The organism is Xylophilus sp. Leaf220 (genome assembly GCF_001421705.1).
Lineage (GTDB): Bacteria > Pseudomonadota > Gammaproteobacteria > Burkholderiales > Burkholderiaceae_C > Xylophilus.
Genome location: NZ_LMKO01000001.1, coordinates 562,344 through 674,463 on the forward strand (window position 1 = coordinate 562,344; position 112,120 = coordinate 674,463).

The window sequence follows — 112,120 nt, forward strand, 5'->3', positions numbered from 1 at the left end:
CCTGCCCGCGGCTCGCGCTGCCGGTGCCCTTGAACTTGATGCTCTTGCCGTTCTCGGTGATGACCAGTTCCATGTCGGGCTGGCCCGGATTGCGAACCGACGTGATCGCGCCTTCGGCCGACTGGCTCTGCACCGCCACGGCGGTGAGCAGCGCCACGATCAGCACCAGGAACACGTCGATCAGGTTGATCGCCGACAGCATCGGATCGTCGTCTTCCTCGGCCAGTACGCTGAGGTGCTTCATGCAGTGACCCCCCGCTCGCGCCGTACTTCCAGCAGCTCGGCCAGCAGCCAGCGCCGCCGCACCGAATACACCACCAGCCCGATCGATGCGGCGGCCAGGGCCAGCACCACACCCGAGAAGGCGCCGCTGAACACCGCCAGCGCCTGCTGGCCCTGGCCGGCGGCCACGCTCTGCAGGGCGGGGCCGAGCGGGATCATGGTGGCGATCAGGCCCAGCATCGGCGAGAGGCGGCTCAGGAGCCGCACCGGCTCGATCTGCCGCACGATGCGCAGCTCCAGCTCTTCGAGCGAATCCTCCGGCACGACGCGCAGGGCCCGCCATGCAGGCCGCCGCCAGCGCTGCACCGCCTCCATGCCGGTCGCGCCGGCCGACCACAGCGCGTACAGGAACGACAGCCCCACCAGCGCCATCACCGGCCACAGCAGCCACTGCGCGACCTGCGCAAAACCTGTTTCCATCGACATATCCCTCGCTCCTTGAATCCGTCCATTTTTTGTTCGGGGCCACCGGCCAGCGCGCACGCGCCGCACGGTTTCCGCGCCATTCGGCGAGGCTGGTGGCTACCGCGGCAGCGCCACCCACTGGTCGTCCAGCCGCCGCACCGCGATGCGGTCGCCGAACACCGCCTCCACCGCGCGGTGCGTCGCCGGGTCATCGCAGGCGCCGCGGTGCCGGATGCGGCCCGCGTCCACCACCACCAGCGCGTCGGCGTGCAGCGCCATCGAGATCTCGTGCAGCACGCTGACCACCGTGCGGCCTTCGGCCACCAGCGCGCGTACCGTCTGCAGCCAGTCGGCCTGGTGCGGCGGGTCGAGATTGGCCAGCGGCTCGTCCATCAGCAGCACCTCGGCCTCGACCGCCAGCGCGCGGGCCAGCAGCACCCGCTGGCGCTCGCCGCCCGAGAGCGCACCCAGCGGCCGGTCGCGCCAGTCCCAGGCCTGGGTGGTGCGCAGGGCGCGCTCCACCGCGGCGCGGTCGTCGGTGCCGGGGGCGGCCAGCCAGCGCTGGTGCGGCAGGCGGCCGAGCATCGCGACGTCGTAAACGGTCAGGTCGTCGGCACCGCCGCGGTCGCCCTCGCTCTGGCCCAGCCACGACAGGCTGCGCGCCCGCGCCCGGCCGCCGTAGCCGCGCAGGTCGCGGTCGTGCAGCAGCACCTCGCCGCGGTACGGCAGCAGGCCGGCCAGCACCTTCAGCAGCGTCGATTTGCCGGCGCCGTTGGGGCCGACGACCGAGGTCCAGCGGCCGCGCGCGAAGGCCACGTCGATGCCGTGCAGGATGGCCGTGCCGCCCAGCTGCGCGTGCACCTGCCGCGCTTCCAGTGCCGCGGTCACGATCCACCCCGCAGCGAGCGCCGGTGCATCAGCCACAGCAGGTAGCCGCCGCCGAGCAGCGCGGTCAGCACGCCCACCGGCAGCTCCTGCGGCGCGATCAGCCAGCGGGCCAGCAGGTCGGCCGCCATCAGCAGCGCGCCGCCCATGCAGGCCGACAGCAGCAGCAGCGCCGCATGGGTCGAGTGCAGCAGCGGACGCACCAGGTGCGGCGCCGCCAAGCCGACGAAGGCGATCAGCCCGGTCTGCGCCACCGCGGTGCCGGTGGCCAGGGCCAGCACCGCCACCAGCGCGGCGCGCAGCCAGGGCAGCGACAGGCCCATGCTGGCGGCGGTGGCCTCGCCCAACGCCAGGCCGTCGAGCACCGGGGCCAGCAGCCGCGCGGCCAGCAGGCAGAGCGCCAGCGCGCCGGCCATCAGCGCCACCGCCTGCCAGCCCAGGAAGCTGGTGCTGCCCAGGGTGAAGCCCTGCATCGATTCGAGGATGCGCGGCGCGGCCACGGTGATCAAGTCCTTGCCCGCGCCCAGCACCACGCCGACGATCACGCCGCCCAGCAGCAGCCGCATCGTGTGCTGGGCGCCGCGCGCCAGCAGCAGCGTCAGCACCACGCCCAGCACCGCGCCGGCGAAGGCGGCACCGGTCACGCCCAATTGCAGCCACAGGCTGCCGGCCGCGGCCAGCGACGCCGTCTGGCCGCCCCACAGCAGCGCCAGCGCGGTGCCGAGCGACGCGCCCGAGCCGCTGCCGAGCAGGTAGGGATCGGCCAGCGGATTGCGGAACAGCCCCTGCGCCACCGCGCCCGCCAGCCCCAGCAGCGCGCCGGCCACCCAGGCGCCAGCGGTGCGCGGCAGCCGGATCTCCCAGACGATCTGCCAGGCGACCGGGTCCTGCCGCGCGGCGGCCAGGCTCTCGAAGCCGGTGCTGCCGATGCCGGCGCCCAGGGCCAGCAGCAGCGCCGCCAGGACCAGCAGCACGCTGCCGAGCGCGACGGCGCGGCCGTTCATGCGCGGCCCTTGCGCTCGGCTGCCGGCGGCCCGAAGCGCGGCCGGCCGGACGTCGCCGCCACGGCGCGAGCGTCCATGCGGGAGGCCGTCACGGCGCCTTCTCCGCCAGGCAGCGCGCCATGATGCGGGCGGCATCGGCCATGCGCGGGCCGGGGCGCACCACCACGTCGGCCTCGTCGGGGCCGAAGACGCAGATGCGCTGCTCGCGGATCGCGCGCATGCTCTGCCAGCCGGGGTACGGCACCATCGACTGCATGCTGCGGTTGCCGACCATGACCACGTCGGGGTTGGCGCGCACCACGTATTCGGGGTTGAGCCGCGGGAACGGACCCAGGTCGGGCGGCACCACGTTCTGCGCGCCGAGCCAGGTGAGCGTCTCGCCGATGAAGGACGCGGTGCCCGCCGCGTACGGCCCGCGGCTGACCTCGAAGTACACCCGCGTCGGCCTGACGCGCCGCGGCACGGACTGCGCCGCCGCCTGTACGCCCGCGTCGATCACCCGCCAGACGCGCGCCGCCGCGTCGCCCTGCACCTGCAGCAGCCGCGCCAGGGTGTCGAGCACCCGCCGCACGTCGGCATGGGTCTTGGGCTCCAGCGCCACGACCCGGATGCCCAGGGCCTCCAGCCGGTCGCTGGCGCGCGAGGAGACGGCCAGCAGCACCACGTCGGGCCGCAGCGCGACGATCGCCTCGATGTTCGGGTCGATGCCGCCGCCCACCTGCGGCAGGCGCCGCACGCTCTCGGGGAAATTGGAGTACCGGTCGATGCCGACCAGCCGGTCGCACTGGTCGAGCGCGCAGACACTCTCGGTGAGCGAAGGCAGCAGGCTGACGATGCGCTGCGGCGGCCGGTCGAACCGCAGGGTGCGGCCGCGGCCGTCCGTGACGTCGAAGGGCTGGGTTTGCGCATGGAGCGGGGCCGCCAGCGCCGACAGCACCAGCGCCGCAGCGACGAACGCTCGGCGCCGGCGGGCCAGGAGGAATGCGATGGTCGGCAGGCTCATGGCGTGTCCTTCAGCGTCAGCGGCAGTCCGGCCGCCACCAGCGTTACCCGGGCGCAGGTGGCCGCCACGCCCTGGTTGAGCAACCCGAGCGTGTCGACGAAGCGGCGCACCTCGCGGCCGAGCGGCACGACGCCCAGGCCGATCTCGTTGGAGACCAGCACCACCGGACCCGGCGCCTGCTCGATTGCTATTAAAAGCATAGCTACCAGCCGGGACAGATCGCCGGCTGGAGGCATGTTCGGCCCATCGTTTTCCGCGGAAGCGGGCATCAGCAGATTGGTGAGCCACAGGGTGAGGCAGTCGACCACGATCAGCGTGTCGGGCCGGCTGTGCGCGGCCAGCGCGTCGGCCAGGAGCAGGGGCTCCTCCACCGTCCGCATGCCGGGCAAGCGCTCGGCCCGGTCCTGGCGGTGGCGGGCGATGCGGGCGCGCATCTCTTCGTCCCAGGGGGTGGCAGTGGCCAGCATCACGCCGCGGTGCTGCGGCGACGCGGCGAGCCAGGCAGCGGCCAGCAGTTCGGCGCGGCGCGACTTGCCGCTTTTCTGGCCGCCGAGGACCAGCTCGCTGCGGGCGACGGAAAGCGGGGCGGTCACGGCAGGGCCTTCACGATGCGACCGCTCCGCCGAACAGGCCGGCCGCGGCCGCCGGGCACGAGGGAAACCACGCGTGGAAATAGCTGGCCCGCACCGGGCCGTGGGCGTAGACCGCTTCGCCAGCGGTAGCCGACAGCGCCGTGCCGGGCCGGGCGGTGCGGCCGATGGCGGCCAGCGGCGTCTCCGCGGTCGAGTAGTGGAAGGTGTGGCCGCGCAGGGTGCCGGCCTCGCCCGTCCATTGCTGGGGACCGAGCGCCGCGAGCCGGCGGCCCATGGTCACCGCGCCGGGCAGCAGTCCCCAGCCCGGGTGGGTGCGTCCTTCGGCGTCGGTCAGGCTGTCCATCAGCGCCATCATGCCGCCGCATTCGGCCCACACCGGCAGGCCGCGGTCGATGTGCCGCTGCACGCCGGCGCGGCTGCGCTGCGCCGCGGCCAGTGCGGGCATGTGCAGCTCGGGGTAGCCGCCGGGCAGCCAGAGCGCGTCGCATTCGGGCAGATGCTCGTCGGCCAGGGGCGAGAAGAAGGCCAGCTCCGCACCCATCGCGCGCAGCCAGTCGAGGTTGCCGGCGTACAGGAAGGCGAAGGCCGCGTCGCGCGCCACGGCAATGCGGCGGCCCTGCAGGCGGGGGGGCGCGTCGGCCGGGTCCGTCGACAGCGGCGGCGCGAACGGAGTGCTCCAGCCGGCCAGCGCCGCGCCGTCCATGCGGCCCAGGGGCGTCTGCGCCAGTGCATCGGCGGCGGCATCCAGCCGGGCCAGCGCATCGACCGGGTCGCCGTCGGCCACCAGCCCCAGGTGCCGCTCGGGCAGCGCCCAGGCGACGCCGCGCGGCATCGCGCCCATCCATTCCTCGGGGGTGCGCAGGCCGTCCTGCAGCATCTGCGCATGGCGTTCGCTGGCCACCCGGTTGGCCAGCACGCCGGCCCAGGGCATGCCGTCGCGGTAGTGGCGCAGGCCGAAGGCCAGCGCGCCGAAGGTGCCGGCCATCGCGCCGGCATCCACCACCGCCAGCACCCGCAGGCCGAAGCGCTGGGCCAGGTCGGCCGCGCTGGGCGTGCCGTCGAAGAGGCCCATCGCGCCTTCGACGATCAGCAGGTCGGCCTCTTCTGCGGCGGCATGCAGCCGGGCGGTGCAGTCGGCCTCGCCGTTCATCCACAGGTCGAGCGCGTGCACCGGCGCGCCGCTGGCCATGGCCAGCCAGCACGGGTCGAGGAAATCCGGCCCGCATTTGAAGACGCGGACCCGCCGGCCGGCGCGCGCATGCAGCCGCGCCAGCGCGGCCGCGACGGTGGTCTTGCCCTGGCCCGAGCCCGGCGCGGCCACCAGGATGGCCGGGCAGGATGCGGCGGCGCTTGCGCTCATCGCGCGGCCCGGCGCGTCACTGCGGCGCCCACTTCACGCCCAGGTAGCCCGAGCGGCCCGGCGTGGCGTAGGTGCGGGCCAGCTGGTAGTCCTTGTCGGCCAGGTTGTCGATGCGGGCGATCAGGGTGAAATCGCGGGCGATGCGGGTGCTGGCGTACAGGTTGACCAGGGCGTAGCCGCCCAGGCGCTGGGTGTTGGCGGCGTTGTCGAAGCGGCTGGCCGAGAACTGCGTCTCGGCGCCCACCGTCCAGCCGGCGACGGAGGTGTCGGCGCCCAGCGTGCCGTGGCGGCGGGCGCGGCGGGCGAGCTGCCGGCCGGTGTCCGTATCCTTCGGGTCCTGGAAGTCGAGCGAGCCGCGCAGCGCCACCCCTGCCAGGGTGTGGCCGGCCGACAGCGTCACGCCGCTGTACTCGGCGTGGGCGACGTTCTGGTAGCAGCCGAACGGCTGCCCGGGGCACTGTGAGGCGCTGGCGAAGGTGATCAGGTTCTCGACCTTGTTGCGGTAGGCGACGATGCCGGCGCTGGTCACGCCCTGGGCCCAGCGCAGTCCGGCCTCGACGTTGCGGCTGCTCTCGGGGCGCAGCGTGGCGGTGCCGTACTCGCTGAAGCGCTGGTAGAGCGTCGGTGCGCGGAAGGCGTTGCCGACCGAGGCGGTGGCGCGCAGCTGCGGCGTGATCGCATAGCCGTAGGCGGCGCTGCCGGTGGTCTTGCCGCCGAACTCGCTGTCCTTGTCGTGCCGCGCATTCAGCTGCAGCGTGTGCGGGCCGGTGTGGAAGCCGTAGCCGAGCGCCAATGCGTTCTGCGACCGGGTGCGGTCGAGCGGCCGCGGCTGCTCCAGCGGGTTCTCCAGCCGGTCCTCGCGTCGCTCCAGCGCGGCGGTGGCCAGGTGCGGGCCGCTGCGCCATTCGTTCTGGAACAGGTAGCCGCGCAGGGTGGTGGCGGTGATGTAGGCCGACGGCGTGGTCTCGTAGCGGCTGCGCGACTCGGTCACCTGCAGCTTGGTGCTGTAGCTGTCGGTCCACTTGGCCTGCCAGGCGAGGCCGCCGGTGCGCAGGCGGTGCAGGTTGCGGTCGTCCTGCGGCCGGGCCGCGACGAAGGCGCCCGCGTCGTACTTCGATTCGAGGTTGTTGGCGAGGAAGGTGCCTTCGATGCGGTGGCGCGGGTCGATCTGCAGGCCCAGGCGGGCGCTCAGGTTGGTGGAGTCGTAGCCGTCGCGGTCGGGGTTGCGCAGGCCGTCGGTGCGGCTGCGCAGACGGTTGGGCTGCACGTTGAAGCCGTCGCTCTCCTCGCGGGCGATGCCCAGCGCATAGTCGATCGCACCGCGCGCGTCGGCCACGCCGCTGATGCCGGCCTCGGCCTTGCGCAGGCCGTAGCGGCCGACGCCGACGCCCACGTAGGGCGCGGGCTTGCCCGGCTCGCCCTTCCTGGTGAAGAGCTGGATCACGCCGCCGATGGCGTCCGATCCGTACACCGCGGCGGCGGGGCCGCGCAGCACCTCGATGCGGTCGATCTGCGACAGCGGAATCTGCTCCCACAGGGCGCCGCCGGTGGACTGCGAATCGACGCGCACGCCGTCGACGTAGACCGCGGTGAAACGCGACTCGGCGCCGCGGATCGACACGCTGGTGCTGTTGCCCGGGCCGCCGTTGCGGATCATCTCGATGCCCGGCTGGCGGGCCAGCACGTCGGCCACGCCGACCGCGCCGCTCAGTTCGATCCGCTCGCGGTCGATGATGGAGACATCGGCCAGCAGGTCGGACAGGGGCTGGGCCACCCGAGTGGCGGTGACCACGGTGTCCTGCAGCTTTGCACCGGGCGCGGTCTGGGCGAGAAGGGGGAAAGCGGCGGACAACGCCAGAGCGAGCGCGGACAGGCGCGCGGCGGAAATGGTTTTCATCGGGAACACGACAGGAGAGCAGGAACCCTGGCCGACTTCCCCGCCGGCGTATGGGCGTCACGGACGCGCCGCCCGGAACGATCCGGGCGCACGCATCCACCTCGTTGGCCGGTATCCGGGCTGGCGGAACGGCATGCCTCGCCTTCCCAGGCACGCGTTCGGTGCGCCCAGTGGCTTGTGTAGAGGCATGCAGAGTCTTGCGACTCGTCCGCTGACCGTTGCGGGGGCAGCGCAGGTCAGGCGCCGTGCGGCGCCCTCCTGCTTCCCGTTGAACTGCGCCCTGTTGAACCAGGCCGCGAGCACCAACGCGGACGATTCTAAATGTGTCCGACCGCCGCAGGCGTCGTATGCGCCGCCGGCGTCGTGCCGATGTCGCTTTTTCACCCCTCTTGCCGCGACGGCCGAAACCCTACAATCGCTGCCTCATATGGCCCCATCCGCCCCCCTCGACCAGATCGCCGAACGCGTCGAACGGCTGCTGCTGCGCCATGCCGAGATGCAGCGCGCGCAGCAGGCGATGGCCCGTCAGATCGCCTCGCTGACAGAGGAGCGGGATGCGCTCAGGCACCGGCTGCGGACCGCGCGCCACCGGCTCGACGCCCTGATCGACCGCCTTCCGCCCGACCCGCCGGCCCTGCAGGACGCGGCCGGACCGCGGGGCTTCGAATGAAACAGCTCGAAGTGCACATCATGGGCCAGAGCTACCTGCTCGGCTGCCCCGAGGGCGGCGAGGCGCGGCTGAGGGCCGCGGTGGACCGGGTCGACGCGACGATGCAGCGCATCCGCGATGCCGGCAAGGTGCGGGCCCGGGACCGCATCGCGGTGCTGGCGGCCCTCAACCTGGCGTTCGACGTGGTCGACAGGGCACCCGGCCCGCCGGCGATCACGCCGGCTGCCGCCGCGCCCGGTGCCGACGAGGACGGCGCCCGCTGGACCCACCTGCTGGCGCGGCTGGACGAGGCGCTGGACGACCGGCCGATAGCCTAGAAGCGCCGATGCTGCAGCCGTGGAAAGCACGGCCCCACAGACATTCGGGTACAGGTTTTCCCTTGCCCCACCGGTCCGCAGGCCTACAATCGACAGCGTCTGCGGTGCACGCCGGGCTTTATATTTCCTTGAACCAATGCTCATTGAGCCCGGGCTTGGTACATCGCCGGGCAAGCGTGATCATCTCGCGTCAGATGAACCCAATGCCTGGCTGCCCTCGCCCACCTGAACCCCCGGTTCAGGATGAGAGCTCGGTGGCATTCGCAGACACCTTCTTCCCGCTCGATGCACCGGCGCCGCGGCGTCGCCCGCGCCCCCTCCGACCGCATCGACGACATGCCTGACCTTCCGCTACTCCTCGCGTTCTCGGCCCTCGGCATCGGCGCCGGCTTTCTCGCCGGCCTGCTGGGCATCGGCGGCGGCATGGTGATGGTGCCCTTCCTTACCGCGATCATGGCCACCCAGGGCATCGACGCCAACCTGGCGATCAAGATGGCGATCGCCACCTCGATGGCGACGATCGTCTTCACCTCGCTCTCCAGCGTACGGGCCCACCATGGCCGCGGCGCCGTGCGGTGGGATCTGGTGCGTTCGCTGGCGCCGGGCATCGTGCTGGGCAGCCTGGTCGCCAGCGCCGGCGTGTTCGCCTTGCTGAAGGGCCGGCCTTTGGCCATCGTCTTCGGGCTCTTCGTCGCCTATTCGGCGACACGGATGCTGACCTCCTCCAGTACCGCGGCCGCCGAGCCGATGCCCGGTCGCGCCGGTCAATGGGCCGCGGGCGGCGCGATCGGTTTCTGCTCGGGCCTGGTCGGTGCGGGCGGCGGCTTCATCAGCGTGCCGTTCATGACGCGGCGCGGCGTGCCGATCCATGCGGCCGTCGGCACCAGCGCGGCACTGGGCTTTCCGATCGCGCTGGCCAACGTCGCGGGCTATGTGGTGAGCGGCATGCGGGTGGAAGGCCTGCCGCCCGCCTCCATCGGCTACGTGTGGCTGCCCGCGCTGGTCACCATCGCGCTGCTCAGCGTGCTGATGGCGCCCCTGGGCGCGCGTGCGGCCCACCGCCTGCCGGTGCAGAAGCTCAAGCGGGTGTTCGCCGGCCTGCTGTATGCGCTGGCGGCGTACATGCTCTGGAAGGGGTTCTTGGCGCCGGCTTGACCCGTTCCCGCACCGGTATTCCCGCGGTCGCCACGGTGGGGGCCGGCGGGCTGCGCTCAATGGCGTGGCGGCATGAAGGGCTGGTTCTGCATCCGCACCGTCAGGTCTTCGGCCGGCATGCCGGGCGCGCACAGATAGCCCTGGAACAGGTTGCAGTTGAGGTCGTGCAGGCAGTCGCGTTGGGCATGGGTCTCGACGCCCTCGGCCACCATCTCGAAACGCAGCGCGTGGCCCATGCTGATCATCGCGGTGACGATGGCCCGGTCGCTCTCGTCGTCGGGCAGGCCGCGCACGAAGGACTGGTCGATCTTCAACCGGTGGATCGGGAACTTCTTCAGGTAGGCCAGACTGGAGTAGCCGGTGCCGAAGTCGTCGATCGCCAGGCGTACGCCCAGGTTGGCCAGGGCATCGAGCCGCAGCAGCGCCTCGTCCGCGCCCTGCACCAGGATCGATTCGGTCAGCTCCAGCTCCAGCAGCCGGGCATCCAGGCCCGACACGCGGATCGCGGTCGCCACCCGTTCGACGAAGTCGGGCTGGCGGAACTGCAGTGCCGACACGTTGACCGACACCGGCACCGGCGTGCCGGACTGCTGCCACAGCGCGCCCTGGCGGACCGCCTCCTCCAGCACCCAGGCGCCGATCGCGATGATGAAACCCGACTCTTCGGCCAGCGGAATGAACACGCCCGGCGACACCGAGCCCAGTTCGGGATCGGTCCAGCGGATCAGCGCCTCGACGCCGACCAGCTCGCCGCTGCGCATGTCGATCTGCGGCTGGTAGTGCAGCCGGAACCGCTGATGCTCCAGCGCCTGGCGCATCGCATGGTCCATCTGCATGCGCGCCAGCAGGTTGGCGTTCATCTGCGGCTGGTAGAAACGGTAGCTGCCGCGGCCGTGCTCCTTGACGCGGAACATCGCGGTGTCGGCATGGCGCACCAGGTCGTCGAGCGTCAGGCCGTCCTGAGGATGCAGCGCCACGCCGATGCTGCAGCTGACCGAAAAGCGCATGTCGTCGAGCATGAACGGCTGGGCCAGCGCCTCGATAATCCGCTGCGCCACGACCTCGGCCGACGGCGCGTCGGCGTTGTGCAGGTGGATGACGAACTCGTCGCCGCCCAGGCGCGCCAGCGTATCGGCCAGGCGCAGGCAGCTCTTGATCCGGTCGGCCACCTTGACCAGCACCCGGTCGCCGAACTGGTGGCCGAGGGAGTCGTTGATGTTCTTGAAGCGGTCGAGGTCGACGAACAGGATCGCGAACGGCGCGGGCGCGTCGCCCCGCAGCTGCAGCACCCGGTCGACCCGGCGCGACAGCAGCAGCCGGTTGGGCAGTCCGGTGAGTACGTCGCTGTAGGCCAGGTCCTCGATCCTCTGCTGCGCGGCGCGCTGGCCCGAGAGGTCGCGGAAGAAGCCGATGGTCTGCACCACCTCGCCCGCCGGTCCGCGCAGCACCACCCACGACAGCCGCACCGGGCAGTTGGAGCCGTCGCCGCGGCGGTGCCAGACCTCGCCCTCCCAGAAGCCGGAGGCCTGCCAGGATTTCTGGACCTCGGTGAACAGCCGGCCGGCGTCGCGCTCCTCGAAAAGGTCGATCGCGCTCAGGCCGACCAGCACCTCGTGCTCGTGCCGGGTCAACTTGCAGCAGGCCGGGTTGACCGAGACGATCCGGTGGTGCGCATCGGTGATGAAGACCGCGTCGGGACAGGATTCGAACACCTTCGCCGCGAGCCGCAGGCCCTTCTCGGCGGCGGCGCGCTCGGTGATGTCGTGGAACGAGAAGACGCGGCCGATGATGCGGCCGCGGCTGAACTGGGGCAGCACGGTGCGCTGCAGCAGCCGGCCCGAGCGCAGCAGCAGCATGTCGGTCGCCTCGGACGCGATCGAGGCGTTGATCTCGGCAAGCCGCTGCAGGTACTCCGCGCTGTCTTCGACCTGCGAGGCCAGCAGGGCGTGCAGCGCCACGTCGTCGCGCTGCATCAGCATCGACTTGGGGATCTCCCACATCTGCGCGAAGCGGCGGTTGAACGCGCGCATCGTGCCGTCGAGCGCGCAGACCAGGATTCCGTCGGCGGTCGATTCGAGGGTGGCGCGCAGTTCGGCGATCAGCGTTTCCAGCTCGTCCTCGGCCTTGCGCTGCTGGGTGCGGTCGACCATGCCGACCACCCACACCGGGCCGTGCGGCACCCATTCGGCCGACTCGATGCAGCGCTCGACATGCAGCACCGTGCCGTCGGCTCGCACCAGTCGGCTCATCGAGCGGATCGGCTGGGCGGTGCCGTCGACGGCGTCCTTCCAGAACGCCGCGTCTTCCAGGGTGTCGAACACCTCGGTCGCGGGGCGGCCGACGAGTGCGCTGCGCTCCTGGGCCAGCAAGGCCGTGGCCGCCTGGTTGGCGTAGAGCACTTCCAGCGTGGCCGCATCGACGATGCAGACCGCCTCGAGCAGCCCTTCGATCAGCGGCGCGGAGCCGTGGGCGATCACGCGCCGACCCCGATAGCGTCGGGGTCTGCGGCGCGCTCGAAGAAGTAGCAGATGCGGCGGCGCGGCGACAGGTAGTCCATCGCCGCCTTCGGCAGCTGGTGCGGCTTGAGGCTGCGCCGGATGCCCAACTCGGGCTGCGCTTCCAGGTCGAGGATCAGCGCCTCCTTGCGGGGCACCGCCGGGTCGTGCACGAGCACCCTGGGCCGCAAGGGACGCTGGGCGTTCACCGACACCACCATGCCGTAGCGGTCGTTGCCCAGTTGCACGATGGAGCCGGGCGGGTAGACACCCATCATCCGGATGAAGGCACCCAGCACGACCGAATCGAACCGCGGCTTCATCTGCGCGAACATGACCGACAGCGCCTCGTGCGGCGTGGTCACCACGCTGCCGCGGGCGGGATTGCAGAAGTTGTCGTAGCGGTTGACCAGGGCCACGATCTTGCCGGCCATCTGCATCTGGTCGGCGGTGATCCGCGCCGGGAACCCGCTGCCGTCGGCCATCTCGTGGTGCTGCGCGATGCCCGCGACCACCGCGGGCGGCAAGCCCATGCTCTGCGCCATCGACACGCTGTGGATGACGTGGCTCTGGTAGAGGCGGTGCTCGACCGAGGTGAAGCCCTCCTCCGCGTTGCGGAACCGGTCGGGGAGCTCAAGCTTGCCGATGTCGTGAAGCAAGGCCGCCAGCCCCAGTTCCACCAGGGCGTCGCGCTGCAGCCCGAGCGAGCGTCCCAGCATCAGCGAGATGACCATCACATTGACCGAATGCTGTCCGCTGCGCTCGCCCACGCTCTCGGACAGCAGGCGGATCACCGATTCGCCCTGTCCGATCAGTTCGTCCACGCAGCGGCTCACCACCGATTCGCTGTCCTGGCGCGCCAGCAGCGGGCTGGCATGGACCGTCTCGACCACGCGCCGGAACTGCCGGGTAGCGTCGGAGAACTGGCGCTCGCAGACCGCAAGCCGGTGCTGTTCGTTCTCGAGCCTGCGGGCGCGGTTGCGGCGGGCGGCCCAGTGCGAGGCGACGCCGTCGGCCCGGTCGTCCGCTGCGGCGGCATCGGCTGCAGGTTCGTCGGCGGCAGCGCCGGGCTCCGCCGCCGGCGGCACGGCCGAATCGCTGCGCTCGGGGAAATGGCGCACGTTCTCCACGCCGAGCGAGACGATCGTGTGGATCTGCTCGTCGGTGGAGATCTTGAAGCTGTTGAGAGGAAACGGATGGTCCATCCATCCCAGGTCGAGCTGAATGAACATGCCCTTGCGCAGCTCGCTGACATCGATCAGTTTCGACTGTCCTTCTTCCATGGGTGCCTTCAGGCGCTTTTCCTCGAGGAACGGAATGTCGGGATCGCAGGCGATGGCTTGCGTACTATCAGCATGTTACACAACAAAGGTAAGCGAAAGCGCGGTCGCCGGGCGCCGCGTGCCGGCGGCCCTGACTGTTGCCTGGTTACAACCTAACGCCCCGCCACCACGACGCCGCGCGCCACCGGCAGAGGCGCCGACTGCGCCCGCAGGTACATCCACACACCGGCGGCGACCATCGGCAGGCAGAGCCACTGGCCCATGCTCATTCCGAGCGACAGGATCCCGAGGAAGTTGTCGGGCTCCCGGAAAAATTCCGCCACGAAGCGCAACACACCGTATCCGACGAGAAATGCGGCCGCCACCTCGCCCTGGCGGCGCGGACGGCGGGCATACAGCCACAGGACGACGAAGAGAAGCACGCCCTCCAGCAGGAACTGGTAGACCTGGGACGGATGCCGCGGCTGCATGGAGCCGCTTTGCGGAAACACCATCGCCCAGGGCAGGCTCGCGTCGGCGAAGCGGCCCCACAGCTCGCCGTTGATGAAATTGCCGACCCGGCCGGCCGCCAGCCCGGTCGGCACACAGGGCGCCACGAAGTCGGCCACTTGCAGCCAGGGCCGGTGCCGCGACCGCGCGAACCAGACCATCGAGGCGATCACGCCCAGCAGCCCGCCGTGGAAGCTCATGCCGCCCTGCCAGATATAGAGGATCTCCAGCGGGTGGGTGGCGTAGTAGCCGGGCTTGTAGAACAGGCAGTAACCCAGCCGCCCGCCGGCCACCACGCCCAGCACCCCCAGGAACAGGATGTCCTCTACGTCCTTGCGGGTCCAGGCTGCGCTGCCCTGCAGCGACGCGTAGGGCTCGTGGCGCAGCCGGAGGTTGCCGAGCAACAGGAAAAGGCCGAAGGCGGCGAGATAGGTCAAGCCGTACCAGTGCACGGCCAGGGGGCCGATCTGCAGGGCGACCGGATCGATATGGGGATACAGGAGCATGGCCGGTATTGTGCCGTGGCCCCATGACGGTTCAGCCGCCCTGCGCCCGCCGCACAAAGCCGACGAAACGCGCCAGCGCCGGATCGACCGGCCCCGCCGGCCAGACCAGGCTGGTCTCGCAGACCGGCACCACCGGCCCGCCGCGCCGTGACGCCAGGCCGCCCTCGCCCTGGGCGCGGTAGACGACGCCTTCCCGCCGGAACTGCACCACGCTCTCGGGCACCCAGGCCACGCCCAGCCCGGCCGCCACCAGGTTGACGATGGTCTGCATCTGGATCGCCTCCTGCGACACCACCGGCAACCGGCCGGCCGCATGGTAGAGGCCGAACACCGCATCGTGCAGCGAAGGCGCGATGCGCCGGGGGAAGACGACCAGCGGCTCGGCCAGCACCGCGTCCCACCGCAGCGGATGGGCCTGCGCCAGCGCATGGTGGGCCGGCAGCGCCAGCACCAGCGGCTCGGTCGCGACCGGCAGGTGCTGAAGGCCGGCGGGCGCGAAGCCGGGCGAATGCAGCATCAGCCCTGCATCGATCTCGCCGCGCGCGAGCAGCTGCAGCTGCACGTCGCCGGTGGCCTCCACCAGCTCCAGCGCCACCTGCGGGCTTTCACCCCGGAAGGCCCGGACCCACGCCGGCAGTTGCTCGAAACCGATGGTGGAGACGAAGGCGAGGCGCACCCGGCCCACCTCGCCCGCGGCCGCGGCGCGCGCCCGGGCCGGCAGCGACTGGGCGCGGGACAGCAGGTCGCGCACCTCCGGCACCAAGGCATGGCCGGCCGGCGCCAGGGACACCCGCCGCCGGCTGCGGTCGAAGAGCTGGACGCCCAGGGTGCGCTCCAGCTGGGCGATGGCCTGGGTCAGCGGCGGCTGGGTCATGTGCAGGCGCTGGGCGGCCCGGGCGAAGTGCAGTTCCTCGGCCACGGCCAGGAACTGGCGCCACAGCCGCAGGTCGATCGGGGCGTCGGGTTTCATATGTACAGCATATCAATCGGCCCTCCGAACGGGATTGGAACCGCAGAAGCGATCGGCGCATACTCCGCCTGCTCCGACAAGAACCACCCCACGAGAGAGAACCCGATGGACACCAAGGTCATCCAGATCAACCGCCGCAGCGCCAACATCACCGAAGGCAAGTCGCGCGCCCCGAACCGCTCCATGTACTACGCCATGGGCTACCAGGAAAGCGATTTCAAGAAGCCGATGGTGGGTGTCGCCAACGGCCACAGCACGATCACGCCCTGCAACTCGGGCCTGCAGAAGCTGGCCGACGCGGCCATCGCGGGCATCGAAGAAGCCGGCGGCAATGCCCAGGTCTTCGGCACGCCCACCATCTCCGACGGCATGGCGATGGGCACCGAGGGCATGAAGTACAGCCTGGTGAGCCGCGAGGTGATCAGCGACTGCGTCGAGACCAGCGTGCAGGGTCAGTGGATGGATGGCGTGCTGGTGGTCGGCGGCTGCGACAAGAACATGCCCGGCGGACTGATGGGCATGCTGCGCGCCAACGTGCCGGCCATCTACGTGTACGGCGGCACCATCCTGCCGGGCCGCTACCAGGGCAAGGACCTGAACATCGTGAGCGTGTTCGAGGCGGTGGGCGAGAACGCCGCCGGCAAGCTGAGCGACGAGGACCTGCGCGAGATCGAGATGCGCGCCATCCCCGGCCCCGGCTCCTGCGGCGGTATGTACACCGCCAACACGATGAGCTCGTCGTTCGAGGCGCTCGGGATCAGCCTGCCCTACTCCTCGACCATGGCCAATCCGCACGACGAGAAGGCCAACTCGGCCAAGGAATCGGCCCGGGTGCTGATCGAGGCGATCAAGAAGGACATCAAACCGCGCGACATCGTCACCAAGAAGGCGCTGGAGAACGCGGTGGCGGTGATCATGGCCACCGGCGGATCGACCAACGCGGTGCTGCACTTCCTGGCGATCGCGCATGCCGCCGGCGTGGAGTGGTCGATCGACGACTTCGAGCGCATCCGCAAGCGCACGCCGGTGCTGTGCGACCTGAAGCCCAGCGGCCAGTACCTGGCGGTGGACCTGCACCAGGCCGGCGGCATCCCGCAGGTCATGAAGATCCTGCTGAAGGCCGGCCTGCTGCACGGCGACTGCATCACCATCACCGGCGAGACCATCGCCGAGGTGCTGGAGGACGTGCCGGACGTGCCGCGCGCCGACCAGGACGTGATCCGCCCGATCGACAAGCCGATGTACGCCCAGGGCCACCTGGCGATCCTGAAGGGCAACCTGAGCCCCGAGGGCGCGGTCGCCAAGATCACCGGCCTGAAGAACCCGGTCATCACCGGCCCGGCCCGGGTGTTCGACGACGAGCAGTCGGCGCTCAAGGCCATCCTCGACGGCCGGATCGTCGCGGGCGACGTGATGGTGCTGCGCTACCTGGGCCCCAAGGGCGGCCCGGGCATGCCCGAGATGCTGGCCCCCACCGGTGCCCTTATCGGCGCCGGACTGGGCGAGAGCGTCGGCCTGATCACCGACGGCCGCTTCTCCGGCGGCACCTGGGGCATGGTGGTAGGCCATGTGGCGCCCGAGGCGGCGGCGGGCGGCACCATCGCCTTCGTGCAGGAAGGCGACTCGATCACCATCGACGCACTGCAACTGGTGCTGGAGCTGAACGTGCCGGAGGCCGAACTGGCCCGCCGCCGCGAAGGCTGGACGCCGCCCGCGCCGCGCTACACCCGTGGCGTGCAGGCCAAGTTCGCGTTCAATGCGGCCAGCGCCAGCAAGGGCGCGGTGCTCGACGACTATTGAGCCCGCAGATGCCGGGGCGGTACGAGACAGCCCGTGGCCCCGACGCAAAAACGCCCGCGGTGCAAGCCGGCGGGCGTTTTTACATGGGAGCGGCAGAAGCGGTCACAGAGCCGGCCGGCACCTGCCGATGCCTCAGCGCCTTTTCTTGGTCCCCAGGCCCAGCGCCTCGCGCTGCTTGTCGATGCGGTCGGCCTTGCGCTTGTCCATCTTGTCCATCTCGCGGCGCTTGGTCAGTCCGCTGCTGTCGGCCCAGGCCCACCAGGCCACCGCCAGGGCGAACGGCGCCAGCACGATCCACCAGCTCCAGCCGACGACCGGGCCCAGTTCGAGCCATTTCATCGCCAGCAGCACCAGTCCGAGTCCGAGGAAGTACATAGGGGGCCTCACTACAATCCGGCCAGACTGTACCCCAGCCGAAAGCCGCCCACCATGCACCGCCTCCTGCCCCCTGCCGCCGCCCTGCTCCTGGTGCTGGCCTGCCTGCCCGCGCGGGCCGACCTGGCGCTGGCCAAGGCGCGCAACTGCATGGCGTGCCACAACGTGGAGCGCAAGATCGTCGGGCCGTCTTTCAAGGCCATTGCGAAGAAATACGCCGGCCAGAACGTCAACGACCGGCTGGCGCAGAAGATCGTGAAGGGCGGCTCCGGCGTATGGGGGCCGGTGCCGATGCCGGCCAACTCGCAGGTGAGCGATGCCGACGCGAAAGCCCTCGCCGCCTGGATCACCGAGCTCAAGTAGCCCGGCGCCCGTCGAACGGCTGTCGGCAGGGCCGGATCAGATCACCAGCGGATCGTTCGGGCCACGCAGCGTCTGGCCGCCCGAGAGGCGCTCGCCCCGGTCGAGCCGGTCCTGCAGCTGGCCCAGGTAGGCGGCATTGCTGTTGTCCGACTGCTCGGCACGGGCGACCAGCGAGGTCTCCAGTGCCGCGATCCGGGCCAGCAGTGCGTCGCGGTCGTTGCGACCTTCCAGTTCGGTCTGCTGCAACTTCACTTCCAGGTACTGGCGCAGTTCGGTGAAGCGCGAGGCCTCGGCCTTGTCGGCCAGGTCGCGCTGGGTCTGCATCTCCTTGGTGTGCCGGCGGGTCTCGACCAGCACCGAACCCTGCAGGTAGACGACGTAGGCGACGAACAGGATCGCCAGCAGCACCGTCAGGCCCAGCATGATCAGGCCGAGCGGCGCCTGGACGACGGTGACGCCGAGCGACACCGCCGTGGGTGCCGCCAACGTGGTCCAGTTGAGCATCGCCAGCAGGGCGATGACGAGGGCGATGACGAGGAGAAGGACGGTACGGATCATGGCGGGGCCTGAAGTCGGAGGGTTGCGAGGTTGTACCGCAGGGCTCCCGCCCCATGCGTTACCGTGCGCCAAGTCCCGGTTACGTCCTACGGCCGGCCCTACCCGCCGAATGCCGAAATTCAGTGCCTAACGATGCGCCAGCCGGCGTCCGCAGCCGGCCTTAAGCTATCAATTCGATAGCAAAACCCGCGGTCAGTTGACTTCCGACAGCTGGTCCAGGATCGCCGGGTTCTCCAGCGTCGAGGTGTCCTGGGTGATCGCCTCGCCCTTGGCGATGCTGCGCAGCAGGCGGCGCATGATCTTGCCGCTGCGGGTCTTGGGCAGGTTGTCGCCGAAGCGGATGTCCTTGGGCTTGGCGATCGGGCCGATCTCCTTGGCCACCCAGTCGCGCAGTTCCTTGGCGATCGCCTTGGCCTCCTCGCCGGTGGGGCGGGCGCGCTTCAGGACCACGAAGGCGCAGATCGCCTCGCCGGTCATGTCGTCGGGCCGGCCGACCACCGCCGCCTCGGCCACCAGGTCGGATTTGGAGACCAGCGCCGATTCGATCTCCATCGTGCCCATCCGGTGGCCCGAGATGTTGAGCACGTCGTCGATCCGCCCGGTGATGCGGAAGTAGCCCTTGTCGACACCGCCGGTGCCGCTGCCGTCGCTGCGCACCGCGCCGTCGCCGGCCAGGTACACGGTGCCGCCCATCTCCTCGGGGAAGTACGATTTCTTGAAGCGCTCCGGGTCGTTCCAGATGGTACGGATCATCGAGGGCCAGGGCCGGCGGATCACCAGGATGCCGCCGACGCCGTCGGGCAGCGGCTTGCCGGTTTCGTCGACGATCTCGGCGGTGATGCCCGGCAGCGGCAGGGTGCAGGAGCCCGGCACCAGGGTGGTGGCGCCCGGCAGCGGGGTGATCACGTGGCCGCCGGTCTCGGTCTGCCAGAAGGTGTCGACGATCGGGCAGCGCTCGCCGCCGACGTTGCGGTGGTACCACATCCAGGCTTCGGGGTTGATCGGCTCGCCGACCGAGCCCAGGATGCGCAGCGAGCTGAGGTCGGAGCGCTTGGGGTGCACCTTCTCGTCGGCCTCGGCCGCTTTGATCAGCGAGCGGATCGCGGTGGGCGCGGTGTAGAAGATGGTGACCTTGTGCCGCTCGATCATCTGCCAGAAGCGGCCCGCGTCCGGGAAGGTGGGCACGCCCTCGAACACCACCTGGGTGGCGCCGGCGGCCAGCGGCCCGTAGGCGACGTAGGTGTGGCCGGTGATCCAGCCGATGTCGGCGGTGCACCAGAAGACGTCCGACGGCTGCAGGTCGAAGGTCCAGTTCATCGTCATCCTGGCCCAGAGCAGGTAGCCGCCGGTGGCGTGCTGCACGCCCTTGGGCTTGCCGGTGGAGCCGGAGGTGTAGAGGATGAAGAGCGGATGCTCGGCGCCGACCGGCACCGGCGGGCAGTCGGCCGACTGGCCTTCCAGCGCCTCGGCGAAGGTCTTGTCGCGCCCGGCCGTGCGCGGCCAGGCGGTGGCGGTGCGCTCGAAGACCAGCACCGTCTTCACCGCCTCGCAGCCGCCGAGCGCCAGGCCGTCGTCGACGATGGCCTTCAGCGGCAGCTCCTTGCCGCCGCGCATCTGGTAGTTGGCGGTGACGACCGCCACCGCGCCCACGTCGATGATCCGCTCCTGCAGCGCCTTGGCCGAGAAGCCGCCGAAGACGACGCTGTGCGTGGCGCCCAGCCGGGCGCAGGCCTGCATCGCGACCACGCCCTCGATCGTCATCGGCATGTAGATGACGACGCGGTCGCCCTTCCGGATGCCCTGCGCCTTGAGCGCGTTGGCGAAGCGGCAGACGCGCTCCAGCAGTTCCTTGTAGGTGACGGTGGTGACCGCGCCGTCGTCGGCTTCGAAAATGATCGCCGTCTTCTCTTCCACCGGCGTGCCGACGTGGCGATCGAGGCAGTTGGCCGAGGCGTTGAGCTCGCCGTCGTCGAACCAGCGGTAGAACGGCGCGTTGCTCTCGTCGAGGGTGCGGGTGAAGGGCTTGGTCCAGTTCAGCTGGGCGCGGGCGCGCTTCGCCCAGAAGCCTTCGAAGTCGTCCGCCGCCTCCCGGCAGAGCGCGTCGTAGGCGGGGCGGCCGGCGACGTTGGCGGCCTTGGAAATCGCTTCCGGGGGCGGAAAGACCCGGTTCTCGACCAGCACGGATTCGATCGACGACGGCGACGCTGCTGCGCTCATGTTTTGTCTCCTGGGGTGACGCGGGGAAAAGGTTCTGCGCGACTGTGGGGCCGGGCACTTACAAGCCACTGACTGGGCCGGGCGCGGCCGCCGGGGCCGCCGCGCGGTGCGAGACCGCAACTCTACAATGCCGGCTCCTCACGCACCTGCCAGGCCCCCATGTCCGACCCGACCCCGCCGAAACGCTCCCCGATGACGCCGCTGGCGAACCTGATCTTCGCCAGCCGCTGGCTCCAGCTGCCGCTCTACCTGGGCCTGATCGTGGCGCAGGCGGTGTACGTGATCCACTTCCTGGTCGAGCTGCTGCACCTGGTCGAGGCCGCCTTCGGCAGCACCACCGCGCTGCAGGCCCTGGTCACCAGCATCGGCTACAAGACCGCCGCGCCGATCACCACGCTCAACGAGACGGTGATCATGCTGGTGGTGCTGGCGCTGATCGACGTGGTGATGATCTCCAACCTGCTGATCATGGTGATCGTGGGTGGCTACGAGACCTTCGTGAGCCGGCTGCACCTCGAAGGCCACCGCGACCAGCCCGAGTGGCTGAGCCATGTGAACGCCTCGGTGCTGAAGGTGAAGCTGGCGATGTCGATCATCGGCATCAGCTCGATCCACCTGCTCAAGACCTTCATCAACGCCGACAACTACACCGACCGGGTGCTGATCGCGCAGACGGCGATCCACATCGCGTTCCTGCTGTCGGCGATGGCGATCGCCTATACCGACAAGCTGATGTCGTCGGCCGCGTCGAGCAAGCAGCCGCACTGACGACCGGGCGCCGCCCGGCACGGTGCCCGGGCAGTTGCTATTGAATCAATAGCTGGTGGCCGGCGTGCGACGCCGGCCCCCGGCTATTTTTCTTTCGGAATCCGGCGCCCCGTGGGCTGCGCTCAGTCGGCCACGATGCCCTTGTCGCGGATCACCTTGCCCCACTTGTCGTTGTCGCTCCGGATGCGCGCTGCCATCTGGTCGGGCGCCTGGTACATCGGGATGGTGCCGGCCTTCAGCAGCCGCTCCTGCACCTCCTTCTCGGCCAGGATCTGCTGCACCTCGCGCGCCAGCAGGTCGACCACCTCTTTCGGCGTGCCGGCCGGGGCCAGCAGGCCACCCCAGGACACCGCGTCGAAGCCGGGAAAGCCCTGCTCGGCGGTGGTCTTCACATCGGGCGTGAAGGGCACGCGCTGCGGCGAGCCGACCGCGATCGCCCGCAGCCGGCCACTCTGGATGTGCGGCAGGGCGGCCACCATGTCGGCATACATCATCGGCACCTGGCCGCCGAGCAGGTCGGTGATGGCGGGCACGCCGCCCTTGTAGGGCACGTGCTGCATGTCGAAACCGCCCAGGTCCTTGAGCAGCTCGGTGGTCAGGTGGCCGAAGCTGCCGACGCCCGAGCTGGTGTAGTTGAGCTTGCCCGGCTGGGCCTTGGCGGCGGCGATCAGCGCCTGCAGGCTGTCGACCTTGGGCAACTGCTGCGGGTTGACCACCATCACGATCGGCAGGCCGTAGACGGTAGCCACCGGCGCGAAGTCGCGCACGATGTCGTAGCCCGCCTGCTTGTAGAGATGCGGCGCCAGCAGCGTCGGGGTGGCCAGCATCATGAGGGTGTAGCCGTCGGCCGGGCTCTTGGCGACCGCGGCCGCCGCGATCGAGCCCGACGCGCCGGCGCGGTTGTCGACCAGCACCGGCTGCTTGAGCTTTTCCGACAGGCGCTGGCCGACGATGCGCGAGGCGGTGTCGGTCGGGCCGCCGGCCGGGAACGGCACCACCAGCCGGATCGGTTTGGATGGAAAGGCCTGCGCCGAAGCGCCTGCGGCCACGGCGAACAAGGCGGCGGCGATCGCCGTGCGGCGGCCGATGTAGACGGGGTGAAAACGCATGGGAACTGTCTCCGGACTTTTATGAGGGGCATCGCGCGCACCGCGCCGGCCGGCCGCTGCCGGGCCGCGGGAAGCGAGACGCGCAGGGAAGAACTTCTAGAGAACGCCGCCGGATTTCAGCGCGGCCAGGCGCTCGTCCGACAGGCCCAGCACGCTCTGGAGCACCGCGCGGGTGTCGTACGACAGCGGCGGCGGCGCATGGCGGATCGGCATGCGCTCGCCGTCGATCCGGAACGGCGGCATGAAGACCGGCATGGTCCCGCCCTCGGGGTGCGGCTGCTGGGTGACCAGGCCGGCGCTCTGCGCGCGGGGCGATGTCAGCGCCTCGTGCAGGCCCAGCACCTCGCCGCAGGGAATGCCGGCGGCGGCCATCCGCTCCAGCAGCAGCTTGCGCGGCCGGGCGCGCAGCTCGCGCTCCAGCTCGGCCTTCAGCACCTCGCGGTTCACCGCGCGGGCGCTGTTTGTGCGGAAGCGCTCGTCGTCGGCCAGGTCGGGCCGCTCGATCACCTCGCGGCAGAAGCGCTGGAACTGCGCGTTGTTGCCCACCGTCACCACCATCGAGCCGTCGGCCGCGTCGAACACGCCGTAGGGAATGATCGACGGGTGGGCGTTGCCGTAGCGCGGCGGGTCCTGGCCCATCATCAGCGCCTCCATGCCGTAGTAGACGGTCAGCATCAGGCCGCAGTCGAACAGCGCCATCTGGATGTGCTTTCCCTTGCCGGTGCGCTGCCGGTCGAACAGCGCCGCCAGCACGCCCTGCGCGGCGTACATGCCGGTGAACAGGTCGACCGCCGCCACGCCGAACTTCAGCGGCGGCTGGGTCGGCTCGCCGTTCAGCGCCATCAGGCCCGTCTCGCCCTGCACCACCAGGTCGTAGCCCGGGCGGCGGGCTTCGGGGCCGGTGGGGTCGTAGCCCGAGACCGAGCAGTAGATCAGGTCGGGCCGCGCCGCGCGCAGCTGCTCGTAGCCCAGGCCCATCTTCTCGGCGCCGCCGAACTTGAAGTTCTGCACCACCACGTCGCACTCGGCCGCCAGCTGCCGGGCCAGCGCCTGGCCCTCGGCCGTCTGCAGGTCGATGCCGACCGACTTCTTGTTGCGGTTGACGCTGTTGAAGTAGGCGGTGTTGCTCGAGGTACCGACGCGCAGGCCCCAGTCGCGGGTGTCGTCGCCCCGCACAGGATGCTCGACCTTGATGACCTCGGCGCCGAGGTCGGCCAGCGTCATCGCGCAGAGCGGGCCGGCCAGCACGCGCGACAGGTCCAGGACCCGCACGCCCGCCAGCGGCAGGCCGGCGGAAGAGGCGGTGCCGGGCGCGGTGCCCGGATCGGTAGCCGACGGTGCGGCCGCAGGAGTGGGTTGCATGGTGTGTCTCCGAAGAATGGGATGGGGGCAGTTGCGCCGGCCCGTCGATGCGGACGAGCGCCAGGGTGTCGCGCCGTGGGCGGCGTCTGTTACCGTTCTACCGCAACGCCGAAAAATCGGCCTTGCGCTTGTCGAAGAACGCGGCGATGCCCTCGGCAGACTCGGCATCGGCCTGCGACAGCACCATCGATTCGGCCTCGCGGTCGAGCTGCGCCGGCAGGCCCTCGCCCTGGTAGGCGCCGTGGCACAGCGCCTTGATGCGGGCGGCGGCGCGCTGCGGGCCGTCGGCCAGGCGCTCGGCCCAGGCCAGGGCCTCGTCGTCGGCCGCGCCCGGCTCGGTCACGCGGTTGACCACGCCCAGCGCGTGCAGCCGCTCGGCGCCCACCGGTGCGCCGGTCAGTGCCAGCTCGGTGACCAGCTGGCGCGGCAGGGCCTCGGCCAGGAAGGCGGTCACGCCGCCGTCGGGCGTCAGGCCCACCTTGACGTACGCGACCGAGAACACCGCGTCGCGCGCCGCCACCAGCAGGTCGCAGGCCAGCGCCAAGGAGAAGCCGGCACCGGCGGCACCGCCCTCCACCGCCGCCACGATCGGCTTGGGGAAACCGCGCATCAGCCGCACCAGGCCGTGCAGGCCTTCGAGCTTCTCGCGCCGCTCGGCGGGCGACAGCTCGCGCCGCTTGGCCAGCAGCGCAAGGTCTCCGCCCGAGCAGAAATACCGGTCGGCACCGGTCAGCACCACGGCGCCGACGGCGTCGTCGTCGCGGGCCGCTTCCAGGGCCTCGGCCAGGGCCGCGTAGAGGCCCGGGCTGATCGCGTTGCGCTTGCCGGGGTTGTCGTTGACCAGCACCAGCACCCGGCCTTCGCGGCGGGTCCGGATCGGCGGGCGGGCATCGGCGGCGGCGCTCATGCCGCGGCCTTCGGCAGCAGGCGGCCCAGGGCGATGTAGCGTGCCAGGTGGTGGTCCTCGTCACCCAGTTGGTGGTCGATCATCACCAGCCGCTTGGCGTAGTGGGCCAGCGGCAGCTCCCAGGTCATGCCGATGCCGCCGTGCAGCTGGATGGCCTCCTCGGCCACCAGGGTGCCGACGCGGCCGATGGTGTATTTGGCGGCCGACAGCGCGCGCTCGCGCACCGGCCGGTCGGCATCCAGCGCGGCGGCCGCATTGATCACCGCCGAGCGGGCCTGCTCGATCTCCAGCAGCAGGTCGGCCATGCGGTGCTGCAGCGCCTGGAACCGGCCGATCACCGTGCCGAACTGCTTGCGGGTCTGCAGGTACTCCAGCGTCGCCTGCTTGGCGACCTCCATCGCGCCCAGCGCTTCGGCGCAGAGCGCCAGCACGCCGGCACCGGCCGCCTGCTCCAGCACCGGGTAGCCGGCGCCCTCCCCGCCCAGCAGTGCATCGGCACCGACGGTGGCGCCGTCGAACAGCAGCTCGGCCGCCCGTCCGCCGTCGATGCGGCCGTAGCCGCGCACGGCGAGGCCCAGCGTGTCGGCCGGCACCAGGAACAGCGAGATGCCGGCCTCGTCGTCCACCGCGCCGCCGGTGCGGGCCGAGACCAGGAAAAGGTCGGCGCCCTCGGCCTGCGCCACCACAGCCTTGGCGCCGGTCAGCGTCCAGCCGTCGCCGGTGCGGGTGGCGGTCGTCTCGATATGCGCCAGTTCGTAGTGCGATGCCGGCTCGTCGAATGCGAAGGCGGCGACGGTGCTGCCGTCGACCAGGCCGGCGATCCGCTCCTTCTGCGCGGCGCTGCCCGCGGCGGCCACGGCCCGGCCGACCACCAGCGCGCCCAGGAAGGGCTCGACCACCAGGCCCCGGCCCAGGCTCTCGAACACCACCGCGATGTCGAAGCCGTCGCCGCCGAAGCCGCCGTCGGCCTCGGTGAACAGCGCGCCCACGGCGCCCAGCTCGGCGAAGCGGCGCCACAGGTCGGCGTCGAAGCCGGCCCCGGAGCGGGCTATGCGGTCGCGCGCCGGGAAGGCGTACTGCTCGGCCACGAAGCGGTCGAGCGTGTCCGCCAGCATGCGGCGGTCGTCGGTGTGGATGAAGTTCATGCGGCGTGCCTTTGGGGTGTCACAGGCCCAGGATCATCTTGGAGATGATGTTCTTCTGGATCTCATTGGAGCCGCCGAAGATCGACAGCTTGCGGTTGTTGAAGTACTGGGCGGCGGCGGTCGCGGCCTCGGGCGGGCCGACCGGTTCGGCCACGTCGGTGCCGTGCATCGCCTCGGGCCGGAACGGCTGGGCGTAGGGCCCCATCGCGCGGCGGGTGAGCGACGAGATCTCCTGGCGGATCTCGGTGCCGCGGATCTTGAGCATCGAGCTCTCGGCGCCCGGCACGCCGCCGCCGGCCACCGCCGCGATCACCCGCAGGTTGGTCGTCGCCATGTTGGCCAGGTCGATCTCCACCTTCGCCAGGCGCGCGGCGAAAGCCGGGTCCTCGGCCAGCGGCCGGCCCTTGCGCCGGACCGTGGCGGCGATCCCCTGCAGCCGGTCGAGCGCCGCCACCGAGAAGCCGACGCCGGCGATGTTGGTGCGCTCGTAGGTCAGCAGGTACTTGGCGCAGGTCCAGCCCTTGTTCTCCTCGCCGACCAGGTTCTCCGCCGGCACCCGCACGTCGGAGAAGAAGACTTCGTTGACCTCGTGCTTGCCGTCGAGGGTGATGATCGGCCGCACCTCCACGCCCGGCGCGGCCATGTCGACCAGCAGGAAGCTGATGCCCTCCTGCGGCTTGCCCTCGCGCGCGGTGCGCACCAGGCAGAAGATCATGTTGGCGTGCTGGCCCAGCGTGGTCCAGGTCTTCTGGCCGTTGACGATGAAGTGGTCGCCCCCGGCGTCGGTGCCGCGGACCGCGGTGGTCTTGACCGAGGCCAGGTCGGAGCCGGCGCCCGGCTCCGAATAGCCCTGGCACCACCAGTCGGAGCCGTCGAGGATCCGCGGCAGCCAGTGGCGCTTCTGCGCCTCGTTGCCGTACTTGATCAGCACCGGCCCGAGCATGTTGACCCCGAAGGGCACGACGCGCGGCGCGCCGGCCAGGGCGCATTCGTTCTCGAAGATGAATTTCTCGATCGCGCTCCAGCCCGGGCCGCCGTATTCGGCCGGCCAGTGGTTGGCCAGCCAGCCCTGCGCGTGCAGGATGTCGTGCCAGCCCTGCAGGTCGGCTTTGCCCAGCTCCTGGCCGTCGCGCACGCGGGCCGCCAGGGCGGGCGGCAGCTTGGCGGCCAGGAAGGCCCGCACCTCGGCGCGGAAGGCTTCTTCTTCGGGTGTGAAATTCAGGTCCATGCGGGGCGGTGCTCGTCGGTTCGGTGGGGGTGATGGGGGAGGCCGTGCGCGGCGTCAGGCCGCCGCGCGGTTCAGGCTGTCGAAGGTGGCGCCGCGGGCGACCAGGTCGACCAGCAGCGGCGAGGGCTTCCAGAACACCGGGTCTTCCTGGGCGAAGGCCTGGATGTCGGCCAGGACGGTGGCCAGGCCCACGCTGTCGGCGTAGTGCATCGGCCCGCCGCGGAAGCGCGGGAAGCCGTAGCCCGAAAGGACGGTCACGTCCACGTCCAGCGGCCGCAGCGCGATGCCCTGGTGGACCACGTTGGCGCCCTCGTTGACCATCGCGGCCATGTAGCGGCGCATGATTTCCTCGTCGGTGAAGCGGCGCGGCGTCACGCCGGCACGCTGGCGCTCGGCGGCGACGATGGCCTCGACTTCCGCATCCGGCGTCCCGGTGCGGGCGCCGTCGGGATAGAGGTACCAGCCCCGGCCGGTCTTCTGGCCGAACCAGCCGCGCTCGCACAGCCGGTCGGCGATCTGCACGTAGCGGGCCTGCGGATCGCGGGTGGCGGCCTTGCGCTTGCGGGTCGCCCAGCCGATGTCGCCGCCGGCCAGGTCCGACACCTGGAACGGGCCCATCGGGTAGCCGAAGCCGCGCACCGCCCGGTCGATCTCGTAGGGCGACGCGCCGTCCTCGACCATGTGGTCGGCCGCGGCGCGGTAGACGGCCAGGATGCGGTTGCCGATGAAGCCGTCGCAGACGCCCGCGCGCACCGGCACCTTGCGCAGCGTCTTGGCCAGCGCGAAGGCGGTGGCCACCACGTCGGGCGCCACCTGCTTCGGCACCACGATCTCCAGCAGCTTCATCACGTTGGCGGGCGAGAAGAAGTGCAGGCCCACCACGTCGGCGGGCCGGCCGACGCTGGCCGCGATCTCGTCGATATCCAGGTAGGAGGTGTTGGTCGCCAGAACCGCGCCGGGCTTGCAGACCCGGTCGAGCTCGGCGAAGACGGCCTTCTTGACGCCCATCTCCTCGAACACCGCCTCGATCACCAGGTCGGCGTCGGCGAGCGACGCATAGTCGGTGCTGCCCGAGAAACGCGCCAGCGTGGCGGCGCGGGCCTCTGCCGTCATCCGGCCCTTGGCGACCAGGGCGTCGTAGACCTTCTCGACGTGGCCGCGGCCGCGGGCCAGGGCCGCGTCGTCGCGCTCGACCATGGCCACCGGCAGTCCGGCATCGAGCACCGCCACCGCGATACCGGCGCCCATGGTGCCGCCGCCGACCACGCCGATGCGGGCCACCGGACGGGGCCGGGCGTCACGGGTCTCGGGCGACTTGGCCGTCTCGCGCTCGGCGAAGAAGGCATGGACGAAGCCGGCGCGCTGCGGGCTGTCGACGCACTGCAGGAACAGCGCGCGCTCGGTGCGCATGCCGTCGTCGAAGGCTTGGTCGAGCGCGGCCTGCACCGCGTCGACGATGCGGTGGGGCGAGAACAGGTGGGCGCTCTTCTTGGCCACCTCGGCCCGTGCGGCATCGACGGCCGCGCGGTTGGCGGCGGCATCGGCCAGGCCGGCGGTGGCGTCGCGGGTGCGGCGCACCGGGGCGCCGTCGGCCAGCAGTTCGCGGACGTAGGCCAGGCCGGCGGCGCGGGCGTCGGTACCCGGCGCGGTACGGTCGACCAGGCCCAGCGCCAGCGCGGCGGCGGCGTCGAGCGGCTTGCCGCCGAGCGCCAGGTCGAGCGTGGCTTTTGCCCCCACCAGCCGCGGCGTGCGCTGGGTGCCGCCGGCACCGGGCATCAGGCCGAGCTGCACCTCGGGCAAGCCGAGCGAGGCACCTTCCAGCGCGAGGCGGTAGTGCGCCGACAGCGCCACCTCCAGCCCGCCGCCGAGCGCGGCCCCGGCGATGGCAGCGACCACCGGCCGGTCCAGCGATTCGATCGCGAAGCACACGTCGGGCAGCGCCGGCGGCTGCGGCGTCTGGCCGAACTCGCGGATGTCGGCCCCGGCGATGAAGTTGCGGCCGGCGCCGACCAGCAGCACGGCGGCGATCCCAGGGTCGGCGGCCACCTGGGCCACCGCGTCCTGCAGGCCGCGGCGCACCGCGGCCGAGAGCGCGTTGACGGGCGGGTTGTCGATGGTGACGACGAGGACGTCGCCCTCGCGCTGGCACGCGACGACGGTGGCGGGGGTGGCCTCTTGGGGCATGGGACGGTCTCCTTGGCGCTTCGGTGAACGGGGCCGGTCGCCGCTGCGCGGGCCGGTCGCCGGTCCATTGTTTGGCAGGGCCGGCTGCCTGACAATGCCGCAGCAGCGAACAGACTGTCAAAATCCATTTGACAATGACACCTCCCGCCATGGACCCCGGGGCGCTCGCCCTGCTGGTCGACATCCTCGACGCCGGCAACCTGAGCCAGGCCGCCCGCAAGCTGCGCATGAGCCGCGCCAACGTCAGCTACCGGCTGGCGCAGCTGGAGCGCGCGGCGAGCGTGCAACTGGTGCGCCGTACCACCCGCCGGCTGGAGCCGACCGAGATCGGCCTGCGCCTCTACGAACACGGCAGCCGCATCCGCGACGAACTGGCGGCGGCGCAGGAATCGATCGCCGCCCTGGGCGACACGCTGCAGGGCCGGATCCGGCTGAGCGTGCCGAGCGGCTACGGCCAGATGGTGATGACCGACTGGCTGCTGGCCTTCAAGCACCGCTATCCCGGCATCGTGCTGGACGTGCGGTTCGAGAACCGGGTGGACGACCTGCTGCGCGACGAGGTCGACATCGCGGTGCGGGTGATGCCAGAGCCGCCGCAGATGCTGGTCGCCCGCGACCTGGGCCCGGTGCGCTACGTGGCCTGCGCGGCCCGGGCATACGTCGATGCGCACGGCCTGCCGACCGAGCCCGAGGGCCTGCAGGGGGTGCCGCTGATCACCGCCCCGGTGATCGGCCGGCAGCTGCAGGTGCGCGCTACCCGCGGCACCCGGCGGGAAGAGCTGCTGCTGGAGCCGATGCTGATCTCGGAGAACTTCCTGTTCCTGCAGCGCGCGGTGGTGGCCGGCCTGGGCGTCGGCCTGGTGCCCGATTACGTGGTGGAGGAGTTCACGGCCCGCGGCGAGGTGCTGACGACGCTGGACGACTGGCGCCTGAGCATCTTCGGCACCCGGATGTTCATGCTCTACATGCCCAACCGCTACCAGACCCGGGTGGCCGCCACCTTCATCGATTTCATCCTGGAGCAGGCCCACGGCGCGGGCCGGCGCGAGGTGGCGCCGCTGCCGCGCGAAAGCTGAGCCGGAGACAGGGCCGCGGGTGGTGCGCTCCCGTTCTGAAGGAAAAAGTGCCTGCAGCCGGCACGCAGAGCCGGCCACCAGCTATCGATTCAATAGCGCCTGACGGGTGCAACGCGTGGGTTCCGAGGCAGCGGCCAGGCCACGGCCGTGCGCCTACCAGCGGTACCCCACCGACGCCACCATGTTGCGCAGGTCGCCGTATCGGCAGGTGCCCTGGCAGTGCAGGGTCTGCTTGTCGGCCAGGTTGCTGACCTTCAGGCTGGCCAGCCAGGGGCCGGTGGCGTAGGAGACGCGCAGGTCGACCAGGCCGTACGCGGGCGTCTGCCGGTCTACGGCGGCAGCGTTGGTGGGCGCCGCATCGCGCCAGCGCAGGCCGGCGCCGATGCGCAGGCCGGCCAGGCCCCAGCCGGCCAGGTGGTAGTCGGCCCAGAGCGAGGCGGTCTGCTTGGGCACGCCCACCGTGCGCTGGCCGACCAGCGCGGGGTTGTTGTCGCGCACCGTACGGGCATCGACCCATTGGTAGGCGCCCACCACGCTCAGCTGGCGCAGCGGCGAGAAGCGCGCCTCCAGCTCCAGGCCGCGGGCCCGCACCCGGCCGGTCTGCACGCTGAAGCTGGAATCCTGCGGGTCTTCGGTCAGCACGTTGCTCTGCTCCAGCTGGTAGAGCGCGGCGGCCAGCAGGGTTTCGGTGCCCGGTGGCTGCCAGCGCACGCCCAGTTCGGCCTGCTCGCCGCGGGTCGGCTCGAAGGCCTGGCCCTGGCGCCCGGTGCCGGCGGTGGGCAGGAAGGACTGGCTCACGCTGGCGTAGGGCGCCCAGCCGTTGTCCAGCAGCCGCACCACGCCCGCGCGGCCGGTGAAGGCCGAGTCCTCCTGCCGCGTCAGGGCACCGCCGCGGTGGGCCACGGTGTCGCTGCGGGCCCGGTCGTAGCGGCCGCCCAGCACCACCACCCACTGGTCGCGCCAGCGCATCTGGTCCTGCAGGTAGAGGCCGGTCTGCAGGCCGGTCTGGTCGGATCCGCCGTCGTTCGGGCCGATGACAGGCCGCTGCCCGTAAACCGGCCGGTCGAGATCGAGCGCAGCCACGCTGCCGGTCAAGCGGGTGGTGTCGTAGTCGCGGCGGTACACGTCGAGGCCGGCCAGCACCGTGTGCTGCCAGTCGCCGAGCCGGGGCGCGTCCCACTGCAACTGGGTGTCGCTGGTGAGGGCGCTGGTGTCGTCGGTGCGCAGGTCGGCCCGGCGGGCCAGCCGGGTGCCGGTGACGGCGCCGGGTGTGAGGTACGAATAGCTCGCCTGCGACCGGTATCCCCGCAGCGAATGGCGCAGCTGCAGCCGGTCGTCGAAGCGGTGCTCGACGATCCAGCCCAGCGTGTCCATGGTGCCGACATAGCGGTCGAAGCCCGGCTCGCCGGTGAACAGGCCGTAGGGGATCTTGCGGCCGGCGCTGCTGCTCCACAGGGTGCTGTTGTAGGGCATCGGTGCGCCCAGGCGGGTGTCGGTCTTCTGGTGGCTGGCCAGCAGGGTGACCGCGGTGGCGGCGTCGGGTTGCCAGCGCAGCGCGGGGGCGACGTACTGCTTGTCGTCGGGCACGCCCGCGACCTGGGTGCCGCTGCGGCGCACCAGGGCGGTCAGGCGGTAGGTGAGCCGGCCGTCGGCACCGAGCACGCCGGTATGGTCGGTGGCGAGCTGGCGGCGGTCGTGGCTGCCGCCTTCGGCGATCGCCTCGTGCATCGCATCGGCGCTGGGCCGCTTGCTCACCGCGTTGACCAGGCCGCCCGGCGCCAGTTGGCCGTAGAGCACCGAGGACGCACCGCGCAGCAGCTCGACCCGCTCCAGGCCGTAGGGCTCCTGTCCGCCGTCGAACTGGGCCGACTGCAGCTTCATGCCGTCGCGCAGCACGCTGCCGGTGCGGCCGCCCGCATCGAAGCCGCGGATGTTGTAGTCGTCGGCCAGGCGGGAGAAGCCGCTCGGCTGGGTCAGGATGCCGGGCGCGTACAGCAGCGCGTCGGCCACCGAGTCGGTCTTGCGCGCGGCCATCTCCTCGGCGCCGACCACGGTGATCGACTGCGGCGTTTCCACCAGCAGCGTGTCGCCCTTCAGCGCGGTGGCGCTGCGCCGCGCCACGTAGCCGTGCACCGGCGCGAAGGCGCTGGCTTCGGGGCCGGTGCCGGTCACCGTCACCTCGGGCAGGCGCGGGGCCGCGGCACCGGCCGCCGGGGCGAGACCCAGGGTGCCGCCCGTGCCGGTGGCCTGCAGGCCGCTGCCGCGCAGCAGCGCGTCGAGCGCGGCGCGGGCATCCAGCGTGCCGCGCACCGCCTGCGCCGGCCGGCCCGCGACCAGCGCGGGCGGGTAGACGATCTGCACGCCCGACTGCGCGGCGAACTGCCGCAGCGCTTCGGGCAGCGGCTGCGCCGCGATGTCGAACGGGGCGGTCTGCGCCAGGGCGGCTGCCGAGGCGACGGACAGGACGATGCCGGCGAAGACGCGGCGGGCGGCGCCCGGGGCGGCCGCGGACGGCAGGTGCCAGGCGGCGAAGGGAGGGGAAAAAGCGGGCGTCATGGATCGGAGGTGCAGGCAGGTGGAGGAAATCGGCCGTTTCGATCGGCCGGTGGCGAAGGCCATCCCCGCTCCAACGTCCCGGCCCTGCCGCTTCCTGAATGCGTTTTGTTCCCCTCTCGCCGCGTTCTGCACCATTCGCTATGCTTTTCATAGCTGGCGGCCGGCGTTCCGAGCCGGCTGCAGCCCTGTTCGATTCAAATCTTTTGCATCTGCCAGCGGTCGCCGCTCCAGCGCATCCGCACCGGCAGGCTGCCCGGCAGCGCGCGGAGGAAGGCCTCGGCATCCACAGTGCGCACCTGGCCCGACAGGCGCAGGGCGGCGGCGCCCGGGTCCAACTCGACCGGCCGGGGCAGGTAGCGGCGCAGGCGCTCGACCGTCTCGCCCAGCGGCACGTCGTCGAAGGCCAGCAGGCCGTGGCGCCAGGCGGCGGCATCCTGCGGCGTGCGCAGCCGCAGCGCCTGCGGCGCCTGTCCGGGCGCCCGCGGATCGAAGCGCGCCGCCTCGCCCGGCGCCAGTTCGTGGGTGCCGCGGACGCTGCCCTGGGCATCCAGCAGTTCCACCCGCACCCGCCCGCTTTCGACCTGCACCTCGACCCGGCCGCCCGGCAGGCGCTCCACCCCGAAGCGGGTGCCCAGCACGGTGACCCGCACGCCGGGTTGCGGGCCGGCGGCCGACGCGTCGCCCGGCACCTCCACCTCGAAGCGCCGCGCCGGGTCGGGCGTCACCTCGAAGAAGGCGGCACCCGCCAGCAGGCGCACGCCGCGGCGGGTGGCGCCGTAGGCGACCTGAACGCGGCTCTGCGCATCGAGCGTCAGCGCGCTGCCTTCGGGCAGCGCATGCCGCTCGGCAGGGCCCGCGCCCGACGCCCATTCCTGCGCATACGACAGCGCCGCGGCGCGCCACCAGGCCCAGCCACCTGCGCCGCCCACCGCCAGCCCCGCAACGCCCAGCAGCGCCGACAGCGTGCGCCGCCGCCCGGTGCGGGCGGGCGCCGCGCCGGCCGCGGGCGCGCCGCCCTGCCCCGCATGCCAGCGCTCCATCGCGGCCTGCACCCGGTCGAGCGCCTGGATCATGTCGCGCTCGACGGTGTTGCGCGACACGCCGTATTCGAGCGCCAGGGCGGCCTGGTCCTCGCCGTGGACACGGCTGCGCAGGAACACCTGCCGGGCGCGCTCGGGCAGGGCCGCCAGCGCCTGTTCCACCGCCGCGACGGCCTGGCGGTACATCGCCGCCTCGGAGGCGTCGGGCCCGCGCGCCTGCGCGGTCGATGCGGCCTCGTGCGCCTCGGCGCCGTGCCGCTGGGCGACGCCCTCGTGGCGCTGCCGGTCGATCGCGATGTTGCGGGCCATCGCGAACAGGTAGCCCCGCGCGTCGCCCTCGCCCGCCAGCGCCGGCTCCCGGCCCTGCCGGGCCAGCTCGGCGACCCGCAGCCAGGTGTCGTGCGCCACGTCGCGGGCCTGGTCGGCGCAGCCGGTGCGCCGGGCCAGGTAGCGCAGCAGGTCGCGGTAGCTGTCGTGGAAGCTCGCCAGCAGGCGCGACGTTGCGTGCGGGGGATGCGCCATCGGCATCGAAGAGGCGGCGTGCCGCTCAGCGGCCGACCATGTCGCCGGGCACCACCCACTGGTCGAACTGCTCGCCGGTGACGTGGCCCGAGGCGACAGCCGCATCCCGCAGGCTGCTGCCTTCCTTGTGCGCCTTCTTGGCGATGTAGGCGGCCTTGTCGTAGCCGATGTGGGTGTTGAGCGCCGTTACCAACATCAGGGAGCGGTCGACCAGCTCGGCGATGCGCTCGCGGTTGGGCTCGATGCCCACCGCGCAGTGGTCGTTGAAGCTCACCATGCCGTCGGCCAGCAGCCGCACGCTCTGCAGGAAGTTGTGGGCCACCATCGGGCGGAACACGTTCAGCTCGAAGTTGCCCGAGGCGCCGCCGAAGTTGATCGCCACGTCGTTGCCGAAGACCTGGGCGGCGAGCATCGTCACCGCCTCGCTCTGCGTCGGGTTGACCTTGCCGGGCATGATGGACGAGCCGGGCTCGTTCTCGGGGATGCTCAGCTCGCCGATGCCGCTGCGCGGGCCGCTGGCCAGCCAGCGCACGTCGTTGGCGATCTTCATCATGCTGGCGGCCAGGGTCTTGAGCGCGCCGTGCGCATGCACCAGGCCGTCGACCGAGGCCAGGGCCTCGAACTTGCTGGGCGCGGTGACGAAGGGCAGCCCGGTGATCTTCGCGATCTCGGCGGCGACCTGATCGGCATAGCCCCTGGGCGCGTTGAGGCCGGTGCCGACGGCGGTGCCGCCCAGCGCCAGTTCGTACAGGTGGGGCAGCGCGTCGCGCACATGCTTCTCGCCGTGCGCCAGCTGCGCCACCCAGCCGGAGAACTCCTGGCCGAGCGTCAGCGGGGTGGCGTCCTGCAGGTGGGTGCGGCCGATCTTCACGATTCCGTCGAAGTCGCGTGCCTTCTGCTCCAGCGTGCCGCGCAACTTGGCGATGGCGGGCAGCAGGCGGTGGGTCAGCGCCGCGACCGCGGCGACGTGCATCGCGGTGGGGAACACGTCGTTGCTCGACTGGCTGCGGTTCACGTCGTCGTTCGGGTGGACCAGGCGGCCTTCGCCGCGCTCGCCGCCCAGCAGTTCGCTGGCGCGGTTGGCCAGCACCTCGTTGACGTTCATGTTGGTCTGAGTGCCCGAGCCGGTCTGCCAGACCACCAGCGGGAATTCGCCCGGGTGCTTGCCGTCGATCACCTCCTGCGCCGCGGCGACGATCGCCTGGGTCTTCTTCTCGTCCTGCAGGCCCAGCGCGTGGTTGACCACGGCCGACGCGCGCTTGACCTGGGCCAGCGCGGTGATCATTTCCGTCGGCTGGCGCTCGCCGGAAATGTCGAAGTTCTGCAGCGAGCGCTGGGTCTGCGCGCCCCACAGCTGGGCGGAGGGGACCTCGATCGGGCCGAAGGTGTCGCGTTCTGTGCGTGTGGTCATGGTGGCGGTGGTTGAACGGGTGGAGGCCGGCGAATGCCGGTGGGCGTCGGCCGCCAGCATAGCCGCAAACAAAAACCGTTCTCATCCAGGGGCGCCTCGGGGCCGGGTCAATGTCACCGTGCTTACATCGGAATCGCAGGCAGTCGCTACACTGCGACGCCCCTCCGGGACCTTCCCGGCACCCTGCATCGGGTTTGTAACCGGGCGTGAATCCACCCGGTCTAATCGTTCGTACCCATCCCCGTGATCGCCAGTTCCGCCTTCCTGCCGTCCCAGCACAACCTGTGGGGTGTCGCGGCGTCGATCGCGATCGCCGTGCTGGCGTCCTATGTGGCACTCGACCTGGCGCTGCGGGTGCGCGGCACCTACGGCCGGCTGCGCCTGGCCTGGTGGGCAGCCGGTTCGGTGGTGATGGGCACCGGGATCTGGGCGATGCACTTCATCGGCATGCTGGCGTTCCAGCTGCCGATACGGCTGGGCTTCACCGGCGGGCTCACCTTGCTCTCGTGGGCGGCGGCGGTGGCGGCGTCGGGCGTGGCGCTCGGCATCGCGAGCCGGCTGGCGGTGGGGCCGCGGCTGCTGCTCGTGGGGGCACTGGCGATGGGGCTCGGCATCTGCGGCATGCACTACATCGGCATGGCCGCGCTCGACATGGCGCCGGGCATCGTCTGGGATCCGGTGAAGGTGGTGCTGTCGGCCCTGATCGCGGTGGCCGCCTCGGCCGTCGCCCTGCTGATGGTCATGCTGCTGGCGCACCGGGAATCGCGGCGCCGGACCCGGTCGCAGATCTTCGCGTCGCTGGTGATGGGCGCCGCCATCTGCGGCATGCACTACACCGGCATGGCCGCCGCGCAGTTCCCGGCCGGCACGGTATGCCTCAGCGCCGACCAGCTGTCGGGGCCCAACATGCTGGCGATCGTGCTGGTGACGACCGGCATCATGCTGCTGGGCACCTTGTTCGCCTCGATCCTCGACGCCCGGCTGCAGAGCACCGCGCGGCGCCTGGCCCACTCGCTGCAGCAGGCCAACACCCGGCTGGAGACGGCCAACGCCGAGCTGCAGAAACAAGCCTTCGCCGACGCCCTCACCGGCCTGCCCAACCGGCTGCTGTTCGAAGACCGTCTCGACCAGGCGCTGGCGCGGCTCGACCGGGCCAACCACGGCCACACCCACGAGCGGCTGGCGGTCTTCTTCGTCGACCTGGACGGCTTCAAGCCGATCAACGACTCCTTCGGCCACGCCGCCGGCGACTTCATCCTGCGCAAGGCTGCGCGCCGCCTGGAGCGCGCGGCGCGGCTCAGCGACACCGTCGCCCGCGTGGGCGGCGACGAGTTCCTGGTGCTGCTGGAGCATGTGCACGACATCGCCGACTGCACCCTGGTGGCCGACCGCATCCTGAAGGCGCTGACCCGGCCCTTCGTGGTGTTCGACAAGCAGCTGCAGATCGCCTGCTCGATCGGCATCGTCCTCTACCCCGACCAGGGGGAGCGCGACAAGCTGGTCGCCCATGCCGACGCCGCGATGTACGTCGCCAAGCGCGCCGGCGGCGGCGGCTATGCGCTCTTCGAATCGCACATGGGCGCCGACGTGTCGAACCAGCTGGCGCTGCAGAGCGACCTGCGCCAGGCGATCGACGCCGGCCAGTTCGAGCTGTACTACCAGCCGAAGATCGACGGCCGGCGCGACCAGATCAGCGGCGTCGAAGCGCTGATCCGCTGGAACCACCCCGAGCGCGGGGTGCTGAGCCCGGCGCTCTTCATCGGGCTGGCCGAGCGCTTCGGGCTGATCGGCCGGCTGGGCAGCTGGGTGATCGACGAGGCGTGCCGCCAGATCGCCGCCTGGAGCCGCGAAGGCCTGCGGATGCGGGTGGCCGTCAACCTGTCGGTGCACCAGCTGCGCGAGAACGGCCTGGCCGAGCGGGTTGAGGCGGCGCTGCGCCGCCACAAGGTCGACGCGTCGCAGCTGCTCTGCGAGATCACCGAATCGGTCGCGATGGAGGACCTGAAGGCGACGCAGGTCGCGTTCTCGGGCCTGGCGCGCATCGGCGTGTACCTGGCGATCGACGACTTCGGCACCGGCTACTCCAGCCTCAGCTACCTGCGCCAGCTGCCGGCCCAGCAGCTCAAGATCGACCGCAGCTTCGTCAACGACCTGGAAGTGAAGGTCGACGCCCGGGCCGTGGTCGAGGCGGTGATCCGGCTGGCCCACGCGCTGGGCCTGCGGGTGGTGGCGGAAGGCGTGGAGACGGCCGGCCAGCGCGACATCCTGCTGGAACTCGATTGCGACGAGTTGCAGGGCTACTTCTATGCCCGGCCGATGCAGGCGCACGTGCTGCTCGAATGGTCGCGCGGCGTCAAGCCCGAGCACGCGGTCGACTTCGCGCCCTCCACCATCGAGGGTTGAGCGCCGGGGCGGGCGCAGGCGGCCGCGCCGCGCAACGGGGATAATTGCGGGCTGGTCTCCCACAACAACACGATCCCCACCATGACGACTCGTATCCAGTACCACGACCTCGTGGAATCCGTCGCTGCGGCGCTGCAGTACATCTCCTACTACCACCCGGCCGACTACATCGCCCACCTGGCCCGCGCCTACGCCCGCGAGCAGAGCCCGGCGGCCAAGGATGCGATCGCCCAGATCCTCACCAACAGCAAGATGAGCGCCACCGGCCAGCGCCCCATCTGCCAGGACACCGGCATCGTCAACGTGTTCCTGAAGGTGGGCATGGACGTGCGGTTCGAAGGCTTTCCCGGCGGGCTGGAGGACGCGATCAACGAGGGCGTGCGCCGTGGCTACAACCACCCCGACAACACGCTGCGCGCCAGCGTCGTCGCCGATCCGCAGTTCGACCGCAAGAACACCAAGGACAACACGCCGGCGGTGATCTTCACCCGGATCGTGCCCGGCGGCAGCCTCGACATCACCGTCGCGGCCAAGGGCGGCGGCAGCGAGAACAAGAGCAAGATGATCATGCTCAACCCGAGCGACAGCGTGGTCGACTGGGTGCTCAAGACCGTGCCCACCATGGGCGCCGGCTGGTGCCCGCCCGGCATGCTGGGCATCGGCATCGGCGGCACCGCCGAGAAGGCGGTCCTGCTGGCCAAGGAAAGCCTGATGGACGACCTGGACATGTACGAGCTGCAGGCCAAGTCCTCCCGCAGCGAGCCGCTCGACAAGCTCGAGGAGCTGCGCCTGGAGCTGTTCGAGAAGGTCAACGCCCTCGGCATCGGCGCACAGGGCCTGGGCGGCCTGACCACCGTGCTCGACGTGAAGATCAAGACGTACCCGACGCATGCCGCCAGCAAGCCGGTCGCGATGATCCCCAACTGCGCCGCCACCCGCCATGCGCACTTCGTGATGAACGGTGCCGGCCCGGTCTACCTGGAAGCGCCATCGCTCGACCTGTGGCCCAAGATCGACTGGGCGCCCGACTACAACAAGAGCCGCCGCGTCGACCTGAACACCCTCACCAAGGAAGAGGTCGCCAGCTGGAAGCCGGGCGACACCCTTCTGCTCAACGGCAAGATGCTCACCGGCCGCGACGCTGCGCACGCCCGCATCCAGACGATGCTGGCCAAGGGCGAACCGCTGCCGGTCGACTTCACCAACCGGGTCATCTACTACGTCGGCCCGGTCGATCCGGTCAAGGGCGAAGCGGTCGGCCCGGCCGGCCCCACCACCGCGACGCGGATGGACAAGTTCACCGACATGATGCTGGAGAAGACCGGCCTGATCGCGATGATCGGCAAGGCCGAGCGCGGCCCGGCCACCGTCGGTTCGATCCAGAAGCACAAGAGCGCCTACCTGATGGCCGTGGGCGGCGCCGCCTACCTGGTCAGCAAGGCGATCAAGGACGCCAGGGTCGTCGGCTTCGCCGACCTGGGCATGGAAGCGATCTACGAGTTCGACGTGGTCGACATGCCGGTCACCGTGGCGGTGGACGCCGGCGGCACCAGCGTGCACGTCACCGGCCCGGCCGAATGGCAGTCGCGCATCGCGACCGGCGAGTTCAAGGGCATCGAGCTGGCCTCGGCCTGAGGCACGGACGGCGGCGGGCCGCACGGTCCGGCGGCCGGCCGACAATCGCATTCCCCGCCGTCCCCCGACCGCCCACGATGCATCCTCCTTCCTACGACGCGCCGATCGGCGTATTCGACAGCGGCATCGGCGGCCTGAGCGTGCTGCGGGCGCTGCAGGGCCTGCTGCCGCAGGAAGACTTCGTCTATCTCGCCGACAGCGGCTTCGCGCCCTACGGCGAGCGGGGCGACGACCATGTGGTGGCTCGCACCCTGCACGTCGCCGAGACGCTGCGCAGCCGGCACCGCATCAAGGCGCTGGTGGTCGCCTGCAATACCGCCACCGCTGCGGCGATCCACCTGCTGCGGGCCGCGCATCCCGACCTGCACCTGGTCGGGGTCGAGCCGGCGGTGAAGCCCGCCCTGGCCGTGACCCGCACCGGCGGCATCGCGGTGCTGGGCACCCGCGGCACTGTCACCAGCGCCAAGTTCAGGGCGTTGATGGCGCCGCTGCAGCACCAGGCGCGTTTCAGCGTGCAGCCTTGCGACGGGCTGGCGACCGCCATCGAAGACGAACTGCGGCAGCCGGGCAGTGCGGAATCAAACGCTATCAATACAATAGCACTGTGCCGGCGCTACACGTCGGCTGCGGGCACTTTCGGCACGCAAGAAGGCGAGATCGATACGCTGGTGCTGGGCTGCACCCACTACGTCTTCGCCGCACCTACGCTGCGCGAGCTGGTCGGCCCGCAGGTCCGCTTGATCGACACCGGCGAGCCGGTCGCCCGCCAGACGCAGCGCCTGCTGGCACAGCACGGGCTGCTGAAGCCGGACACGGGCGCGGCCGGCCGGCTGGAGCTGGTCAGTACCGGCGATCTCGGGCTGCTACAGGCGGCCACCGGCCGCTGGCTGGGGATCGGCGCCAGCGTGGGCGCCACTGCTACCGCTGCCTGACCACAGCCGCTCGCCGGTGGCTTCGAGGTGCGTCAGGTAGAGGCGCAGGTCCAGTTCCAGCTGGTGGTAGCGCGGCTCCATGCTTTCGCACAGCTGGTAGAAGGCCCGGTCGTGGTCGCGTTCCTTCAGGTGGGCCAGTTCGTGCACCACGATCATCTGCAGGAAATCGTGCGGCACGTCCTTGAACACCGAGGCGATGCGGATCTCGCGGCTGGCCTTGAGCCTGGCGCCCTGCTTGCGCGAGATGGCGGTGTGCAGGCCCAGGGCATGCTGCACCACCTGCAGCTTGCTGTCGTAGAGCACCTTGTCGATCGGCGGCGCGCGGCGCAGGTGCTCGGTCTTCAGCTCGGTGACGAAAGCGTGCAGCGCCCGGTCGGTGCGCATGCCGTGCGGTGCGGGGTAGCGCGCGAGCAGCAGGCGCCCCAGGCCCTGCCGCGCATGGATCGCCTGCATCTGGGCCCGCACCGCCTCCGAATAGCCGGTCAGGTACCGCATGAGGGGACGCGACTCAATGCAGGTGGCGCGGCCGGCGACCGCCGCCATGGCCGCCGGGCCCACCCGATCCGCCGGCACCGCCGGTGCCACGCGGCGGCTTGCCCAGTTCCAGCGAATTGACCAATGCGTCGAATCGCTCGCCGAAGAGCTTGTCGATCTCGGCCACCACGCCGCCGAGCTCGGCGCCGTCGAAATGGCGCTCCATCATGTTGATCACGTCCTGCACCAGCAGGTCGCGCTGCACCTGCATGATGGCCGCGGGCGTCGGGCCGACGAAGAGCATCACGAAATCGTCGCGCGCCTCGGCATCGGCAGATTCCTCTTCCTCGTCGAAATCGGTGTCGTAGAAGGTGACCTCGATCGAGGCGCCCTGCTCCGCCAGTTCGTTGATGCTCATGCACATCTCGTCGAGGTTGTGGCGAAAATCCTCGTCGCCGTTCACCGTCCAGCAGATCTGCAGCAGATGGTCCTTGGGCTTGAACTCGATACCCGGCTCGTCCTCGTAGGAACTGGCCGCGCCATCGGCCAGCGACTTGGCGCCGGCGTACTTCCACAGCGGCCGGAGCGCCTCCTGCAGTTGCTCGAACGTCACGTCGGCACGCAGCACCACGTCGCCGTGGACGTGGATTTCAAACGGGGTGTTGTAGTTGGACATTCGTACATCTCTCGGGCAACGGACCGATGAAGGCCGGCCGGCAAGAGCCTTCACAGCATGGAACAGATAGGAAACAGGGCAGGCGAAATGGACGTTATAACCCACCGCAGCCGGGGCATTTTCTCATGTCGAGGCATGGTGTAGCAGTGGGGCCGACGGGCCGTCGAAAGGCGGTGGCTTCCGGAGGCATAAGTCGCGCCGCAGACATCCTCGCTCGGGCGACCCATCGGCCGACACGCCGGTCGGCCCGACCGCGCGCCGACGGTTGGTGCACAGCGATGGCCGACACGCTTTCATGGCGAAAACGCTCGCAACCAGCCATGCGAAGGCGCTGGCGCAAGCGACGAAACCAATGGTGCCCGAGGCCGGAATCGAACCGGCACGACTGCGAAGTCGAGGGATTTTCGTACCACTTCGACTTTCGCCGCCCGCAGCGGCATGCGCTGCGGTTCGTGGTCTGGAGCACGCCTTCACCCTAGCCCTGCGGCCGTAGGTGCCCGCCGTCTGCTCTCTACACCTTCCGCAGGCCCGGAAGGCTGGCGGCTTGGCTCGGCGTTGGCTCGGACGCGAAGCAGTTGCTGCGCATCCAGGGCGTTCGCCGAATTTGACGGGTGTCACCTCCCGGGTTTCCCCGGAAGGGCTCAAATTGCTTTCAAGTCCCTTGTGTCTACCGATTTCACCACTCGGGCATCGAGCGGGGCCAGTACGCACCGAAGCGCATCGCAGGCCGACCAACAAAAAACGGACCTCGCGGTCCGTTCATCTTCTCACCGACGTCTGCACAATCTTGGAGGCGCGACCCGGAGTCGAACCGGGCTACACGGATTTGCAATCCGTTGCATAACCGCTTTGCTATCGCGCCATGATCACCGACAAAAAAGGGAAGCCTAAGCTTCCCTTTTGAATGTGGAGCGGGAAAAGAGTCTCGAACTCTCGACCTCAACCTTGGCAAGGTTGCGCTCTACCAACTGAGCTATTCCCGCATTTGCAACAAACTCATTTGCGTCGTTTGCTGCGATGAATGAAATTGTAGCGCACTTTTAGGCACTTTTGACGACAGGCTCAAAAAACCTGAAAAAACTGTCGTCAGTGTTTGACCGACCGAGGGGCGGGCGCATCGGCCGTCGTGGCGGCAGGTGCGGCCACCACCGGCTCCTCGTCGGGCAGCGATTCGGGAACGCGGACCAGAGCCAGTTCCAGCACCTTGTCGATCCACTTCACCGGCACGATTTCAAGCCCGTCGCGAACGTTCGCCGGAATCTCCTGCAGGTCCTTGGCATTCTCTTCAGGAATCAGCACCGTCTTGATGCCGCCCCGCAGCGCCGCCAGCAGTTTTTCCTTCAGGCCTCCGATGGCGGTGACCTCACCCCGCAGGGTGATCTCGCCGGTCATGGCCACATCCGCCCGCACCGGAATGCCGGTCAGGGCGGACACCAGAGCCGTCGTCATCGCAGCGCCTGCGCTCGGGCCGTCCTTCGGCGTCGCACCGTCGGGCACGTGGATGTGGATGTCCTTCTTCTCGAACACTTCGTCCTTGATGCCCAACATGCGTGCGCGGCTGCGCACAACGGTACGGGCGGCCTCGACCGATTCCTTCATCACATCGCCGAGCGAGCCGGTCCGGGTGATCACGCCCTTGCCCGGGGTGATGGCCGCCTCGATGGTCAGCAGGTCGCCGCCCACCTCGGTCCAGGCCAGGCCCACCACCTGCCCGACCTGGGCCTCCTGCTCGGCCCGTCCGTAGCTGTACTTGCGCACGCCCAGGAACTGGTCGAGGTTGTCGGCGTTCACGACCACCTGCGGCTCCATCTTCTTGAGCAGCAGCGCCTTGACCACCTTGCGGCAGATCTTGGACAGTTCGCGCTCCAGCGACCGCACGCCGGCTTCGCGGGTGTAGTAGCGAACGATGTCGCGCACCGCATCCTCGTCGACCCGCAGTTCGGAATCCTTGACGCCGTTGTTCTTGAGCTGCTTCGGCAGCAGGTACTTGATCGCGATGCTGGTCTTCTCGTCCTCGGTATAGCCCGACAGACGGATGACCTCCATCCGGTCCAGCAGGGCCGGCGGAATGTTCATCGAGTTCGAGGTCGCCACGAACATCACGTCGGACAGGTCGAAATCGACCTCGACGTAGTGGTCGCCGAAGGTGTGGTTCTGCTCCGGATCAAGCACTTCCAGCAACGCGCTGGACGGATCGCCCCGGAAATCTGTGCCGAGCTTGTCGATCTCGTCGAGCAGGAACAGCGGATTGCGGGTGCCGGCCTTGTTCAGGCTCTGCAGCACCTTGCCCGGCAAGGCGCCGATGTAGGTGCGGCGGTGGCCGCGGATTTCCGCCTCGTCCCGCATGCCGCCGAGCGCCATGCGAACGTACTTGCGGCCGGTCGCCTTCGCGATCGACTGCCCGAGCGAGGTCTTGCCGACGCCGGGCGGGCCAACCAGGCACAGGATCGGCGCCTTGACCTTGTCCACCCGCTGCTGGACCGCGAGGTACTCCAGGATGCGGTCCTTGACCTTGTCGAGGCCGTAGTGGTCCTCGTTGAGCACATCTTCCGCAAGCGTCAGGTCGTGCTTGATCTTGGTCTTCTTGCTCCAGGGCAGGCCGGTCAGCACGTCGATGTAGTTGCGCACCACGGTCGCCTCGGCCGACATAGGCGACATCAGCTTGAGCTTCTTCAACTCACCCTCGGCCTTCTTCAAGGCTTCCTTCGGCATCTTGGCGAGCTTGATCTTCTTCTCGACCTCCTCGATGTCCGCGCCCTCTTCTCCCTCGCCGAGCTCCTTCTGAATCGCCTTGACCTGCTCGTTGAGGTAGAAGTCGCGCTGGTTCTTCTCCATCTGGCGCTTCACGCGGCCGCGGATCTTCTTGTCGACGTTGAGGATGTCGACCTCGCGCTCCAGTTGCTCGAAGAGGTTCTCCAGGCGCAACTTGATGTCGGCCATGTCCAGCACCGTCTGCTTGTTGTCGACCTTGAGCGGCAGATGCGCAGCGATGGTGTCGGCCAGCCGGCCCGGATCGTCGATGCTGGAGATCGAGGTCAGGATTTCCGGCGGAATTTTCTTGTTCAGCTTGACGTACTGGTCGAACTGCTGCATCACCGCCCGGCGCAGGGCCTCGATCTCGCTACTGGCCTTGGAAAGCTCGTCCTGCAGGGGAGCCACGGTCGCGACGAAGTGGGTTTCCGCATCGGAAATCGTCGTGACGGTCGCGCGCTGCTGGCCCTCGACCAGCACCTTGACCGTGCCGTCCGGCAGCTTGAGCATCTGCAGGATGGTGGATACGCAGCCGACGGAGAACATGTCGTCGACCGACGGCTCGTCCTTGGCCGCGGTCTTCTGCGCCACCAGCATGATGCGGCGCTCGGCCTCCATCGCCAGTTCCAGCGCCTTGATGCTTTTCGGCCGCCCGACAAACAGCGGGATGACCATGTGGGGGAACACGACCACGTCGCGCAGCGGCAGCAGCGGCAGCTCGATCGGGTCGGAAGGAAGGGGCGTATGACCGGACATGAGAATCCTTAGGTAGATGCCTTGTCCACATGGGATGCGAACGGCGCTTTGCAAGCATCGCCGATCCGCCCGGACAGGCTGAAACAGGATGATCAATCCGTCGCCACGCCCGGGTGGGCGCGGCTCGGCACGAGGCCTAGGCTTTCTTCGCCGCTTCGCGGTAGACCAGCAGCGGCGGCTTGTTCTCGTCGATCGTCGACTCGTCGACCACGACCTTGTCGACGTTCGTGGTGTGCGGCAGCTCGTACATCGTGTCGATCAGCGACTGCTCGAGGATCGAGCGCAGACCACGGGCACCGGTCTTGCGGGCCAGCGCCTTGCGGGCGATAGCCTTCAGGGCGGCCGGGCGGATCTCCAGGTCGACACCCTCCATCGCCAGCAGCTTGCCGTACTGCTTGACCAGCGCATTCTTCGGCTCGGTCAGGATCTGCACCAGCGCGTCTTCGCTCAGTTCGGCCAGGGTGGCGATGACCGGCATGCGGCCGACCAGCTCCGGAATCAGGCCGAACTTGATCAGGTCTTCCGGCTCGATTTCCTTGAACACCTCGGTCAGGGTGCGCTGCTGCTTGCTCTTGACCGATGCACCGAAGCCGATGCCCGATGCCTCGGTGCGGTTGTCGATCACCTTCTCGAGCCCCGAGAAGGCTCCGCCGCAGATGAACAGGATGTTGGTCGTGTCGATCTGCAGAAAGTCCTGGTTCGGGTGCTTGCGACCGCCCTGCGGCGGAATGCTGGCCATCGTGCCTTCGATCAGCTTCAGCAGCGCCTGCTGGACGCCCTCGCCCGACACGTCGCGGGTGATCGAGGGGTTGTCGGACTTGCGGGAAATCTTGTCGATCTCGTCGATGTACACGATGCCGCGCTGGGCCCGCTCGACTTCGTAGTTGCAGCTCTGCAGCAGCTTCTGGACGATGTTCTCGACGTCCTCGCCCACGTAGCCGGCTTCGGTCAAGGTAGTGGCGTCGGCCATGACGAAGGGCACGTCGAGCATCCGGGCGAGCGTCTGGGCCAGCAGGGTCTTGCCGGACCCGGTGGGGCCGATCAGCAGGATGTTGCTCTTGGCCAGCTCCACGTCGTCCTTCTTGGCCTTTTCCTTGTGCCGAAGACGCTTGTAGTGGTTGTAGACCGCCACCGCCAAGGTGCGCTTGGCGACTTCCTGGCCGATCACGTAGTTGTCGAGGTTGTGCTTGATCTCGGCGGGCGTGGGCAGTTCGGCCTTCGGGTCCTTGGCGGCGTCGCCGTCCGGGACCTCGTCGCGGATGATCTCGTTGCACAGGTCGATGCATTCGTCGCAGATGAACACCGACGGTCCGGCGATCAACTTCTTAACCTCGTGCTGGCTCTTGCCGCAGAACGAGCAGTACAGCGTTTTTTCGCTGGAGGAGGAGCCCTTTTTATCGGCCATTGAACGCTATGCCTAGAGACTGGATGAATTGCATGATAACGAAATGGCAAACGGCACTTTCCGCAGGGGAAAGCGCCGTTTCCACGACGGACGGGGTCTCAGCCGCGCTTGGAGATCACCTGGTCGACGATGCCGTAATCCTTCGATTCGTCGGCGGTCAGGAAGTAGTCGCGCTCGGTGTCGCGTGCGACCTTCTCGAGCGGCTGGCCGGTACGCTCCGCGAGGATGCGGTTCATCTGCTCGCGCGTCTTCAGGATGTCGCGGGCGTGGATCTCGATGTCCGTCGCCTGGCCGCGCGCGCCGCCGAGCACCTGGTGGATCATGACCTTGGAGTTGGGCAGGCAGAAGCGCTTGCCCTTCTCGCCGGCCGCCAGCAGGAACGCGCCCATGCTGGCCGCGAAGCCGATGCACAGCGTCGAGACCGCAGGCTTGATGAACTGCATCGTGTCGTAGATCGCCATGCCGGCGCTGACGCTGCCGCCGGGCGAATTGATGTAGAACGAGATGTCCTTGTCGGGGTTTTCGCTCTCGAGGAACAGCAACTGCGCCACCACCAGGTTGGCGGTCTGGTCGTTGACCTCGCCCACCAAGAAGATCACGCGCTCCTTCAGCAGCCGCGAATAGATGTCGTACGACCGCTCGCCGCGGCCCGACTGCTCGACCACCATCGGCACCATGCCGAGACCTTGGGTTTCTAGTGCACTCATGATTTCTCCTGGGAAAGAACTACTGTAGCGAAAACGACATGGGGCCTGTGCCGCAAAGCACAAGCCCCATGGTCATGGAGGGCCGGGCGACGGGCGCCGGCGTGCTCAGCCCTGCTGGCCCATCAGTTCGTCGAAGGACACGGCCTTCTCGGTGACCTTGGCCTTGGACAGCACGAAGTCGGTGACGTTGTTCTCTATCACGACGGCTTCGACTTCGGCCAGGCGCTGGCGGTCGCTCTGGTACCAGCGGACCACGTCGGCCGGCTTCTCGTAGCTGGCGGCCAGTTCGTCGATGTGGGCCTTCATCTGCTCGGGCTTGGCCTGGAGCGCATTGGCACGAACCAGTTCGGCCACCACCAGGCCCAGGCGGACGCGGCGCTCTGCCTGCGGACGGAACACGTCGTCGGGGATCGGCGCCTTGTCGGCGTCCTTGATGCCGCGCTGCTTCAGGTCGGCGCGGGCGCTTTCGATCATGCGCTCGACCTCGGCCTGCACGCTCGCCTTGGGCAGGTCGAGTTCGGCCTTCGAGATCAGCGCGTCCATGACGGCCTGCTTGTTGCGCGACAGGACGCGGAACTTGACTTCGCGCTCCAGGTTCTTCTTGATGTCGGCGCGCAGGCCGTCGACCGTGCCGTCGGCGATGCCGAGCGACTTGGCCAGCAGTTCGTTGACTTCTGGCAGGTTGGCCTGTTCGATCTTCTTGACGGTGACCATGAAGTCGGCCTGCTTGCCGGCCACGTCCTTGCCGTGGTAGTCCTCGGGGAAGGCCAGCGGGAAGGTCTTGCTTTCGCCGGCCTTCATGCCGCGCACGGCTTCTTCGAATTCCTTGAGCATCTGGCCTTCGCCGACCAGGAACTGGAACGCCTCGGCCTTGCCGCCCTGGAACACTTCGCCGTCGATCTTGCCTTCGAAGTCGACCGTGACACGGTCGCCGTCTTCGGCGCCCGAATCCTGGGCGCGCTGGGCGAAGGTCCGGCGCTGCTTGCGCAGGATGTCGAGGGTGCGGTTGATCGCGGTCTCGTCGACTTCGGCGTTCAGCTTCTCGACGTCGGCATCCGACAGGTCGGCGATCTTGACTTCGGGGAACACCTCGAAGACGGCGTCGAAGGCCAGCTCGCCCTCGGGCGCGCCGTCCTTTTCGGTGATGGTCGGCTGGCCGGCCACGCGCAACTGCGCTTCGTTGGCGGCGACCGAGAAGGCCTCGCCGACCTTGTCGTTCATGACTTCGTACTGGACCGAGTAGCCGTAGCGCTGGGCCACGACGTTCATCGGCACCTTGCCGGGACGGAAGCCGTCCATCTTGACGGTGCGGGCGAGGCGCTTCAGGCGCGCGTCGACTTCCGACTGGATCGTGGTGACAGGCAGCGTCAGCGTGATCTTGCGCTCCAGCTTGTCGAGGGTTTCCACATTGACGGCCATGTTCTGCTCCTATGAGATCGGTCGGCGGCGGTCAGAGATCTGCCTGCCGTGATACTTGCGTGGTGCGCGGGGGGGGACTCGAACCCCCACAGTGTTGCCACCGTCAGGACCTAAACCTGGTGCGTCTACCAATTTCGCCACCCGCGCAAACTAAGAAAAAGCCCCACGTGTCCCGGTCAAGCGACACGTGTGCGAATTGGTCAACCCAAGATTTTAGCGTGCCGGAAGACCGATTCCTCCGGCGCCGCGATTCTTCATGCGCGGGCGGGCGGTTCGCGCTTCACCCGGAACCATGCGGCGTACATCGCCGGCAGGGCCAGCAGGGTGAGCACGGTGGCCACCACCAGGCCGCCCATGATGGCGACCGCCATCGGCCCCCAGAACACGCTGCGCGACAGCGGGATCATCGCCAGCACCGCGGCCGCGGCGGTCAGCACGATCGGCCGCAGCCGCCGCACCGCCGATTCGACGATCGCGTCCCAGGCCGGCACGCCGCGGGCCCGCTCCTGCTCGATCTGGTCGATCAGGATCACCGAGTTGCGCTGGATCATGCCCATCAGCGCGATCACGCCCAGCAGCGCCACGAAGCCGAAAGGACGCCCCAGCAGGATCAGCGCCGCGGCCACACCCGCGATGCCCAGCGGCCCGGTGATGAACACCAGCAGCGCGCGGCTGAAGCTGTGCAGCTGCAGCATGAGCAGGGTGAAGACGGCGAACAGCATGATCGGCACGCCCGCGGCGATCGAGGCCGAGCCCTTGCTGCTCTCCTCCACCTCGCCCGCCACCTCGATCCGGTAGCCGGCGCGGCCGTTCTGCTGCCAGTCCGCCTCCAGCTTGCGCAGCGCGGGCAGCAGTTCCTGCGTCACCGTGGCGCCCTGCAGCCCCTCGGCGATGTCGGCCTGCACCGTCACCGCGTACTCGCGGTTCTGCCGCCACAGCACGCCGTACTCCCAGGCCAGCGTCGGCTTGGCGATCTGCAGCAGCGGGATCGACTGGCCGGTGGCGGTAGTGACGTAGGCGTTGTCCAGGTCGGACACCGCGTCGCGCTCGGCCAGCGGCTGGCGCATCACGATCTCGATCAGCCGGTCGCCCTCGCGGAACTGGCCGACGGTGTTGCCGCTGTAGAGCGTGCGGGTGGCCAGCGCGATCGACTGGCTGGTGACGCCCAGCGCCCGCGCCTTGTCCTGGTCGATCTCCAGCCGCACCGACTTGACCGATTCGTTCCAGTTGTCGTTGGTGCCGCGGGTGTTGGGGCTCTTGCGCATCTCGGCCTTGACCGTGTCGGCCAGGGTGCGCAGCACCGCCGGGTCGGTGCCCACCACCCGGAACTGCACCGGGTAGGCCACCGGCGGGCCGCTCGGCAGCAGCTTGACGCGGCCCCGCACCTCGGGGAATTCCGTCGCCAGGATCGCCGGAAGCCGGCGGCGCAGCACCTCGCGCGTGGCCAGGTCGTTCGGCAGCACGATCAGCTGCGACACGTTGGACTGCGGGAACACCTGGTCCAGCGGCAGGTAGAACCGCGGCACGCCCGAGCCCACCCAGGTGCTGATGCTGCGGATGCCCGCCTCCTGCTGCAGCCGCGCCTCGACGCGCTTGACGATGTCCTCGCTGGCGCTGAAGGGCGTCCCCTCGGGCGACCACAGGTCGACCATGATCTCGGGCCGTGTCGAATCCGGGAAGAACTGCTGCTGCACCTGCCCCATGCCGACCAGCCCCAGGGCGAAGATGCCCACGGTGGCGCCGATGGTGATCCAGCGGTGGGCCACGCACCAGCCCACCGTGCGGCGGAAGCGGTTGTAGAAGGCGCTGTCGAACATCTCGTGCGGCTGGCCCTCGGCGCCGTCGGCACCGCCGGCCTGACCCGCATGGTGCGGATGCGGCTTGAGCAGCAGCGTGCCGAGGTAGGGCACGAAGTACACCGACACCAGCCAGCTCAGCACCAGCGCCACCACCGTCACCGCGAAGATCGCGAAGGTGTATTCGCCGGTGACCGATTTGGCGATGCCGATCGGCAGGAAACCCGCCGCGGTGATCAGCGTGCCGGTGAGCATCGGCATGGCGGTGATCTCGTAGGCGAAGGTGGCGGCGCGGGCCTTGTCGTAGCCCTCCTCCATCTTGCGGACCATCATCTCGACCGCGATGATCGCGTCGTCCACCAGCAGGCCCAGCGCGATGATCAGCGAGCCGAGCGAGATCTTGTGCAGCCCGATGCCCCAGTAGTGCATCGCCAGGAACGTGACCGACAGCACCAGCGGGATGGTGATGCCCACCACCAGCCCCGGCCGCACGTCGAGCGTGTAGCCCTGCCACCAGCGCCGCGCACCGGCCTTGCGGTGCAGGCCCAGGCTGATGAAGCTCACCGCCAGCACGATCACCACCGCCTCGATCAGAACGTGCACGAATTCGCTCACCGAGGCTGTCACCGCCGCCGGCTGGTCCTGCACCTGCACCAGCCGGGCACCGGCGGGCAGCGTCTTCTCCAGGTCGGCGACGGTGGTGCGCAGCGCCTTGCCCAACGCCACGATGTCGCCGCCCTTGGCCATCGACACGCCGAGCGCGATCACCTCGCGGCCCTGGTGGCGCACCTTCACCGACGGCGGATCGACGGTGCCGCGGCGGATCTCGGCGATGTCGCCCAGCCGCAGCTGGTTGCCCGAGCTGCCGCGGACCGGCATCGCCCGCAGCTGCGCCACCGCCTCGAAGGCGCCCTCGACCCGCAGCTGCACGATGTCGCCCGGCGTCTGCACCAGGCCGGCGCTCTCCACCGCGTTCTGCTGGCCCAGCTGGTCGATCACCGCGTTCAGGTTCAGGCCCAGCTGGGCGAGCCGCTGCCGCGGGATCTCGATGAAGATCTTCTCGTCCTGCACGCCGAACAACTCGACCTTGGCGGTGTCCTTGACCCGCAGCAGCCGCTGGCGCACGTCCTCTGCCAGCTGGCGGCGCTCGGCCTCCGAGAAGCCGTCGGTCTCCAGCGCGTAGATCACGCCGTACACGTCGCCGAACTCGTCGTTGAAGAACGGCCCCTGGATGTTGCCGGGCAGCATGTAGCGCATGTCGCCGATCTTCTTGCGCACCGTGTACCAGGCGTTGGGCACGTCGGCCGGGCGGGAGCTGTCCTTCAGCTCGAAGATGATCTGCGACTCGCCGGGCTTGGAGTAGCTGCGGATGCGGTCGGCGTTGGGCACCTCCTGCAGGGTGCGCTCCAGCCGGCTGGTGATCTGCTCGGCCACCTGCTCGGCGGTGGCGCCGGGCCAGTAGGTGCGGACCACCATCGCGCGGAAGGTGAAGGGCGGGTCTTCGTCCTGCCCCAGCTGGAAGTACGAGGCGAAGCCCAGCACCATGAAGGCGACCAGCAGGTAGCGGGTGAGCGCCGCATGCTCCAGCGCCCAGCGCGAGAGGTTGAAACCTTCCTTGGGCGGGGCCAGGCCGGGCGCGGGGGCCGCCGCGGGTACGGAGGCGTCGGGGGCGGCGGGAGGCGCGTCGTGCGGTGTCATCGCGGCCTCACTTCGCCGGGGCCGCGGGCGCTGCGGCCGGCGCGGAGGCAGGCGGCGGCGTCGGGTCTGCGGATGCCGCCGCGCCGTTTGCTACGCTATCCATAGCAGGCTGTCGGCGTCCGGTGCCGGCCTCGGGGCTTTTTCCTTCGTAGATCGCCACTTTCTGGCCCGGCGCCAGCACATGCACCCCGGCGGCCACCACCCGCATGCCCGGCTCCAGGCCCCGGGTCACGACCGCGTCGTTGCCGTCCACGCTGCCGACGGCGATCGGCTGGGAGCGCACCGTCATCGACGATGCGTCCAGCACCCACACCGCGGTCGTGCCACCGTCCTGCCGCAGCGCGGAGCTGGGGATGCGGATCACCGGCGGCGCGTCGCCCGCCGCATGCTGCGGCAGCACCGACACGGTGGTGCCCAGCGGCGGCACATCGCCCGGGGCGCCCTGCAGCGCCACCTTGACGGTGAAGGTACGGGTCACCGGATCGGCGCTGGCGCCTACCTCGCGCACCTTGCCGGACAGGGGGGCGGCACCCGCCCAGGTGCGCACCTGCATCGGCTGGCCGACGGCGAAGCGGCCGACCTGGTTCTCCGGCACCGCGAAGACCGCGTCGCGCACGCCGTCCACCGCCACCCGCACCACCGGCGTGCCGGCGCTCACCACCTGGCCGGCCTCGGCCTCGATCGCGGTGACCACGCCGGGCGCGTCGGCCTTCAGGTCGGCGTAGCCCGCCTGGTTGCCCTGAGACGAAAGCTGCGCCTGCGACTGGTCGAGCGCCGCCTTGGCCGCCCGCAGGGTCGATTCGCGCCGCTCCAGCTCGGCGCCGCTGATGAAGTTCTGGCTCTTGAGCTGCGAGTAACGCTTGAAATCGGCGTCCGCCAGTTCGTAGCTGGTGCGGGCCGACGCCACCTGGGCCCGGCCCGCGTCGGCCGCCAGCCGCAGGTCCTGCGGATCGAGCTGCGCCAGCACCTGGCCCGGCTGCACCCGCTGGCCCACCTCGGCCTGGCGGCGCAGGATCTTGCCGCCGACCCGGAAGCCGATGCGCGACTCCACCCGGGCCCGCACCTCGCCGGCGAAGACCTGGCCGGCCTGCGCGTCGGTGCGCTCCACCGTCACCAGCTTCACCGATCGGATCGGCTCCTCGGGCGGCGCGGGCCGGGAGCACGCGGCGAGCGCGGCGGCCACCGCCACGGCGAGAGCCCCCGCGAAAAAGCGATGGCGGACGGGCGAAAGGCGAGGAGGCATGGCGCGTGCGGACCGGGGCCCGGGCAAGTTAATGACTGACGGGTTAGTAATCTATTGCATCGGCTTGCACGCTGTCAAGACACGATTGGCCGTACCTGCCGGCGCCGGCTGCCGAGCGCGGCGATGCGATTGCGCACAATCGCGGCGTGCCCACACCCCTGCCCTCCCCGCCCGCCACCGCCGCGCCGCCGACGCACTACGAGAACTTTCCCGTGGCCTCGTGGCTCTGCCCGCCCGCGCTGCGCCCGCCGATCGCGGCGCTCTACGGCTTCGCCCGCACCGCCGACGACATCGCCGACGAGGGCGATGCCGCGCCCGATGCGCGCATCGCCGACCTGCAGGCCTACCGGCAGGACCTGTACGCCGCCGCCGCCGGCCGGCCGGTGTCCCTCCGATGGGCTGCCGTCTTCGGGCCGCTGGCCGGCGCCATCGCACAGTGGCGGCTGCCGGTGCCGCTGCTGGACGACCTGCTCGACGCCTTCCTGCAGGACGTCCGCAAGACCCGCGACTGCGAAGGCTATGCCGACCGGGCCGAACTGCTCGACTACTGCCGCCGCTCGGCCAACCCGGTCGGCCGGCTGCTGCTGCACCTCTACGGCGTGCGGGGCGAGGCCGCGCTGGCCGAGAGCGATGCGATCTGCAGCGCGCTGCAGCTGGTCAATTTCTGGCAGGACCTGTCGGTCGACATTCCCCGCGGCCGCTACTACCTGTGCGCTGCCGACCGCCGCGCCCACGGCGTGCCCGCGGCCGACCTGCGCGCCCTGCGCCAGACGCCCGCCGCCACCGCGCTGATCGCCGACTGCTGCGCCTGGGCCCGGGCCGAGATGCTGCGCGGCGCGCCGCTGGTGCATCGCATCCCCGGCCGGGCCGGCTGGGAACTGCGGCTGGTGGTGCAGGGCGGGCTGCGCATCCTCGACCGCATCGCGGCGCTGGACCATGCGACGCTGAACACCCGGCCGACGGTGGGCGCCCGCGACGCCCCGGCGATGCTCTGGCGCGCCCTGCGGATGTAGGGCGCGCGGCGCCACGCCGGACGGGTGCGGCCCGGGTGGGACAATCGGGCACCACGACACCGCCCCCATGACCCCCGAAGACTACGTTCAGCAAAAAGCCGCCGCCTCGGGCAGCAGCTTCTATTACGCGTTCCTGTTCCTGCCGCGGCCCCGCCGCGCCGCGATCACCGCCTTCTATGCCTTCTGCCGCGAGGTGGACGACGTGGTCGACGACATGCAGGACCCGGGCGTCGCCGCCACCAAGCTCGCCTGGTGGCACACCGAGATCGGCCGTGCGTTCGCCGGCCAGCCCAGCCATCCGGTGATGAAGGCCCTGATGCCGCACGTGCCCGACTACGGCATCGAAGAGCGCCACCTGCAGGCCGTCGTGCAGGGCTGCCAGATGGACCTGGAGCAGACCCGCTACCTCGACTTCGCGGGCCTGGAGCGCTACTGCCACCTGGTGGCCGGCGTGGTGGGCGAGGTGGCGGCGCGCATCTTCGGCCAGACCGACCCGGCCACCACCGCCTACGCCCACCGGCTGGGCCTGGCGTTCCAGCTGACCAACATCATCCGCGACGTGGGCGAGGACGCGCTGCGCGGCCGCATCTACCTGCCGGTCAACGAGCTGCAGCAGTTCGACGTGAAGGCCCACGAGATCCTCAAGCGCGTCCACTCCGACCGCTTCGTCGCGCTGATGCGCTTCCAGACCGAGCGGGCGCAGCGCCTCTACGCCGAAGCGCTGGCGCTGCTGCCGCCGGCCGACCGCCGCACCCAGAAGCCGGGCCTGATGATGGCCAGCATCTACCGCACCCTGCTGGGCGAGATCGCCCGCGACGACTTCCAGGTGCTGCACCAGCGGGTCAGCCTCACCCCGCTGCGCAAGTTCTGGCTCGCGTGGAAAGTCCAGGCGCTCGGACGGGTATGAAGCACACCCCCAGGCTGCGCACCGCGTGTCTGCGCCATCCTCCTTGCAGGGGGCGGTGCCGGCCCGGCGGAGCCGGTCCCGCGTCGACCCTGGCGGGAGCGGAGTCCCCGCGTGCCCTGCCGCTGAGGTGCCCGCCATGAGGCTGGCGATCGTGGGCGCGGGCTGGGCGGGGCTGGCGGCGGCGGTGGAGGCGGTGCGCGCGGGGCATACGGTCACGGTGTTCGAGGCGGCGGGCATGGCCGGCGGCCGGGCCCGCACGGTGGCGGGCCACGGCCACGGCCACGGGCATGGCGAGGTGGTGCCGCTGCTCGACAACGGCCAGCACATCCTGATCGGCGCCTATACCGAGACGCTGCGGCTGATGGCACTGGTGGACGTGGCGGAGCACGAGGTGCTGCTGCGGATGCCGCTGTCGCTGCGCTATCCCGATGGCCGTGGCCTGGCGCTGCCGAAGGCGCCCGCGCCGCTCGACCTGCTGCTGGGCGTGGTGACCGCCCGCGGCTGGAGCGTGGCCGACAAATGGTCCTTGCTGCGCACCGCGGGCCGCTGGCAGCAGCGCGGTTTCCACTGTGCGCCGCAGCAGACGGTGGCCGGCCTCTGCGCCAGCCTGGCGCCGCGGGTGATGGAAGAACTGATCGAGCCGCTCTGCGTCTCGGCCCTCAACACGCCGGCCCGCGCGGCCAGCGGCCAGGTGTTCCTGCGGGTGCTGCAGGACGCGCTCTTCGGCGTGCCCGGCGGCTCGCACCTGCTGCTGCCACGGACCGACCTGGGCGCGCTGTTCCCGGTGCCCGCCCAGCGCTGGCTGGCCGCGCACGGCATGCCGGTGCAATTGCACTGGCGGGTGCAGTCGATCGCCCGCGGCGGCGACGGCTGGACGGTGGACGGCGAGCCGTTCGACCGGGTGCTGCTCGCCTGCCCGCCGGGCGAGGCGGCCCGCCTCGCCGAAGCCACCGAGCCGGCGGCATCGGCCGTGTGGTGCGCCCAGGCACGGGCCCTGCGGTTCGAGGCGATCACCACCGTCTACGCCCGCGCCGCCACCGCGCTGGCAGAGCCGATGCTGCCCCTGCGCAGCAGCGACGCCGCGCCGGCGCAGTTCGTCTTCGACCGCGGCCAGCTGGGCGGACCTGCCGGTCTGCTGGCCTTCGTGGTGAGTGCCAGCCACGGCGAGCGCGCGGCGCTGGAGCAGGCGGTGGTGCGGCAGGCCCGGGACCAGCTGGGCCTGGCGGTGGAGCCGGTGCAGACCATCGTCGAGAAGCGCGCCACCTTCGCCTGCACGCCCGGCCTGACGCGCCCGCCGCAGCAGGTCGCGCCCGGGCTGCCGGCCTGCGGCGACTACCTGGACGGGCCCTATCCGGCGACGCTGGAAGGCGCGGTGCGCAGCGGTGTCGCGGCAGCGCAGATGCTATCGAATTAATAGCTGGAGGCCGGCGGACGGCGCCGGCCCGCGGCACTTTTCGCCTATGAAGCGGCCGGGCAGCCCAGCCGGTCGCACAGCGCGCCCAGCTCGGTCACTTCCAGCTGCGGGCGGCGGGGATGGTCCCAGGCCAGCCCGGCGCGGTTGACCCAGACCGCCTGCATGCCCGCATCGAGCGCGCCCACCACGTCCATCGCCACGTCGTCGCCCACGTGCAGCACCGCATCGACCGGCACGCCGACCGATCGGGCCGCCGCCGCGAAGATGCGCGCATCGGGCTTGGCGATGCCCAGGCCCTGCGCCGAGATCGATGCGGAGAAGTGCGCGCCGATGCCGACCGTGTGCACGTTGGCGTTCCCGTTGCTCAGCGCCACCAGCGGCCAGCGCGCGGCCAGGCGGGCCAGCGCATCCAGCGCGTCGGCGTAGAAATCGACCTGCTGGCGCGCGGCGAAGAAGGCGTCGAACGCCGGCTCGGCCAGCGCCGCGTCGTCGCCCGCCTGCTGCAGCGCGCGGCGGATCGACTCGCGCCGCAGGCCGCTCAGGTCGTGGCGCATGTGGGGCAGTTCGTCAGCCATCGCGACCCGTATCCTGCGCAACGAGGCGGTGTCTGCGAACAGTGCGGCGGTGGCCGGCGCGTGCTGCGCCAGCCAGGCGTGCAGCACGCCCTCGGCGCGCTCGATGGCGGGCCAGACGGGCCAGAGCGTGTCGTCCAGGTCCAGGCTGATCGCGCGGATTCTGGATACATCTAAATCGGGGGTGTGGGGCATGGGTCGCCGAGAATATCGCATCGGCCCCGTGCCCCTTTTTCCAGGTCTTCCAGGATTTCCTTGCCTACTTTCGCCCCCGAGCCCACCTTCCGCCACGGCCAAGCGCCCAAGATAGCCGTCCTCTATTGCAACCTCGGCACCCCCGACGAGGCCACGCCCGGTGCGGTGCGCCGCTACCTGGCCGAGTTCCTGGCCGACCCCCGCGTGGTCGAGATCCCGCGGCTGCTCTGGCTGCCGATCCTGCACGGCATCATCCTGCGGACCCGGCCCTCCAAATCGGCCGCCAAGTACCGCAGCATCTGGACCGACGAGGGCTCGCCGCTCAAGACCTGGACGGCCAAGCAGGCCACGATGCTGCGCGGCTGGCTGGGCGAGGCCGGCCACCAGGTCGAGGTGCGCTACGCGATGCGCTACGGCAACCCCTCGATCGCGTCGCAGCTCGACGCGTTGAAGGCCGACGGCGCCACCCGCATCCTGGTGCTGCCGGCCTATCCGCAGTACTCGGCCACCACCACCGCCAGCGTGGTCGACGCGGTCAACGCCTGGAGCACACGGCAGCGCAACCTGCCCGAGCTGCGCTTCGTCAACCGCTACCACGACGACCCCGGCTACATCGCCGCGCTGGCCGCCCAGGTGGAGCGCTACTGGCGCACCGAGGGCCGCGGCGAGATGCTGGTGATGAGCTTCCACGGCGTGCCGGCGCGCACCCTGCAGCTGGGCGACCCGTACCACTGCGAGGCCTACAAGACCGCCCGCCTGCTGGCCGCCGAACTGGGCCTGCATGCGCACGAGGTCAAGGTCACCTTCCAGTCGCGCTTCGGCCGCGCCAAGTGGCTCGAGCCCTACACCGAGCCGACGCTGGTGGCGCTGGCCAAGGCCGGCACCAAGCGGGTCGATGTGCTCTGCCCCGGCTTCACCAGCGACTGCCTGGAGACGCTGGAAGAGATCAACATGGAAGTGCGCCACGCCTTCCTGGAGGCGGGCGGCGAATCCTTCCACTACATCCCCTGCCTGAACGACAGCCACCCGTGGATCGCCGCGCTCTCGGGCATCGCACAGCACCACCTGGCCGGCTGGCCGACCCGCGCGGTGCCCGACAGCCGGGCGCTCGAGGCCTCGGCCCAGCGGGCACGCGAGCTGGGCGCGCCACGCTGACATATTTGGGCGAGCGGGCTGCGGCAGAATAAGCGTCCCGGATAGAAATCGATACACGCACCGCAGCTTTGTTGCAGGTGCCGTCGGTCTCGCCGGACGCCCCGCGCCTCGCGCGGCCCGCATCCTCTTCGCCCGGCCGTGACCGCCACCACCACCGCCCCGCCTTCGTCCACCCTGCCCCGCCATCCCCGGGCCGCGGGCCGGCTGGCACGCGGCGCGTTCTGGGTGATGACGCGCCAGGTCACGGTGGTGTCGGCGGGCGTGGACGTGGCGCTGCTGCTGCTCTTCCTGGCGTTCGGATCGCCGCTGCTCGCGTGGATCAACCTGGCGAGCATCGCCCTCTACGGCGCCGCCTACTGGATGCTGGGCCGGCGCTGGAACACGCCGGCGCTGCTGCTCATCTGGATCGAGGTGCTGGGCCATGCGGCGCTCGGCAGCATGCTGGTGGGCTGGGACAGCGGCTTCCACTACTACCTGCTGATGTTCATACCGGCGATCGTGGTGAGCGGATCGCGGCGCGCGATCCTCTCCCTGCTGGGGGTGCTGTTTTTGTTCTACACCGGGCTGCACGCCGCGTCGCGCGCCGCCGGCGTGCTGGAGCCGCTCAGCCCCGCCGGCCTGATGGCGGTGCACACCTTCAACGTGGCGGTCGTGTTCGCCATGGCCTCCTACACCGCACGCTTCTACTACCTGACGGTGCGCCGGGCCGAGCGCAAGCTGGTCGAGCTGGCCACCACCGATTCCCTGACCCGCCTGTGCAACCGCCGCCACCTGCTGGCCCTGGCCGGTCCGGCCCTCGCGCAGGCACGCCGCCAGGGCCGGCCGAGCACCGTGGTCATCGCCGACATCGACCACTTCAAGCAGATCAACGACCGCCACGGGCACGAGGCGGGCGACCTGGTGCTGGCCCATATCGGCGGCCTGCTGGCGGGCCTGTGCCGACCGCAGGACATGGTCGCGCGCTGGGGCGGCGAGGAGTTCCTGGTCCTGCTGCCCGAGACCGACCTGGCGGCCGGCACCGCCCTGGCCGAGCGCATCCGCCTGGCGGTGGCCGCATCGCCCACGCTGCACGGGAATGAGCGGCTGGCGCCGACCCTGTCGCTCGGCGTGGCGGCGCTGGGGCCGCAGGAGCCGCTCAATGCCGCCATCGCCCGCGCCGACCGGGTGCTCTACCAGAGCAAGGCCCAGGGCCGCGACCGCACCTCGGTGGCCGGCTGAGAAAGACCGCGCGCGGCAGGCCGGCACGCGGCCGGGCCGGCCGGTTCGGCGCGAGAATGGCGGCCATACAACGAAGGAGACACCGATGGATTCCCTACTCCCCTGCCGCCGCAACCTGCTGGCGCTGATCGCCGCGGCCGCCTGCACCGGCGGCCCGCTGCTGGCGCAGGCCGACACCGCCTATCCCACCCGCCCGGTGACGGTGGTCGTGCCCCAGGGCGCGGGCGGCGCCAACGACGCGATCGCCCGCATCGTGCTGCAGCGGGTGTCGGAGCTGCTGGGCCAGAGCTTCGTCGTCGACAACCGGGTGGGCGCCGGCGGCAATATCGGCACCGCCTATTCGGCCAAGGCCAGGCCCGACGGCTACACCCTGATGCTGACCAGCGACAGCGCGCAGGTGGTGGCGCCGGCGCTGTACAAGGCGCCGGGCTTCGACCCGGTCAAGGACTTCGAGCCGGTGGCCGCGGTGGCGACGGCCGGCTACGTGCTGGTGGCCAACCCGGCGTTTCCGGCCAACACCGTGGCCGAGCTGATCGCCCGGGCCAAGGCGCAGCCCGGCGCCATCTCGTACGCCTCGGCCGGCAACGGCACGCTCAATCACCTGATCGCCGAGGTGCTGCGCAAGCAGGCCGGCATCGACATGCAGCACGTGCCCTACAAGTCGTCGGCCGCCGCCGCGACCGACGTGGTCAGCGGGCAGGTGCCGGTCTCGGTGCAGAGCCTGCCGTCCTCCATCGGCTTCATCCAGGCGGGCAAGCTCAAGGTGCTGGGCGTGGTCAACCCGAAGCGGGTGGCCGCCCTGCCCGATGCGCCCACCATCGGCGAGACGCTGCCGGGCTTCGGCTTCACCCCGTGGTACGGCCTCTTCGCGCCGGCCGGCACCCCGCCCGAGATCGTCGCCAAGCTGCACGGCGCGGTCGACAAGGCGCTGGCCGCCAAGGACATCCAGGACCGACTGGCCCAGCAGGGCGCCGAGCCGTGGCGCCTGACCTCGGCCCAGTTCGGCGCTTCGGTCAAGACCGAGCTGGCGCGCTGGGCGACGATCGTCAAGGATTCGGGTGCGCGGGTCGACTGACAGGAAGATGGCAGAGCACCTGCGGCGCGACCCGATCGAGCGCCTGCGGTCCTCGCCGTACAGGGGTACGGCTCCGGTCCTCGGCGCGCACTCGGGCCGCTCGCTACCGTTCTTTCACACCTTCTTCCTCGGTGAGAGGGCCTGGGCGCCGTTGCTACCAAAAGAATAGCTGGTGGTCGGCGCCGCGCGCCGGCTACAGCCTCTTTTCTTTCACGATTCTGATTTCCGCAGAAACGCATCGACCAGCGCGTACTGCGCCGGCACGTTCAGCGCCGGGGCGTGTCCGCAGCCGGCCACCTCGATCACGTCCAGCAGCCCGGCGGCGCCGGGGCCCCGGCCGCGCATCGCGTCGAGCGTCGGCGGCAGCACCAGGTCCGAATCCTCTCCGCGCAGGCACAGCACCGGGATGCGCAGCCGGTCGTAGTGGTCCCAGATACGGTAGTCGTCGGCATGGTCGGTGAACTGGCGGACCATCTGCGGGTCGTAGTGCGGCGTCACCCGGCCGTCGGGCAGGCGGCGGGTGCTGGTCTCGGTCAGGTGGCGCCACTGCGCATCGCCCAGCCAGCCGTACGGGCGGTAGACCTGGCGGAAGAACGCCTCCAGCTCGCCCACCGTGTCGAAGGCCGGCGGCGATCCGGCGTAGGCCTTGATGCGTTCGAGCGCCGGGGTCGCCAGCTCGGGCGCGTTGTCGTTGAGCAGCAGGCTGCGGATGCGGCCGGCCAGCGCCGGCTCGAACAGGCCCGAGGCGCAGACGGTGCCGATCGCGGCGCCCATCGAGGTGCCGATCCAGTGGGCGCTGTCGATGCCCAGCGCATCGAACAGATCGGCGGCGATGCGGGCGTAGAAGCGCAGGCAGTACTCGTCGGCCGGCGCCGGGCTCCATTGGCTCAGGCCGCGCCCGAGGGTGTCGGGGCAGACCACCCGGTAGCGGCCGGCCAGGTGCGCGGCCAGCGGATCCATGTCGCGGCCGGTGCGCGCCAGGCCGTGCCAGGCGACGACGACCGGCGCGCCCTCTTCGCCCCAGGCGGTGACGTGGATCTCGCGGCCGGCGCAGCGGAGGTAGTGGGAGGTGGGCACGGGTAGCGCGCTCATCGCGCCGCCCCCGCCCGCAGCCGGCCGACGATGCCGGTAGGGAAGTAGTAGACCGACAGCACGAACAGCACGCCCAGCCAGAGCAGCCAGCGGTCGGGCGAGAGCAGCGCGGCGAGCCACGGCAGGCCCGAGGCCGCCTCGCTGCCGAGCCGCAGCAGGTCCTGCAGGTAGCTCTGCGCCACCACGAACAGCGCCGAGCCGATCACCGCGCCGTAGACCGTGCCCATGCCGCCGATCACCACGATCAGCAGCACGTCGAGCATGATCTCGAACGAAAGCGAGGTGTCCGGCCCGTTGTAGCGCAGCCAGAGCGCGAGCATCGCGCCGGCGATGCAGGCGACCAGCGCCGACAGCACGCTGGCCAGCGTGCGGTAGACCACCACCCGGTAGCCGATCGCCTCGGCCCGGAACTCGTTCTCGCGGATCGCCTGCAGCACCCGGCCGAAGGGCGAGTTGACGATGCGCAGAACCGCCAGCACCAGCGCCACCGCCAGCACGAACAGCAGGTAGTAGCAGAGCAGCCGGCCGTCGAGCGACACGCCCAGGAAGGGCTCCTCGGCGAACTCGAACGCCGGCGACAGGATCGCCGGCACCTTGAAGGTCAGCCCGTCCTCGCCGCCGGTGATGTCCGACAGCTGCGAGGCCAGCGTCTGGAAGGCCGAGGCCACCGCCAGCGTGATCATCGCGAAGAAGATCGCCCGCACCCGGAGCGAAAACAGCCCCACCGCCAGCGACAGCACCAGCGATACGGCCAGCGCCCCGCCGAGGCCTACCGCCAGCGCCGACCAGGTGGCGCCCAGCCGCGTGGTCGCGATCGCGATGCCATAGGCGCCGATGCCGAAGAACATCGTGTGCGCGAAGCTCACGATGCCGGTGTAGCCCAGCAGCAGGTCGAAGCCCGCCACCAGCACCACGAACACCAGCACCTTGGCCGCCACGTTGAGCGCCTTGACGCCGGGGAAGAGGAACGGCGCCAGCGCGAGCCCGACGAAGATGGCGACCAGCACCACCGCCAGCACGCGGCTGCGCGGGGTGTCGCCCGAGAGGATACGGTTCAGCATGTCGGTGCCTCCTTCAGCGCGAGCCTGCGACGGGGTAGACGCCCTGCGGACGCCACAGCAGGATCGCGACCATCAGCGCGATGTTGGAGAACAGCGCCACCTTCGGCACCATGAAACCCGTGTAGTTCGCCATCAGTCCGACCAGCAGCGCGCCGATCAGCGCGCCGCCGGTGGAGCCCAGGCCGCCGATGATGATCACGATGAAGATCAGCACGTTGACCTGCGCGCCCATCTGCGGCACCACGTTCTGCTGGTACAGGCCCCACATCACGCCGCCGAGCCCCGCCAGCGCGCTGCCGACCACGAACACGCCGACGAAGAGCCGCCGGATGCGGTAGCCGAGCGACTCGACCATCTCGCGGTCCTGCACGCCGGCGCGGATCAGCAGGCCGACCTTGGTACGGCCCAGCGTCCAGGCGAGCAGCCCGAAGACGACAAGTCCCACCACCACCGCGATCAGCCGGTACTTCTCGACCGCCGCGTCGCCGATCAGCACCGCGCCGCGCATCGCCTGGGGCAGCGGCAGCGGTATCTGCTGCGGGCCCCAGATCACCTTGATCAGCTCCTCGCCGATGATCATGCCGCCCATGGTGATCAGGATCTGCTTCAGGTGCTGGCCGTAGACCGGCCGCACGATGAAGCGCTCGAACGCCAGGCCCACCGCGCCGGCGACCAGCATCGCGACCACCATCGCCGGCAGCACCGCGACCAGGTTGCGCCAGAGCTGGTCGGAGCCGGTCCAGTCGGCCATGCCGCCCAGCACGCTTGTCGCGACGAAAGCGCCCAGCGCGATGAACACGCCGTGCCCGAAGTTCAGCACGTCCATCAGCCCGAAGACCAGCGTGAGGCCCGAGGCGATGATGAACACGATCATGCCCATCGCCAGGCCCGCCACGGTGAGCGTGAGCCAGGTCGAGGGCGAGCCCACCAGCGGCAGCGCCAGCAGCGCGAGCGCCGGCACCAGGGCCAGCGGCTTCCAGTCGAGGTCGAGTGCCTTCATGAGCGGTTTGCTCCTCTTTTGATAGCTGGTGGCCGGCATGTGGCGCCGGCTACAGGCTTATTCGGTTCGGAATCGACGCCCGCGTCAGGCGGTGCGCTCCGTGCCGCTGCGGCAGACCGGCCGTTCGGTGCGGTGCCGCCGCTCACAGCGCCAGCCCCAGCAGCGACTGCTGCAGCGCCGCGTCGTCGGCCAGCGCCTGCATCGCGCCGGCATGCACGATGCGGCCGTCGTCCATCACCGCGACCCGGTCGCCCAGGCGGGTGGCGAAGCTCAGGTTCTGCTCCACCAGCAGGATGGTCACGCCCTGGGCCTTCAACTGGGCGAAGGCGTCGATCATGTTGTTGATGATCGACGGCGCCAGGCCCTTGCTGGGCTCGTCGACGATCAGCATCTCGCGCGGCTCGACGATGGCGCGGGAGACGGCCAGCATCTGCTTCTGCCCGCCCGACAGCTTGCCGGCCGGATGGTTCCAGAACTTCTCGACCGCCGGGAACAGCGAGAAGATCCACTGCAGCCGTGCACTGTCCATCTGCTGGGCGGTACGGGCGCCGCGGGCGGCCAGCACCATGTTCTCCTTGACGGTGAGGTCCGCGAAGATGCCCATGTTCTCCGGCACGTAGGCGATGCCCTTCCCGGCGATCTGCGGCGTGGCGAGGTGGCCGATGTCGCCGCCGTCGAATTGCACCGTGCCCTGCGAGGCATGCCACAGCCCCATGATGGTCCGCAGGGTGGTCGTCTTGCCGGCGCCGTTGCGGCCCAGCAGCATGGTGACCTGGCCGCGCGGGACGTCGAGGTCCACGCCGTGGAGGATGTGGTAGGCGCCGATATGGGTGTGCACGCCCCGGAGGGAGAGCAGCGCGGACGGGTGGCCGGCGGTGTTGGCGGTGTTCATGCTGCCTCCTTCGCCACGCCCAGGTAGGCTTCCTGCACCACCGCGGAGGCGATCACCTCGGCCGGCGCGCCATCGGCCACCAGGGCGCCGTTGTGCAGCACGATGATGCGGTCCGCCAGCTCGCGCACCACGTCCATCTTGTGCTCCACCAGCAGGATCGTCTTGGTCTTGTCCTGCTTCAGCGCGCGGATCAGGTCCAGGATCACCGGCGCCTCCGCCGCGTTCATGCCCGCAGTCGGCTCGTCGAACAGGAACACCTTCGCCCCCAGCGCCATCAGCAGCGCCACTTCCAGCTTGCGCTGGTCGCCGTGCGGCAGGCTGGCGACCGGGGCCGCGGCCTTGGGCAGCAGCGCCACCGTGGCCAGGATCGACTCGGCGCGCTCGGTCAGCACGCGGTGGTCGCTCCAGATGCTCCACAGATTCAGCCCGCGCCGGTGCGGTCCGTCGTGGGTGGCCTGCACCGCCAGGCGCACATTCTCCAGCACGCTCAGGTTCGGGAACAGGTTGGTCAGCTGGAAGGCCCGCCCCAGCCCGGCCCGGGTGCGGGCCGAAACGGGCAGGCGCGACAGGTCCTGCCCGTCGAGCAGCACCTCGCCCTCGGTCGCCGGCAGCTGGCCGGAGATGAGGTTGAAGTACGTCGTCTTGCCCGCGCCGTTGGGGCCGACGATCGCGGTCAGCGTGCCGGGCGCGAAGCGGCAGCTCACCCGGTTGACGGCGACGTGGCCGCCGAAGCGGATCGTCAGGTTGCGGGTTTCCAGCAGTCCCATGGGTTCCTCGGTGGGCGTCTCAGCAGGTGCCGATGACGTAGTTGCCGGGCGCGGTGCGCTTCAGCGTCGTGGTGGTGTAGATGTTCCACAGGCCCATGTACTGGTTGGAGCCGTAGGCGTAGGTGGCGCCGTAGAGCGCGTAGGCGCGCGCCGCCATCGTGTGGTCGTAGTTGCTCGCGGTGAAGCAGGTGGCGGCGGGTGCGGCGGCGGTGGTGCCGCCGGCCGCGGCCGAGGCGGCGCCCTCCCCGCCGTTCGCGTCGGTGGCGCGCACCGTCCAGCTGTAGGTGGTGGCGGGCGACAGGCCGGTATCGGTGAAGCCGGTGCCGCTCACCGGCAGCGCGTTGGCCTTGGTGGTGCCGCGGTAGACGTTGTAGCCGGCCGCGCCGCTCACCGCGCTCCAGCCGATCGCCATGCTGCTGGCAGTCGCGCCGCTGGTGGTCACGCCGGTGGGCGCGGGCAGCGCGGCGGGCGGCGCCGTGGTGCCGCTGCCGACGATGCGGTCGACCATCGCCTTGACCGCCACCATCTGCGGCCCCGACTTCTTCGAATAGTTGGCGCTGTCGTAGCCCCACCAGTCCCAGCAGCTGTTGGTGGCGGCGGTGCTCGTCTGCGGATACAGCACCACAATGCGGTTGGTGTCGGCCCAGCGGTTGTAGCCGGTGTTGCGCACGTACTGCTGTCCGATGTCGGCGGTGTTCTGCTTGCAGCCGTGCAGCACCAGGTGCAGCCGGCAGTTGTTGCCCGACCCGGCCGCGCAGGCCTGCGGCACGTAGGCCCAGCCGGTGGTCGCCATGCCGTGGCCGCTGACGAACGCGCTCTGGTCGTACTCGACGAAGCTGCCCGAGAGGGTGCCGTTGTTGCGCGGGCTCAGCGTGCCGTAGAGCTGCTGCAGCATCGCGCCGGCCAGGTCGAAATTGCAGTCGTTGATGTAGGGCGACGCCTTGGTCGAGCAGGTGCTGCCGTAGTCGTCGGTGACCATCGCATGCTCGGACGCGATGTCCTTTTTGTAGACCACGTTGGCGCTCGGCACGTAGCTTTGGTAGTAGGTCTTCAGCGCATCCATCACCCCGGTCTTGACGGTGCTGTCGAGCGTGCCGGAGAACAGGTAGACCTTCGATGCCGCGAGGTTCGAGGTCGGGTCGATCAGCCCCTGGCCGGCCCAGCTGTTGGTGGTGCTCACCAGGCTGGCGGTGGGGATGCCCGAGGGGCTCGCCATGCAGCGGCCGGTGGCGTTGAGCACCGAGCCTTCGGCGCAGTAGAACGGCCCGCCCGCGACCACGCCGGCGCCGGTCTTGAAGGTGGCCGAGTACGCCACGTGCAGCTGCACCGCCATGAAGCCGCCGGCCGACAGGCCCGAGACGGTCGTCTGGGCGGCGTCCAGGCCCAGCTGCGGCAGCGGCACCGCCGCATGGGCGCCGGCCGCGGCGAGCGCGACCACCGCCGCGAGGACGCTACGGCGCACCGCGCGAAAACGGCGCGGGCGGTGCGAGGACACGAGAGGCGAAGGAACCGATGGACCGATTGGCATGGCATGTCTCCTGTGGTGTGAAAAGGCGAAAGCCCTCCCCGTCCCCGTGTGCCCGGAGGTTCGTGAACAAAAATCGACGGCAAAAAAGGGGCGCGAAAACCGTAGTGAGCAAGCCCGCGCAATCGGCTGCGCAGCAGGTTTGCGCAACCCTTTTTCAGCGGGTGTTGCGGATCGGGATGTTCATCTCCGACGGCTTGATCTCGCGCACCAGCTCCGGCACGCCCCAGGCGAAGGCCGGGTCGTTCTTGATCCTGAAGTGGTACATGCTCTGCATCGCCTGGTGGTCTTCCTTGCGGAAGGTCATCGTGCCCTTGGGCGTCTCGAAGCTCATGCCTTCCATGGCGGCGATCAGCTTGTTGGTGCCGGTGTCGCCGTCGGTCTTCTTCAGCGCGGCGACGATGGCCATCGCCGACGAGAAACCGCCGGCGGTGAAGAAGTCGGGCGGCGCCTTGAACTGCTTGTAGTGGGCCGCGACCAGCGCCTCGTTGACCGGGTTCTTCGGGATGCCGAAGTAGTAGTAGGTGGCGCCTTCCATGCCCGGCAGGTTCTTGTACGCGGCCATCGCGGGCAGGATGTTGCCGCCGGTGGCGATCTCGATGTTGTAGCGCTTCAGGTCGAGATCGACGATCTTGAACGGGTTGCCGGCGCCGGCCCAGACGATCCAGATCACCTTGCGGCCGGGCTGGTCCTTCAGCTTGTCGATCAGGCGCTGCGCGCCGGCGGTGAAGTCGGTGGTGGCGGCCGGCAGGTACTCCTCGTGCACCAGCTTGGCCGACTTGATGGCTTCCTTGAAGGCCTTCACCCCGTCGCGGCCGAAGGCGTTGTCCTGGCCCAGGGTGGCGATGGTGGTGCCGGCCTTGTCGATCGCCACCGCGTTGCTGATCGCGTCCTGGCTGCTGTTGCGGCCGGTACGGAAGATGTACTTGTTCCACTTGTCGCCGGTGATCGAATCGGCGACCGCCGGCTCCACCAGCAGGATCTTCTTGTACTCCTCGGCCACCGGCAGCATCGCCAGCGCCACGCCCGAGGCGGTGGGGCCGACGGCCAGGTCGGCCTTGTCGTCGGAATAGGCGGTGGCCAGCAGCGACTTGCCCAGGTCGGGCTTGCCCTGGTCGTCCTTCTCGATCACCACGATCTTGCGGCCGTTGACCGCCATGGTGCCGCCGGTGGCGTACTCCAGGCCCATCATCAGGCCGGTCTGCGTCTGCTTGCCGTAGGCCTCCAGCGGGCCGGTCTTGCTGTAGACGTGGGCGATCCGGATGTCCTTGCCCTGGGCGAAGACGGGTGCGGCGGTGACGGCGGCCAGGGCGGCTGCGACGGCGATCAGGCTACGGCGGTGCATGCGGTGTCTCCTCGTTGTGATGGCTGGATATTGCACAGTCCGTGCCTGCACGTATCCCGTTGATTTCACTGGAGACGCCTTGCCCCGCCGCAGAAGAATGCCTGAATTTCAGACAACTGCGGTGCCTGGAATCCGGTCAACTGTCTGGCATGCCGTCAGGGTTTTCCAGACGTCCGTAGAGGGTCGCGCGGGAGATGCCCAGCAAGCGGGCCGCCGCCAGCTTGTTGCCGCCGGTGGACCGCATCGCGGCGGCGATCGCGCGGCGCTCCAGCGCGGCGATCTGTTCGGGCAGTGCGCGACACAGGTCCGCGTCGTCGGCCGCAACCGCCGGCTCGGTGGCGGCGGGCGCCAGCGGTTCGACGCCCGCCTGCGCCAGCAGAGGCCGCAGCGCCGCCGCGTCGACCCGCAGCGAATCGCTGCGCATGGCAGCCTGCTCCAGCACGTTGCGCAGTTCGCGGATGTTGCCGCGCCAGTGCTGCCCCGCCAGCAGCGCCAGCGCATCGGGCAGCACGTCGGGCGGCTCGGTGCCGCCGCGCAGGGCCATGTCCTCGCCCAGCGCCTCGACCAGCGCGGGAATGTCGCCGCGCCGCTCCCGCAGCGGCGGCACCCGCAGCGGCAGCACCGCCAGCCGGTAGTACAGGTCCTCGCGGAACCGGCCCTCGCGCACCAGGGCGCCCAGGTCGCGCGAGGTGGCGGCGATCACCCGCGCATCGAAGGGCAGCAGCCGGTTGCTGCCCAGCGGCTCGATCTCGCCCTCCTGCAGCGCGCGCAGCAGCTTGGCCTGCAGCGCCAGCGGCATGTCGCCGATCTCGTCGAGGAACAGCGTGCCGCCGTCGGCCAGCCGGAACTTGCCCTCGCGCGCCTTGCGGTCGGCTCCGGTGAAGGCGCCGGGTGCGACGCCGAAGAACTCGGCCTCCAGCAGGGTGTCGGGCACCGCCGCGATGTTCACCCCGACGAAGGGGCCGGCGGCGCGGGCGGAGGCGGTGTGGATCGCGTGGGCCAGCAGTTCCTTGCCGGTGCCGGTCTCGCCCAGCAGCAGCACCGGGCTGGAGGACTGCGCAGCGCGCCGCGCCTGCCGCTTGATCTCGACGGCCGCCGGGCTGGTGCCGATGAAGCTGGCGAAGGTGTGCTTGGCGCGCCGCTGGCCGTGCTGCGACTGGGCGGCCGCGGCTCGGCAGCGCTGGCTGGCCAGCTCGCGACGGGCATCGTCCAGGTCGCGCTGCAGCAGCGCGAACTTGCTGATCAGCGGCTGCAGCGTGGTCTCGGGGTGGTCGAACAGCACGATGCCGATCGCGCCGATCACCGTCACGCCGTCGTCGTCGCGCAGGGGGATACGGCTGACGACGAAGGTGCCGGCCTTGTTGGTGAGCAGGTCGACCAGGATCGGCTCGCCGGTCTCCAGCACCCGGCGCATCTGCGTATTGGGGATGACCTCCTCCACCACGTGGCCGAGGAACTGGTCGATGGACGAGAAACCCAGCGCCGGCAGAAAGCGCCGGTAGCCCTCGTTCACCCAGACGATGCGCGCGTCGCGGTCCACCAGGAACATGCCCTGGCTGACGCTGGAGAACAGGTGGAACATGGACCGCGCGGCCAGTGCGAGGATGCCCTGGGCATCGACCGGCAGCGCGGTGGGGGAAGGGGCTGCGACAGGCATGGGCCGATGGTAGCCCTGCCTGCGCGGTGGAGAAGGATCAGGCGGCGGGTGTCTCGTCGATCACTGGGGCGGCGTCGATATCGCGGCGGACAGAGTCGCGGTCGCGGTGGTCGTTGCGGCGGTCGAGCGTGCTTTCCAGCAGGTGCTTGAGCTTGCGCAGGGCGCCGCGGAAGGCTTCGTCGACGGTCGGCGCGTGGTGGGTCACGGCGGCGGGGTGCTGGTGCGCCACGCGCGCCTCCATCACGCAGCGCTTGTCGTCGGCACCGGCCTTGCCGCTGTTCTCGTCGCTGATGTGCACTTCGACGCGGGTGACATGGTCCTTGAACCGGGCCAGGCCCGCATTCACCTCTTCGTTCGCCCACAGCTCCATCGCTTCGCGGCCTTCGACACCATTGTGGGTATTGACTTGTACTTGCATGAAGTTGCGCTCCTTTTCACTACGAATCGGCCACACCCGAGGCGGTGTGCCTGTCTGCAGTGTGGCGGCATCGCGCGGCCGGAGGTGTAGGACCGGGCCGTCTGCGGCCTCAGCCCGCGGGCGCGGGCGCCGGCCCGCAGCGCACCGCGTCGCCGACATGCATCCGCCCGCCGACCAGCACCCGCGCCGTCACCCCGCCGTGGCCGCGCATCGCGTTGTAGGCGCCGGGGCCCAGCAGGTCCTCCATGCGGGAGCACGGGTCGCATGGCCCGGAGATTTCCAGCTGCACCTCGTCGCCGATCCGCAGCACCATCGGCGCGTCGCGGAACAGGCTGCGCGCGGCCAGCAGGTTCAGGCCGCGCACGACCAGGTTGCGGCGCAGCACGGCAGCATCGAGCCCGTCGCGGGCCAGGTACGACGCGATCACCGGCAGGTGCTCGGCCTGGATCAGCGTCACCTGCCGCTTGCCCCCGGTGGAGGTCGAGAGCGCGCTGCGGTCGCCCTGCAGGCCCTTGCCGGCGATGGCGGTGGCCCGGTCGGGCGCCAGCACCGCCGCGCGGCGCGCCGGCCGCAGGTACACGGCTTCGAGCCGGCCGGCCAGCGGGTACTGCGCGGTGAGCGCACGCAGGTCGTGTGCGGAAGGGGCCGCCACCGTCACACCGCGCCCGAGGGCGACGGCCCCACCGGCGCGACCGGCACCGGTGCGTCGGGCGCCAGCGGATCGTCGGCTGGCGGCGCGGCGCGCGCCGGGAACTGCCCGATCGCGCGCAGCCGCGCCAGCACGTCGAAGAGCAGCGCGCTCTTGACCGAGTACGCCTGCCGCGGCGACGACACCGCGCCGTTGGCGGCGAAGATCAGCCGCTCGGTCTCCACGCTTTCCAGAAACACCTTGGGCTCGGGCGTGTCCAGCACACCCTCGTTGGCGGCGAAGGCCGCCAGGATGATCTCGCGCACCTGCACCACGTCGGCGTCGAGCGCCATCGGCAGCTTGAACGACACCTGCCCCAGCGGGTTGGCGAGTGTCACGTTGCGCACGATCTTGGTGATGAATTCCGAGTTGGGCACGATGACGGTCGAGCGGTCGCCCATCTGGATCTCGGTGGCGCGGACGTTGATCCGGCGGATATCGCCCTCCACCCCGCTCAGCGAGACCCAGTCGCCCACCTTCACCGGTCGCTCGGCCAGCAGGATCAGGCCGGAGACGAAGTTGGACACCACCGCCTGCAGGCCGAAACCGATACCCACCGACAGCGCGCTCGCGACCCACGCGATCCGCTCCAGCCCCAGCCCGATGGCCGACAGCGCGAAGGCCAGCGCCGCGATGGTGCCCATGGTGCCAAGCAGGGTGACGGCCGAGTCGCGCATCGCCGCATCGAGCCCGGTGGTGGGCAGCAGCCGGTCGCGCAGCCAGCGCTGCGCCAGCCGAACCGCGATGGTGCCGAAGACGAAGACGGCGATCGCCTGCAGCACCGTGCTGGGCTGCAGCCGCACCGCGCCGATGGCCACGCCGTCGCGCAGGGACCCGGCGCGCTCCACCAGCTCCACCGGGCCCTGGCCGAAGGGCGCGGCGATCAGCACCACCGCGAACAGCAGCACCGCCAGCCGGCCCACCGCCGACAGCAGCACCGCCCACTGGGCGCGCATCCGCACGCCCGGTGTCTGGGCGGTCGCGTCGGCATCGCTGCGCGGGCCGCCGAGCCAGGCGACGAAGGCATCGTCGATCAGCGCATTGAGCAGGTACACCGTGGCCGACACGATCGAGATCCACACCAGCTGCTTGACGATGAAGCTGCCGACCGCGACGTAGCCCACCAGCAGGCAGAGGAAGCTGGCCGCCATCGCGACCCACACCAGCTTGGCGAGCACTGTCGTCCAGGGCGTGGTGGCGGGCGCGGCAGAGGCGCCCTCGTCCTGGGCCGCCGCGGCACGGGCGGCGGCCAGCTCGCGGCGGTGCTGCTTCTCGAACCGGTGCAGGCCCCAGGCCAGCACCAGGCCCATCACCAGCGCCGAAATGCACTCCTGCGCCACGGCCGTCGCCAGGCCGGTGTTGAGCAGCACCGTCAGCCGGTCGAGCCCCCAGCTGCCGACCAGCACGATCGCCAGCAGCAGCGGATAGCCGTGCATCACCGCCGCCTCGCTGTCGGCGATCGGCGGCAGCCGCCACGATGGCCGGCGGCGCGACAGCAGCGCGTCGCCCAGCCCTGCCACGAAGGCGCCGAAGCAGATCATGCCGACGCCCGCCAGGAGGAAGCGCTCCAGCGGATCGGACAGCGCGGCGTAGCTGGTGAAACCGAGCCGCAGCAGGTGCACCACGACCGCGGGCGCCGCCACGTTGAGCACGGTGAGCGCCAGCGCCAGCAGCGAGCGGCGCAGCCGGCCGGCCGGCACGTGTTGCGAGGTGAAGCGCAGCAGCAGCCGCACCGCCCAGTAGCGCAGCGCGATCGCGCCGGCCGCGCCCAGCAGCAGCGCCAGCCACACGCCCGGCGGGGTGGCGCTGGCGGCGGTCTTCAGTTCGGCAGCGGCCTGCCGCAGACGGGCCAGGTCGCGCGGGAGGCTGGCGCGCAGCTCGCGCCAGAACGGCGCACCAAGAATCGAGGCGGTGCGCTCGCCGATCTGCGCGGTGAACTGCGCCCGCCGCCGCTCGGCGATCTGGTCGGCCGTCTGCGTGCCTTCGACCGACAGCAGCCGTGCCAGCTTGACCTGCGCGTCGATCTGCTTGCGGTCTTTCTCCAACGTGGCGCGCTGCTCGGCCACGTCGGGCGCCTCGGCGGCCTTGCCCTCGGGCGCGGCCCCCAGCTCGGCCAGGCGGGCCTGCACCTTGGCCAGCGCCGGCTCCAGGTCGGTGGCCGTCTGCTCGGCCTGCGCCTGGGCCTGCAGCACCGCGCCGCGCATGGTCAGCAGGGTGGTGTCGGGTACCTCGCCCTCCAGCTGCTTCTGCACGCCCTGCAGCGTCTTGCGGGCGGCGTCCAGCACCTCGTCGGTGGTGGGCGGCGGCGCATCGGGCGGTGCGGCATGGGCGCCCGCGCTGCCCAGCACCAGCAGCACGGTGCAGCACAAGGCCGACAGCCACGCCTGCCAGGGTACGGCTCGGCGTACCGGGCGCGGGCGCACCGTCCTGGTGGCATGCAGTGGCGGGGTGGCGGACGGGCCCGGCAGGGCGAAGCGGGAGGATTCGGTCATCCAGGGCAGCGCGGCGCGCGCGGAGAAGGCAGGGGCCGCGATTGTCACGTGCAGGGCGGGCCGCACGTCACAGTTCGTTACGGGCGGGGCCTCTGCGAAAGCCACCGGGTAGCATCCGGGCTTTCCCGACCGGTCGCCCCGACCCTCCGCGCCATGAAGTCCTCCCAACTCGAACAAAAAACCTTCCTATGGCTGCTGGTGGCCGTTACGGTCGCTTTCTTCTGCATCCTGTTCCCGTTCTACGGCGCGGTCTTCTGGGCGGCCATCCTGGCGCTGCTCTTCGCGCCGATGCGCCGATGGATCCTCAGGCGCATGCCCAAGCGCCGCAACCTCGCGACCTTCGCCACGCTCGGCATCTGCCTGGTGATCGTGATCCTGCCGGTGGCGCTGATCATGGTGTCGCTGGTGCAGGAGGTGACCCTGGTGGTGCAGCGGGTGCAGTCGGGCGAATTGAACTTCGGCACGTATTTCCGCGACATCATGGGCTCGATGCCGCACTGGGTGACCGAACTGCTCAACCGCTTCGGCATCGGCGACATGAACGCGGTGCAGGCCAAGATCACCACCGCGCTGACGCAGGGCGCGCAGGTCATCACCTCGCGGGCCTTCAACATCGGACAGAACACGTTCGAGTTCCTGGTGAGCTTCTTCATCATGCTCTACCTGCTGTACTTCCTGCTGCGCGACGGCGCCCAGCTCTCGGCCCGCATCAAGGACGCCATCCCGCTCAACATGGAGCACAAGCAGCAGCTGCTGGGCAAGTTCACCACGGTGATCAAGGCCACGGTGAAGGGCAACATCATCGTGGCGATGACGCAGGGCCTGCTCGGCGGCATCGCCCTGTGGTTCCTCGGCATCCACGGCGCGGTGCTGTGGGGCACGCTGATGGCCTTCCTGTCGCTGCTGCCGGCCATCGGCGCCGGTCTGGTCTGGGGCCCGATCGCGATCTATTTCCTGGCCATCGGCGCGACGGGCAAGGGCATCGGCCTGATCTTCTGGGGCGTGGTGGTGATCGGCCTGGTCGACAACATCCTGCGGCCCTTGCTGGTCGGCAAGGACACCAAGATGCCCGACTACGTGGTGCTGATCTCGACCCTGGGCGGCATGGCGCTGTTCGGCCTCAACGGCTTCGTGATCGGCCCGGTGATCGCCGCGATGTTCATGGCGGTGTGGGGGCTGTTCGCTTCGTCCCGCCATGCGGCCGCGCAAGAACCGGCCGGCCCGGTGCCGCTGCCCGCACCGGTGGCGGCCGACAGCCGCCAAGGCCTGCCGCCGGCGCTTTGACCGAGGCCGGATGAACCCCCGCCTGGCCGCCGACGCGGTGCTGGTGCTGCACGGCGCGTTCATCGCCTTCGCCGTGCTGGGCGGCCTGCTGGCGCTGTGGAAGCGCGGCTGGATGCTGCTGCACCTGCCGGCGCTGGCCTGGGCCGCCTTCGTGATGATGAGCGGGCGCATCTGCCCGCTCACCCCGCTGGAGATCCGGCTCCGGCGCGCGGCCGGCGAGGAAGGCTACAGCGGCGGCTTCATCGACCACTACCTGGCCGCTGCGATCTACCCCGAGGGCCTGACGCGCACGGTGCAGATCGGCCTGGGCGTGGCGGTGGTGGTGTTCAACCTGGGCGTCTACCTCCTGGTGCTGAGGCGCCGGAGCCGACATGCTGCCGCTTCGCACGCTGCGGGGCCGACGTTGCACGAACCGCAGGCTGGAGGTTGATCTCCAAGGCCGGATTGGCGAGCGGTGTGGCACGGCAGCACCGCGACTGCCGCTGCGGTCCTACAGCGGTGCTTACAACTGGTACGGACGCACGCGAACGCCGCCCCTAGCATGGGCTGCACTCCCCGGGGCCGCCGCACGGCCCTCGCCCGCCACCTTGCCGCGTACCTGCCATGAAGCCTTCCGACACCTGCCGCACCGGCCGCCCTGCCCTCTTCTCGCTGCGTGCCGCGGCATTGGCCTGCCTGGCCGCCTGCGCGGTCTCGGCCGTGCCGGCCGCCCATGCCGCCGGGGATGCGACTTCTCTCCAGGCGCGCCATGCCGAGGTGGCCTCGGCGCTCCGGCAGAACGCCTTCGGCCGGCCCCTGCGGCTCGAGTCGACCGAATCCTCGGGCCAGCTGCAGGGCACGATCGACGCGTCGATGGACCATGCCTTCGGCACCGTCGGCACCGCGCTGCAGTCGCCGGAAGGCTGGTGCGAGATCCTGATGCTGCACCTCAACACCAAGAGCTGCACCGTGCAGAAGGGCGCGGCCGGCACGGTGCTGGCGGTGCACGTCGGCCGCAAGCACGACCAGCCGTTGCAACAGGCGCAGCGGGTCGATTTCGTCTTCGAGAACGTCTCCGCCACCGCCGACTACCTGCAGCTGCGGCTGCGCGCCGACAGCGGCCCGCTCTCCACCCGCGACTACCGCATCGTGCTGCAGGCGGTGCCGATCGCCGGCAACAAGACCTTCGTGCGGATGGACTACTCCTATGCCTACGGCACCGCGGCACGCCTCGCGATGCAGGGCTACCTGGCGACGGTGGGCAGCGACAAGATCGGCTTCACCCCGGTGGCGGGCAAGCCCGACGAGCGGATCGGCGGCGTGCGCGGCGTGGTCGAGCGCAACACCATGCGCTACTACCTGGCGATCGACGCGTACCTGGATTCGCTCTCGGCCCCGGCGGCGCAGCAGCGCGACGTGCGCGCCGCGGCCTGGTTCGACGCGACCGAGCAGTACCCGCAGCAGCTGCACGAGGTGGACCGGGCCGACTACCTGGCGATGAAGCGCAGCGAGTTCGCGCGGATGCAGAACCCGTCGGCGCGCTGATTCCTGGGCGCACCGGCGGGCCGGCCCACGCCGGGCCCGGCCTCAGGTGGCGGGATCGTCGCTATCCTGCTGTGCGCTGGGCGTATCGCGGCCGCCCTTCTCGCGCTGGATGAAGCTGATCTTGCCGTTGGTCTCCAGCACCGCCCAGGCCACGTCCTGCATCGTGCCGATGCCGGCGAGCCGCATTTCGGCTTCGATCTCCGAGCGGGTCAGGCGGCTGCGGCGGGTGTTGTGCTGCAGCAGCCGGCCGTGCTGGACGATGACGCGGGGTTCACCGTCCAGCAGCCGTTCGGCGCGGGGCCAGAGGTAGGACGCCCAACTGAGCACGACGCCCCAGAAAGCGAAGGTAGCGATCGCCAGCGTGGCGCCGGTCAGGCTGAAATCGCTCTGCGTGACGCCCTGCTGGATCAGGTCGCCCATCACCACCAGCACCACGAACTCGAAGGGCGTCAGCTGGCCGAGCGTGCGCTTGCCCAGGAGCCGCAGCAGCAGATAGACCACGGCGAACATGGCCGAGGCGCGCAGCACGATGTCCATCAGGGCAGCACCCGGATCTGCACCGGCACGGCGGCCAGCGGGCGCTCGCCGTCGAAGACACCGATGTCGGCCGACCGAAGGCCGGTGGCGTCGGGGTTGATCTGCAGGTCGAACTTGGTCTCGAAACGGTCGCCGGCCTTCAACTTGTCGAAAGTGAAGGCGTAATCACCGTCCTGGAAGGCCTCTTCGGCGGCGGCCGGCACGGCGGAATTGACGGTGAAATCACGCCACAACGCTGCGGGAACCCGCAGCACCAGCTTCGCGACGTCGCGCTGGGCCGTCACCTGCAGCGTGGTTTCGAAGAACTGGCCGTTGCGGATCACCTGCGGCGTCTGCACCGTGAGCTCGACGCCGTTGCCGGCGGCCTTCAGCAGCGCATCGCGACCGCCGAGCAGTCCCGAAAGACCCAGTGCCATCACCGTGCCCAGCACCACCAGCGACAGCAGGCTGGCGCCATGTCCGAAGCGCGACGGCGGGGGATCGATCTGGGCGGGCGTGATGCCGTCGGGACGGTCGCCCACCGCGGGCGGCGGGGCGATGGGGAGGGTGGCGTCGACAGGCATGGGGCGCCATCGTAGCGGGGCATCCGGCCCGCCGGCCCGGATGGCACACGCTGTGACATCTGACCGGAGCGGTGCCGGGCGTGCGCCGCCGACAAGGCTGGGATCGGGCGGCGACCGCCGCGATGCCGGGTGATGCCCCGCACACCCGCAACGGATCGCAAGCTATCAAAAGAATAGCTAGAAGCCGGCGTCCTGCGCCGGCCCTGGCTACTATTCAATCGAAAATCAGCCCGCCAGCACCTGCCGGGCGCGCCGGTTGCTCCAGGCCCGCATCAGGCGCGGCAAGACCAGCACGCCGATCACCACCGCCAACAGGAAGATCGACATCGGCCGCTGTACGAACACGATGGCGCTACCCTCGCCGATCGACATCGCGTTGCGCAGCTGCGCCTCGGCCAGCGGTCCCAGGATCATGCCGACGACGACCGGTGCCGTCGGGAAATCGAAGCGCCGCATCACCACGCCCAGCACGCCGATGGCGTAGAGCAGGAACAGGTCGAACGCGCTCTGGCGCATGCCGTAGGCGCCCACCGTCGCGAAGATCAGGATGCCGGCGTAGAGCTGCGGCTTCGGGATCTTCAGCAGCTTGACCCACAGACCGACCATTGGAAGATTCAGCACCAGCAGCATCACGTTGCCGATGTAGAGCGAGGCGATCAGCGCCCAGACCAGGGTGGCCGAGGTGGTGAACAGCTGCGGGCCGGGCTGAATGCCGTAGTTCTGGAACGCACCGAGCAGGATCGCGGTGGTGTTGGAGGTGGGAATGCCCAGGGTCAGCAGCGGGATGAGCGCCGCGGTGACGGTGGCGTTGTTGGCCGCCTCGGGGCCGGCCACGCCTTCGATCGCGCCCTTGCCGCCGAACTCGGCCTTGTCTTCGCCCTTGGCCAGCTTCTTCTCCATCGCGTAGCTGAGGAAGGTCGGGATCTCGGTGCCGCCCGCCGGGATGCAGCCGAAGGGCGTGCCGATGGCGGTGCCGCGCAGCCATGCGGGGATCGAGCGCTTCCAGTCTCGCCCGGTCATGTGCACCTTGCTCATCTTGTTCTGGCCCTCGACCACCCGGCCTTCGTAGAGCGCGGCGTACAGCACCTCGGCCACCGCGAAGAGGCCCACGGCCACCAGCACGATCTCGATGCCGTCGAGCATCTCGGGAATGCCGCCGGTGTAGCGCGCCTGGCCGGAGATCTGGTCCATGCCGACGCAGCCGGCGGCCAGGCCCACGAAGAGCGCCGTCAGCCCGCGCAGCGTGCTCTTGCCCAGCACCGCGCTCACCGTGGTGAAGGCCAGCAGCATGAGCAGGAAGTATTCGGGCGGGCCGAGCTTGACCGCGAACTCGGCGACGAAGGGGGCGAAGAGCGTCACCACCACCGTCGCGATGGTGCCCGCGACGAAGGAGCCGATGGCGGCCGTCGCCAGCGCAGCGCCGGCGCGGCCGCTCTTGGCCATCTTGTTGCCCTCCATCGCCGTCACCATGCTGGCCGTCTCGCCGGGGGTGTTGAGCAGGATCGAGGTGGTCGAGCCGCCGTACATCGCGCCGTAGTAGATGCCGGCGAAGAAGATCATCGAGGCGGTGACCTCGACCTTGGCGGTGATCGGCAGCAGCATCGCCACCGCCACCGCCGGGCCGATGCCCGGCAGCACGCCCACGGCGGTGCCGAGCGCGCAGCCCACCAGGGCCCAGAGCAGGTTGACGGGCGTGATCGCGGTGGCGAAGCCCTGCATGAGTGCGTTGAGGATGTCCATGTCGTGCGTGCCCCGAATGACGGTGTCAGAACCAGCCGGTGGCCGTCAGGCCCGGCAGGTTGATGGCCAGGAACTGGGTGAAGGCCCAGAACACCGGTGCCGAAATCGCGAAGCCGGTGAGCGCGTCGGCCACCCAGGTCTTCGGCTGCGCGGCCGCCGGCTGTCCCGCCGCGCGGCGCAGGCCCTGCACCGCCAGCAGGTAGCAGAGCGTGCAGCTCAGGATGAAGCCGATGTGGGTGATCAGCCCCGCGTTCAGCAGCAGCCCCGCCGACACCCAGACGAAGGCCGACCAGTGCGCCTGCTCCGCCCCGGAAGGCGCGTCCATCGCCCGGAAGCCGCCGCTGCGCGCTTCCCACACGATGAAGCCGCCGCACAGCGTCAACGCGATCGCCACCACCCACGGCAGGAAGTTGGGCCCCACGCCCCCGTACCCCGCGTCCGACGAGATGCCCGTCGCCCCGAACCCGAGCCCGAGCCCGGTCAGCAACACCCCCACCCCCACCAGCGTCTGCGGCCAGGGCGAAGCCGGCGGCCCCGCCTCGGGCGGCGACACGGCGTCTGCAAGCGTTTCGGTGGTGGTCATGGAGCGGGCCTCGTAGGGACGGAAAAAAGGCACGCCTTCTGGCATGCCGGTGGGGTGTCGTGCAGCGCTGGAAAAGAGCAGCGGCGTAGAAGGTGGGAGGAACCGTAGCGAGCGGCCCTAGCGTGCGCCGAGGACCGGAGACGTACTCTCGTACGTCGAGGACCGCAGGCGCGCGATCGGGCCGCGCAGTAGGTTCATCCCGCCTTCTATGAGACCATGCCGGCTTTGGTCATGGTGTCCTTGAGGCTGGCGAATTCCTCGTCGACGAACTTCCCGAACGCATCGCCCGACAGCACCGCCGGCGTCCAGTCGTTCTTCTTCAGCGAGTCGGCCCAGGACGGCGTCTTCAGCGCGGCCAGCACATGGTCGGTCAGTGCCTTGCGCTGGTCGGCGGTGATGCCGGGCGCGCCGTACACGCCGCGCCAGTTGCCGATCTCGACCGCGATGCCCTGCTCTTTGAGCGTCGGCACGTCCAGGCCCGGCAGCCGCTCGGCCGAGGTGACCGCGATGGCGCGCATCTTGCCCGCGGTGATGTACTCCGAGAACTCGCTGTAGCCGCTGCCGCCCACCGTGACGTTGCCGCCCAGGATGGCGGCGGTGGCCTCGCCGCCGCCGCGGAAGGCCACGTAGTTGATCTTGGAGGGGTCGACACCCACCGCGCGGGCGATCATCGCAGCGGCGATGTGCTCGGTGGAGCCGCGCGAACCGCCGCCCCACTTGACGCTGCCCGGGTCCTTCTTCAGCTGGGCGACCACGTCGGCCATCGTCTTGAAGGGCGAGTTGGTGGGCAGCACGAACACGTTGTACTCGCTGGTGATGCGGGCGATCGGCGTGGCCTGGGTCAGGGACACCGGCGGCTTGCCGGTGATGATGCCGCCGAGCATCACCGCGCCCATCACCATCAGCGCGTTCGGGTCGCCCTTGCTGCCGTTGACGAACTGGGCCAGGCCGATCGCCCCGGCGGCGCCGCCCTTGTTGTCGTAGGTGACGGTGTCGGCCGCCTTGGCCTCCTGCAGCGCCTTGCCGAGGGCGCGGCCGGTGGTGTCCCAGCCGCCGCCGGGGTTGGCGGGCACCAGCAGCTTGAAGTTGTTGCCGGCGGCGTGCGCGCCGAGCGGCAGGCTGCCGGCCGCGGCCAGGGCCGCCAGGGATTTGAGAAACGTATCGCGGCGCATGGAGTCTCCTGTTGTGACGGGCACCGCGCATCGGTGGAAGGACGCGGACACCCGGGGTGGCGGCAATGATGCGCCGGCTGGCTGTCATTCGGCTGTCCGCGGCACTAGGGAAAGCCCGCAGCCCGGGGCCCCGGATCGGGCATTCCCCTGCCCTCGCCGGCGGCAGTGCGGTGCTATGGTCTGCGCCCATGAAACTGCTGATCGTCGAGGACGACCCCGCCCTGCGCGCCACGCTGGAGCGTGCGCTGGTGCGCCGCGGCGTCCAGGTGGCGACCGCCGCCGACGGCCGCGCCGCCCTCGACCAGTGGTCCGCCGCCCCGCCCGACGTGGTCGTGCTCGACCTCGGCCTGCCCGGCATGGACGGCCTGGAGGTCCTGGCCGCCGCACGCCGCCGCGGCTGGACCACGCCGGTACTGCTGCTGACCGCGCGCGGCACCGTCGGCGACCGGGTGGTGGGCCTGAACGCCGGCGCCGACGACTACCTGCCCAAGCCCTACGACCTCGACGAGCTGGAAGCCCGGCTGCGCGCCCTGGCCCGCCGCAGGGGCCCTGCGGCCGGCGGCGACACCTCGGCCGACGCGGGCGTGGCCACCGTCGGCGCGCTGCGGCACGACAAGGTCGGCGGCGCCATCTATTTCCGCGACGAGCCGATGGAGCTGACCCCGCGCGAGCTGGCCCTGCTGCAGGCGCTGATGGCCCAGCCCGGCCATGCGGTGGCCAAGGAACGGCTCTTCGAGCTGGTGTTCCCCGGCGCGACTGAGGTGCAGTACGAGGCGATCGAGGTGGTCGTCTACCGGCTGCGCAAGAAGCTCGCCCCGACCGGGGTGACGCTGATGACGCTGCGCGGCCTGGGCTACCTGCTGAAAGTGGCGGCGTGAGCGGCCCGGCGGCGGCGGCCGGCGCCGCGGCGGCGTCGAAGCCGGCCCGCCCCAGTTCGCTGCGGCGGCGCCTGCTGCTCGGCATCCTGCTGCCGGTGGTCGTGCTGATCGGGTTCAACACCGCGGGGCTCTATCGTCGCGCCCAGGACGCCGCCGACACCGCCTACGACCGCACGCTGCTGGCCTCGGCCAAGTCGATCAGCGAGCAACTGGACGTGCGCGGCTACGACGAGGCGGCCGAACTGCGCGCCACCGTGCCCTATTCGGCGCTGGAAGCTTTCGAGGCCGACAACGAGAGCCGGCTGTTCTACCGGGTCTCCGACCTGCGCGGCCGCGTGGTGTCTGGATTTCCCGAGCTGCCCTTCTGGCGCGGCACCATCCCCGACCGGCCGCCCTACGCGGCCCTGGTCACCTTCTACGACGACCGCTTTCGCGGCCAGGACGTGCGGGTCGCCGTGCTGCTGCAGCCCGTCGCGAGCGCCGAAGGCCGCACGATGGCCGTGATCCAGGTCGCGGAGACACTCGAGCTGCGGCACGCGTTGGCGCGTACCGTGCTGCAGGACACGCTGCAGGGCCAGGCCGGGCTGGTGGCGGTGATCGTGCTGGTGGTGCTGCTGGCGGTGCAGCACGCGACCCGGCCGGTGCGGCGGCTGAGCGCGGCGCTCGAGGCCCGGCCGGAGGGCGAACTCACGCCGCTCGCCGCTCCCGACGCCCCGCGCGAACTGCTGCCGCTGGTGGACGCGACCAACGCGGTGATGGAGCGGCTGCGCCATCTGCTGGAGCACCAGCGCCGCTTCATGCGGGACGCCGCCCACCAGCTGCGCACGCCGCTGGCGGTTCTGAAGGTGCAGACCCAGTCGGCGCTGCGGGGCGACCTGCCCGCCTTGCAGGCGCTGCGGGAGATCGAGCACACCGTCGACCGGGCGACCGCGCTGGCCAACCAGATGCTGTCTCTGGCCAAGGTGGAACAGTGGCGCGGCGACAGTGCTGCGCCCAGGACCGATCTGTCGGCCGTGGTGCGCGAAGTGGCCCTCGACCTGTCGCCGCTGGTCGCCGACAAGGAGCTCGATTTCTCGGTGATGGCGCCTCCGATGCCGGTGCGGGCGGAGGACTGGATGCTGCGGGAACTGGTGCGCAACCTGCTGCACAACGCGATCCGGCACACCCCGGCCGGCGGTGCGCTGGCGGTCACGGTGGCGCACGACGGCACGGTGGCCGTGCTCACCATCGCCGACAGCGGCCCGGGGCTGGCGCCGGCACTGCGCGGCCGGCTGTTCCAGCCGTTCGCCAGCGTGGGCGACCATGGCGGCTCGGGCCTGGGACTGGCCATCTGCCAGGAGATCGTCCGGGTGCTGCAGGGCAGCATCGCATTGGAGGACCGCGCGCACCTCTCCCGGGATGCTTCGGCGGCATTGCCCCGCGCGGCCGGGCTGGACGCGACGGTGCGGCTGCCGCTGGCACCGCCCGTAGGCATCGAATGACACCGGGCGGTGGCCGCGGCGTCACAATCGCGCCATGGTTGTTCTCGACACGATGCGGCTCGACAAGTGGCTCTGGTGCGCACGCTTCTACAAAACACGGGGCCTGGCGGCCGAGGAGGTCGCCAAGGGCCGGGTGCTGGTGAACGGCAACGCCGCCAAGCCGGCCAAGGACCTGCGGCCCGGCGACAATGTGGTGATGCGGCACGGGCCGCTGCTGCGGACGGTCACGGTGCGCGGCCTGAGCGGCATGCGCGGGCCGGCACCGGTGGCCCAGGCGCTGTACGAGGAAACGCCCGACAGCATCCTGGCCCGCGAAAGAGCGGTGGAGCAGCGGCGCCTGGCGCCCGAGCCAGCCGATACCCTGGTCCACGGCCGCCCCACCAAGCGCGATCGCCGCAGCATCGAGCAGGCCGGCCATGGATGGAACGAACGTTGGAGCGCCTCGGTCGACGACTGACGGCAGCACGGCCCTTGCAGCAACCGCCTACGGCACATTCACAGGAATTCCAAGACGGATGGCATTGCAACTTTATTTGATCGAAGACGACGAGGCCATGCGCACCACGCTGGCCGAGCTGCTGGGCGGACACCTCGACATCGAGGTGGTCGGCTATGGCGACAACGAGCTCAGCGTGACCCACTGGCTCTCCAGCCACGACAGCGGCTGGGACCTGGCGATCGTCGACCTGCAGCTGCGCACCGGCAGCGGCATCGGCGCCCTGCAGTGGTGTGCCACGCGCATGCCGCACCAGAAGGTGGTGGTGCTCAGCAGCATGGTGAGCGACGATGCGCGCTCGCGGTGCCTGGCGCTGGGAGCAGACGGCGTGTTCGACAAGGCCACCGAGATGGATGCCTTCGTCGCGTTCTGCCGCGACCTCAAGGCCGGCAGCGCGGCCGCGCGCTGAACCGGAGCCGCCCGGGCGGCGTCCGCCGTGCGAGTCGGCGGGCGGAGCGGTTGCGCTTCCCGTGCAGAATACGGCCCGCGCCGTGCCGGCGTATCTCTTCTGCTTCGACTCCCATGGACTATCCCGGAAACCTCTTCGTCGTCGCCGCGCCCAGCGGTGCCGGCAAATCGAGTCTCGTCAAAGCCCTGATGGAGCTGGACTCCCAGGTGCAGCTGTCGGTGTCGCACACCACCCGCCCGCCCCGCGGCCAGGAAAAGCACGGCCGCGAATATTTCTTCACCTCGCTGCAGGAGTTCGACGCGATGGTGGCCGGCAACGCCTTCGTCGAATGGGCCCATGTGCACGGCCAGCGCTACGGCACCTCCAAGAAGGCGATCGAGGAGCGGGTCGCCCAGGGCGCCGACGTAATCCTGGAGATCGACTTCCAGGGCGCGGTACAGATCAAGCAGACCTTCGCCAACGCGATCCTGATCTTCATCCTGCCGCCGAGCTGGGAAGAACTGCGCTCGCGGCTGGAGCGGCGCGGCGAGGACACGCCCGAGGTCATCGAACTGCGGCTGAAGAACGCCGCGGCCGAGATGGCGGAGGCCCGGAAATTCGACTTCGTTATAATCAACGAGTTATTCGAGCGTGCGCTCTTCGACCTGAAAGCAGTGGTCCATGCGCAGCGCCTCAAATTCGCGGCCCAGCGCCGCGCCCGAGCCGACACATTCCAGTCGCTCAACATCACCTGATTCCGGAGATTTCCATGGCCCGTATTACCGTCGAAGACTGCCTGGTGCAGATCCCGAACCGCTTCCAGCTGGTGCTGGCGGCCACCTACCGGGCACGCATGCTGAGCCAGGGCCATACGCCGAAGATCGAAAGTAAGAACAAGCCGGGCGTCACCGCGCTGCGCGAGATCGCCGAAGGCAAGATCGGCATCGAGATGCTGAAGAAGGTTCCCTGATCGCGCCAGATTCCCTGCGCACCGAAAGCACCGCTGCGGCGGTGCTTTTTTTTGCCCGCATGCCTGCCGCATGCAGCCAGTGCACCGGGTTACGTCAGGGCTTTCCCCCTAGCGCTACATTAAAGACATGACCGCGGCGCTGCAACCGTCCCCCACCCTGCCTCCTGCGTCGCCCAACGCGGGCAGCCCCGCCTCGCAAGCTGCGGCGGCCAACGCAGCGGCCGCCAGCTTCGCCACCCTCACCGCCAGCCTGGACTACCTGGGCCCGGCCGGCATCGAGCAGGTGCGCCAGGCCTACCGCTTCGCCGACGAGGCGCACCTCGGCCAGCTGCGCAACAGCGGCGAGCCCTACATCACCCACCCGATCGCGGTCGCCGCCCAGTGCGCCGTCTGGAAGCTCGATGCCCAGGCGCTGATGGCCGCGCTGCTGCACGACGCGATCGAGGACTGCGGCGTCACCAAGCCGGATCTGATCGACCGCTTCGGCGCGCCGGTGGCCGAGCTGGTCGACGGGCTGACCAAGCTCGAGAAGCTGCAGTTCAACACCCGCGAGGAGAACCAGGCCGAGTCCTTCCGCAAGATGCTGCTGGCGATGGCGCGCGACGTGCGGGTGATTCTGATCAAGCTGGCCGACCGGACCCACAACATGCGGACCATGGGCGACATGCCGCGGGCCAAGTGGGGCCGCATCGCCTCGGAAACGCTGGAGATCTATTCGCCAATCGCGCACCGCCTCGGCCTGAACCAGACGTACCGGGAGCTGCAGGACCTGTCGTTCCGCTACCTGCATCCGTGGCGCCATGCCATCCTGTCGAAGGCCGTCACCAAGGCACGCAACCGACGGCGCGACCTGTTGCGCAAGGTGCAGGCCGACGTGGACGCCACCTTCACCACCGCCGGCATGCGCACCCGCATCGCCGGGCGCGAAAAGACGCTCTACTCCATCTACCGCAAGATGGACGACAAGCAGCTCAGCTTCGCCCAGGTCACCGACATCTACGGCTTCCGCCTGATCGTGCCCGGCGTGACCGACTGCTACACCGCGCTCGGCCTGCTGCACCAGATGTACAAGCCGGTGCCGGGCAAGTTCAAGGACCACATCGCGATTGCCAAGCTGAACGGCTACCAGTCGCTGCACACCACCGTCGTGGGGCCGTCCGGCATCAACATCGAGTTCCAGATGCGGACCGAAGAGATGCACATCGTGGCCGAGGCCGGCGTCGCCGCGCACTGGCTCTACAAGGCCGACGATTCCACCGACAGCTCGGAGCGGCACGGCACCAAGTGGCTGCAGTCGCTGCTCGACATCCAGCAGGAGACCCGCGACGCGGCCGAGTTCTGGGACCACGTCAAGGTCGACCTGTTTCCCGACGCGGTCTACGTCTTCACCCCCAAGAGCCAGATCATGGCCCTGCCGCGCGGCGCGACGGTGGTCGATTTCGCCTACGCGATCCACACCAACGTCGGCGACCGCACCGTGGCCGCCAAGATCAACGGCGAGCAGGTGCCGCTGCGCACCGAGCTGAAGAACGGCGACGTGATCGAGGTCACCACCGCCGCGGTCTCCACGCCAAACCCGGCTTGGCTCGGCTTCGTACGTACCGGCCGGGCACGCTCGAAGATCCGGCACTACCTCAAGACGCTGGAAGAGACCGAGTCCCAGTCGCTCGGCGAGAAGCTGCTCACCCACGCATTGCGTTCCGAGGGCATGGAGCGGCTGCCCAGCGTGTCGCCGGAACACCAGGCGATCTGGGACCGGCTGCTGCGTTTCACCGGCAACCGCGACCGGGAGGAGTTGCTGACCGATATCGGCCTGGGCAAGCGGATCGCCAGCATCGTCGCCAAGCGGCTGACCATCCTGATGACCGAGGACGGTGGCCGGCCCGACGCGATGCTGCTCACCCGCGAGCGCTACAGCTCCCACGAGAGCCTGTCGCAGGGCGGCGTGACGCTCGACGGCAGCGAGAACGCATCGGTCACCTACGCCAAGTGCTGCCGCCCGGTGCCGGGCGACGCCATCGTCGGCTACCTGGGCCGCGGCGAGGGCTTGACGGTGCACGTGGCCGACTGCGCGGTCGCCACCCGGCTGCTGCACAAGGACAGCGAGCGTTTCATCGCCGTGTCCTGGGCCGACGATCCGGTCCGCGCCTTCGAGACCGGCATCGTGGTGACGGTGACCAACCGCAAGAGCGTGCTGGCCCGGGTATCGGCCGAACTGGCGCGGGCCGAGGTCGACATCACCCATGTCGACATGGGCGAAGAGGCCGCGCTCGACACCACCGACCTGCGCTTCGTGATCGAGGTGCGCGACAGCGCCCACCTCGAGACCGCGATCCGCAACCTGACCCGCACGCCGTCGGTGCTGCGGATCCGGCGCATCCGGCCTTCCACCGCCGCCTGAACTCGTACGGCGCTAGGCGCTGCCCGTGCTCGGCGAGGGCGGCGGGTACACCACCGAGACGATCTCGATGTCCCGCGGGCCCGACGGGGTGAACAACTGCACCACGTCGCCCTGGCGCGACTTGAGCAGGGCCTGCGCCACCGGCGACACCCAGCTCACCTGGCGCTGTGCCGTGTCCGCCTCGTCGACGCCCATGATCGTGACCGTGCGCGCGTCGCCCGCCTCGTCCTCGTAGGTGACGGTCGCGCCGAAGAACACCTGGTCGTTGCCGTGGTGCACCGCGGGGTCGGTGATCTCGGCGATCTCCAGGCGCTTGGTGAGGAAGCGGATCCGGCGGTCGATCTCGCGCAGCCGCTTCTTGCCGTAGAGGTAGTCGCCGTTCTCCGATCGGTCGCCGTTGCTGGCCGCCCAGTGCACCACGTCGACCACCTTGGGCCGTTCGTTGTCGATCAGGTCGAGCAGTTCGTCGCGCAGACGGGCGTAGCCGGCGGGCGTGATGTAGTTCTTGCGGCCGGCCGGCAGCGCGGGCGCGCCGGCGGCATCGTCCTCGTCGTCGAAGTCGCCCTCGGGCTCCTTGGTGAAGGCCTTGTTCATCCGGTGTATCTCTGCTGAAACGACAACGGGCCGACTGTAGAACAGCGGCCCGTAGGAAGGAGTGCCGGCGACCCGGCAGCGGGTCCCGCCGCACGGCGGGACGCTGGCTCAGCGCGCGGGCTTGGCCGTACGGCGTGGACCGTCGTGCGGCACATAGGCCTTGCCGGCCGGAGCCGGACGGCCGCCGAAGCCGCCAGGGCCCGGACGGGCGCCGCCGCCGAAGGCCGGCTTGCGCGGACCGCCGTCGCGGGCACCGAAGGCGTCGCCCCGGGCACCTTCATGGCGTGGAGCGCCGAAGCCCTCGCCGCCACGCGGTGCGAAACGCGGGCCGGCGTTGTCGCCGAAGCCCGGCTTGCGGCCGAAACCGCCACCGCCGCGGTCGTCACGACCGAAGCCGCCGGCATTGCCGCCGTAGCCGCCGCCCGGCGCCGCGTCGCGGCCCGGGCCGGAACGGTCGCGGTCGCCGCCGAAGCCGCCACCACCGCCGAAGCCGCGGTTGCCACCGCCGGCGAACCGGCCTGCACCGCCGCCACGCGGGCCGGCGTCACGGCCGCCACGGCCGCCGAAGTCACTGCGCGGTCCGCGGGCATCGGGGGCGCGCTGCTGCGGCTCCAGGCCGACGATGACGTCGGGCTTGAACTGCTGGCGGCTGTAGCCTTCGATGTCGAAGATCTTGCGGCGGTCGCGCATCTCGGCGAAGGTCACGGCCAGGCCGTCGCGGCCCGCACGGCCGGTACGGCCGATGCGGTGGGTATAGTCCTCGGCCTTCATCGGCAGGCCGAAGTTGAAGACGTGGGTGATCGTGGGCACGTCGATGCCGCGGGCCGCGACGTCGGTCGCCACCAGGATCTGCACCTGGCCCTGGCGCAGGGCCATCAGGCGGCGGTTGCGCAGGCCTTGCGACAGGGCGCCGTGCAGCGCGACCGCGCTGAAGCCTTCCTGCTGCAGGTCGTTGGCCAGGCCGTCGCACTCGACTTGGGTGCTGGCGAAGACGATGGCCTGGTTGATCGTGGTGTCGCGCAGCCAGTGGTCGAGCATCTTGCGCTTGTGCTGGGCGTTGTCGGCCCAGTAGAGCTTCTGCTGGATGTTGGCATGCTTTTCCTGCGGGCTGTCGATCTGCAGCTTCTGCGGATCGCGCATCACCCGGTGGGCCAGCTGCTGGATGCGCGGCGCGAAGGTGGCGCTGAACATCATCGTCTGGTGGCGCTCGATGGTGAGCTGGTTGACTTCGGCCAGGTCGTCGGAGAAGCCCAGGTCGAGCATGCGGTCGGCTTCGTCGACGACCAGGAACTTAACCTGGTCGAGCTTGAGCTGCTGCGAGCGTTGCAGGTCCAGCAGGCGTCCGGGCGTGGCGACGACCAGGTTGGCGTTCTGCAGCTTGGCGATCTGCAGCTGGTACGGCATGCCGCCCACCACGTTGGCCACGCGGATGCCACGGCAATGCTGCACCAGGCCGATGGCGTCGTGCGCCACCTGCTGGGCCAGTTCGCGCGTCGGGCAGAGGATCAGAGCGCCGGGGGTGGCGGCCTTGAAGTTGCGGGCGTTGGTCGGGTCTTTGCGCTTGGCGCGCTTGGGTGCCGGTTCGCCCGCAGCCAGGGCGTCTGCCGTGGCCTTGTCGAACGCGGCGCGCTCTTCGGCTTCTTCCTCTTCCTGCATGCGGATCAGGGTGTGCAGGACGGGCAGCAGGAAGGCGGCGGTCTTGCCGCTGCCGGTCTGGCTGGAGACCATCAGGTCGATGTACTTGCGGTTGCCGGCTTCGCCCGAGCCCATGGCCAGGGGAATTGCCTTGTCCTGCACGCCGGTCGGCTGGGTGAAGCCGAGGTCGGCCACGGCCTGCACCAGCTGCGGTGCCAGGCCCAGGCGGACGAAGCCGTTCGGCTTCTCGGTGGTGTCGTCGCTCGCCGGCTTGACGACCGGCGGTGCGTCGTCGACCAAGGCCACCAGGGCGGCAGATTGTGCTGCGACAGCGGCGTGCTGGGCGGCTTGGGAATCGGAAATAGAAAGGTTTTCGGCAGGCGCGGAAGCGTCCTGCACGACGGTCGTGTCGGTCATGAATTTTTCTTTCACACGAATAGCAACCGCTGGCGCTGCCGGCGGGCGCTTCGTGATGGTGAGTAAAACATCCACCATCAAACGAAGCCTGCAGGGCCTGTTGGCCGAGCGGGGGACTCTTTTTGCTGAAGTTGCTTCAGCCGGTCCGGTGCATGAGGGGAGATGCGCAAAAGCGCCGGTGTCTAGAAAGACCTGTTCCGGCGCAGCCCGCAATTATGGCATGGATTGGGGTTTTCCCGCAACACTTTTGTGCGGGCGGCGCAAATGACCCGGGTCGCATCGATGGGGCGACGCGCCGCTCGACTCAAGCGTCGGGCGATCCGCGCAGGAAGTGGGTGCGGTAATGCGCCAGCTCGTCGATCGACTCGTGCACGTCGGCCATCGCCGTGTGCTTCTGGGCCTTCTTGAAGCTGGCGTACACGTCGGGCTGCCAGCGCTTGGCCAGCTCCTTCAAGGTGCTCACGTCCAGGTTGCGGTAGTGGAAGAAGGCCTCCAGCTTCGGCATGTAGCGCACCAGGAAGCGCCGGTCCTGGCTGATGCTGTTGCCGCACATCGGCGCGGTGCGCTTGCTGACATACGGTGCGAGAAAGGCCAGGATCTGCCGCTCGGCCTCTTCCTCGGTCACGGTCGAGGCCTTGACCTTGTCGATCAGGCCGCTCTTGCCGTGGGTGCCCTTGTTCCAGGCGTCCATCGCGTCGAGCTGCGCGTCCGACTGGTGGATCACGAACACCGGGCCTTCGATGCGCGGCTCCAGGTTGGGTCCGGTGACGACGACCGCGATCTCGATCAGGCGGTCGGTGTCGGGCTCGAGGCCGGTCATCTCGCAGTCCAGCCAGACGAGGTTCTGGTCGGATTTGGCGAGCGTGGGTACGGTGGGGGTGTTCGTGTCGGGCATGGGGCCGATTGTCACCGATGGCCTACACTGGCCGCCCCCATGCCCGCCGCCCCCGCCACCACCCTCCTCGGCCTGCCCGCGCCCCTGGCGCTGACCGCCTTTTTCGCCCTGGCCCTGGTGCTGAGCGTGGTCGCCAAATTGTGGCTGGCGTCGCGGCAGATGCGCCACGTGGCCCGCCATGCCGACGCGGTGCCGGCCGCCTTCGCCGGCAAGGTGTCGCCCGCTGCGCACCGCAAGGCCGCGGCCTACACCATCGCCCGCGGCCGGTTCGGCCTGCTGGAGCTGGCGGCCGCCACGGTGGTGCTGCTGGGCTGGACGCTGCTCGGCGGGCTCGACTGGCTCAACCGCCTGCTCTTCGAGGCGCTCGGCGGCGGCATGCTGCAGCAGCTGGTGCTGGTGGGCGCCTTCGTCGCGATCGGCAGCCTGATCGACCTGCCCTTCACCCTCTACCAGACCTTCGTGGTGGAGGAGCGCTTCGGCTTCAACAAGATGACCCTGGCGCTGTGGGCCGGCGACCTGCTGAAGTCGGTGGCGGTGGGCGTGGTGATCGGCCTGCCGATCCTGGCGCTGATGCTCTGGCTGATGGGCGCCGCAGGCCGCTATTGGTGGCTCTGGGCCTGGGCGGTGTGGATGGGCTTCAACCTGCTGCTCCTGGTGGTCTACCCCACCTTCATCGCGCCGCTCTTCAACAAGTTCCAGCCGCTGGCCGACGAGACGCTCAAGGCCCGCGTCACCGCGCTGATGCAACGCTGCGGCTTCTCGGCCAAGGGGCTGTACGTGATGGACGGCAGCCGTCGCAGCGCGCACGCCAACGCCTACTTCACCGGTTTCGGCGCGGCCAAGCGGGTGGTGTTCTACGACACGCTGCTGGCCAAGCTCTCGCCCGGCGAGGTGGACGCGGTGCTGGCGCACGAGCTGGGCCATTTCCGCCATGGCCACATCCCGAAGCGGATCGCGACGATGTTCGCGCTGAGCCTGGTCGGCTTCGCGCTGCTCGGCTGGCTCTCGACCCAGGGCTGGTTCTACCTGGGCCTGGGCGTGCGGCCCAACATGGCCGCGCCCAACGATGCGCTGGCACTGCTGCTGTACCTGCTGGTGCTGCCGGTCTTCGGCTTCTTCGCCGGGCCGCTGTCGGCGGGCCTGTCGCGCAGGCACGAGTTCGAGGCCGATGCCTACGCCGTCGCGCAGACCAGCGGCGCCGACCTGTCGCAGGCCCTGCTCAAGCTGTACGAGGACAATGCCTCGACCCTGACGCCCGACCCGGTCTACGCCCGCTTCTACTACTCCCATCCGCCGGCCGCCGAGCGCCTGGCGCGCATGGCCCCTGCCTGAGAAGGCCCCGATCGCAAGGACCGCCGCCATGGCCCAAGACCTGAAGCAAAAAGACTGGCAAGCCGTTGAGCGGCGCCGGCTGAATGCTACTGAAATCGTAGCAAAACTCGCCCAGCTCGACGGCTGGCGCCTGACCGGCGACGGCGACGACGTGGCGATCGAAAAAGAGTACCGCTTCGTCGACTACTACCAGACGCTGGCCTTCGTCAACGCGCTGGCGCTGGTCGCCCACCGGCAGGACCACCATCCGGAGCTATCGGTGCACTACGGCCGCTGCACCGTGCGCTGGAACACGCACGACGTCAAAGGGATTTCCGAGACCGACATCGCCTGCGCCACCGCGGCCGACGCACTGCTCGCCGCATGAGCAAACCCCAGGAAGGCCGGGTCGTCGGCAGCCACGGCCGGCATTGCGTGGTCGAGACGCCCGAGGGCGTGCGCTGGATCTGCCACCCGCGCGGCAAGAAGAGCCAGGCCGTCGTCGGCGACAAGGTGCTGTGGCAGGCACCGCCCGAGAACCAGGGCGACGAGGGCATCGTCGAGAAGGTGCTGGAGCGGCGCAACCTGTTCTACCGCCAGGACGAGATCCGCACCAAGTCCTTCGCCGCCAACCTCGACCAGATTTTGATCCTGGTGGCGGCCGAGCCCGAGTTCAGCGCCCACCAGCTCGCCCGGGCGCTGGTGGCGGCCGAGGCCGAGCACATCGTGCCGATCATCGCGCTCAACAAGAGCGACCTGGTGCAGCCCTTCGCCCAGGCCTGGGAGCGCCTTCAGCCGCACCGCAGCATGGGCTACCGGGTGCTGCCCCTGTCCCTGAAGGCCTCGGGCGAGCCCGACCTGGCCGAGCTGACCGCGCTGCTGCAGGGCAAGACGACCCTGGTGCTGGGCCCCTCGGGCGCCGGCAAGAGCACCCTGATCAACCTGATGGTGCCCGGCGCCCTCGCCTCCACCGGCGAGATCTCGCAGGCGCTCAATTCGGGCAAGCACACCACCACCACCACGACTTGGTACTGGGTGGACGCGGCCCGCACCACCGGGCTGATCGATTCGCCGGGCTTCCAGGAATTCGGCCTGCACCACATCCCGCCAGCGCGGCTGGCGGCCTGCATGCCCGACCTGGCCCGGTACATGCAGGAATGCAGGTTCTACAACTGCAGCCATCTGCACGAGCCGGGCTGCGCGGTGCGCGCCCATGTGGCGCCGGGGGGTGCCGAGGGCAGCATCGACCCGCACCGCTACAAGATCTACGGCGAGCTCCACGAAGAGCTCAGCCAGCCACCCCGCTACTGAAGAAAAATGTGAGAGGACCTACTGCGCAGCCCGATTGAGCGCCTCCGGTCCTCACCGTACAAGAGTACGGCTCCGGTCCTCGACGCACACTCGGGCTTGCTCGCTACGGTTCTTTCACATTTTTGGCGGGCGCCTTCTTTGCGGACGACTTGGCAAGCGACAGATACTCAATGGCGTAGCCGCGTGCCTGCAGCAATGCGGGCAGGCCTTGGGGGCCGATCATGTGCAGGGCGCCCACCGCCACCAGCCAGGGCTTGCCATCGGCCTGCAACCGGTCGATGCCGTCCGCCAGGACGGGGTTGCGGTCGGCCAGCAGGGCCTGCACCTGAGCGCGGTCGCGCGGCGTGTCCATGCAGCCGCACCAGCCGGCATAGTCGGCCAGGCGCGGCAGGTCGGAGGTGGACCAGATGCCCGCCAGGGTCTGCGCGATACCGGCCGAGCGCCCCTGCTCCAGGGCGGCCAGACCGTCTTCCAGGGCCTGGCCGTCGACATGGTCGGGTGGCCCCAGCAGCAACCGCATCTGCGCTTCGGGCGTTTCCAGCGACACCACCGGCACGCTCCGCGCCCGCGCCCAGCCCGACAGCACGTACTCCTGCGCGTACTCCGCATAGAGCTTCTGCGACCGCAGCGCGTACAGCTCGATGGTGGTGAGCACCATGGCCGGATGCAGCGCGGTCTGCACCGCCTCGGGCAGGCAGACCCGGGACGCCTGCGCCTGCATGCGCGACCGCAGGCCCGCCGGCCATTCGCCCGCATGGCCGGTCACCAGTGCGGCCATGCGCTGCTGAATCGACGGATCCAGCGGGTCCAGCTCCAGCGCCAGCACCTGGCTGGCCAGCAGGGCCTGCGTGAGCCGTGGTCCGGGCATGGCCCACGCCTGCCGGCCCACGTGCACCGTGCCGTAGAGGTAGCCTTCGCGCCCGTCCTTGCGCACGCGCCAGAGAAAGCCGCGGTCTTGCGCCCGGGCCTGCATCTGCGCCAGGGTGGCCGGACCGGGGACGGCAGGCGCAGACGGGCAGGCCGCGGCTGTCGCTGCCGCTGCCGCCGGCGCTGCCGCGGCGACGAACACCGCGCCGAGCAGGACCGCGGCGGCCGTGCGCCACCGGACGGCCCGGCGGTCGCCCTGCCACGCAGGCCGCAGATGCCGGGTCGTACCGCACAGCCGGACCGGCGCTGCGATGGCGCTCATGCCGAGCCCTCCGTGCGCACCGCATCGGCCAGCGCCCGGACCAACTGCTCGCACTGCGCCGGCGTGCCGATGCTGATCCGCAGGTACTGCGCGATCCGCGGCCCGGCGAAGTGCCGCACCAGCACGCCGCGCCCACGCAGCGCCGCCGCCAGCGCGGCCGCATCGTGCCGCGGGTGCCGCACGAAGACGAAGTTGGCCTGCGAAGGCAGCACGTCGAAGCCCATGTCTTCGAGCTGCAGCGCCAGGCCCTCGCGGGTGTCCATCACCGCGCGGCGGGTCTGGTCGAAGTGGGCCTCGTCCTCCATCGCGGCGAGCGCGCCGGCCTGGGCCAGGCGGTCGAGCGGGTAGGAGTTGAAGCTGTTCTTCACCCGTTCCAGCGCGTCGACGAGCGGGCGCTGGCCGCAGGCGAAGCCCACCCGCAGCCCGGCCAGGGAGCGCGACTTGGACAGCGTCTGCACCACCAGCAGGTTGGGGTAGCGGTCGATCAGGGGAATGGCGCTCTCGCCGCCGAAATCGACATAGGCCTCGTCCACCAGCACCACCCGGTCCGGGTGCACCTGCAGCAGCCGTTCGATGGCGGCAAGCGGCAGGCCGATGCCGGTCGGCGCGTTCGGGTTGGCCACCACGATGCCGGCGCACGGGCCGGCGGCCGCGAAGGCGTCCACGTCGAGCTGCATCCGGTCGTCGAGCGGCACCAGCCGGGGTTCGATGCCGTAGAGGCCGCAATAGACCTGGTAGAAGCTGTAGGTGACGTCGGCGAACAGCAGCGGCGCACCGTGCTGGAAGAACGCGAAGAAGGCATGCGCCAGCACCTCGTCCGAGCCGTTGCCGACGAAGGTCTCGCCCAGCGCCAGGCCGTGCCGGGCGGCGATCGCGCGGCGCAGCGCGGTCGCATCGGGGTCGGGGTACAGCTCCAGTCCCTGCGCCGCCGCCTCGCGGATCGCCTGAACCGCCCGCGGCGACGGCGGGTACGGGTTCTCGTTGGTGTTGAGCTTTACCAGCCGGTCGATCTTCGGCTGTTCACCGGGGACGTAGGGCACGAGCGTGACCACCACGGGGCTCCAGGCGGCCGGGGACGGAAGAGACACGTTTGCTCCTGAATTGATAGCTGAAGGCCGGCGCGGATCGCCGGCTGCAGGCATTTCTCGCTCTGGAACGCCTGCCGGGCCGTCAGCCGAGCAGGCGGGCCAGCGTCAGCAGCGCCAGCAGGCCGAGCCACACCACCACCGAGCGCCACACCAGCCCGACCACCTGGGCCAGGTGCGACAGCTCGGGCTCGCGGCCCGGCGTGCTGGCCGAGTCGATGGCGGGCTCGCCGTCGGCGTCGATCAGCAGCACCGTCTCGGGTTCGGCCGAGCGCAGCGCACCGCCGCCCAGGCGCACGTCGATCGCGCCCGAGGTGGCGGCCAGGATCACGCCGTCGTTGTCGTTGGGAAAGCGCTGCGCGTGGTAGCGCCAGCCTTCGATCGCTTCCTCGAAGTTGCCGACCACCGCGAAGCTGAGCGCGGTGATGCGGGCGGGCAGCCAGTCGACCACCGTCCAGGTGACGGCCGCCGCCCGCTGCAGCGACGGGCTGGCGGGCTGCACCTGCAGACGGCTCTTGTGCTTCCAGTAGCGCGAGACGAATTCCGAGAGGCGGTAGAACACCGCGCCCGCCGGCCCGAAGCCGAAGGCCGCCAGCACCGTGTACCAGACCAGCACCCCGAATACGTGGCGGTGGGCGGCCAGCACCGAGTACTCGATCACGTGGCGCACGATCTCGCTGCGCGGCAGTTCGCTCGCATCGACCTGCTGCCAGTGGGCCAGCAGTTCGCGGGCGCGCATCTCGTCGCCCTCCAGCAGCGCATCGCGGATCGCGGTGAAGTGGTGGCTGAACTGGCGAAAGCCCAGCGTGACGTAGAGCACCGCCACGCTCCAGACCACTGCGAAGGGCCAGCCCAGGCCCCAGAGCAGCAGCCAGTGCATGCCGAGGGTCAGCAGCGACGGCACCAGCACCGCCAGGCCCCAGGCCACCCATCCGTGGTGCGACTTGCCGGCGTCGAAGTTGCGGCTGACCGACAGCGCCCAGGCCCGCAACCCGCCGTGGATCGGGTTGGTCCGGGCCAGCGGCCGCGCCTGCTCGAGCAGCAGGGCGAACAGGATGGCGAAGAAACTCATGGGCCAGGATGATATGCGAGCACCGCCGCGGCGCACCTCGCGCCGGCCGCCGGGTCAGGCGGCCAGGAACCGGTAGAAGTTGCGCAGCATGCCGGCGGTGGCGCCCCAGACGAAGTGCTCCTTGCCGGTGGACGGATCGGTCCAGGGCATCGAGAACCACTCGCGCCGGCCGTCGCCGCCCTCGACCACGTGGCGGCGGTGGTGCGCCGGGTCCATCAGGAAGGCCAGCGGCACCTCGAACACGTCGGCCACCTCGTCCGGATTGGCGCGCAATACGCAGCCGGGCTGGATCAGCGCCACCACCGGGGTGACGACGAAGGCGGTGATGGTGGCGTAGGTGGGCAACTGGCCCAGCACCTGCACCCAGCGGCGCTCCAGGCCCACCTCCTCCTCGGCCTCGCGCAACGCGGTATCGGCGGCGTCGGCATCGCCCGGGTCGGCACGGCCGCCGGGGAAGGCCACCTGGCCCGAGTGGGTGCTGAGGTGCGCCGTGCGCTCGGTCAGCAGCACCGTCGGCTCGGACCGCTGCACGATGCCCAGCAGCACCGAGGCCGCCGCCGGCGCCCGGGTGCCGGCCGAGGGCTCGCGCCGCACGTCGGGCTGCCAGGCCGGCGGCGTGTGGAAGCGCAGCCGCAATGCTTCGGGCGTCCAGCGCCCGGGCGGCACCGCGGGCAGGTGGGCGTCGGTGCCGCTCACCGGCACCCGGCGCGGATCGAAACCGGGGATCGGCCCGGCCGGCACGTCGGGCGCGGCGAAGAACGGGACAGGGGCGGCAGGCAGCTGGCTCACGGACGGGGCTCCGGGGAATGAAAAAAGCCGCTGGCGCGAGGCGGCAGCGGCTTTCAGCAGAAGCGCGAGGCTTCCGGCAGCTTACGCGGCGGTGACCGGCGCGATCTGCTTGTTGACGCGGGCCGGCAGCTTTTCCTTGATACGTGCCGACTTGCCGCTGCGCTGGCGCAGGTAGTACAGCTTGGCACGGCGGACGTCGCCGCGGCGCTTGACTTCGATGCTGGCGATCAGCGGGCTGTAGGTCTGGAACGTGCGCTCCACGCCTTCGCCGCTGGAGATCTTGCGCACGGTGAAGCCGCTGTTGAGGCCGCGGTTGCGCTTGGCGATCACGACGCCTTCGAATGCCTGGGTACGCTTGCGGGTACCTTCGACCACGTTCACGCTGACGATGACGGTGTCGCCGGGCGAGAACTGGGGAATCGTCTTGGCGAGACGGTCGATTTCTTCCTGCTCGAGGATCTGGATGAGATTGGCCATGGTTTCCTGTATGTCGATCGTGCCTGCGCTGCACTAAGGGCGGCTGGTCGGGCTTTGGAAGCCCTGCCGCGGCCAGGTAGAGGATCGGGAACCCGGCATTATAGCTTTTTCGGCCGCAGCAGATCTGGCCGGTGCCGGGTGGTCAGCGCGACGCGCTGTGCGCGCCGCCAGGCCTCGATCTTCGCGTGGTCGCCCGAGGTGAGCACCGGTGGCACGCCCGCGCCCTGCCACTGCTCGGGCCGGGTGTAGTGCGGGCAGTCCAGCAGGCCGTCGAGCGCCGGGTTGAAGCTGTCGAGCTGGTGGCTGCCGGCGTCGTTCAGCACGCCGGGCTGCAGCCGCGCGACCGCGTCGAGCAGCGCCATCGCGGCGATCTCGCCGCCCGACAGCACGAAGTCTCCCAGGCTCAGCTGCACGTCGACGAAGAAATCGATGAAGCGCTGGTCGATGCCCTCGTAGCGGCCGCAGACCAGCACCGCGCCGGCGCTGGCCGACCAGCGCTCGACGCCGGCATGGTCGATCCGCGCGCCGATCGGCGAGAAGAGCACCACCGGGGCCGCGGCCTCCGCCGGCTCGGCACGGTCGGCCCGCACCGCTTCCAGGCAGCGCGCCAGCGGCTCGGCCATCATGACCATGCCCGGGCCGCCGCCGAAGGGCCGGTCATCCACCCGGCGGTAGTTGCCGTCGGCATGGTCGCGCGGGTTCCAGAGGCGCACGTCTACCAGCCCGGTCTCGTACGCGCGCCGGGTCACGCCCACCTGCAGGAAGGGGGCGAACAGTTCGGGGAACAGGGTGAGGATGTCGAAGCGCATGGGTGCGGCGCAAGAAGATGCAGCCGGCTTGCGCCGACGGGGTCAGTAGTCGGGCTGCCAGTCGACCGTGATCCGGCGGCTGGGCAGGTCGACGCCGTCGACGAAGGCGGCGACGAACGGAATCATCCGCTCCTGCGGCTGACCCTCGGCCTCGAAGGCCAGCACCATGACGGTCTGCGGGCCGGTCGAGAGCAGTTCCTTGACCTGGCCCATCGCGACGCCTTCGCGGTTGACCACGTCCAGGCCGATCAAGTCGACCCAGTAGAACTCGTCCTCGGTGGTCGACGGAAAGCTGGAGCGGGCGACGAAGACGCGTGCGCCCTTCAGTGCCTCGGCCGTGTTGCGGTCGGGGATGTCGTGCGCGGTGGCGACGACGGAATCGGAATGTTCCTTGGCTTCCTTGATCGCGAGCTTGAGCGTGCCGGTGAAGGTCTTGGCGCCGCGCTCGGTCGGCTGGATGAACCAGCGCTTGGAAGAAAAAAGCGCCTCGGGCGTGGCGCTGTAGGGCAGGATGCGGAACCAGCCCTTGATGCCCCAGGCATCGGCGATGCGCCCCACTTCCACCGCGTCGGCCGGAAGTTCAGCCGGCTCCAGGCCGGTCAGCAGGGCGGGCGATGCCGCGGGGGTGTCCGCACGCGGCGGCGCGGACGACGCCATGCGCTTAGGCGGCTTCGGCAGCTGCAGCAGCGGCCGGCACGGCCTTGGCGCCCTGGCGGATCAGGCGTTCGACGGTGGGGGATGCCTGCGCGCCCACGCCTTGCCAGTAGCTCAGGCGGTCTTGCGCGATGCGCAGGCCTTCTTCGCCGCCGCGTGCGGTCGGGTTGTAGAAGCCCAGGCGCTCGATGAAGCGGCCGTCGCGGCGGGTGCGCTTGTCGGCGACCACGATGTTGAAGAAAGGACGACCTTTGGAGCCGCCGCGGGAGAGTCGAATGACGACCATGATTTATCCTTCGGGTGGGAAACGGAGCAGGATCGCCCGTTTCGGTTCTTGCGGCGTTGAGACACGCGACATGGCCACCCGGCCAGCGACACGCAGCAAAGCCCGCGATTATATCTTTTCCAGCCCCCAATGCCTACCATCCGAGCCAGCCAAGACGCCGATCTTCCCGCGATCACCGCGATTTATGCACACCACGTGCTCCACGGCACCGGCACTTTCGAGATCGACCCGCCCACCCTGGCCGACATGACCACCCGCCGCGCCGACGTGCTGGCCAAGGGCCTGCCCTACCTGGTGGCTGAGGACGATAACGGCACGGTGCTGGGTTTCGCCTACGGCAACTGGTTCAAGCCGCGGCCGGCCTACCGCTTCTCGGCCGAGGATTCGATCTACCTGGCCGACGCGGCGCGCGGGCGGGGCATCGGCAAGGGCCTGCTGGCCGCGTTCGTGGCGCAGGCCGAGGCGGCCGGCGTGCGCAAGCTCATCGCGGTGATCGGCGACTCGGCCAACGCCGGCTCGATCGGCGTGCACCGCGCGGCGGGCTTCACCCAGGTCGGCGTCATGAAAGCGGTGGGCTGGAAGTTCGGTGCCTGGCGCGACATCGTGCTGATGGAAAAGCCCCTGGGCGCGGCCGACACGACCGACCCGGACTAGCGGCCAGGGTGGCGCCATCAATAATGGGCCCACCATGAAGAACAAAACCGTCGCCGCCTGGCTGGCCTTTCTCGGCGGGCCGCTCGGCCTGCACCGCTTCTACCTGCGGGGCTTCGGCGACATGCTGGGCTGGCTGCTGCCGCTGCCCACCGCGCTGGGGCTCTACGGGGTCGAGCGGGTCAAGCAGTACGGGATCGACGATGCCTGGAGCTGGATGCTGATCCCGCTGCTGGGCTTCACCGCGGCCGGTTGCGCGCTGACCGCCATCGTCTACGGCCTGATGGCGCCCGAGAAGTGGAACGGCCGCTACAACCCACAGGCCGCCGCCGACGCGCCGCCCGGTCGCACCCACTGGGGCACGGTCTTCGCGGTGGCCGGCGCACTGTTGATCGGCACCGGCATCCTGATGGCGACGCTGGCCTACAGCTTCGAGCACTTCTTCCAGTACCAGATCGAGGAAGCGCGCAAGATTTCGCAGTGAAAAGCGATCCAGGCCGGCGTCCCGCGCCGGCTTCCTGCTATTGATTCAGTAGCAGACGACGGACAGAGCCTCTCGGCTCGCCAGCACTAGAAGAGCTGCAGGCTGACCCAGTAGCCGATGGCCGCGACGAAGGCCGAAGCCGGGATCGTCAGGATCCAGGCCCAGACGATGTTGCCCGCCACGCCCCAGCGCACCGCGCTGGCCCGCTGCACCGAACCGACGCCGACGATCGCGCCGGTGATCGTGTGGGTGGTGGAGACGGGAATGCCCAGCACCGTCGCCAGGAACAGCGTCAGCGCGCCGCCGGTCTCGGCACAGAAGCCGCCGACGGGTTTGAGCTTGGTGATCTTCTGGCCCATGGTGCGCACGATGCGCCAGCCGCCGAACATCGTGCCCAGCGCGATCGCCACGTAGCAGCTGACGATGGTCCAGGTGGGCGGCGCGCTGGCCGTGGCCGAGGTGTAGCCGGTGGCGATCAGCAGCATCCAGATCAGGCCGATCGTCTTCTGCGCATCGTTGCCCCCGTGGCCCAGGCTGTAGGCACCGGCCGAGACGAGCTGCAGCCGGCGGAACCAGCGGTCCACCCGCGACGGCGTGGCGCGCCGGCAGATCCAGGCCACCGCCACCATCATCAGCGAGCCCAGCACGAAGCCCAGGAACGGCGACACGAAGATGAAGATCACCGTGCGCCAGATGCCCGCGGCGATCAGCGCGCCCGCGCCGGCCTTGGCGATCACCGCACCGACGATGCCGCCCACCAGCGCATGCGACGAACTGCTGGGGATGCCGTAGTACCAGGTGATGAAGTTCCAGGTGATCGCCCCGGTGAGCGCCCCGAAGACCACATGGACGTTGATCACCTCCGGGTCGGCGATGCCCTTGCCCACCGTCGCCGCAACGCCCAGATGGAAGACGAAATACGCCAGCAAATTGAAGAAGGCCGCGAACACCACCGCCTGGCCGGGCTTCAACACGCCGGTGGAGACCACGGTGGCGATCGAATTCGCCGCGTCGTGGAAGCCGTTCATGAAATCGAACACCAGCGCCAGCGCGACCAGCAACACGATGACCCAGAGGGCCGACTGCACCGTCGTCATAGGGAGGACCCCTGCGCTTTCTTCAGGAGTTCTCGAGGACGATGCCCTCGATCAGGTTGGCGACGTCTTCGCAGCGGTCGGTGATCGTCTCCAGCAGCTCGTAGATCGCCTTGAGCTTGATCAGCTCGCGCACGTCGGGCTCCTCGCGGAACAGCTTGCTCATGGCCGAGCGCATGACGCGGTCGGCGTCGGATTCGAGCCGGTCGATCTCCTCGCAGGTCTTGAGCGCGGCCTCGGCGGTGCCGGCGTCGGCGATGCGGTCGAGCAGGTGCACCGCGTCGTTCAGGCGCTCGCAGCACTTCAGGCTGAGCGCGGTGAGGCGGGTCATTTCCTCGGTCATGTGGCGCACGTCGTAGAGCGCCATCGTCTCGGCCGAGTCCTGGATCAGGTCGGCCACGTCGTCCATCGTGTTGATCAGCGAATGGATCTGCTCGCGGTCGATCGGGGTGATGAAGGTCTTGTGGATCGCGCGGTTGACCTCCTGCGTGATCCGGTCGGCCGCATGCTCGGCGTTGTCGACGTCCTGGGCGTACTTCTGGCGCAGGCCGATGTCGTCGTAGTTCGCCACCAGCAGGGAGAACGCCCGCGCCGCCTCGACGATGCGGTCGCCGTGCTGGTTGAACATCTCGAAAAAATTGCCTTCGCGCGGCAGCAGCTTGCCAAACAGCATGGCGTCTCCAGGGAAATATGACAGTCGGATGACGTTTTTGTGAACGCGGGAGTGTACCCGCCGCCTTTCGAAGCGGCGGGCGCCCTGCGTCGTCGTCCGACCGAGTCCCCGGAATGCCACGCCGCACCGGGCGCGGGCCCGGCGCCCTGCCCTATTCGCCCAGGTAGGCGGCGCGCACCTTCGGGTCGCTCAGCAGGTCGCGGCCGGCGCCCTGCATCGAGATCAGGCCCGACTCCATCACGTAGCCGCGGTCGGCGATCTGCAGCGCACGGCTGGCGTTCTGCTCGACCAGCAGCACCGTCATGCCCTGGCGGGAGACGTCGGCGATCACCTCGAAGATCTTGTCGACCATGATCGGCGACAGGCCCATCGACGGCTCGTCGAGCAGCAGGACCCGCGGCCGGCTCATCAGCGCGCGGCCCATCGCCAGCATCTGCTGCTCGCCGCCGCTCATCGTGCCGGCGAGCTGATCGCGGCGCTCCTTCAGGCGCGGGAAGGTGACGAACACCTTGTCGATGTCGGCCGCGATGCCCGCCTTGTCGCTGCGGATGTAGGCGCCCATCTGCAGGTTCTCGAGGATGGTCATGCGCGCGAACACGCCGCGGCCTTCCGGCACCATCGCCAGGCCCAGCTTCACCAGGTCCCAGGCGCCACGGCCGCGGATGCTGGCGCCGAGGTACTCCACGTCGCCGTCCACGAAGGGCAGCGTGCCGGTGACGGCCTTCATCGTGGTCGTCTTGCCGGCGCCGTTGGAGCCGATCAGCGAGACCAGCTCGCCCTCGCGCACCTCGAAGTCGATGCCCTTGACCGCCTGGATGCCGCCGTAGCCGACCTTCAGGCCCTTGACCTGGAGCAGGACCTTGCGGGTGTCGGGGGATGCAGCCGCCGCTGCGGGCGCCGTTGTTGTTTCGACCATGTCAATTCTCCGTGGCGCTGCGCAGGAAACTGCGCGACCGAACATCAGGGATACCGCGGAACCGGCTCTGCCGGGCCGCCGGTATCGCCCCCTGCAAGGGGGTTGGCGAAGCGACACGCAGTGCGCGCAGACTGGGGGTGTGCGTCATCTAGTGCGCTCCCGTGCCGAGGTAGGCCTCGACCACTTTTTCGTTCTTCTGTACCTCGGCCGGCGTGCCCTGGGCGATCTGCTTGCCGTAGTCGAGCACCGTCACCCGGTCGCACAGGCCCATGACCAGCTTCACGTCGTGCTCGATCAGCAGGATGGTGCGGTTGTCGGCGCGGATGCGGTCGATCAGCTCGCGCAGCTGCACTTTCTCGGTCGCGTTCATGCCGGCGGCCGGCTCGTCGAGGGCGATCAGCTGCGGATCGGTGGCCAGCGCGCGGGCGATCTCCAGACGGCGCTGGTCGCCGTAGGAGAGCGTGCGGGCCTTGTAGTCGGCGTAGCGGTAGATGCCGACGTACTCGAGCAGCTCGCGCGCCCGGGCGCGGATCGCCGCCTCTTCGGCCTTGAAGCCCGGCGTGCGGAAGATCGCGCCCAGCAGGCCCGATTTGCTGCGCACATGCCGGCCGACCATCACGTTCTCTTCGGCCGTCATGTCGGCGAAGAGACGGATGTTCTGGAAGGTGCGGGCGATGCCGGCGCGCGCCACCTCGTGCACCGCCGTCGGCTGGTAGGGCCGGCCCGCCAGCTGGAAGCTGCCGCTGTCGGGCGTGTAGAGGCCGGTGATCACGTTGAAGAAGGTGGTCTTGCCGGCGCCGTTGGGGCCGATGAGGCCGTAGACCTGGCCGCGTTCGATCTTCATGCCCACGTCCGACAGGGCCTGCAGCCCGCCGAAACGCTTCGAGATCCCGCGGACGTCGAGGATGGTGTTGTCCATGCTGTTGTGAAACCTTCGGCGCTCAGGAATTGATCGACATCGGGCGCGACGCGTCGCCCGGCAGCGCATCGGCCGGCGAATGCACGCCGGGATGCACATGGCCCGGGCCTTCGGGCGCGGGGGCGTCGCGCAGCACCTTGCCGCGGTCGGGCGCGGGCCAGAGGCCACGGGGGCGCAGCAGCATGACGACGATCATCGCGAGCGCGATCAGCAGCTGGCGCAGGATCGAGGCATCCAGCCGGCCGTCGGTCATCTGCTGCAGCGGGCCGGCGACGTAGCGCAGCACCTCGGGCAGGGCCGACAGCAGCACCGCGCCCAGGATCACGCCTGGCAGGTGGCCGATGCCGCCCAGCACCACCATCGCGACGATCATCACCGACTCCATCAGGCTGAAGGATTCGGGCGACACGAAGCCCTGGAACGCGCCGAACATCGCGCCCGACACGCCGCCGAAGCTCGCGCCCATGCCGAAGGCCAGCAGCTTCAGGTTGCGGGTGTTGATGCCCATCGCCTTGGCGGCGATCTCGTCCTCGCGGATCGCCATCCAGGCGCGGCCGATGCGCGAATCCGCCAGGCGCGAGCAGATGACCACGCTGATCACCACCAGCGCCAGGAACAGGTAGTAGTAGAGGGTGACCGAGGAGATGTCGTAGTCGCCGATCGTCAGCCGCTTGCCCAGGTCGAGCCCGAAGAACTTCACCGAGTCGATCTGGCCGATGCCCTTGGGGCCGTTGGTCAGGTTGATCGGATGGTCGAGGTTGTTCAGGAAGATGCGCACGATCTCGCCGAAGCCGAGGGTGACGATCGCCAGGTAGTCGCCGCGCAGCTTGAGGGTGGGCGCGCCCAGCAGCGCACCCGCCACCGCCGCCACCACCGCCGCGAGCGGGATGATGAACCACAGCGACACATGCAGCCCGTTGGGGAACATCGCCTGGAAGGCGGGGAACGCCTCGGACAGGTGCGGCGAGGCCATCAGGCCGAACAGGTAGGCGCCGACGGCGTAGAAGGCGACGTAGCCCAGGTCGAGCAGGCCGGCGTAGCCGACCACGATGTTCAGGCCCAGGGCCAGCAGCACGTAGAGCAGGGCCAGGTCGGCGATGCGGACCCAGGCGTTGCCGAAGTACTGCAGGATGTGCGGCAGGATCAGCAGGGCCACGGCGGCCAGCACATAGCCGATCACCGGGAATTTCTTGTCGCCGCGCGCGGTGGTGGTAGTGGTCATGGTGGGGCTCCGGTCAGGCACGGTCTGCCACACGCTCGCCCAGCAGGCCGGACGGCCGCAGGGTCAAGATGATGATCAGGACGACGAAGGCGAAGATGTCGCTGTACTGGCTGCCCAGCAGGCCGCCGGTCAGCGGGCCGATGTAGCCCGAGCCGATCGATTCGATCAGGCCCAGCAGGATGCCGCCGAGCACCGCGCCGCCCAGGTTGCCGATGCCGCCGAACACCGCCGCGGTGAAGGCCTTCAGGCCGGGCAGGAAGCCCATCGTGTGCTGCGCGGTGCCGTAGTTGGCGGCATACATCACGCCGGCGATCGCGGCCAGCACCGCGCCGATGATGAAGGTGGCGGAGATCACCATGTCGGGTTTCACGCCCATCAGCGCGGCGACGCGCGGGTTCTCGGCCGTGGCCCGCATCGCGCGGCCCAGGCGGGTGAAGTTGACGAGCCAGGTCAGCACCGCCAGCGAGATGGCCGTCAGGCCCAGGATCAGCACCTGCGTCGGTGTGATCACCGCGCCGCCGATGTCGATCGGCGTGGTGGGCAGCAGCGTCGGATAGACCTTGTAGTTGGGCTTCCAGATGATCATCGCCAGCGTCTGCAGCAGGATCGACATGCCGATGGCGGTGATCAGGGGAGCCAGCTTGGGCGCGTTGCGCAGCGGCCGGTAGGCCACTTTCTCGATCGTGAAATTGAGCGCCGCGGCGACGATGCACGCGATGACGAGGGCGATGAGCAATACCAGCCAGCCGGGCGCCGAGGGCATCGACTCCTGCATGAGGCCGATGATGGTCCAGCTGGTGAGCGCCCCCACCATGAGCACTTCGCCATGCGCGAAGTTGATGAGGTTGATGATGCCGTACACCATGGTGTAGCCCAAGGCCACCAAAGCGTACATGCTGCCGAGGACCAGACCGTTGATGATCTGCTGCAGCAAAATTTCCATAGAGAGCGTCTTTCGTTTGTGGCGTGTCCCGCGGTAGCAGGGCGTCGAGCCATTCCGGTGTGTGGCCTGTGGAAGGGCTAGCAAAAAACCCGCCAGGCAGATGCGTCACGGCGGGTTTGGGGACGGATTCTAGACAGGCCGGGTGCCCGCCACCGGACGGTTACGCCTGGGGTTTTCCCTCTACGTCCGGCGGCGCGGCCGCCTCCGGCTCGTGCCCGCCGACGGCGTTGCGCCGCTGCAGTTCGCGCATCTTCTCGCCGATCCGGATCTCCAGGCCCCGCTCCACCGGCTGGTAGAAGCCGGGCGGCTCCATGCCATCGGGCAGGTAGCGCTCGCCCGCGGCGAAACCGTCGGCCTCGTCGTGGGCGTAGCGGTAGTTCTTACCGTAGTCGAGCTCTTTCATGAGCTTGGTGGGGGCATTGCGCAGGTGCATCGGCACGGGCCGGGTGCTGTCCTTCTTCACGAAGGCGCGGGCCGCGTTGTAGGCCTTGTAGACCGCGTTGGATTTGGGCGCGATGGCCAGGTACACCACGCACTGGGCCAGGGCCAGTTCGCCCTCGGGCGTGCCGAGGCGTTCGTAGACCTCGGCCGCGTCGAGCGCCAGCCGCAGCGCCCGCGGGTCGGCCAGGCCGATGTCCTCGCTGGCCATGCGCACCAGCCGGCGGGCCATGTAGCGCGGATCGGCACCGCCGTCGAGCATGCGCACGAACCAGTAGAGAGAGGCATCCGGGTCGCTGCCGCGCACCGACTTGTGCAGCGCGCTGATGGTGTCGTAGAACTGCTCGCCGCCCTTGTCGTAGCGGCGCATCCGCTCGCCGAGCACCCGCAGAAGCCAGGCGTCGTCGATCGTCTCGCGCTGCTCGCTGGCGGCGGCCACCGCCAGCGTCTCCAGCGTGTTGAGCAGCCGGCGCGCGTCGCCGTCGGCATAGGCGATCAGCCGGTCTTCCGCTTCTTTTTCGATAGCAGGAACCGCTTGTATCGCCTGGGCCTTGGCGACGATCTGCTGAAGATCCGCCTCGGTCAACGGCTGCAGCACATAGACCGCGGCCCGCGACAGCAGGGCCGAGTTGACCTCGAACGACGGGTTCTCGGTGGTCGCGCCGATGAAGGTGAACAGGCCCGATTCGACATGCGGCAGGAACGCGTCCTGCTGGCTCTTGTTGAAGCGGTGCACCTCGTCGACGAAGACGATGGTGCTCTGGGCCATCAGCCCGTCGCGCGCGGCCAGCGCCCTGTCGACTGCCTCGCGGATGTCCTTCACCCCCCCGAGCACCGCGCTGATGCTGATGAACTGCGCGTCGAACGCATCGGCCATCAGCCGGGCGATGGTGGTCTTGCCGACGCCCGGCGGGCCCCACAGGATGCAGGAATGCGGCCGGCCCGACTCGAACGCGATGCGCAGCGACATGCCCTCGCCCAGCAGGTGCTGCTGGCCAATGACCTCGCCGAGCGTGCGCGGCCGCAGCCGTTCGGCCAGGGGTTGGTGCGGGGTGGCCGGAGCGGCGGGCGTCTTGGCCATCGGGTACCTCTAAATGCAGTGCGGCAAGGGCGCGGGCCCGGCCCTGCCGCAGCCGACACGAACCTTATTGGCGGATCACGTCTGCGCCGGCGGGCGGTTTGAAATCGAAGGTGTCGGCCGGCAGGGCCGCGTTGGTCTGCACGTCGGAGAACTTCAGCACCGACCGCTGGCCGAAGCTGTCGACGATGTCGAGCGCCGCCAACTGCGCATCCTTGAGGCCGACGCGCACGCTCTGCAACTGCCCGTCGCGGCTCTTGGGCGTGGCCAGCACCCACTGCAGGCCGTCGCGCTCGGGCTCGGCCGCCAGGGTGAAATCCTTCTGCAGCGCCTGCAGGTTGGGTGCCGAGGCGATCAGCGCCGCCGGCGTGGAATCGAGCACCTTGGACTGCTCGCGGGCGGTGACCTGGTTCAGGTCCACGTCGTACATCCACAGCGTCTTGCCGTCTGCCACCAGCGTCTGGGCGAAGGGCTTCGCGTAGACGAACTTGAAGCGGCTAGGCCGCTGGAATTCGAAGGTGCCCGACGAGGTCTTGGTGCGCGCCGCCTGGCCTTCCTTGGCCGGCGCGGTGACGGTCTGGGTGAAGGCCGCCCGGCCGCTACGGGCGTCGCGCATGAAGCTTTCCAGGCCCGAGAGGCCGTCGGCCCAGGCGGCGCCCTGGCTGGCTGCTATCGAAAGTGCAGCAAGCATGGTACGACCCAGTGACTTGCGGCGGAAGAAGGAAATACGCATCGGAGAAAAACCCAGCTGGCCCTGCGGCCTCATTCGTCCCGCGAGGGGACCAGGATGTCGCGCTGGCCCGCACCGTTCATGCTGCTGACCAGACCCGCTTTTTCCATATCTTCGACCAGCCGCGCGGCGCGGTTGTAACCGATCTTCAGGTGGCGCTGCACCAGCGAAATGCTGGCCTTGCGGTTCTTGAGCACCACTTCGACCGCCTGGTCGTACATCGGGTCCTTCTCTCCGCCGGCATCGCCTTCGCCGCCGGGGAAATCGGTGCTGTCGCCGTCGGCGACGCCGCCCTCCAGCACACCTTCGATGTAGTTGGGCTCGCCGCCCTGCTCTTTCAGGTAATTCACGACGCGATGCACTTCTTCATCGCTCACGAACGCGCCGTGCACACGGATCGGCAGGCCGGTGCCGCTGGCCATGTACAGCATGTCGCCCATGCCGAGCAACGCTTCGGCGCCCATCTGGTCGAGGATGGTGCGGCTGTCGATCTTGCTGCTGACCTGGAACGCGATACGGGTCGGGATGTTGGCCTTGATCAGGCCGGTGATCACGTCCACGCTGGGCCGCTGCGTCGCCAGGATCAGGTGGATGCCGGCGGCGCGGGCCTTCTGGGCCAGGCGGGCGATCAACTCCTCGATCTTCTTGCCGACCACCATCATCAGGTCGGCCAGCTCGTCGATCACCACCACGATGTGCGGCAGCCGGTCGAGCGCCTCGGGGCTGTCGGGCGTCAGGCTGAACGGGTTGTAGATGAACTGTTCCCTGGCCCGGGCCTCGTCGATCTTGACGTTGTAGCCCGCCAGGTTGCGCACGCCCAGCTTGCTCATCAGCTTGTAGCGGCGCTCCATCTCGGCCACGCACCAGTTCAGGCCGTTGGCGGCATGCTTCATGTCGGTGACGACCGGCGCCAGCAGGTGCGGGATGCCTTCGTAGACCGACATTTCCAGCATCTTCGGGTCGATCATCAGCAGGCGCACATCGCGCGCCTCGGCCTTGTAGAGCAGCGACAGGATCATGGCGTTGATCCCCACCGACTTGCCCGAGCCGGTGGTGCCGGCCACCAGCACGTGCGGCATCTTGGCCAGGTCGGCCACGATCGGGTTGCCGACGATGTCCTTGCCGAGGCCCATGGTCAGCATCGACTTGGCCTCGTGGTAGACCTGCGAGCCCAGGATCTCGCTCAGCTTGATCGTCTGGCGCTTGGCGTTGGGCAACTCCAGCGCCATGAAGTTCTTGCCAGGAATCGTCTCGACCACCCGGATCGAGACCAGAGACAGCGAGCGCGCCAGGTCCTTGGCCAGGCCCACGATCTGCGAGCCCTTCACGCCGGTGGCGGGCTCGATCTCGTAGCGAGTGATGACCGGGCCGGGCAGCGCGGCCAGGACATGCACCTGCACGCCAAAGTCCTTCAACTTCTTCTCGATCAGCCGGCTGGTCATCTCCAGCGTTTCGGGCGAGACGGTTTCCTGCCGCGCCTGCGCGCCGTCGAGCAGGTCGACCTGCGGCAGCTTGCTGTCGGGCATCTCGTTGAAGAGCGGCTTCTGGCGTTCCTTGACCACCCGCTCGCTGCGCGGCACGTCGGCCATCGCCGGTTCCACCACCATGAAGGGCGGCGGGGGCGGCGCGGCCGGCCGCAGGGGGTGGTGGTCGATCTCGGCACGCTCCTCGATCACCACCTCTTCGCGCTCGCGGGCGGCGCGCTTACCGACCGCCTTGTCCTCGGCGATCTCGCGCTGCTCGCGCCGTGTCTCGAAGAACACGTACAGCCAGCCGCCGAGCCGCTCGGCCAGGTGCCCCCACGAGAACCGGAAGACCAGCGCCGCGCCGAACACCGCCAGCAGGATGCAGAGCAGCCCCGAACCGGTGAAACCGAGCCATTTCACGCTGGCCGGCCCGGTGATGAAGCCGAGCACGCCGCCGCTGTGGCCGCCGGGCAGCCGTCCCTCGAACCGGTAGAGCCGCGACCACTCCAGCGCGGTGCTGCTGCACAGCAGGATCACCAGGCCGACCCAGAACGCGATGCGGGTGAAGTTCCAGCTCTTGGGCTCCACCGCGTCGCCGCCGCGCATCCACCGCGCGAGCGAGGCCAGCCAGGCCCGCACCGCCGCCGCC

Annotated in this window: 101 protein-coding genes, 3 tRNA genes and 1 riboswitch (2 of these 105 only partly in view); of the genes, 32 read left to right on the plus strand and 72 right to left on the minus strand. The window is 69.9% G+C overall.

The features are described from left to right. From ASE76_RS02545 to ASE76_RS02580, 8 genes are all read right to left on the minus strand, one after another. On the minus strand, positions 1-244 hold the 5' portion of the coding sequence (locus ASE76_RS02545; RefSeq protein WP_055834192.1) for a DUF2149 domain-containing protein. The gene continues 143 nt to the left of window position 1, outside the view; 244 of the gene's 387 nt are visible here — the first part of the coding sequence; the start codon lies at positions 242-244; its stop codon lies off the left edge, out of view. Then, a complete protein-coding gene (locus ASE76_RS02550; protein ID WP_055834195.1) occupies positions 241-708 on the minus strand; it encodes a hypothetical protein in 468 nt (155 codons plus the stop codon). The genes ASE76_RS02545 and ASE76_RS02550 overlap by 4 nt, the downstream gene beginning before the upstream one ends. Positions 709-804: 96 nt before the next feature. Then, complete coding sequence (locus ASE76_RS02555; RefSeq protein WP_055835536.1) at positions 805-1,578, minus strand: ABC transporter ATP-binding protein; 774 nt, start codon at positions 1,576-1,578, stop codon at positions 805-807. Continuing rightward, on the minus strand, positions 1,572-2,576 hold the full coding sequence (locus tag ASE76_RS02560; protein ID WP_055834198.1) for an iron ABC transporter permease: 1,005 nt from the start codon (positions 2,574-2,576) through the stop codon (positions 1,572-1,574). Before ASE76_RS02560 ends, ASE76_RS02555 begins: the two co-directional genes overlap by 7 nt. A gap of 88 nt (positions 2,577-2,664) precedes the next feature. After that, on the minus strand, positions 2,665-3,579 hold the full coding sequence (locus tag ASE76_RS02565; RefSeq protein ID WP_055834201.1) for an ABC transporter substrate-binding protein: 915 nt from the start codon (positions 3,577-3,579) through the stop codon (positions 2,665-2,667). Then, positions 3,576-4,172, minus strand: coding sequence for a bifunctional adenosylcobinamide kinase/adenosylcobinamide-phosphate guanylyltransferase (locus ASE76_RS02570; protein WP_055834204.1), 597 nt, complete (start codon positions 4,170-4,172; stop codon positions 3,576-3,578). Before ASE76_RS02570 ends, ASE76_RS02565 begins: the two co-directional genes overlap by 4 nt. Positions 4,173-4,182: 10 nt before the next feature. Further along, positions 4,183-5,532 (minus strand): cobyrinate a,c-diamide synthase, encoded by a 1,350-nt coding sequence (locus ASE76_RS02575; protein WP_055834206.1) that lies wholly within the window; start codon positions 5,530-5,532, stop codon positions 4,183-4,185. A 16-nt stretch (positions 5,533-5,548) separates the two neighbouring features. After that, entirely contained in the window at positions 5,549-7,429 is a 1,881-nt protein-coding gene (locus ASE76_RS02580) for a TonB-dependent receptor domain-containing protein (RefSeq protein WP_055834209.1), read from the minus strand. Positions 7,430-7,517: 88 nt separating this feature from the next. Continuing rightward, positions 7,518-7,751, minus strand: a riboswitch (cobalamin riboswitch). A 105-nt stretch (positions 7,752-7,856) separates the two neighbouring features. Here ASE76_RS02580 and ASE76_RS02585 point away from each other — a divergent pair. The 3 genes from ASE76_RS02585 (at position 7,857) to ASE76_RS02595 (ending at position 9,571) form a co-directional block, all read left to right on the plus strand. Then, the gene (locus ASE76_RS02585) at positions 7,857-8,099 is read left to right on the plus strand and encodes a hypothetical protein (RefSeq protein ID WP_055834212.1); all 243 of its coding nucleotides are present in this window, start codon (positions 7,857-7,859) and stop codon (positions 8,097-8,099) included. Then, positions 8,096-8,416, plus strand: a complete 321-nt coding sequence (locus ASE76_RS02590; RefSeq protein WP_055834215.1) for a cell division protein ZapA — start codon at positions 8,096-8,098, stop codon at positions 8,414-8,416. The genes ASE76_RS02585 and ASE76_RS02590 overlap by 4 nt, the downstream gene beginning before the upstream one ends. 336 nt (positions 8,417-8,752) lie before the next feature. Then, positions 8,753-9,571, plus strand: a complete 819-nt coding sequence (locus ASE76_RS02595; protein WP_055835539.1) for a sulfite exporter TauE/SafE family protein — start codon at positions 8,753-8,755, stop codon at positions 9,569-9,571. 56 nt (positions 9,572-9,627) lie between these two features. Here ASE76_RS02595 and ASE76_RS02600 read toward each other — a convergent pair whose 3' ends face one another. From ASE76_RS02600 to ASE76_RS02615, 4 genes are all read right to left on the minus strand, one after another. Continuing rightward, complete coding sequence (locus tag ASE76_RS02600; protein WP_055834218.1) at positions 9,628-12,048, minus strand: bifunctional diguanylate cyclase/phosphodiesterase; 2,421 nt, start codon at positions 12,046-12,048, stop codon at positions 9,628-9,630. Then, positions 12,045-13,349 carry an HD-GYP domain-containing protein gene (locus ASE76_RS02605; protein WP_055834221.1) on the minus strand — a complete coding sequence of 435 codons (1,305 nt, stop codon included), beginning with the start codon at positions 13,347-13,349 and terminating at the stop codon, positions 12,045-12,047. Before ASE76_RS02605 ends, ASE76_RS02600 begins: the two co-directional genes overlap by 4 nt. 152 nt (positions 13,350-13,501) lie before the next feature. Then, complete coding sequence (gene lgt / locus ASE76_RS02610; RefSeq protein ID WP_055834223.1) at positions 13,502-14,344, minus strand: prolipoprotein diacylglyceryl transferase; 843 nt, start codon at positions 14,342-14,344, stop codon at positions 13,502-13,504. A 31-nt stretch (positions 14,345-14,375) separates the two neighbouring features. Continuing rightward, complete coding sequence (locus ASE76_RS02615; RefSeq protein ID WP_055834225.1) at positions 14,376-15,314, minus strand: LysR family transcriptional regulator; 939 nt, start codon at positions 15,312-15,314, stop codon at positions 14,376-14,378. A 105-nt stretch (positions 15,315-15,419) separates the two neighbouring features. Here ASE76_RS02615 and ilvD point away from each other — a divergent pair, with 105 nt between their 5' ends. Further along, positions 15,420-17,114 (plus strand): dihydroxy-acid dehydratase, encoded by a 1,695-nt coding sequence (gene ilvD, locus ASE76_RS02620; RefSeq protein ID WP_055834232.1) that lies wholly within the window; start codon positions 15,420-15,422, stop codon positions 17,112-17,114. A 132-nt stretch (positions 17,115-17,246) separates the two neighbouring features. Here ilvD and ASE76_RS02625 read toward each other — a convergent pair whose 3' ends face one another. Further along, complete coding sequence (locus ASE76_RS02625) at positions 17,247-17,489, minus strand: TIGR04438 family Trp-rich protein (protein ID WP_055834236.1); 243 nt, start codon at positions 17,487-17,489, stop codon at positions 17,247-17,249. Between the two features lie 54 nt (positions 17,490-17,543). Here ASE76_RS02625 and ASE76_RS02630 point away from each other — a divergent pair, with 54 nt between their 5' ends. After that, complete coding sequence (locus ASE76_RS02630) at positions 17,544-17,852, plus strand: c-type cytochrome (protein ID WP_055834239.1); 309 nt, start codon at positions 17,544-17,546, stop codon at positions 17,850-17,852. Positions 17,853-17,888: 36 nt separating this feature from the next. Here ASE76_RS02630 and ASE76_RS02635 read toward each other — a convergent pair whose 3' ends face one another. Then, positions 17,889-18,410 (minus strand): hypothetical protein, encoded by a 522-nt coding sequence (locus tag ASE76_RS02635; protein WP_055834241.1) that lies wholly within the window; start codon positions 18,408-18,410, stop codon positions 17,889-17,891. Positions 18,411-18,602: 192 nt separating this feature from the next. After that, on the minus strand, positions 18,603-20,627 hold the full coding sequence (gene acs / locus ASE76_RS02640) for an acetate--CoA ligase (protein ID WP_055834243.1): 2,025 nt from the start codon (positions 20,625-20,627) through the stop codon (positions 18,603-18,605). A 159-nt stretch (positions 20,628-20,786) separates the two neighbouring features. On the opposite strand from acs, the gene ASE76_RS02645 reads away from it, so the two are divergent. Further along, positions 20,787-21,395 (plus strand): TIGR00645 family protein, encoded by a 609-nt coding sequence (locus tag ASE76_RS02645; protein WP_055834246.1) that lies wholly within the window; start codon positions 20,787-20,789, stop codon positions 21,393-21,395. A 122-nt stretch (positions 21,396-21,517) separates the two neighbouring features. Here ASE76_RS02645 and ASE76_RS02650 read toward each other — a convergent pair whose 3' ends face one another. The 6 genes from ASE76_RS02650 to ASE76_RS02675 form a co-directional block, all read right to left on the minus strand. Beyond that, positions 21,518-22,504, minus strand: coding sequence for a tripartite tricarboxylate transporter substrate binding protein (locus tag ASE76_RS02650; protein ID WP_055834249.1), 987 nt, complete (start codon positions 22,502-22,504; stop codon positions 21,518-21,520). A gap of 96 nt (positions 22,505-22,600) precedes the next feature. Next, complete coding sequence (locus ASE76_RS02655) at positions 22,601-23,866, minus strand: CaiB/BaiF CoA-transferase family protein (RefSeq protein ID WP_082447863.1); 1,266 nt, start codon at positions 23,864-23,866, stop codon at positions 22,601-22,603. Positions 23,867-23,963: 97 nt separating this feature from the next. Next, entirely contained in the window at positions 23,964-24,773 is an 810-nt protein-coding gene (locus tag ASE76_RS02660; protein ID WP_055834252.1) for an oxepin-CoA hydrolase, alternative type, read from the minus strand. After that, positions 24,770-25,918, minus strand: a complete 1,149-nt coding sequence (locus tag ASE76_RS02665; RefSeq protein ID WP_055834255.1) for an acyl-CoA dehydrogenase family protein — start codon at positions 25,916-25,918, stop codon at positions 24,770-24,772. Before ASE76_RS02665 ends, ASE76_RS02660 begins: the two co-directional genes overlap by 4 nt. Before the next feature lie 19 nt (positions 25,919-25,937). Beyond that, positions 25,938-27,146 carry an acyl-CoA dehydrogenase family protein gene (locus ASE76_RS02670; RefSeq protein ID WP_055834258.1) on the minus strand — a complete coding sequence of 403 codons (1,209 nt, stop codon included), beginning with the start codon at positions 27,144-27,146 and terminating at the stop codon, positions 25,938-25,940. Between the two features lie 54 nt (positions 27,147-27,200). Then, complete coding sequence (locus ASE76_RS02675) at positions 27,201-29,330, minus strand: 3-hydroxyacyl-CoA dehydrogenase NAD-binding domain-containing protein (RefSeq protein WP_055834261.1); 2,130 nt, start codon at positions 29,328-29,330, stop codon at positions 27,201-27,203. A 149-nt stretch (positions 29,331-29,479) separates the two neighbouring features. Between ASE76_RS02675 and ASE76_RS02680 the strand changes: the two genes are divergently transcribed. Next, entirely contained in the window at positions 29,480-30,406 is a 927-nt protein-coding gene (locus tag ASE76_RS02680) for a LysR family transcriptional regulator (protein ID WP_055834263.1), read from the plus strand. Between the two features lie 153 nt (positions 30,407-30,559). Here the strand turns inward: ASE76_RS02680 and ASE76_RS02685 are convergent, their stop codons facing one another. The 3 genes from ASE76_RS02685 to fumC all read right to left on the minus strand — a co-directional run bounded on the left by ASE76_RS02685 (position 30,560) and on the right by fumC (position 35,935). After that, positions 30,560-32,962 carry a TonB-dependent siderophore receptor gene (locus ASE76_RS02685; RefSeq protein ID WP_055834266.1) on the minus strand — a complete coding sequence of 801 codons (2,403 nt, stop codon included), beginning with the start codon at positions 32,960-32,962 and terminating at the stop codon, positions 30,560-30,562. Positions 32,963-33,156: 194 nt separating this feature from the next. Then, positions 33,157-34,524, minus strand: coding sequence for a sigma-70 family RNA polymerase sigma factor (locus ASE76_RS02690; protein ID WP_055835546.1), 1,368 nt, complete (start codon positions 34,522-34,524; stop codon positions 33,157-33,159). Between the two features lie 25 nt (positions 34,525-34,549). Then, positions 34,550-35,935: a class II fumarate hydratase gene (gene fumC, locus ASE76_RS02695; RefSeq protein WP_055835549.1), complete on the minus strand. Its 1,386-nt coding sequence runs from the start codon at positions 35,933-35,935 to the stop codon at positions 34,550-34,552. Positions 35,936-36,178: 243 nt separating this feature from the next. On the opposite strand from fumC, the gene ASE76_RS02700 reads away from it, so the two are divergent. The 3 genes from ASE76_RS02700 (at position 36,179) to murI (ending at position 40,905) form a co-directional block, all read left to right on the plus strand. Continuing rightward, positions 36,179-38,338 (plus strand): bifunctional diguanylate cyclase/phosphodiesterase, encoded by a 2,160-nt coding sequence (locus ASE76_RS02700; RefSeq protein WP_236698308.1) that lies wholly within the window; start codon positions 36,179-36,181, stop codon positions 38,336-38,338. Between the two features lie 81 nt (positions 38,339-38,419). Continuing rightward, positions 38,420-39,973 carry a fumarate hydratase gene (locus tag ASE76_RS02705; protein ID WP_055834269.1) on the plus strand — a complete coding sequence of 518 codons (1,554 nt, stop codon included), beginning with the start codon at positions 38,420-38,422 and terminating at the stop codon, positions 39,971-39,973. A 77-nt stretch (positions 39,974-40,050) separates the two neighbouring features. Then, entirely contained in the window at positions 40,051-40,905 is an 855-nt protein-coding gene (gene murI / locus ASE76_RS02710) for a glutamate racemase (protein WP_055834272.1), read from the plus strand. On the opposite strand, the gene ASE76_RS02715 is transcribed toward murI, so the two are convergent. The 11 genes from ASE76_RS02715 to ASE76_RS02765 form a co-directional block, all read right to left on the minus strand. Then, positions 40,837-41,400 carry a M48 family metallopeptidase gene (locus tag ASE76_RS02715; protein WP_055835555.1) on the minus strand — a complete coding sequence of 188 codons (564 nt, stop codon included), beginning with the start codon at positions 41,398-41,400 and terminating at the stop codon, positions 40,837-40,839. The two genes, murI and ASE76_RS02715, sit on opposite strands and share 69 nt — an antisense overlap. A gap of 13 nt (positions 41,401-41,413) precedes the next feature. Further along, complete coding sequence (locus ASE76_RS02720; protein ID WP_055834275.1) at positions 41,414-42,055, minus strand: DUF6806 family protein; 642 nt, start codon at positions 42,053-42,055, stop codon at positions 41,414-41,416. Positions 42,056-42,843: 788 nt separating this feature from the next. Beyond that, positions 42,844-42,917 (minus strand) — tRNA-Cys (locus ASE76_RS02725). Positions 42,918-42,962: 45 nt separating this feature from the next. Further along, a tRNA-Gly gene (locus tag ASE76_RS02730) sits at positions 42,963-43,038 on the minus strand. Between the two features lie 103 nt (positions 43,039-43,141). Beyond that, complete coding sequence (lon, locus tag ASE76_RS02735) at positions 43,142-45,562, minus strand: endopeptidase La (protein WP_055834278.1); 2,421 nt, start codon at positions 45,560-45,562, stop codon at positions 43,142-43,144. Positions 45,563-45,698: 136 nt separating this feature from the next. Next, a complete protein-coding gene (gene clpX / locus ASE76_RS02740) occupies positions 45,699-46,967 on the minus strand; it encodes an ATP-dependent Clp protease ATP-binding subunit ClpX (RefSeq protein WP_055834281.1) in 1,269 nt (422 codons plus the stop codon). Positions 46,968-47,065: 98 nt separating this feature from the next. After that, positions 47,066-47,674 (minus strand): ATP-dependent Clp endopeptidase proteolytic subunit ClpP, encoded by a 609-nt coding sequence (clpP, locus tag ASE76_RS02745; RefSeq protein WP_055834284.1) that lies wholly within the window; start codon positions 47,672-47,674, stop codon positions 47,066-47,068. Between the two features lie 105 nt (positions 47,675-47,779). Then, positions 47,780-49,093 (minus strand): trigger factor, encoded by a 1,314-nt coding sequence (gene tig / locus ASE76_RS02750; RefSeq protein ID WP_055834287.1) that lies wholly within the window; start codon positions 49,091-49,093, stop codon positions 47,780-47,782. Positions 49,094-49,153: 60 nt separating this feature from the next. After that, positions 49,154-49,240, minus strand: a tRNA-Leu gene (locus ASE76_RS02755). A gap of 107 nt (positions 49,241-49,347) precedes the next feature. Beyond that, entirely contained in the window at positions 49,348-52,587 is a 3,240-nt protein-coding gene (locus ASE76_RS02760; protein WP_082447864.1) for an efflux RND transporter permease subunit, read from the minus strand. Positions 52,588-52,594: 7 nt separating this feature from the next. Then, positions 52,595-53,830 (minus strand): efflux RND transporter periplasmic adaptor subunit, encoded by a 1,236-nt coding sequence (locus tag ASE76_RS02765; RefSeq protein ID WP_055834290.1) that lies wholly within the window; start codon positions 53,828-53,830, stop codon positions 52,595-52,597. A gap of 146 nt (positions 53,831-53,976) precedes the next feature. On the opposite strand from ASE76_RS02765, the gene hpnC reads away from it, so the two are divergent. From hpnC to hpnE, 3 genes are all read left to right on the plus strand, one after another. After that, the gene (gene hpnC / locus ASE76_RS02770) at positions 53,977-54,843 is read left to right on the plus strand and encodes a squalene synthase HpnC (protein ID WP_055834293.1); all 867 of its coding nucleotides are present in this window, start codon (positions 53,977-53,979) and stop codon (positions 54,841-54,843) included. Between the two features lie 67 nt (positions 54,844-54,910). Beyond that, entirely contained in the window at positions 54,911-55,750 is an 840-nt protein-coding gene (gene hpnD / locus ASE76_RS02775) for a presqualene diphosphate synthase HpnD (RefSeq protein WP_055834295.1), read from the plus strand. Positions 55,751-55,886: 136 nt separating this feature from the next. Next, positions 55,887-57,164 (plus strand): hydroxysqualene dehydroxylase HpnE, encoded by a 1,278-nt coding sequence (hpnE, locus tag ASE76_RS02780; RefSeq protein WP_055834298.1) that lies wholly within the window; start codon positions 55,887-55,889, stop codon positions 57,162-57,164. A gap of 44 nt (positions 57,165-57,208) precedes the next feature. Here the strand turns inward: hpnE and ASE76_RS02785 are convergent, their stop codons facing one another. Continuing rightward, positions 57,209-57,931 (minus strand): HAD-IA family hydrolase, encoded by a 723-nt coding sequence (locus ASE76_RS02785; RefSeq protein ID WP_055834301.1) that lies wholly within the window; start codon positions 57,929-57,931, stop codon positions 57,209-57,211. A 60-nt stretch (positions 57,932-57,991) separates the two neighbouring features. Between ASE76_RS02785 and hemH the strand changes: the two genes are divergently transcribed. The 3 genes from hemH to ASE76_RS02800 all read left to right on the plus strand — a co-directional run bounded on the left by hemH (position 57,992) and on the right by ASE76_RS02800 (position 61,379). Continuing rightward, positions 57,992-59,086, plus strand: a complete 1,095-nt coding sequence (gene hemH / locus ASE76_RS02790) for a ferrochelatase (RefSeq protein ID WP_055834304.1) — start codon at positions 57,992-57,994, stop codon at positions 59,084-59,086. A gap of 138 nt (positions 59,087-59,224) precedes the next feature. Next, positions 59,225-60,304, plus strand: a complete 1,080-nt coding sequence (locus ASE76_RS02795) for a GGDEF domain-containing protein (RefSeq protein ID WP_236698309.1) — start codon at positions 59,225-59,227, stop codon at positions 60,302-60,304. Between the two features lie 85 nt (positions 60,305-60,389). Beyond that, positions 60,390-61,379, plus strand: coding sequence for a tripartite tricarboxylate transporter substrate binding protein (locus tag ASE76_RS02800; protein ID WP_055834307.1), 990 nt, complete (start codon positions 60,390-60,392; stop codon positions 61,377-61,379). 210 nt (positions 61,380-61,589) lie between these two features. Here the strand turns inward: ASE76_RS02800 and ASE76_RS02805 are convergent, their stop codons facing one another. From ASE76_RS02805 to ASE76_RS21355, 11 genes are all read right to left on the minus strand, one after another. Beyond that, a complete protein-coding gene (locus tag ASE76_RS02805) occupies positions 61,590-62,471 on the minus strand; it encodes an alpha/beta fold hydrolase (RefSeq protein ID WP_055834310.1) in 882 nt (293 codons plus the stop codon). Further along, a complete protein-coding gene (locus tag ASE76_RS02810; RefSeq protein ID WP_055834311.1) occupies positions 62,468-63,532 on the minus strand; it encodes a branched-chain amino acid ABC transporter permease in 1,065 nt (354 codons plus the stop codon). The genes ASE76_RS02805 and ASE76_RS02810 overlap by 4 nt, the downstream gene beginning before the upstream one ends. 13 nt (positions 63,533-63,545) lie before the next feature. Further along, positions 63,546-64,532: a branched-chain amino acid ABC transporter permease gene (locus tag ASE76_RS02815; protein WP_055834314.1), complete on the minus strand. Its 987-nt coding sequence runs from the start codon at positions 64,530-64,532 to the stop codon at positions 63,546-63,548. Positions 64,533-64,674: 142 nt separating this feature from the next. Beyond that, positions 64,675-65,424: an ABC transporter ATP-binding protein gene (locus tag ASE76_RS02820; protein WP_055834317.1), complete on the minus strand. Its 750-nt coding sequence runs from the start codon at positions 65,422-65,424 to the stop codon at positions 64,675-64,677. Then, complete coding sequence (locus tag ASE76_RS02825; protein ID WP_055835566.1) at positions 65,421-66,185, minus strand: ABC transporter ATP-binding protein; 765 nt, start codon at positions 66,183-66,185, stop codon at positions 65,421-65,423. Before ASE76_RS02825 ends, ASE76_RS02820 begins: the two co-directional genes overlap by 4 nt. A 25-nt stretch (positions 66,186-66,210) precedes the next feature. Continuing rightward, positions 66,211-67,719 (minus strand): PHB depolymerase family esterase, encoded by a 1,509-nt coding sequence (locus tag ASE76_RS02830; RefSeq protein ID WP_236698310.1) that lies wholly within the window; start codon positions 67,717-67,719, stop codon positions 66,211-66,213. 154 nt (positions 67,720-67,873) lie between these two features. Beyond that, positions 67,874-69,061: a substrate-binding domain-containing protein gene (locus ASE76_RS02835; protein WP_055834323.1), complete on the minus strand. Its 1,188-nt coding sequence runs from the start codon at positions 69,059-69,061 to the stop codon at positions 67,874-67,876. A gap of 136 nt (positions 69,062-69,197) precedes the next feature. Further along, the gene (locus tag ASE76_RS02840; RefSeq protein ID WP_055834327.1) at positions 69,198-70,718 is read right to left on the minus strand and encodes a sigma-54-dependent Fis family transcriptional regulator; all 1,521 of its coding nucleotides are present in this window, start codon (positions 70,716-70,718) and stop codon (positions 69,198-69,200) included. Positions 70,719-70,755: 37 nt separating this feature from the next. Next, entirely contained in the window at positions 70,756-71,136 is a 381-nt protein-coding gene (locus ASE76_RS02845; protein ID WP_055834330.1) for an HPF/RaiA family ribosome-associated protein, read from the minus strand. Between the two features lie 109 nt (positions 71,137-71,245). Then, positions 71,246-71,788, minus strand: a complete 543-nt coding sequence (locus ASE76_RS02850) for an MOSC domain-containing protein (RefSeq protein WP_236698311.1) — start codon at positions 71,786-71,788, stop codon at positions 71,246-71,248. A gap of 2 nt (positions 71,789-71,790) precedes the next feature. Beyond that, positions 71,791-74,316 (minus strand): DUF3772 domain-containing protein, encoded by a 2,526-nt coding sequence (locus ASE76_RS21355; RefSeq protein ID WP_082447982.1) that lies wholly within the window; start codon positions 74,314-74,316, stop codon positions 71,791-71,793. 153 nt (positions 74,317-74,469) lie between these two features. On the opposite strand from ASE76_RS21355, the gene ASE76_RS02860 reads away from it, so the two are divergent. The 3 genes from ASE76_RS02860 (at position 74,470) to ASE76_RS02870 (ending at position 77,124) form a co-directional block, all read left to right on the plus strand. Next, entirely contained in the window at positions 74,470-75,600 is a 1,131-nt protein-coding gene (locus ASE76_RS02860; RefSeq protein WP_082447865.1) for an AI-2E family transporter, read from the plus strand. A 10-nt stretch (positions 75,601-75,610) separates the two neighbouring features. After that, positions 75,611-76,030, plus strand: coding sequence for a DUF2784 domain-containing protein (locus ASE76_RS02865; RefSeq protein WP_055834335.1), 420 nt, complete (start codon positions 75,611-75,613; stop codon positions 76,028-76,030). Between the two features lie 173 nt (positions 76,031-76,203). After that, complete coding sequence (locus ASE76_RS02870) at positions 76,204-77,124, plus strand: hypothetical protein (protein WP_055834338.1); 921 nt, start codon at positions 76,204-76,206, stop codon at positions 77,122-77,124. Between the two features lie 42 nt (positions 77,125-77,166). Here ASE76_RS02870 and ASE76_RS02875 read toward each other — a convergent pair whose 3' ends face one another. The 5 genes from ASE76_RS02875 to ASE76_RS02895 form a co-directional block, all read right to left on the minus strand. Continuing rightward, positions 77,167-77,661: a DUF421 domain-containing protein gene (locus ASE76_RS02875; protein ID WP_055834341.1), complete on the minus strand. Its 495-nt coding sequence runs from the start codon at positions 77,659-77,661 to the stop codon at positions 77,167-77,169. Further along, a complete protein-coding gene (locus ASE76_RS02880) occupies positions 77,661-78,224 on the minus strand; it encodes a hypothetical protein (protein ID WP_055834344.1) in 564 nt (187 codons plus the stop codon). The genes ASE76_RS02875 and ASE76_RS02880 overlap by 1 nt, the downstream gene beginning before the upstream one ends. 225 nt (positions 78,225-78,449) lie before the next feature. Further along, positions 78,450-79,964 (minus strand): tripartite tricarboxylate transporter permease, encoded by a 1,515-nt coding sequence (locus ASE76_RS02885; RefSeq protein ID WP_055834348.1) that lies wholly within the window; start codon positions 79,962-79,964, stop codon positions 78,450-78,452. Between the two features lie 25 nt (positions 79,965-79,989). Beyond that, positions 79,990-80,547: a tripartite tricarboxylate transporter TctB family protein gene (locus tag ASE76_RS02890; RefSeq protein WP_055834350.1), complete on the minus strand. Its 558-nt coding sequence runs from the start codon at positions 80,545-80,547 to the stop codon at positions 79,990-79,992. 206 nt (positions 80,548-80,753) lie between these two features. Next, positions 80,754-81,719, minus strand: a complete 966-nt coding sequence (locus ASE76_RS02895; protein WP_055834353.1) for a tripartite tricarboxylate transporter substrate binding protein — start codon at positions 81,717-81,719, stop codon at positions 80,754-80,756. 188 nt (positions 81,720-81,907) lie between these two features. Between ASE76_RS02895 and ASE76_RS02900 the strand changes: the two genes are divergently transcribed. From ASE76_RS02900 to ASE76_RS02930, 7 genes are all read left to right on the plus strand, one after another. Beyond that, positions 81,908-82,597: a response regulator gene (locus ASE76_RS02900; protein WP_055834356.1), complete on the plus strand. Its 690-nt coding sequence runs from the start codon at positions 81,908-81,910 to the stop codon at positions 82,595-82,597. After that, positions 82,594-84,078, plus strand: a complete 1,485-nt coding sequence (locus tag ASE76_RS02905) for a sensor histidine kinase (RefSeq protein ID WP_055834359.1) — start codon at positions 82,594-82,596, stop codon at positions 84,076-84,078. Before ASE76_RS02900 ends, ASE76_RS02905 begins: the two co-directional genes overlap by 4 nt. A 34-nt stretch (positions 84,079-84,112) precedes the next feature. Then, entirely contained in the window at positions 84,113-84,535 is a 423-nt protein-coding gene (locus ASE76_RS02910; protein ID WP_055834363.1) for an RNA-binding S4 domain-containing protein, read from the plus strand. 58 nt (positions 84,536-84,593) lie between these two features. Next, positions 84,594-84,983 carry a response regulator gene (locus ASE76_RS02915; RefSeq protein WP_168389205.1) on the plus strand — a complete coding sequence of 130 codons (390 nt, stop codon included), beginning with the start codon at positions 84,594-84,596 and terminating at the stop codon, positions 84,981-84,983. Between the two features lie 113 nt (positions 84,984-85,096). After that, entirely contained in the window at positions 85,097-85,717 is a 621-nt protein-coding gene (gmk, locus tag ASE76_RS02920; protein WP_055834369.1) for a guanylate kinase, read from the plus strand. A gap of 14 nt (positions 85,718-85,731) precedes the next feature. Then, a complete protein-coding gene (gene rpoZ, locus ASE76_RS02925; protein WP_055834372.1) occupies positions 85,732-85,932 on the plus strand; it encodes a DNA-directed RNA polymerase subunit omega in 201 nt (66 codons plus the stop codon). A 127-nt stretch (positions 85,933-86,059) separates the two neighbouring features. Continuing rightward, a complete protein-coding gene (locus ASE76_RS02930; RefSeq protein ID WP_055834375.1) occupies positions 86,060-88,333 on the plus strand; it encodes a bifunctional (p)ppGpp synthetase/guanosine-3',5'-bis(diphosphate) 3'-pyrophosphohydrolase in 2,274 nt (757 codons plus the stop codon). A gap of 12 nt (positions 88,334-88,345) precedes the next feature. Here the strand turns inward: ASE76_RS02930 and greB are convergent, their stop codons facing one another. Further along, entirely contained in the window at positions 88,346-88,927 is a 582-nt protein-coding gene (gene greB / locus ASE76_RS02935) for a transcription elongation factor GreB (RefSeq protein ID WP_055834379.1), read from the minus strand. A 108-nt stretch (positions 88,928-89,035) separates the two neighbouring features. Next, positions 89,036-90,979, minus strand: coding sequence for a DEAD/DEAH box helicase (locus tag ASE76_RS02940; protein WP_055834382.1), 1,944 nt, complete (start codon positions 90,977-90,979; stop codon positions 89,036-89,038). Here ASE76_RS02940 and ASE76_RS20385 point away from each other — a divergent pair. After that, positions 90,978-91,247, plus strand: a complete 270-nt coding sequence (locus ASE76_RS20385) for a hypothetical protein (protein WP_156362498.1) — start codon at positions 90,978-90,980, stop codon at positions 91,245-91,247. The two genes, ASE76_RS02940 and ASE76_RS20385, sit on opposite strands and share 2 nt — an antisense overlap. 36 nt (positions 91,248-91,283) lie before the next feature. On the opposite strand, the gene orn is transcribed toward ASE76_RS20385, so the two are convergent. Further along, positions 91,284-91,874, minus strand: a complete 591-nt coding sequence (orn, locus tag ASE76_RS02945; protein WP_055834385.1) for an oligoribonuclease — start codon at positions 91,872-91,874, stop codon at positions 91,284-91,286. Positions 91,875-91,913: 39 nt separating this feature from the next. Between orn and ASE76_RS02950 the strand changes: the two genes are divergently transcribed. The 3 genes from ASE76_RS02950 to rsgA are packed head-to-tail and all read left to right on the plus strand — an operon-like array spanning position 91,914 to position 94,496. Continuing rightward, positions 91,914-93,206, plus strand: a complete 1,293-nt coding sequence (locus ASE76_RS02950; RefSeq protein WP_082447867.1) for a M48 family metallopeptidase — start codon at positions 91,914-91,916, stop codon at positions 93,204-93,206. A gap of 28 nt (positions 93,207-93,234) precedes the next feature. Continuing rightward, entirely contained in the window at positions 93,235-93,573 is a 339-nt protein-coding gene (locus ASE76_RS02955; protein ID WP_055834389.1) for a 4a-hydroxytetrahydrobiopterin dehydratase, read from the plus strand. Further along, complete coding sequence (gene rsgA, locus ASE76_RS02960; protein ID WP_055834392.1) at positions 93,570-94,496, plus strand: ribosome small subunit-dependent GTPase A; 927 nt, start codon at positions 93,570-93,572, stop codon at positions 94,494-94,496. Before ASE76_RS02955 ends, rsgA begins: the two co-directional genes overlap by 4 nt. A gap of 103 nt (positions 94,497-94,599) precedes the next feature. Here rsgA and ASE76_RS02965 read toward each other — a convergent pair whose 3' ends face one another. The 8 genes from ASE76_RS02965 to rpsP all read right to left on the minus strand — a co-directional run bounded on the left by ASE76_RS02965 (position 94,600) and on the right by rpsP (position 100,857). After that, positions 94,600-95,685: a TraB/GumN family protein gene (locus ASE76_RS02965; RefSeq protein ID WP_055834395.1), complete on the minus strand. Its 1,086-nt coding sequence runs from the start codon at positions 95,683-95,685 to the stop codon at positions 94,600-94,602. After that, a complete protein-coding gene (gene hisC, locus ASE76_RS02970; protein ID WP_055834398.1) occupies positions 95,682-96,773 on the minus strand; it encodes a histidinol-phosphate transaminase in 1,092 nt (363 codons plus the stop codon). The genes ASE76_RS02965 and hisC overlap by 4 nt, the downstream gene beginning before the upstream one ends. Positions 96,774-96,855: 82 nt before the next feature. Continuing rightward, complete coding sequence (locus ASE76_RS02975; RefSeq protein ID WP_055834400.1) at positions 96,856-97,842, minus strand: CobD/CbiB family protein; 987 nt, start codon at positions 97,840-97,842, stop codon at positions 96,856-96,858. Between the two features lie 54 nt (positions 97,843-97,896). Further along, positions 97,897-98,622 (minus strand): CoA pyrophosphatase, encoded by a 726-nt coding sequence (locus ASE76_RS02980; RefSeq protein ID WP_369793369.1) that lies wholly within the window; start codon positions 98,620-98,622, stop codon positions 97,897-97,899. Positions 98,623-98,712: 90 nt separating this feature from the next. Beyond that, positions 98,713-99,108: a 50S ribosomal protein L19 gene (gene rplS, locus ASE76_RS02985; RefSeq protein ID WP_055834403.1), complete on the minus strand. Its 396-nt coding sequence runs from the start codon at positions 99,106-99,108 to the stop codon at positions 98,713-98,715. Between the two features lie 98 nt (positions 99,109-99,206). Beyond that, positions 99,207-99,917, minus strand: a complete 711-nt coding sequence (gene trmD / locus ASE76_RS02990) for a tRNA (guanosine(37)-N1)-methyltransferase TrmD (protein WP_055834406.1) — start codon at positions 99,915-99,917, stop codon at positions 99,207-99,209. 42 nt (positions 99,918-99,959) lie between these two features. Then, entirely contained in the window at positions 99,960-100,574 is a 615-nt protein-coding gene (gene rimM / locus ASE76_RS02995) for a ribosome maturation factor RimM (protein WP_082447869.1), read from the minus strand. A 4-nt stretch (positions 100,575-100,578) separates the two neighbouring features. After that, entirely contained in the window at positions 100,579-100,857 is a 279-nt protein-coding gene (gene rpsP / locus ASE76_RS03000; protein WP_055834409.1) for a 30S ribosomal protein S16, read from the minus strand. Between the two features lie 129 nt (positions 100,858-100,986). On the opposite strand from rpsP, the gene ASE76_RS03005 reads away from it, so the two are divergent. Together ASE76_RS03005 and ASE76_RS03010 are read left to right on the plus strand one after the other, a co-directional pair. Continuing rightward, a complete protein-coding gene (locus ASE76_RS03005; RefSeq protein ID WP_055834413.1) occupies positions 100,987-101,511 on the plus strand; it encodes a GNAT family N-acetyltransferase in 525 nt (174 codons plus the stop codon). Positions 101,512-101,545: 34 nt separating this feature from the next. Then, complete coding sequence (locus ASE76_RS03010) at positions 101,546-101,992, plus strand: NINE protein (RefSeq protein WP_055834417.1); 447 nt, start codon at positions 101,546-101,548, stop codon at positions 101,990-101,992. Between the two features lie 86 nt (positions 101,993-102,078). On the opposite strand, the gene ASE76_RS03015 is transcribed toward ASE76_RS03010, so the two are convergent. From ASE76_RS03015 to ASE76_RS03055, 9 genes are all read right to left on the minus strand, one after another. Then, on the minus strand, positions 102,079-103,089 hold the full coding sequence (locus ASE76_RS03015; protein WP_055834420.1) for an inorganic phosphate transporter: 1,011 nt from the start codon (positions 103,087-103,089) through the stop codon (positions 102,079-102,081). A 22-nt stretch (positions 103,090-103,111) separates the two neighbouring features. After that, the gene (locus tag ASE76_RS03020) at positions 103,112-103,759 is read right to left on the minus strand and encodes a DUF47 domain-containing protein (RefSeq protein ID WP_055834423.1); all 648 of its coding nucleotides are present in this window, start codon (positions 103,757-103,759) and stop codon (positions 103,112-103,114) included. A gap of 151 nt (positions 103,760-103,910) precedes the next feature. After that, a complete protein-coding gene (locus ASE76_RS03025) occupies positions 103,911-104,675 on the minus strand; it encodes an ABC transporter ATP-binding protein (RefSeq protein ID WP_055834426.1) in 765 nt (254 codons plus the stop codon). Between the two features lie 148 nt (positions 104,676-104,823). Further along, positions 104,824-105,594: an ABC transporter ATP-binding protein gene (locus ASE76_RS03030; RefSeq protein WP_055834429.1), complete on the minus strand. Its 771-nt coding sequence runs from the start codon at positions 105,592-105,594 to the stop codon at positions 104,824-104,826. A 22-nt stretch (positions 105,595-105,616) separates the two neighbouring features. Further along, a complete protein-coding gene (locus ASE76_RS03035) occupies positions 105,617-106,816 on the minus strand; it encodes an ABC transporter ATP-binding protein (protein ID WP_055834432.1) in 1,200 nt (399 codons plus the stop codon). Between the two features lie 13 nt (positions 106,817-106,829). Next, a complete protein-coding gene (locus ASE76_RS03040) occupies positions 106,830-107,759 on the minus strand; it encodes a branched-chain amino acid ABC transporter permease (protein WP_055834435.1) in 930 nt (309 codons plus the stop codon). A gap of 160 nt (positions 107,760-107,919) precedes the next feature. After that, positions 107,920-109,278 carry a replication-associated recombination protein A gene (locus ASE76_RS03045; RefSeq protein ID WP_055834438.1) on the minus strand — a complete coding sequence of 453 codons (1,359 nt, stop codon included), beginning with the start codon at positions 109,276-109,278 and terminating at the stop codon, positions 107,920-107,922. Positions 109,279-109,342: 64 nt separating this feature from the next. Then, entirely contained in the window at positions 109,343-109,966 is a 624-nt protein-coding gene (lolA, locus tag ASE76_RS03050; RefSeq protein WP_156362499.1) for an outer membrane lipoprotein chaperone LolA, read from the minus strand. A gap of 71 nt (positions 109,967-110,037) precedes the next feature. Continuing rightward, positions 110,038-112,120, minus strand: partial view of a DNA translocase FtsK gene (locus ASE76_RS03055; RefSeq protein ID WP_055834444.1) — the 3' portion only. 275 nt of this gene lie beyond the right edge of the window; 2,083 of the gene's 2,358 nt are visible here — the last part of the coding sequence; the start codon falls outside the window, past its right edge; it ends in the stop codon at positions 110,038-110,040.

Bases quoted from the DNA above. Each gene is read 5' to 3' on its own strand.
- ASE76_RS02660 (WP_055834252.1), bottom strand. From the start codon at position 24,773: ATGAGCGCCGCCGCCGATGCCCGCCCGCCGATCCGGACCCGCCGCGAA.
- gmk (WP_055834369.1), top strand. From the start codon at position 85,097: ATGGACTATCCCGGAAACCTCTTCGTCGTCGCCGCGCCCAGCGGTGCC.
- ASE76_RS20385 (WP_156362498.1), top strand. From the start codon at position 90,978: ATGAATTTTTCTTTCACACGAATAGCAACCGCTGGCGCTGCCGGCGGG.
- ASE76_RS02975 (WP_055834400.1), bottom strand. From the start codon at position 97,842: ATGAGTTTCTTCGCCATCCTGTTCGCCCTGCTGCTCGAGCAGGCGCGG.
- ASE76_RS02650 (WP_055834249.1), bottom strand. From the start codon at position 22,504: ATGCGTTTTCACCCCGTCTACATCGGCCGCCGCACGGCGATCGCCGCC.
- ASE76_RS02675 (WP_055834261.1), bottom strand. From the start codon at position 29,330: ATGCCCCAAGAGGCCACCCCCGCCACCGTCGTCGCGTGCCAGCGCGAG.
- ASE76_RS02885 (WP_055834348.1), bottom strand. From the start codon at position 79,964: ATGGACATCCTCAACGCACTCATGCAGGGCTTCGCCACCGCGATCACG.
- ASE76_RS02810 (WP_055834311.1), bottom strand. From the start codon at position 63,532: ATGCTGAACCGTATCCTCTCGGGCGACACCCCGCGCAGCCGCGTGCTG.
- ASE76_RS02820 (WP_055834317.1), bottom strand. From the start codon at position 65,424: ATGAACACCGCCAACACCGCCGGCCACCCGTCCGCGCTGCTCTCCCTC.
- rpsP (WP_055834409.1), bottom strand. From the start codon at position 100,857: ATGGTCGTCATTCGACTCTCCCGCGGCGGCTCCAAAGGTCGTCCTTTC.
- hpnE (WP_055834298.1), top strand. From the start codon at position 55,887: ATGAGGCTGGCGATCGTGGGCGCGGGCTGGGCGGGGCTGGCGGCGGCG.
- ASE76_RS03005 (WP_055834413.1), top strand. From the start codon at position 100,987: ATGCCTACCATCCGAGCCAGCCAAGACGCCGATCTTCCCGCGATCACC.
- ASE76_RS02615 (WP_055834225.1), bottom strand. From the start codon at position 15,314: ATGAAACCCGACGCCCCGATCGACCTGCGGCTGTGGCGCCAGTTCCTG.
- ASE76_RS02575 (WP_055834206.1), bottom strand. From the start codon at position 5,532: ATGAGCGCAAGCGCCGCCGCATCCTGCCCGGCCATCCTGGTGGCCGCG.
- ASE76_RS02645 (WP_055834246.1), top strand. From the start codon at position 20,787: ATGTCCGACCCGACCCCGCCGAAACGCTCCCCGATGACGCCGCTGGCG.
- ASE76_RS02550 (WP_055834195.1), bottom strand. From the start codon at position 708: ATGTCGATGGAAACAGGTTTTGCGCAGGTCGCGCAGTGGCTGCTGTGG.
- ASE76_RS02670 (WP_055834258.1), bottom strand. From the start codon at position 27,146: ATGGACCTGAATTTCACACCCGAAGAAGAAGCCTTCCGCGCCGAGGTG.
- ASE76_RS03035 (WP_055834432.1), bottom strand. From the start codon at position 106,816: ATGACCACTACCACCACCGCGCGCGGCGACAAGAAATTCCCGGTGATC.
- ASE76_RS02665 (WP_055834255.1), bottom strand. From the start codon at position 25,918: ATGAACTTCATCCACACCGACGACCGCCGCATGCTGGCGGACACGCTC.
- ASE76_RS02870 (WP_055834338.1), top strand. From the start codon at position 76,204: ATGAAGCCTTCCGACACCTGCCGCACCGGCCGCCCTGCCCTCTTCTCG.
- ASE76_RS02915 (WP_168389205.1), top strand. From the start codon at position 84,594: ATGGCATTGCAACTTTATTTGATCGAAGACGACGAGGCCATGCGCACC.
- tig (WP_055834287.1), bottom strand. From the start codon at position 49,093: ATGGCCGTCAATGTGGAAACCCTCGACAAGCTGGAGCGCAAGATCACG.
- lgt (WP_055834223.1), bottom strand. From the start codon at position 14,344: ATGCTCCTGTATCCCCATATCGATCCGGTCGCCCTGCAGATCGGCCCC.
- rplS (WP_055834403.1), bottom strand. From the start codon at position 99,108: ATGGCCAATCTCATCCAGATCCTCGAGCAGGAAGAAATCGACCGTCTC.
- ASE76_RS02875 (WP_055834341.1), bottom strand. From the start codon at position 77,661: ATGGACATCGTGCTGCGCGCCTCGGCCATGTTCGCCGTGGTCTATCTG.
- lolA (WP_156362499.1), bottom strand. From the start codon at position 109,966: ATGCTTGCTGCACTTTCGATAGCAGCCAGCCAGGGCGCCGCCTGGGCC.
- ASE76_RS02845 (WP_055834330.1), bottom strand. From the start codon at position 71,136: ATGCAAGTACAAGTCAATACCCACAATGGTGTCGAAGGCCGCGAAGCG.
- ASE76_RS02625 (WP_055834236.1), bottom strand. From the start codon at position 17,489: ATGTACTTCCTCGGACTCGGACTGGTGCTGCTGGCGATGAAATGGCTC.
- fumC (WP_055835549.1), bottom strand. From the start codon at position 35,935: ATGACCACACGCACAGAACGCGACACCTTCGGCCCGATCGAGGTCCCC.
- ASE76_RS02685 (WP_055834266.1), bottom strand. From the start codon at position 32,962: ATGACGCCCGCTTTTTCCCCTCCCTTCGCCGCCTGGCACCTGCCGTCC.
- ASE76_RS03040 (WP_055834435.1), bottom strand. From the start codon at position 107,759: ATGGAAATTTTGCTGCAGCAGATCATCAACGGTCTGGTCCTCGGCAGC.
- ASE76_RS02830 (WP_236698310.1), bottom strand. From the start codon at position 67,719: ATGCCAATCGGTCCATCGGTTCCTTCGCCTCTCGTGTCCTCGCACCGC.
- ASE76_RS02720 (WP_055834275.1), bottom strand. From the start codon at position 42,055: ATGTCCAACTACAACACCCCGTTTGAAATCCACGTCCACGGCGACGTG.
- ASE76_RS02950 (WP_082447867.1), top strand. From the start codon at position 91,914: ATGCCCGCCGCCCCCGCCACCACCCTCCTCGGCCTGCCCGCGCCCCTG.
- ASE76_RS03015 (WP_055834420.1), bottom strand. From the start codon at position 103,089: ATGACGACGGTGCAGTCGGCCCTCTGGGTCATCGTGTTGCTGGTCGCG.
- rsgA (WP_055834392.1), top strand. From the start codon at position 93,570: ATGAGCAAACCCCAGGAAGGCCGGGTCGTCGGCAGCCACGGCCGGCAT.
- ASE76_RS02760 (WP_082447864.1), bottom strand. From the start codon at position 52,587: ATGACACCGCACGACGCGCCTCCCGCCGCCCCCGACGCCTCCGTACCC.
- ASE76_RS02715 (WP_055835555.1), bottom strand. From the start codon at position 41,400: ATGCGGTACCTGACCGGCTATTCGGAGGCGGTGCGGGCCCAGATGCAG.
- ASE76_RS02605 (WP_055834221.1), bottom strand. From the start codon at position 13,349: ATGGAAGAAGGACAGTCGAAACTGATCGATGTCAGCGAGCTGCGCAAG.
- ASE76_RS02815 (WP_055834314.1), bottom strand. From the start codon at position 64,532: ATGAAGGCACTCGACCTCGACTGGAAGCCGCTGGCCCTGGTGCCGGCG.
- ASE76_RS02805 (WP_055834310.1), bottom strand. From the start codon at position 62,471: ATGAGCGCGCTACCCGTGCCCACCTCCCACTACCTCCGCTGCGCCGGC.
- ASE76_RS03020 (WP_055834423.1), bottom strand. From the start codon at position 103,759: ATGCTGTTTGGCAAGCTGCTGCCGCGCGAAGGCAATTTTTTCGAGATG.
- ASE76_RS02590 (WP_055834215.1), top strand. From the start codon at position 8,096: ATGAAACAGCTCGAAGTGCACATCATGGGCCAGAGCTACCTGCTCGGC.
- ASE76_RS03025 (WP_055834426.1), bottom strand. From the start codon at position 104,675: ATGGTCGAAACAACAACGGCGCCCGCAGCGGCGGCTGCATCCCCCGAC.
- ASE76_RS02880 (WP_055834344.1), bottom strand. From the start codon at position 78,224: ATGCCTGTCGACGCCACCCTCCCCATCGCCCCGCCGCCCGCGGTGGGC.
- ASE76_RS02765 (WP_055834290.1), bottom strand. From the start codon at position 53,830: ATGCCTCCTCGCCTTTCGCCCGTCCGCCATCGCTTTTTCGCGGGGGCT.
- ASE76_RS02565 (WP_055834201.1), bottom strand. From the start codon at position 3,579: ATGAGCCTGCCGACCATCGCATTCCTCCTGGCCCGCCGGCGCCGAGCG.
- ASE76_RS03030 (WP_055834429.1), bottom strand. From the start codon at position 105,594: ATGGACAACACCATCCTCGACGTCCGCGGGATCTCGAAGCGTTTCGGC.
- ASE76_RS02940 (WP_055834382.1), bottom strand. From the start codon at position 90,979: ATGACCGACACGACCGTCGTGCAGGACGCTTCCGCGCCTGCCGAAAAC.
- ASE76_RS02585 (WP_055834212.1), top strand. From the start codon at position 7,857: ATGGCCCCATCCGCCCCCCTCGACCAGATCGCCGAACGCGTCGAACGG.
- greB (WP_055834379.1), bottom strand. From the start codon at position 88,927: ATGAACAAGGCCTTCACCAAGGAGCCCGAGGGCGACTTCGACGACGAG.
- ASE76_RS02680 (WP_055834263.1), top strand. From the start codon at position 29,480: ATGGACCCCGGGGCGCTCGCCCTGCTGGTCGACATCCTCGACGCCGGC.
- ASE76_RS02580 (WP_055834209.1), bottom strand. From the start codon at position 7,429: ATGAAAACCATTTCCGCCGCGCGCCTGTCCGCGCTCGCTCTGGCGTTG.
- ASE76_RS02630 (WP_055834239.1), top strand. From the start codon at position 17,544: ATGCACCGCCTCCTGCCCCCTGCCGCCGCCCTGCTCCTGGTGCTGGCC.
- ASE76_RS02895 (WP_055834353.1), bottom strand. From the start codon at position 81,719: ATGCGCCGCGATACGTTTCTCAAATCCCTGGCGGCCCTGGCCGCGGCC.
- hpnD (WP_055834295.1), top strand. From the start codon at position 54,911: ATGACCCCCGAAGACTACGTTCAGCAAAAAGCCGCCGCCTCGGGCAGC.
- clpX (WP_055834281.1), bottom strand. From the start codon at position 46,967: ATGGCCGATAAAAAGGGCTCCTCCTCCAGCGAAAAAACGCTGTACTGC.
- ASE76_RS02800 (WP_055834307.1), top strand. From the start codon at position 60,390: ATGGATTCCCTACTCCCCTGCCGCCGCAACCTGCTGGCGCTGATCGCC.
- ASE76_RS02560 (WP_055834198.1), bottom strand. From the start codon at position 2,576: ATGAACGGCCGCGCCGTCGCGCTCGGCAGCGTGCTGCTGGTCCTGGCG.
- ASE76_RS02860 (WP_082447865.1), top strand. From the start codon at position 74,470: ATGAAGTCCTCCCAACTCGAACAAAAAACCTTCCTATGGCTGCTGGTG.
- ASE76_RS02890 (WP_055834350.1), bottom strand. From the start codon at position 80,547: ATGACCACCACCGAAACGCTTGCAGACGCCGTGTCGCCGCCCGAGGCG.
- ASE76_RS21355 (WP_082447982.1), bottom strand. From the start codon at position 74,316: ATGACCGAATCCTCCCGCTTCGCCCTGCCGGGCCCGTCCGCCACCCCG.
- ASE76_RS03010 (WP_055834417.1), top strand. From the start codon at position 101,546: ATGAAGAACAAAACCGTCGCCGCCTGGCTGGCCTTTCTCGGCGGGCCG.
- rpoZ (WP_055834372.1), top strand. From the start codon at position 85,732: ATGGCCCGTATTACCGTCGAAGACTGCCTGGTGCAGATCCCGAACCGC.
- ilvD (WP_055834232.1), top strand. From the start codon at position 15,420: ATGGACACCAAGGTCATCCAGATCAACCGCCGCAGCGCCAACATCACC.
- rimM (WP_082447869.1), bottom strand. From the start codon at position 100,574: ATGGCGTCGTCCGCGCCGCCGCGTGCGGACACCCCCGCGGCATCGCCC.
- ASE76_RS02785 (WP_055834301.1), bottom strand. From the start codon at position 57,931: ATGCCCCACACCCCCGATTTAGATGTATCCAGAATCCGCGCGATCAGC.
- murI (WP_055834272.1), top strand. From the start codon at position 40,051: ATGCATCCTCCTTCCTACGACGCGCCGATCGGCGTATTCGACAGCGGC.
- ASE76_RS03045 (WP_055834438.1), bottom strand. From the start codon at position 109,278: ATGGCCAAGACGCCCGCCGCTCCGGCCACCCCGCACCAACCCCTGGCC.
- ASE76_RS02965 (WP_055834395.1), bottom strand. From the start codon at position 95,685: ATGAGCGCCATCGCAGCGCCGGTCCGGCTGTGCGGTACGACCCGGCAT.
- acs (WP_055834243.1), bottom strand. From the start codon at position 20,627: ATGAGCGCAGCAGCGTCGCCGTCGTCGATCGAATCCGTGCTGGTCGAG.
- trmD (WP_055834406.1), bottom strand. From the start codon at position 99,917: ATGCGCTTCGACATCCTCACCCTGTTCCCCGAACTGTTCGCCCCCTTC.
- orn (WP_055834385.1), bottom strand. From the start codon at position 91,874: ATGCCCGACACGAACACCCCCACCGTACCCACGCTCGCCAAATCCGAC.
- ASE76_RS02910 (WP_055834363.1), top strand. From the start codon at position 84,113: ATGGTTGTTCTCGACACGATGCGGCTCGACAAGTGGCTCTGGTGCGCA.
- ASE76_RS02865 (WP_055834335.1), top strand. From the start codon at position 75,611: ATGAACCCCCGCCTGGCCGCCGACGCGGTGCTGGTGCTGCACGGCGCG.
- ASE76_RS02595 (WP_055835539.1), top strand. From the start codon at position 8,753: ATGCCTGACCTTCCGCTACTCCTCGCGTTCTCGGCCCTCGGCATCGGC.
- ASE76_RS02955 (WP_055834389.1), top strand. From the start codon at position 93,235: ATGGCCCAAGACCTGAAGCAAAAAGACTGGCAAGCCGTTGAGCGGCGC.
- clpP (WP_055834284.1), bottom strand. From the start codon at position 47,674: ATGAGTGCACTAGAAACCCAAGGTCTCGGCATGGTGCCGATGGTGGTC.
- ASE76_RS02705 (WP_055834269.1), top strand. From the start codon at position 38,420: ATGACGACTCGTATCCAGTACCACGACCTCGTGGAATCCGTCGCTGCG.
- ASE76_RS02635 (WP_055834241.1), bottom strand. From the start codon at position 18,410: ATGATCCGTACCGTCCTTCTCCTCGTCATCGCCCTCGTCATCGCCCTG.
- ASE76_RS02930 (WP_055834375.1), top strand. From the start codon at position 86,060: ATGACCGCGGCGCTGCAACCGTCCCCCACCCTGCCTCCTGCGTCGCCC.
- lon (WP_055834278.1), bottom strand. From the start codon at position 45,562: ATGTCCGGTCATACGCCCCTTCCTTCCGACCCGATCGAGCTGCCGCTG.
- ASE76_RS02900 (WP_055834356.1), top strand. From the start codon at position 81,908: ATGAAACTGCTGATCGTCGAGGACGACCCCGCCCTGCGCGCCACGCTG.
- ASE76_RS02690 (WP_055835546.1), bottom strand. From the start codon at position 34,524: ATGGCGCATCCCCCGCACGCAACGTCGCGCCTGCTGGCGAGCTTCCAC.
- ASE76_RS02840 (WP_055834327.1), bottom strand. From the start codon at position 70,718: ATGCCTGTCGCAGCCCCTTCCCCCACCGCGCTGCCGGTCGATGCCCAG.
- ASE76_RS02655 (WP_082447863.1), bottom strand. From the start codon at position 23,866: ATGCAACCCACTCCTGCGGCCGCACCGTCGGCTACCGATCCGGGCACC.
- ASE76_RS02835 (WP_055834323.1), bottom strand. From the start codon at position 69,061: ATGCACCGCCGTAGCCTGATCGCCGTCGCAGCCGCCCTGGCCGCCGTC.